Origin of the sequence: Psychrobacter sp. Rd 27.2, assembly GCF_001921755.1 — a bacterium.
Classification (GTDB): domain Bacteria; phylum Pseudomonadota; class Gammaproteobacteria; order Pseudomonadales; family Moraxellaceae; genus Psychrobacter; species Psychrobacter celer.
The window spans coordinates 1-115,343 of sequence record NZ_MRYB01000003.1 but is presented as its reverse complement, the minus strand read 5'-3'; the positions used below and the strand labels follow the sequence as shown (position 1 = coordinate 115,343).

The window sequence follows — 115,343 nt, the reverse complement described above, 5'->3', positions numbered from 1 at the left end:
ATCAGGTGCCAGCGCCTCTACCAACAAGCGCTCGCCGACTTTATTGATGGCTTGTTTGTGCAAGGAGTTCACATGCCATTTTTTGCCAAACGCCGCCAGCCTACCTGCAGGCTCGATGATGACGTCATGGACGGGCTGATACTGCACTTCGAGCGGCTGACTGCTATCTTCTAAGTGCGGCTCAAAAAACCCTTCTACCTCGCGCCAATCAGGGTGAAGTGTGCCTTTAAAATGAACATTCATCTCTTGCAGACCACGGCACACTGCCAGCAGCGGCGTGTTTGTCTTGTCGGCATAGGCGAGCAGCTTAAAACTCAGCTCATCGCGCCCAAGATCTTGCTTGGCCTCGCGATGCGTCGCTCCGTACCGCGTCGGCGCCACATTGCTATAACTGCCCGTCAATAAGATCCCATCGACCATATCTAATAGCGCCTCAAAGTTGCTGCTGTCCGCTGCGGTATTGGGCAGCAAAATGGGGTTGCCGCCGTAGAAGTTTACCGCATCGATGTATTTTTGATATACCGCTTGTGAGGGCTGGCCGTCGATCATTTTGTAGCATGACACGATGGCGATAATCGGTTTGGCGTTTTTCATAATTGCGTTCCTTTGTCCGTCGCTTTATCTAGGCAGATACGCTCTCTTGCCTGATGCAATCCTTTGTTTAGCTAAAATCTAACACAACTTCTCATAAATTGTAAACTATAAACCTCAATATAAAGAGCATTAATATAAAAACCATCAAAATTAGCAATTTTACGATAATTTTAAATAAAAATTGACAACTATAGTTTTCATACATATATTGGAAGTCATCAGCAACGGAGTAAGCAAAACCTCAGTAACAATAAAATTCATAGGAAGAATAGACATGACGACAACCAATGGAATGGTCGAATCTGACAATAACACCGAATACGTTTATGTGGCCGCTGGCGACATTAATGGTTTACTTCGCGGGAAACGCATCCCTTTTAATCAGATGGAAAAAGCAGAAAAGGGCGCAATACGCTTACCGCTGTCGATCTTAGGCGTCGATATCTGGGGTGCTGATGTCATCGAATCCTCTCAGTGCAACGGCGATATAGATGCCATCGCCCGTCCTACCGGCCGCGCCGCCTACCCGTTACTCAACACCAGCGCCCCGTCAGCGCTACTACCAGTCTGGCTATACACCGAAGACGATGAGCCTTATTATGGTGACGCCAGACATGTACTCGATCACATCAGCAAAAAATTCAAAGCGCTGGGCCTGACGCCGGTGATGGCGACAGAGCTAGAGTTTTATCTGGTCGACTATACCGAAGGCGAAACCCCCAGACCGCCTATCAGACCCAAAAGCGGCCTACGTCTCAACAAAACCTCCATTCTCAGCATCAATGATTTGTTGCAGTTTGATGAGTTTTTAGATGAAGTCTATGCCCAGTGCAAAAAGCTTGATATCCCTGTCGATGCCGCCTTGGCCGAAAACGGCTGTGGTCAGTTTGAGATAAACCTACTACACGTCGACGACCCATTAAAGGCCGCTGATGATGCGATATTGTTTAAACAAGTGGTCAAATCTGTCGCCGCCCGCCGTCAGCTGACAGCAACCTTTATGGCAAAACCGTTTGGCCTACAGTCCGGCAATGGGTTTCATGTACATTGCAGCTTGTTGGACAAGGACGGTAATAATATCTTTGACGATGGCACAGATGAAGGCTCTGACATGTTGCGTCATGCGGTCGCAGGCCTGCTCAAAACCATGGCCGACTGCACCCTGCTCTTTGCCCCGCATGTCAACTCTTATCGCCGCTTCACCCCCGGCACCCTTGCCCCTAACAATATCTCATGGGGCTACGAAAACCGTACAGCCGCAGTCCGTATCCCCGGTGGCGACACAAAAGCGCGCCGTATCGAGCACCGCGTCTCTGGCGCTGATGCCAATCCTTATCTGGTTTGTAGTGCCGTGCTCGCAGGGATGCTCTATGGTATCGAAAACAAGCTGGCCGCCCCTGAGCCTATCAACAGCATCACCTATGACGATACGGAGCTCAAGACCCTACCCCTAGATTGGTTATCAGCCATTCGTAAGTTTGAAAGTAGCGATATCATCGACTCTTTGTTTCCACGCGAGATGATCGAGCTGTTGATCGCGGTCAAAAAGCAAGAAGCCAAACGCTTCGCCCAGCAAGTCACCAACCTTGAATACCTCACCTATTTACAGGATGTCTGATATGTCAAATAGCAACTTAAATGCTCATGCAGCAATGCCGCAAAACTTGCCATCCAACAACACGCGCAATATTCCGCATTATTCAAATCAAGGCCAATACCCTGACAGCTATTATGCCGCCAGTCGTAACCCAAAACCGGACAGACCGACGCTCAAAAACGACATTCAAGCAGAAATTTGTGTGGTGGGCGGCGGCTATAGTGGCCTATCGACAGCGCTGCACCTCATCGAGACCGACCATGAAGTCGTCGTCCTCGAAGGCGCGCAAATCGGTTGGGGTGCCTCAGGGCGCAACGGCGGTCAGATCGTCAATGGCCTAAACGCCAGTCTACAAAAAATCAAAAAATCCTACGGTCAACAAAATGCTGACTTCGTCGGTCAGCTGGTGACTCGCGGTGGCCAAATCATTCGCCGGTTTGTCGCTGATTATAATATTGACTGCGATTTAAAAGAAAAAAACATCTTTGCCGCCCTTAATAAAGGCCAGCTAAAAGACTTACAAGAGACGCATGCCCTTTGGGAGCGCCACGGTATGCATGATCGTGAAATGCTAGACAAAAATGGCATTCAACAGCATATCAAAACCGATGCCTATGTCGGCGGCGTCATCGACCACTCAGGCGGCCATCTACATCCACTCAACCTCGCCCTCGGTGAGGCGGCAGCAATCGAACAAGGCGGCGGCACCATCTACGAAAACACCCTAGTGGTGGATATTGAGTATGCCGATGACCACATCAAAGTCATCACCGAGTTTGGCTCAGTGACCTGTCAGCAGGCGGTACTGTGCGGCAATGCCTATCTAAATAAAGTCATCCCAAAGCTGACGGACCGCGTCATGCCAGTCTCGACGCAGATTATCGCCACCGAACCGCTAGGCGAGCTGGCCGATCAGCTGCTACCGACCGATGTCTGTGTCGAGGATGTGCGCTATATTCTTGACTACTATCGCCTCTCAGCGGACAAACGCATGTTATTTGGCGGCGGCACGGTCTATGGCGGCCAAGACCCCGCCGATATCACCGCCAAAATCCGCCCAAATATGAACAAAATCTTCCCAGAGTTACGCGATGTCAAGATTGACTATGCGTGGAGCGGCAACTTTGCCTTGTCGTTTTCGCGAGTGCCGCAGATGGGCAAACTACATGAGCGGGTATTTTTCGCTCATGGCTATAGTGGTCATGGCGTCACAGGCTCGCATCTGTTTGGACAAATACTCGCCGATGCCATCAATGGCAAAACCAAAGAGTTTGATACTTTTGCCAAAATACCTTGGATTCCCTTTCCTGGTGGCCGCGCCCTACGTGTGCCCTACTCTGTAATGGGCTCTTGGTGGTATGCGCTAAAAGACACCACAGGCTTATGATGGTATCAATCCCTTGACGTGTGCTCAGCGCCTCAAGACGAGGTACTCATCAAGCGTCAGTCTCGCTTTTTGAGTCACCCGTTTTCACGTTTGGTCTATTGCTACACCCCCTTATCATAACAACGGATTGTTGTGATAAGGCTTGGTAGAAAGTGGGTTTACCTGCTGTCTACTGGGCGTCAATCATAAAATAGAGCTTGTTCTATCAAACAAAGTTTTACAGGGAGCGTAAGTATGAACATGAAACTCAATGATGCTGTCGAGGGGCAATATCATAACAAACGAGTCTTTCTTACCGTCATCGCCGCAGTCGCCATCTATCTGGCATTTGCTTGGTTATCGTCCAATCATGACCCAGGCGAGTCTTGGGGCGCATTGTCTTTATTACCCACCTTGTTGGTACTCATCACCGCTATCGTCTCTAGACGGCCATTTGAATCCATGATCGCAGGCTGTGTCGCAGGTCTCGTGATGCTCAACCCCTTCGATCTGGTATCACCGTTTGCTGATAATATGTCGATGGTCTTGGGCAATGAGACCATTATTTGGATTATCTTAGTTTGCGGCCTGATGGGCGGGCTGATTCAGCTCCTTGAGATTAGCGGCTGTCTCGATGGCTTTAGCGAATGGCTCCAAAAAATCATCAAATCACGGCGGCAGTCTTTGCTTGCCACCTTTGCCCTTGGGGTGATTGTTTTTATTGATGATTATCTCAACTGTCTGGCAGTATCGACATCAGTCAAAAAACTGACCGATGCCTATAACGTCTCACGCGAAAAACTGGCTTATATCGTCGACTCAACCGCAGCGCCTATGTGTATCATCGTTCCCATCTCTACATGGGCAGTATATTTTGCGGGCCTACTAGAAGAAAATGGCGTGGCAGGAGATGGTGAAGGCATCGGGCTTTATATCAGTGCAATTCCGTACATGGCCTATGCTTGGTTTGCCTTACTTATCGTGTTTTTGGTGGCGTATGGCGTCCTTGGTAATTGGGGACCGATGAAAAAGGCCGAGGCGCGTGCTAAAGCAGGCAAGCCTGTCCCAGAGGATTTTGTAGAAGAGCAGCTGGTCTCAAACGTCAAGGCCAAGCGCAAGCTATCATTTAAAGCCAACATCATGAACTTTGCCTTTCCCATGATTTTGCTGATTATCTCGACCGTTTATTTTGAGATTGATCTGCTGCGCGGGGCGTTATTGACTTGTTTTGTGACCGTTATTCTCTACTGGGTGCAGGGTATTTTGAGCTTTGAGACCCAGATGGAGGCGGTATTTAAAGGCTTTAAAGTCATGCTCTACCCTCTCTCGACCGTCATTGGCGGGTTTTTTCTAAAAGCCATCAACGATGAGCTTGGCATGACCACGTATGTGATTGAGGCCATCACCCCTTATATGACGATTGTCATTTTCCCTGCAGTTATCTTTGCGGTCATGGCGTTTTTGACCTTTGCCACCTCATCGAGCTGGGGTCTGTACGTCCTTGCCATGCCGATTGTCTTTCCTATCTCATTAGCCTTAGGCGTCAACACCCCGCTTATGATCGGCGCGCTGCTGTCTGCCTCATCATTTGGTAGTCATGCTTGTTTCTTTAGTGACTCCTCATTACTCGCCGCCCAAGGCGCTGGCTGCTCACCCATGCAGCATGCGTTTACCCAGTTCCCTTATGCGATGCTCGGCGCGGTGTTATCTGTCATCACCTTCTTAGGTTTGGGCTTTATGATGGCATAAGCTTGGCTACCGAGCAGACAATATATGAGCGATACTGGTCGATATCATGTTAAGTACTGCGCGATGCAGACTGCTCGGCAAATAACGGACAGATGGGGAAGGACGCTCTGGTCGTTGCCCATTATTTACCACTCTGTCGTTAGGATTGGCCCTCGAGGTAAGCAATGCCTAGCGACATGGGCCCAAAATAGCTAGATTTGATACTAATCTAATTGGATACTAACAAGGAATAAAAATATGCGTACTGTTACCGTTGCTGCCACTCAGATGACTTGCGGCTGGGATATACAACAAAACATCGCCGCCGCCACCGATTTGGTGACCAAAGCGGCCAACGCTGGCGCCAATATTATCTTGCTACAAGAGCTGTTTGAGACGCCTTATTTTTGCCAAGTACATGACTTTGATTATTTTAAACTGGCAAGCTCAGTCGAAGATAACGCCGCTATCACGCATTTTAAAAAACTGGCCAAAGCGTTAGATGTGGTGCTACCGATTAGCTTTTATGAAAAATCGGGCAATACTTTTTTTAATAGCGTCACCATCATCGATGCTGATGGCGAGATACTGGGCACCTATCGCAAAACCCACATACCAGACGGTATCCCTTATGCCGAAAAATTTTACTTCACCCCTGGAGATACAGGTTTTAAAGTCTGGGAAACCAAGTACGCCAAGATAGGCGTCGGTATCTGCTGGGATCAGTGGTTTCCTGAATGCGCGCGCAGTATGGCGCTGATGGGTGCCGAGATTTTGTTTTATCCGACAGCGATTGGTGATGAGCCTACACTGGGCATTGACTCAAAAGGGCATTGGCAGCGCTGTATGCAGGGGCATGCGGCGGCCAACCTAATGCCTGTGGTGGCCGCAAATCGTATCGGCACAGAGACCATTCGCCAAAATACTCATGACAGCACTCTGCAGTTTTATGGTCGCTCATTTATCACCGATGGGCGCGGAGAGATTATCCAAGAAGCATCAACAGATAACCAAGAGGTCATCACAGCGACTTTTGACTTAGATAAGCTGGCAATCGATCGCCAGCAATGGGGCGTGTTTCGTGACCGCCGCCCATCGATGTACGCCACCTTGCTCACACATGGCTAATGGCATACTGGCTCATAAGACTATCATAAGATTGCAAACTGATTTGCCTGAACCTGAGGTACGTTTATATGTCATTATCTTCCAATTTATTAATCACAGACTCTGTGCCGCAGCAAGACGGCTTTTTTATGCCAGCAGAGTTTGCGCCGATACAAAAAGTCTGGATAATCTGGCCATACAGGGCCGATAACTGGCGGCAAAACGCGGCTCCGGCGAAGGCCGCGTATGCCGATGTCGCGCGGGCGATTCGTGAGTTTTGTGACGTCGGCGTGTTGGTCAGTCCTACTGATTATCTCGCCTGCCGCGCAAGCTTAGCTACCGATATCGAGGTCATCGCTATGCCCAGCAACGACGCGTGGGCGCGTGATATCGTGCCGACATTTTTGCTCAATGATAAAGGTGAGCTGCGCGCTTGTGATTGGACCTTTAATGCTTGGGGCGGTGACTATGACGGTCTGTACTCACCTTGGGATGACGATGACAAACTGGCCGCACGCCTGTGCGAGTATCTAGATATCCAGCGCTATCGTACTGACGGCTTTGTGATGGAGGGCGGCGCGTTTCATGTCGATGGTGAAGGCACGCTCTTGACGACTCGTATGTGCTTGCTGAGCGCTGGACGCAATCCGCAGCTCAGCGAGCGGCAAATCGAAGACCAGCTAAAAGTATATCTGAATGTACAAAAAGTGCTGTGGCTCGATGACGGTATCGACCCCGACGAGACCACCGGCCATATCGACGATATCGCGTGCTTTGCCCGTCCCGGTGAGGTGGTTTGTCTATACACCGACGACCCTGAGCACCCCTTTTATGAGGCGACTCAAAAAGCCTATCAGCAGCTATCTGCGATGAGGGATGCCAAAGGCCGACGCTTGACGGTACATCAGCTGTGCTGCACCAAAGTACCTGTCACCCTACCCGATGACTATGAGATTGAGCAATCTGACGATGCCAAAGCGCGCCGTGCAGGCGATGTTTGTATCGCCTCGTATGCCAATTTTTTGATCTGCAATGATGCCATTATCGTGCCGCAATATGATGATGCCCATGACAGCTTGGCCATTACTCAGCTTGAAAAAATATTTCCGCAGCATCAGGTAGTAGGCGTACGTACCAAAGAGATTGTCTATGGTGGTGGTAATATCCACTGTATTACCCAGCAGCAACCCAAATGCCTTGCTTAAACAGATAAACTTAAGCGAATAGGCAAAAACCTAAACGGATTTTAACGCTAACTAAGGAATATATATGAGCGACTATCAAGTAAATAACCCAGCCACGGGCGAAGTAGAAGCCACTTATCCGGCCGCCGCTGAGCAAGACATCCAAAACGCCATTGAGCAAGCCGATAACGCTTATCAAGACTGGCGTCAAGTGTCATTTGACGAGCGCAGCGCTTTATTGCACAAGGTCGCTGATCTGTATCTTGAGCGTCAAGATACGCTGGCGCGCATCGTCGCCACAGAGATGGGCAAACCCGTAGCGCAGGCCAAAGGTGAGATTGGCTTGGTGGCTGAGATTTATCGCTACTATGCCGATAATGCCGAGCAGCTACTTGCACCAAGTACCATCGAGGTCGATAGCGGTCACGCCTCTGTCGAGAAGCACCCTGTCGGGGCGTTACTTGGCATTATGCCGTGGAACTACCCTCATTATCAGGTCGCGCGATTTGCCGCGCCAAACCTCATGGCGGGCAACACCATTATCCTAAAGCACGCGCCGCAGTGCCCCAAAACCGCAGAAGCCATCGTCGACATTCTAAAAGACGCAGGCTTGCCTAAGGGCGTCTACAACAACGTGTTTGCCACCAACGAGCAAGCCGCCACTATCATCGAAGACCCGCGCGTACAAGGCGTCTCGCTGACAGGCTCTGAGCGCGCAGGCCAAGCGGTCGCCAAAATAGCTGGTGGCGCGCTCAAAAAAGTCGTCTTAGAGCTGGGCGGCTCAGATGCGTTTATCGTCGCGGCCGATGCCGATATCGAACAAGCCATCAAAGGGGCAATCTCAGGGCGGTTTGGCAATACCGGACAAGCCTGTAATGCAGCCAAGCGCCTGATCGTCATCGAGTCGGTCTATGACAAGTTCGTTGAGGGCTTTACCAATGCCGTCCGCGACATGACACTGGCAGACCCCCTTGATGAGCGCACCTTTATCGGCCCGATGTCCTCAAAAGCCGCCGCGACCAACTTACAAGCACAGTTAGACAGCGCCATCAAAGCCGGTGCCACGGTACTGGTCGAGGGCGGAATGATCAAAGACAAACCCGGCGCGTGGTTTGCGCCTGTCGTGCTGACCGATGTCGATGAGTCGATGGATGTCTACCGTGAGGAGTTGTTTGGTCCTGTCGCCGTCGTCTATAAGGCACGTGATATCGAGCATGCTATCCAGATTGCCAACGACGTGCCATTTGGTCTTGGCGCTTCTATTCAGACGCAAGATGCTGACTTGGCCACTGATATCGCCGACAAGCTAGACGTCGGTATGGTGACCATCAACGCCCCTTCTGGTAGCGAAGCAAACACGCCATTTGGCGGGGTCAAACGCTCAGGGTTTGGCCGCGAGCTTGGCACGCTGGGTATCACTGAGTTTTTAAACCATAAGCTGATTCGCGACAAGTCTTAATGCACCTTGGCCACGCCCAATGACAAAACAGCAGCCTAACATAAACTGTCAGGCTGCTGTTTTGGGCGATGAGAAGCTCTCTGTTTTTAAGCTTTCTTTCTATTTTCAGAGCGGCTCTCTTTACCGATCTTAGCGTTTAGGCGGGTTATCCTTGAGCCACAGTTGGTTGACGATCTTTAATTGGCGCAACTCTTCTGCCATGATCGACTCACTGATACCAGGGTATTTGATACGAGCATAGCTATATAACACAATGCCCAGTACCGTCCAGCCAAGGAAGATCCACCACTCAATTGCAGTTAGCGCTGATGGCATGCCTGGCATATATAGCATCAACAGACCAACGCTCAGCGCAATCGTCACCATACCGACCAGCTTACCTGCCGGTATCTTAAATGGACGTACCATATCAGGCTCGCGGTAACGCAGCACCAAAAAGGAGATCGCCACACAGCTATAAGCGATGACAATCCCAAAACCGCCCGCATCGACGATCCACACCAGCATCTTGCGACCAAATAATGGCGCAAGCGTCGCAAGACCTCCGATCAATAAGATCGCATTGGAAGGTGTCTTATACTTAGGATGCAGCTTGCCCAAAAACGCTGGCAACATATGTGCTTTAGACATGGCATAAAGTAGACGGCTGCCACCGATCAAAAAGGCATTCCAGCTGGATAAAATACCCAGTACACCGCCGATAACCAATAAGATACCAGCCCACTTGCCCTGCCAAGCATTGGTCATCGCATCTGCTGTCGCAAGCGTTGAGTTCTCTGCTTGTATCAGCGGTAAAGTGGTGCCCACACTCCACGCAATACCCACATACCACAACACCGCCACAATGATAGAGACAATCAAAAACTTGCCAATATTGGGACGCGTCAGGTCAATCTCTTCTGCTGCCTGCGGGATGACATCAAACCCGACAAACATAAAGGGCACCATCACGATGACGGCCATAATACCGCCGATACCAGCGATAAAGGCGGGAGCTTGTACAGAGTTTGTATTTTCAGGATTAAACAGTACCGCACCGATAAACAGTAGCGTACCGACAAATAAAATACCCAGTACCGCTGTTTTTTGGAACCATGCACTGACTTCCATACCACGAATATTTAGCCAAGTGACAATAATCGAACCCAGCATCCCAACGCCCACCCACGTGGCATAGACATCCCAGCCGGCGATGGTCCAAAGATAGCCTTGGTTGTAATTGGGAATAAAATACTCGACCACCGTTGGCAGGGCGACCGCTTCAAACGCCACCACCGAAAAATACCCAAATAAAATGCTCCATGAGCAGATAAAGGAGACATTTACCCCCAGCGCTCGATGCGTATAAGTATGCTCGCCGCCTGTAATCGGCATAGAAGCAGCCAGCTCAGCATACGTCACACCGATTAGTATCACGGCCAAACCGCCTATCAAAAACGCCAGCATTGCGCCCCACGTTCCTGCAGACAAAATCCAACCGCCAGCCAAGACTACCCAGCCCCAGCCAACCATAGCACCGAATGCTAAGGCAATAATATCTAGCGTCCCTAACGATTTTTTTAATTCAGACATAACCTGCTCCTTGTCTGTGTGTCATCCGTGTGAACCTCTGATGGTTACACTATTTTTTGTTTAGCGGGATAGTACCCTTCATAATTATCATATATCCCTTGTTGTCCATGCCGTCGTTTGCATCTTGCTTGATAGGCAAACGACAAAAACAGCAACGGCGTCTTGACTTGCAAGGCGCCGTTAGAAAAAATGTACTCAAAGCGAGTGCCATCATGGGCAATCTTGCTGTATAAACCTAGCCCTGCCAACCAAGAACACCGCTTGCTTGACAAGGGTACATCACACCATACAGGATTCAATCGTAAGCCAAGATAGATGACCACCGATTGAGTTAAAGACATACATTAAGCGGTTAAGATATTTTTGATGATATCTAGGCCTTCTTGGAGTACTTCATCTTCGACTGTCAGCGGCACCATCACACGGATGGCATTGCCGTACATACCGCAAGAGGCAAGCAGCAAGCCTTTCTCAAAGGCTTTGGCTTTTAGATCAGCAGTTGCTGCGGCATCCGGCTTGCCATCACTATCGACCAATTCAAACGCCAACATCGCGCCTTTATAGCGGATATGACCGATAATACTTAGATTTAAGTCTTTTAAGAAAGTTGCGATTTTATCGCCAATCTCCACACTACGCGCCAGTAGGTTTTCTTCTTCGATGACTTCCATCACGGCCAAAGCGGCAACGCAGGCAAGCGGGTTGCCAGAGTATGTGCCGCCCAAACCGCCAACTTGTGGCGCATCCATGATATCAGCGCGGCCGATGACCGCAGAGATAGGATAACCACCTGCCAAACTCTTGGCACTGGTCATAAGATCTGGCTCAACGCCCAATTGCTCACCAGCAAACAAGGTGCCTGTACGAGCAAAACCGCACTGTACTTCATCAAAAATAAGAACGATGCCATGCTCATCACAAATCTCGCGCAGCGCTTTGGCAAATGACGGCGTCACTTGGTGAAAACCGCCCTCGCCTTGTACCGGCTCGATGATCATCGCCGCCACTTCGCTAGGATCGATGTCTGCTTGAAAAATCATCTCAAGGCTATGCAGGGCTTGGGCTTCGGTGACGTTTAGCTCTTCTGCTGGAAACAAAGCATGAAACACAGGACCTGGCATCGGACCGAAGTTCTTTTTGTATGGCAATACTTTACCTGTCAAGCTCATGCACATGGAGGTGCGACCATGCCAGCCACCGACAAAAGAGATGATACCTGGACGCCCAGTCTTAGCGCGAGCAATCTTGACGCAGTTTTCGACCGCCTCTGCGCCAGTGGTCAAAAACAAGGCTTTTTTGTCACCGCTGATGGGCGCTTTTTCGCAGAGCTTTTCGGCCAGATCGACATAGCACTCGTAGTTCATGATTTGCGCGGCGGTATGGGTAAACTTGTCTAGCTGCTCATGGACGCGCTGGGTGATTTTGGGGTGGCTGTGACCGGTGTTAAGTACAGAGATACCGCCGATAAAGTCGATATAGCGATTGCCTTCTACGTCCCAAACTTCTGAGTTTTTGGCTTTTTCTGCAAAGACAGGAAAGGCCACACCAAGTCCAGTTGGTAGGATAGCTTTACGGCGCTCGAGTAATGATTGATTGGTGATTGTCATAAGAATGTCCTTTTTCTTTCTTTTTTGCGTAGGTGCCAGATGCGTCATGGCGGTTTATGGGAAGTACAAACGATAGATGGGACGCATCACTCTGACGAGTGTCTGAGTCCCTTAAGCTGCGACGATGCCGCATTAAGATAGAATGGTTAAAAAAAGCAGCGCCTGCTAGGTGCGATTAGGCACTGACATCAGAGCACCAGTACTTGGTCACCACATACTCTTCGATGCCGTATTTTGAGCCTTCGCGGCCAAAACCTGATTGCTTGACACCGCCAAATGGGGCAACTTCCGTGGAGATAAGGCCGGTATTATGACCGATGATGCCGTACTCCAGCCCTTCTGTGACACGCCATGAGCGCGCATAGCTACCACTATAAAAATAAGCGGCCAAGCCGTAGATGGTGTCATTTGCTTGACGGATGACATCTGCTTCGTCGTCAAAGGTAAAGATGGTGGCGATGGGGCCAAAGATCTCCTCAGAGGCGATATCCATCTCAGCGCTGATATCAGTGATGACGGTTGGATTGTAAGTCAGCTCTGAGGCGCCGTTGGTGCTGCCGCCAGTGATAAGCGTCGCGCCTTTGTCTAAAGCGTCTTTTAGCAGCGCTTGCACTTTATCCAAAGCTTTTTTGTTGATCAACGGGCCGATATCCACGCCTTCGTCCATACCGTTACCGACATTGAGCTCAGCGACTTTTTTGACAAACACGTCAAGAAACTTGTCTTTGATGCTTTCTTGTACATAGACGCGGTTGGCACAGACACAGGTTTGACCGGCGTTGCGATATTTAGAGGCGATTAGGCCATCAGCGGCGGCTTCTAAATCAGCATCATCAAAAACGATAAATGGGGCATTACCACCCAGCTCAAGTGATAGTTTTTTGATGGTTGGCGCACACTGTGCCATCAAGGTACGACCCACTTCCGTAGAGCCAGTAAATGACAGCTTATGAATGCGTGCATCACCGGTGAGGATATCGCCGATGGTGGAAGATTTGCCCGTGACCACTTGGATGACGCCTGCTGGGATACCTGCTTGCTCGGCCAATGCGCCAAGGGCTAGCGCCGAAAATGGCGTTTCGGTTGCAGGCTTGATGATCATGGTGCAGCCTGCTGCGAGCGCCGGTGCCGCTTTTCGGGTAATCATCGCCGCTGGAAAGTTCCAAGGGGTAATGGCGGCGCAGACGCCGACGGGCTGCTTTAGGATGACATGGCGCAATTTTGCTTGGTTGGCAGGGATGACATCGCCATAGACGCGTTTGCCTTCTTCGGCAAACCAGCGGATAAAGCTGTTGGCATAACCCACCTCACCGCGTGACTCAGTCAAAGGCTTGCCTTGCTCTGCGGTCATGATGATGGCCAAATCTTCTTTATTGGCATCGATCAGGTCAGCCCACTTTTGTAGTAGGGTGGCACGCTCTTGTGCGGTTTTGGCAGCCCAAGCGATTTGGGCGTCGTGAGAGGCGGCCACGGCATCGTTGACATCTTCAGTGGTCAAGCTTGGTACCGTACCGATAAGCTCGCCATTAAACGGATTGCTCACATCCAGCGTCTCTTCGCTGCTTGCGACATGCCAGCCGTCTTTAATCAAGCACTGCTGTTTTAGCAAGTCTGGGTTGGAGAGTGGTAACGTATGTGGCTGTTGTGACATTGTGACGCTCCTTGTCAGTGATAGAGTGCAGATAACGCTGCAACTCTATCGCGGTACATAAATGACTGTCGATAACAGGGTTTATATAATCTATATAAAAAGAGTCTATATAAATAATGATTGATAACTGATTTATTGTTCAATATACTGAACAATCATTCTATATATGAGACATCATTATAAGAACGATGCCCAACCATTTGCAACCCCTATTATCATTTTCGTGATAATTTATGGCGTTATTTTTTTATCACCTTCATTTTACTGACTTTTATAGGTTACTTATGAGCACAGCCGCCGTCCCTTCCTTGGACAAAACCTTTCAAATACTAGATTTGATCACCGATAGCAGCCAGCCACTGACGGCCGCTCATATTGCTAAGGCGCTGGATCTACCGCGCAGCTCCACTCACAATATCCTGCAAAGCTTGCTGGCCAAGCACGTCATTTATAAAGACAGCGACAACCGCTTTCATTTAGGCTCATATCTGATGTACTGGGCGGGCAAATACGAGCAGCAGCAAGGCGTTATTCAGTTATTCAAAGACCTTATCGTACATTACCCTATCTTGCTCCAGCATACCGTGACGTTGTCCAAGCTTGATTTGGGAGAAGTGGTGTTTTTGGCTTGTCATGAATCCCCTGCGCCGCTTGGTTTTACTTTTCGCGCGGGTGTTCGCGTGCCTGCAGTGTTTTCTGCCACAGGCAAAGCCATGCTCTCCACCTTGTCGATGGACAGCATCCAATCCATCTATGCCAGCGGCTTTCCTAAACCTATCACACCGCATGGCGTCGATAACTTTACTGATTTGTCGACCGAGCTGTCCGCCATCAAAGACAGCCGCATCTCACTTGATGATGGGCAACTGCGTGAGGGCATGTATTGCCTCGGCACCTATATCCGTAACGCCTCAGGCCATGCTATCGCTGGCATGGCGGTCAGTTTTTTGCAAGCAGAGTACGAATCCAAGCGCGCTGACGTCAGTACCGTGCTGATTGAGCTGGCCGAACAGATTGAGCAGCGTTTGGGCTTTAAAGCAGAGCCATAAACCCTACGTTTTCGTTTGGCGCAAATACTGCTACGGAGATATTTGCGCTACTCATACATGCCTGCCTCTTTGCCTTCCATTTACTCTTTTATTTACTGTCAGTCCTTTAGCATCAGCCCTGACAAAAACGCTTGTAAATTATCATTGAGCTTTGGTAAGTAATAACCGCCCTCGACCAAGACAATCAGCGGTTTGCCTAAAGCGACCATCTTTTTTGCCAATCGCGTAAAACCTTCGGTACTCACCGCGCATCTGGCCTCTGGGTCGTCTTTGTACACATCAAACCCCAGCACATGGACGATGACATCAGGGTCGTATAGCGTCACGGTGTCGATGGCCTTATCCACATAGGTAAAAAAACCCGCTTCATCGGTGCCATGCGCCATGGGGAAATTGATATTGTAGCCATAGCCTGCGCCCCGCCCCTTTTCAAACTCGTGACCGGTGACCGCTGGATAAAAATTGATGGGGCTACCGTGGACAGAGGTATAGAGTACATCACTACGATCATAAAATATCTCTTGGATACCCTGACCGTGATGCATGTCGGTGTCTATAATGGCGATTTTTTCGTATTTTTGCCGTAGGTGCTCGGCGATGATGGCGGCGTTATTTAGATAACAAAACCCACCCGCTGCGCTCTTACGAGCATGATGACCAGGCGGCCGCGAAAAGCAAAGCTGGATATGATTGTCCGCGTGCGTTGTGTTATTTGTACTACATGTTGTATCTTGGTTGAGTAAGGCCTCAGCAGCATTGAGGGCAGTCTGCGCCGACCAATAGATAGACGTCCAAGAATACTCACTGATAGGCGCACTATCGTCGGCCTGATATTTGGCGGCTTTGGCCATGATACCGATCCCTGGGTTGTCATAAGGTACAAACACACCCGTTTGCACCTGCGCGCCCAGATCCTCCTCTACTGCCAGCCACTCCTCATAGCCATGTTTGAGAAACTCAACATAACCGAAGTCATGCACGGCCAAAATAGGGCCGATACCGATATCGGTAGCGGTGGTCACCTCAAGCTCCAATGCGGCTGGCGCTTTTAGCAGCTCAGTCATCCGCTCTGGTATCTCTAGCGGCTCGTGCATCTGTCCATAAGAAAAATACGGCAAGGGCCGATGCAGGCTCAGGTTTTCGTGGCTATATATTTTCATGCTCAACACTCCTTTGTTTAACACGATTGTTCGATATTGCGGTTATATAATGCCATCAGCTTTTAGCTTGGCGATCATCTCGCTGTCATAACCCAACTCTGCAAGCGTACTATCGGTATGTTCGCTCAGGCGCGGCGGCGGCGTACGATAACTGACCGGCGAGGCCGACAGCTTGATCGGGCTACCAAGCGCGCGCACCGGACTGCCTTGCTTGCTAAAATCGACCACCATCTCGCGGGCCAGCGCTTGCGGCATGGCTAGGGCTTCGCTGATATTATGGATCGCCCCACAAGGAATGCCTGCCTGCTCCAAAGCCGCCAACCAATATGCGCGCGGCTGCTGTGCAAACTTCTCAGCCAGCGCCTCACATAGCTCGTCACGGTGCGTCACACGGGCAGGGTTGGTCATATAGCGGCTATCTGTATGCCAATCCACACCGAGTAGCGCGCAGAGCTTGGCAAACTGACTGTCGTTACCACACGCCAAGATAAAGTGTGCATCGCCTGCCCCCGCAAACACCTGATAGGGGACGATATTGGGGTGCTGGTTGCCAAGCCTTGGTGGTATTTGGTTCGACGCCAAATGATTCATGCCGACGTTTGCCAGCATGGCTAAGGCGCTGTCTAACAGGGCCACATCGACATGCTGACCAAGACCGGTACGCTGACGCGCCAGTAGTGCCGCTTGGATACCAATGGTCAGCTGCAGTCCTGCAAACAGATCCACCACCGCTACCCCGACTTTGTGCGGCTCGCCATCACTTGGCCCTGTGATGCTCATCAGCCCTGATAGCCCTTGAATGATATAGTCATAACCCGGACGCTTGGCATCAGGGCCTGTCTGCCCAAATCCTGTCAAAGATGCATAAATCAAGCGCGGATTGCCCTGCTTGAGACTGTCATAATCTAAGCCGTACTTTTTTAGGCCGCCTACCTTAAAGTTTTCGACGACGATATCGCTGTCAGCAGCCAACTGCTTGATGATGGTTTGACCAGCTGTGGTAGTGATATCGACCGTTAGGGATTTTTTGTTGCGATTGATAGTGGCGTAGTAGGCTGATGTGCCGTCGCTGAACTTAGGCGGTGCCCAGTGCCGTGTCTCATCACCGACATTGGGACGCTCGACCTTGATGACCTCAGCACCCAAATCCGCAAGTACCTGCGTACAAGAAGGACCTGCCAATACTCTTGATAAATCGAGCACCTTGATACCGTGCAATGCCCCTTTTGCCATCTCAGTCATAATCATCCCTTATCATTTGGTGTGCGCGTATACGCTATTTTTTATATACATACAATTGTGATGCGTCATCTCATGACCTATCGCTCCAGATAAACAAATGACGCATCGCAACTAAAAAATGTACGCCACTGCTCAGCAAGCACTAGGCCAAGCAGTAACATACATAAGATCAGCGGTACTGATTAATAAAACGCTTGCAAGCCTGTTTGCGCACGCCCCAAGATTAAGGCGTGGATATCGTGCGTGCCTTCGTAGGTGTTGACCGCCTCTAGGTTCATGACGTGGCGAATGATATGGAACTCATCAGAGATACCATTGCCGCCATGCATGTCACGTGCCACACGAGCGATGTCTAGCGCTTTACCGCAGTTATTGCGCTTGATCAGTGAAATCATCTCAGGGGCAGCGTTGTCTTCATCCATCAAACGGCCAACGCGCAGTGCCGCTTGCAAACCAAGAGCGATCTCTGTTTGCATATTGGCAAGTTTGAGCTGCACCAACTGCGTTGCGGCCAGTGGACGGCCAAACTGCTTACGATCTAGCGTGTACTGACGCGCCGCTTGCCAGCAAAACTCAGCTGCGCCCATCGAGCCCCATGCGATACCATAACGGGCTTTGTTTAAGCAGCCGAAAGGCCCTTTGAGTCCGCGGATATCTGGGAAAGCATTGGCTTCAGGGACAAACACCTTATCCATGACAATCTCGCCTGTCACTGAAGCACGTAGTGAGAACTTGCCTTCGATTTTTGGTGCAGACAAGCCTTTCATGCCTTTGTCTAAGATAAAGCCACGAATATCGCCTGCATCGTCTTTTGCCCAAACGACAAACACATCGGCGATGGGACTGTTGGTGATCCACATTTTATTGCCTGTCAGCTCATAACCGCCCTCAACCGCACGCGCTCGCGTCGACATAGACGCAGGGTCTGAGCCTGAATCCGGCTCGGTCAAACCAAAGCAGCCGACATACTCGCCCGTTGCCAGTTTTGGTAGGTATTTTTCTCTTTGCTCCTCTGTGCCATACGCATGGATAGGATGCATGACAAGGCTTGACTGTACACTCATCGCCGAGCGGTAGCCTGAGTCCACCGCCTCTACTTCCTTGGCAATCAAACCGTAAGCGACGCTCGACAGACCTGCACAGCCATAGCCTTCGATGGTGACACCCAGCAGCCCCATCTCGCCCATCTGGCGCATGATGTTGCGGTCAAAATGCTCATTGCGGTTGGCGTCGATGATATTTGGCATCAGCTCTTTTTGAAAAAACTGACGCGCACTGTCTGTCACCATACGTTCTTCGTCAGTGAGCTGGTCACGCAATAAAAACGGATCTTGCCAATCAAAACTTGGACGCGTAGATGTTGCCATGTGGGTCTCCTTGATATCGATCGTCCTGATCGATGAGTAATAATAAATGGATGGTAATAACGCTGATAACCGGACTCAACCAATTATTGACTTTTCAATTCCGCTATGCGAAACTTAGTTTCATAATATAAACTATTTAAGCAAAATTTTGTCACGCTGTAAACCTTTATCAAAAAAATGAGGCAAAAATGTCTAATTCTCTAACAGCCGCCCCCTCTTTACTGACGCGTATGAATAACACTCTCACCCAAAGCAAAGACGACAATGACCGTCAGTTTGTCACCGCGCTTGGCCGCGGGCTGATACTACTGGCCGCATTTGAGCAGCACGAGCAGCTGAGCCATCAGCAGCTTTGTCAGATGACCCATCTACCAAAAGCCACAGTGACTCGCCTGATTCATACGCTTCTCACCCTTGGGTTTTTGCGCACGACAGAGCACGGACAGTATGAGCTGGGCAGTAGTGCCGTGCGCCTGAGTGCAACGGCATGGAGTCGTCACGATATGGTGGCGACCGCCGAGCCGCTGCTACGGCAGTTTGCCAGTAGCAATGAAGTATCGGTGAATCTGGCCACCGAAGTCGAAGGAGAGATGCGCTATCACGCTTGCTGTCGTAGCCCTGCCCGCCTGTCGGTCAATCTACAAGTCGGCTCTGCCGTGCCTGTGGCTCGTACGGCGATTGGACGCGCGTTTTATGCCGTCAGCACCAAAGCTCGGCAAGCTGTCATCAAAGACAACCTACGCGCGCATTTGTCTGACACAGACTATCAGCACGCACAAACGGCGCTGGATGCCGCTGTGGCACATTATGATGCGCACGGCTATACATTGTCTGACGGAGAGTTTTCTACCGATATATTGGCGGTTGCGGTTGGGGTTTTTGACGTCGCCACTGGGCGATACGCTTATTCGCTAAATGCTAGTGTGCCCAGAGCCAACTGGGATGCTGATGAGTATGCAAAGATGATCGTGCCAAAACTACAAGCACTGGCGCTCAAGATCGGCCGCGGCGAGTGAGATGCAAAGGATTGGTTCACATGCGCACCCAGAAAAATATACGCATTAAACTGCCAGTTATTAGCACTCTGTTACCCAATTAACACCTAGCAGTGATATCATAGGCGCATAATATAAGCGAGCAGTTTGAGCGCTTTATCTACATCTAATAGCGATGATAATAACAGAGTGGTTTTTTGTCGGCCATCTCTGTGAATTGTTATCGCTTTTTTTAATATCTATGTATTACTGTTGAGTGTCGTTATGCCCCAATCTCGTACCAATTTGAACCCAGAACCCAAGACCAGCTCACCTTATTTGATGGGCTTGCTGCTGCGCTATAGCACCTTTGGTGCTGCCATTTTGATTTTTTTGGCGGGGCTATTACTAGTCAACTGGTGGCTCATATTTCTTGGTGGTTTTGGCGTGGCACTTGGCGTTTATGATTTGATTCAGTCCAAGCACTCTATCTTGAGCAACTACCCTGTGGCAGGTCACATTCGCTATGTGCTAGAGGATTTTCGTCCTGAGATTCGCCAGTATTTGTTAGAAGATGACAAAGAACAAGTGCCGTTTTCGCGTCAGCAGCGCGCCCTTGTGTATCAACGCGCCAAAAACGTCAGCGATACCAATGCTTTTGGTACTTTGGACAATCTATATACGCAAGGCAAAGAGTGGTTTTTGCAATCAGCGGTCAGCCAACCTTTAGAAAACAAAGACTTCCGTATCATCGTGGGCGGCGAGCGCTGTCTGCAGCCACACGATATGTCGGTATTTAATATCTCGGCGATGAGTTTTGGTAGCTTGTCTGCCAACGCCACCATGGCACTCAACCAAGGTGCCAAGATGGGCGGGTTTACCCATGATACGGGAGAAGGTGCCATCAGCCCTTATCACCGTAAGTTTGGCGGCGACTTGATTTGGGAGATTGGCACGGGGTATTTTGGCTGCCGTGATGACCATGGCAACTTTGACCCCCAGTCTTTTGCCGAAAAAGCCGTCGACCCCCAAGTAAAAATGATCGAAATCAAACTCTCACAAGGTGCCAAGCCGGGTAAAGGCGGCGTCTTGCCAAGCGAAAAAATCACCGCAGAGATAGCCCAAACCCGCCAAGTACCCATGGGTCAAGACTGCGTATCGCCTTCATCACATAGCGCGTTTAGCACGCCGCGTGAGCTGGTCGCATTTTGGCAGCAGCTGCGTGAGCTATCGGGCGGCAAGCCAGTTGGCTTTAAGCTCTGCGTGGGTCAGCCTTGGCAGTTTATGGCGATTGTCAAAGCCATGATCGAAACCGACAACTATCCTGATTTTATTGTCATCGATGGCGCAGAAGGCGGGACAGGTGCCGCACCTGTTGAGTTTATGGACAACGTCGGCATGCCCATGGTCGAAGGGTTTTTGTTGGTGCATAATACCTTGGTCGGTGCAGGCATCCGTGACAAAATCAAGCTCGGTGTCAGTGGCAAGATCGTCTCAGGATTTGATATTGCCCGTATGATCGCCCTTGGTGCTGACTGGTGTAACTCTGCTCGCGGCTTTATGTTTGCGGTTGGCTGTATTCAGTCGCGCTCATGCCATACCAATACTTGCCCTGTCGGCGTGGCAACGCAAGACCCTTATCGTCAAAAAGCGCTGGATGTACCGAGCAAAGCTGAGCGCGTGGCAAACTTCCATAAAAATACCCTCAAATCCCTAGCCAGTATCGTCGGCGCAGTGGGTCTGCAGCACCCAAGTCAATTGCAGCCGTATCATATCGCGCGCCGCCTCGATGATGGTCAAATCAAACTTCTCTCAAAGTTCTTTTACTTTGCTGACCAAGGCGCGTTGCTAGAACAAAGTGCGCGTGCCGATGTCTTTAATCAGATGTGGGTGATGGCCAATCCTGATAGCTTCTTGGCCAACAACGACGCTCTTATCGCTTATAACAAAGACTCGCGTGATAAAGGCAAAGAGACCAATGCGCCAACTGAAAAAACCACGGCTATCGTCGAGGACATCATCGACGGTGGTATGCTCATCGGTAACGTCAACAATACCTTTCGCGACTTACCGCCTGATCATGACTAGCCACGTATCACCGCTGACCGGCGGTGTCCTGTACTCACAAATAAAGGCCGCCGACTGATGCCAAGCACCACCTCACTCGCCACGCTAGCAAGCGTGGCCCTACTCGCGCTGAGCCTCAGCGCCTGCTCCCCTGCGGCCACTGACGCTGCTAGCGACTCATCGCAGTGGGCCTGTCAGATACAGCAGGCGCCATTTGCTTATAGCGCCTGTGCGATTGAGGCGTCAGCGCTGGGTGATAAGCGGCATGTGTTACAGCTATTTTGGCAAAAGCCTGATAGTACGCAGCCTTTACTCAGCTTTGATGAGTTGTTGGCGGCGCTACCAGCCGGCCAGACACTCAGCTTTGCCATGAATGCTGGCATGTATAATGAGCGCTTTGCCCCTATTGGCTATACTGTCATCGAAGGGGTAGAAAAGCGCGCCTTAAACCTAAGGTCAGGCGGTGGCAATTTTCATTTATTGCCCAATGGTGTACTGTGGTGGGAGCGTGACGGCAAGGTGCAGATCACAGAATCTCAAGCATTCAGCGAGCAGCTAAACGGCGGGCAAGTGCAGCCATGGTATGCCACTCAATCAGGGCCGATGCTGGTGATTCAAGATCAAATACACCCAAAGTTTAACCCCGAAAGCCAATCCGCTAAAATCAGAAACGGGGCTGGCGTTTGTCGTGATGGTCGCATTCGGTTTGTCCATAGCGACGAGCCTGTGACCTTTTATCAATTTGCGACTTTGTTTAAGGAATACTTGGGCTGCCCGAATGCCTTGTTTTTGGATGGCGGCGTGGCCTCGGCCCTATACGCGCCCAGCATCGATCGGCACGATAAAAAACAGATGGGCGTGATGATTGGACTGGTCGACAGCTCTGACTAGACCCTATTAGGGCGTGTCCTCAATTCAATCGCTAGCCATCTAAATAAGGACGCGCCCTAAAATATAACCGCAAAAAAGCACCTAAATAATAAAAATATTTAGGTGCTTTTTTATATGGCACGCCCATGACTGCGCTGGGCGTTAACATTTATTGATCAAGCCGCCACTGGGAAAAGTCGATGCAAGCTTAGCTACCCAAACTCATTTTGGGGCCAAACGGCTCATAATGTACACTATCCACGCCATGATCGAGCGTCATGAGCCCATCGATCATACTCTCCATAAATAGCATTGAGCCACAGACATAAATGTCCGCAGGCTTAGGTAGGTTGGCAAGCCATGCAGCGTCCAATAGCTGTCCTGACTCAAAGTAAAAAACATGCCTCTCTACCGTTTCAGCTTTTGCTAGCAGTGCCTCGACCTTGTCTGCAAAGGCGTGATGGGCTTTGTTTTGGCAGGCATATACCCAGATGATCGGCCGCTTTGGATTGGCCATAATCTGCGCCTCCAACATAGCCAGTACAGGCGTCACCCCTACGCCTGCGCTCATCAGCACCAGTGGTACCTCGTTTTGGGTCATCAGGTGTCGCTCAAGCACAAAGTCGCCAGCAGGGGCAGATAACAAAATCGTATCACCGACGTTTATGTGGTCATGCAGATGGTTTGAGACCAAACCATGATGCGCGTTGCGGTTGTCGCGTCTGACTGCAAACTTGATGCCCTCTTCGGTATTTGCTGAGTACAGAGAATAGTGACGCAAAGCGGTGTGATTGCTGTCTTTGGGGTCTGTTTTTACAGTGATGTATTGCCCAGCACTCAAACGCATTTTATGCAAATCAATCGCTTGATGGTTTGCCGTATCGCCGTCTTTATACTCGTTGCTGGGCACCGCGGTAAAGGCGGCAATATCCGTCGCCACCGCGGTCTTTTGTGTTACGGTAAACGGCGCAAAGCCTTGCCACAGCGCAGACTCATACATGCCTTGCTCGATTTGGATAAACACCGAGGCAATCTCATCATAAGCCTCTGTCCAAGCATGGATAATCTCATCTGTTGCCGCCTCACCCAGCACTTCTTTTATCGCGCCGATGAGATGCTTGCCAACGATAGGATAATGCTCAGGTAAAATCTGCAGAGCGCGATGCTTATGGCTGATTTGGGTGACTTGCGGCAGTAGTGTTGCCAGCTTGTCCAGATGCTTTGCTGCCGCCAGCACCGTCATCGCCAGCGCCGTCTGCTGACGCCCAAGCTTTTGATTGGTCTCATTAAAGATATCCAGCAGCTCAGGATGCTCAGCAAACATGTTTTTATAAAACACCGTGGTGATGGCGGTGCCGTGCTCTTCGAGTACAGGTACGGTGGCAGTGACGATTTCTAGGGTTTTTGGTGAAGCCATGATAACTCTCTTAGTGATTGCTATATAAAAAGGTTGCGACTGATAAATGAGTCATTTCATAAGTATTTATAAAGTGATTAAAGATTGCTTGACTTAAATAGTTAGCTGACACACTTTATAAGATTCATTTTAAATGAATGTTAACATATTTTATTACGTATACCAATGTGCTCTCGCTATTCAGCCGTTTTTTAAGCAAAAAAAGCAGCCATGATGATATCAATGACTGCTTATGAAAAAACACTAATTCCAGCTATGCTAATGATTTATAAAGACAAATACCAGCATTGAAAGCCGCTCACTATCTTTAAAAACCCAAATATATCAACACCCTGCTATAAAATCAACGCGCCATATAGTCGGTCATTTCTTCAACCCCATGCAGCGTCATCGGATACATTTTATGCTCAAATAGCTTTTTGATTTCACCGATGGTCTGAGTATATTGCCAGTACGCGGGGTTTTCTGGGTTGAGCCACGCCACTTTATCAAAGTGCTCAAGTACACGTTTTAGCCATACCACCCCCGCTTCGTTATTCATATACTCGACGCTACCGCCCACCGAAAACAGCTCATAGGGCGACATCGACGCATCGCCAACAAAGATGACGCGATACTCACGGCCATAGGTATTGAGAAGCTCAAAAGTCGGCATCGGGGCACTGTGCCGACGGTTATTGTCCTTCCAGACGTAGTCATACAGACAGTTATGAAAATAAAAAAACTCTAAGGTCTTAAATTCGTTTTTTGCCGCCGAAAACAGCTTTTCAAGCGCCTCGACATGGACATCCATACTACCGCCGACATCGAACAGCATCAACACTTTAACGCGATTGCGGCGCTCAGCTTGCATATGAATATCAAGTACGCCTTTTTTAGCCGTGCGCTTGATGGTCTCATGGATATCGAGCTCGTCGGCGCTGCCAGTACGGGCAAACTGGCGCAAGTTGCGTAGCGCCATCTGAATCTGGCGCGTACCCAGCTGATTGTCGTCATCGAGGTTACGATATTTGCGCTGCTCCCAGACTTTGACCGCACTGCGTTTACGCGACTCACCGCCGACGCGCACCCCTTCTGGATGATCACCATAAGCGCCAAACGGTGAGGTGCCGCCAGTACCGACCCATTTGCTTCCGCCCTGATGACGCTCTTTTTGCTCCTTTAGACGCTCCTCAAGTGCCTTCATCAACTCCTCAAGCGAGCCGTATTTTTTGAGCAAGCGCCGCTGCGCTTCGGTCAAGTTTTTGGGATCTAGCTTAAGATCAAGCCACTCTTTTGGGATATCTGTCAGCTTGTTCATCAGCTCATCGATATCTAAGCTGTCGATACCTTCAAAATAATCGGCCATGGCGCGGTCAAATTTATCAAAATGACGCTCATCTTTGACCATACAGAGGCGAATCAGTCGATACATATCCTCGCGACTGGCAAAGGTAGACAGCGCTGGGTCTTCAGGATGTGGCTGCATCATCAGCCCCTGCTCGAGCGCAGCGTTTAGATCGAGCAGCTCGCGCGTGCTGACTGGCACGCCGTAAGTCCGCAGGGTATAGAATAATTTGATAAACATAAAATACGCATCACTTATTGGCTGATAAGGTTTGATTGGCACCGTCGTGCTGACAGCGATATGACACCAGATAACGCTGTCAGTCGATACGCCTAACGACGCATCATGTTGGCAAAACGCTGCAACAAGCTCACATCCGCTTCGTTTTTGAGTAGCGCGCCATATAGCGGCGGGATCGACTTTTCACCGCGCAAGTTTTCTTCTAGCTCTTGTTGTGCCATATCATCGGCAAGCAATAAAGTAAGCCAATCGACCAATTCCGACGTTGATGGTGGTTTTTTAAGCCCTTGAATACCGCGCAGCTTATAAAAGATATCCAGCGCATCATTGACCAGTTTTTCTTGGATATTGGGGAAGTGCACCTCAATGATTTGACGCATGGTGTGCTCATCAGGGAAATCGATGTAATGAAAAAAGCAGCGGCGCAAAAATGCGTCGGGTAGCTCTTTTTCGTTGTTTGAGGTGATGATCACCACTGGGCGCTGCTCGGCGGTGATGGTCTCGCCTGTCTCATAAACATAAAACGACATTTTATCAAGCTCATGCAGCAAGTCATTGGGGAACTCAATATCGGCTTTGTCGATCTCATCAATCAATAGGACGCTGCGCTCTTGACTGGTAAAAGCCTCCCAAAGCTTACCGGGTTTGATATAATTGCCAATCTCATACACCTTGTCGTCACCGAGCTGCGAGTCGCGCAAGCGTGAGACCGCATCATACTCATACAGCCCTTGCTCAGCTTTAGTGGTTGACTTGATATGCCAAGTAATCAGCGGCATCCCTAAACTTGCGGCCACTTCTTCTGCAAGCAAAGTTTTACCTGTACCAGGCTCACCTTTGATTAACAGCGGCTTTTGTAGTGTCATCGCTGCATTGACTGCCAGTTGTAAATCATCGGTGGCGATATAGCTTTGCGTGCCGGTAAAGGTATGGTTGGTCTTGTCCATCTTGGTCGTCATAGTAAAGTCTCAGTTATCGTTATCAATAAAGCATTTTATAAAATAGCACTCACAAATTAGAGTAGCATAGGCTGATGGATTGCCAAAATACTCATGCGTTCGTCATCCTTCCGATCAGCGCTTCTTACGCCCTAAATATGGCGCATAATGATTAGCCATAAAAAAAGACACACATGGTGTCTTTTTTACAGTCATTAAGTTTATAGTTATCGAGCTTATAGTTATCGAGCAAATTAAACCACGCCGCTATTGACGCCCAGCTTCTTACCCTTTGTCTATCGTATCGTTGGGATTGGCCTGTTTAGACAGTATGCCCTCATTTTTGGCACCGCGCTTTTTGAGATCCAGCGTTTTGTCAGTCTCAGTTACTGGTGCGTGATCATGAGCCTTCGCATGCTCAGTTACCTCAGCGTTTTCGGCCAGATAATTGCCTGCGGTCAGCTGCATGGTCGCCTGCGTATCGGCTGCGGTGCGGCTCCGTGCTTTGTCTAGGCTCGACTCAAAAGCACCGCGTATCAGCTGCCAGACAAACCCAACAAACAAGCCCACCACCAGCACCACCATAATGGGCAACATATTGGCAATGGCACCTGCGTAGTCTTTCATCATCACCGCATACACCACACTGATGCTAGCAGGGGCAATCTCACTAGGATCATCGAGCGCGGTACCGGGCGCGAGCAATACGGCAAACAATACCATCCAGCTCATACCGCCGAGTGGACGCGGCAACATGCGCGCCACCAGCAGCCATAATACCAGCACGATCACCGTTCCCCCAAGATAGGCATACATGGGCAGATCGGCGGGTGGGACATCTTTTACCAGCTGTCCCCACCAAATAGCAATCTCTCCTAAGATATCACTGATACTCTCAAGCGGTAAGCGATGCAATATGTTTTTTAACCAGTCCATGCGTGTTTTATTACCTGCGTTTATCACCAGTAGCGCCAGCAGCGTCTATTGGTATTGGGTAAGTTTTGCCGTACTAGGGCGTGTCCTCAATATGACAAAATATATAATAGACATGTGCACTTAACAGAAGATCAGTTTATCACGACTTCCTAGGATGTGTCCTCAATCGACACGATAAAGGCAAAGACACGCGTCTGAATCTTGCATGTCTTTAGCCTTAAGTGCCATTAGCTTTGAATGCCATCAGTCATAAATACTATCTTGTGCTTCGCGGGCGCGTAGCTCTGCTTGGCGGCGCATGACATCTTGCGGCGGCAATTGTACAAAGTACCCTTGTGCTTGGAGCTTTGCCAGCACCTCTTCTTTATCGACGCGAGCCAGCTTCGGGGTGGCGGCCAAATCCAGATGCATGACAAACTGACTGCGCCCTAGCCCCGCACGAAACTCCTTGGGCAATACCCCCAGCCAGTCTTTAATCTCATCAGTATCATCTGGATAATCAGGACGCGCAATGTAGATGTACATATCATCATGTTTGGGAAATTTATAAATATCGCAATGCATAAAAACAACCTATCAGAATCTATCGCCATAGGTTAGCATATTTCGGGCAAACATCAGTAGTCGCTTTACGTTCTGCTATGGTAAACCGACTAAAAACTAACAACGCACTCAAGACAACAAACACCGATATAACGCTGCCACCATGCCTTACTACTGACAATCGCTGCGACAAAAAAGACTTTTTGCCAAAATTATCGACTTTAATGGCGCAGATGACTTGTAAAAGGACGGTGAACCTTTCATAATAAAAGCGTTTTTCAGGAGAGAGTCTGCAGGCATACCTATCTGCTATCAGGTCATTGAAATAAAAGACCGGCAACGATACGTATCAGCCCATCTTGGTAATGTCCTATTGAGCATTATCCACAGACCACCGAAGGCGCATCTACCCTGCCAATCGCTCAGGTAAAAGGACTGAAAAACACATGTCATGATTGTTTTGCGGCGACACCTAACGCGTGGCCTACAAACATAAGGCATAACAAATCTGGAGAGCGGTAAGGACGGACGACGCCTTACCCACCGAAGGGGAGAAAATGCGACAGCATCGCGATGGCAAGAGTAAAGCAAAGGCTTTAGAGACCTCGACGATGTGCCGTATTGAAAATCTCAGGTGACAGGACAGATAGGGCTTTTGCTTAAACCGACGTTTGGCGTCTGTTTGGCTGATTGCTCTATTTTTTGTACCACCCTTGGTTGCGATACTTGCGCCCTGCAAGATTGCTACTCACTATGATAATGCACCTCTGCCCTGCTACTTTGATAAGTTACGACTGATTATCAAATGCGGCTGATGCTCCATAAGGATTTGTTATGACCGATACTCACAATACCAGCACTCCAAGCACAAACACCGCAGCCCCCAAACGCACGCCCCTTTATCAGTCTCACGTCGATAGCGATGGCAAGCTGGTGGATTTTTCTGGTTGGGAGCTGCCCATCCATTATGGCTCACAAATCGAAGAGCACGAAGCGGTACGTACCGATGCCGGTATGTTTGACGTCTCACACATGGTCGTCGCCGATATCAAAGGCGTAGATGCCAAAGCATGGCTACAAAAGCTACTGGCCAATGATGTCGCCAAACTAAAAACCGTCGGCAAAGCGCTGTATTCAGGCATGCTCAATGAGCAAGGCGGCATCATCGATGACCTAATCGTCTACCTAATGAATGAAGACGCGACCGAATATCGCATCGTCTCAAACGCGGCCACCCGTGATAAAGACATGGCACAGTTTCACAAAGTCGCAGCAGGTTTTGATATCAGCATCACCGAGCGCCCAGAGCTGGCCATGATTGCCGTACAAGGCCCCAATGCGGTCGAAAAACTCACACAAGCCAAACCAAGCTGGGCTGATGTGTTAGCAGGCCTAAAGCCTTTTGTCGGCGCTGATTTGACCGATATCGAAGGCACAGATTGGTTTGTCGCTCGTACCGGTTATACAGGCGAGGATGGCGTCGAAGTCATCATGCATGGCGATGATGCGCCAGCATTCTTTGAGCAATTAAAAGCTAATGGCGTTAAACCTGCTGGCCTTGGCGCGCGTGATACCTTGCGTATGGAAGCGGGTATGAACCTCTACGGTCATGACATGGACGAAGAAACCAGCCCGTATGAGTGCAACATGGGCTGGACGCTGGCGCTAAAAGATGAGCGCGACTTTATCGGTCGTGATGCCTTAGTCAGTAAGCGTCAACAAGCAAAAGATGACAACACCGCCATGAAACAAGTCGGCTTACTACTGACCACCCGCGGCGTCTTGCGTGAGGGCATGACCGTGACCATCAACCAAGGCACAGACAATGAGCAAACCGGTATCATCACCAGCGGTACCTTCTCCCCTAGCCTAAAAAACTCGATCGCAATTGCACGCGTGCCTGCCAGCTTATCAGATGAAGATAGCGTACAGGTCGACCTGCGCGGCAAAGGCAAGTTCGTCGATGTGCGCGTCGTAAAACTCCCTTTTGTCCGTAACGGCAAACAGCAGTTTGACTGATATCCCTGATAAATTTTATCATTAACATCCATTATTTTATTCACCATCCTCACTTAGGAGAGACCCCATGAGCAACATCCCAGCAGAACTAAAATACATCGCCAGTCACGAGTGGCTGCGTTTAGAAGAAGACGGTACGATCACTGTTGGTATCACTGACCATGCTCAAGACCTACTCGGCGACGTGGTATTTGTCGAATTGCCAGACGTAGGCGACATCCTCGCCGTCGACGACGAAATCTCTGTGGTCGAGTCTGTAAAAGCAGCCTCTGACGTCTATGCGCCTATCTCAGGTGAAGTGGTTGCGATCAACGAAGCATTAGAAGATGATCCAGAAATCATCAACTCTGACCCGTACGGCGAAGGCTGGTTCTTTAAAATCAAACCGGACAACATCGCCGATTACGAAGCATTGATGACCGCTGAAGAGTACGAAAACGAGCTGTAATCTACCCAGACTTATATCTTTCTACTCAGTCTTTGTTTAAATCTATATAAGCAATACGGCGGATACTGGCGGCAGCTGGTATCTGTTTATCCTACTGTTAGGCCGTTTTTAAGCCGCTTTGAAAAATACAATGGCAAAAACACGACTGCTAAACAATCTGATTGGTTCTGATCTGATTTATCGCGACGATTTACTTGTTAGATGTGGACGCGATTCGCAATTATAGCCCCAGCCCCGCTTTGATGATGCGCAAGTGGGTCACTCAATCCTCAGCATGGACTCTCTTATGACCCCTGACAATGACAAAAAAACCAGCATTGCCACACTCGATCGCACAGCGACGCTACAGGCGTTTTGTGACGTCGTAGAGTCTCGTCGTTCGGTGCGTCGTTTCACTGACACACCGATACCAGATGCCGTACTGGCAGACTGTCTGCGTCTGGCCATGCTGGCACCCAACTCAAGCAATCTGCAGCCGTGGGAGTTTTATGTCATCGATGATGCAGACACACGCAAACGTGCGATAAAAAACTGCATGAACCAAAACGCGGCAAAAACCTCAGCGCGTCTCATTGCAGTGGTGGCGCGTACTGACGTATGGCAAGACCACGCCCAGCAGATATTGCGTGAATACCCTGATAAACCTGTCCCAAAAAAAGTAAAAGGCTACTACAACAAAATCGTCACTTTAGACTTTTTGCGTGGCCCTGCCAACATCGTCTCTGCAGCCAAATGGGGTGCAACTCAGGTCGCAAGACGCCTCAAAGGGCCAATTAAGTCGCCTTACTATACCTTTGAAGACACCAAAAACTGGGCCACCAACAATACCGCGCTTGCCGCCCAAAACCTGATGCTGGCACTACGTGCACATGGCTTTGATAGCTGTCCGATGGGCGGCTTTGATGAGCCTGCGATGAAGCGACTATTAGGTTTAAGCGACGACCACCATATCGTCATGATGATTGGCGCAGGCGAGCGCGCTGACAATGGTATTTACAACACCCAGTTTCGCTTTGATCAAGCTCAATTTGTTCATTACGTCTAAACCCGTCATTAGTTATTAATATTAGCTATTAATATCCGTTATTTTAGCCATCTCCTTTACCACTCCCTTAACCAAGGAATGTCATGACTATCTCTCAAAACCCAACGTTTGATACCTTCCAAGGATTATTTAACGAAGCTGAATTTGTCTATCGTCATTTAGGCTCAAACGATGCCAAACAAGCTGACTTGCTCAGCGCCGTTGGTTATCAAGATATGGCAAGCTTTATCAACGACACCGTGCCTGAGCCTGTGCGCTTGCACAAAGCGCTTGATCTACCAGTCGCGATGAGTGAGCATGCTGCACTTGCCAAGCTACGCACCATGGCAGACGACATTACGGTAAACAAAAGCTACATCGGTCAAGGCTACTCGCCAGTACGTATGCCTGCAGTCATTCAGCGTAACGTGCTAGAAAACCCAGGCTGGTACACCGCTTATACGCCTTATCAAGCAGAAATCGCTCAAGGTCGCCTAGAAGCATTGCTTAACTTCCAGCAAGTATGTATCGACTTGACAGGGTTAGAGATGGCAGGCGCGTCATTACTTGATGAAGCGACGGCCGCAGCAGAAGCGATGGCGATGTCAAAGCGCGTAAGCAAAAGCAAATCCAACCAGTTTTTTGTGGATGAGCGCATCTATCCGCAGACCCTAGATGTCATCAACACTCGTGCCAAGTACTTTGGTTGGGACGTGGTTGTTGGTGATTTTGAAACCGCCAAATCAGGCGACTACTTTGGCGCAATTTTCCAATACGTCGGTGTTGAGGGCGATGTACAAGACTTAACCGACGTCATCGCCGCGGTTAAGAAAAACAAAACCTACGTCAGCGTCGTCAGCGACATCATGAGCTTGGTGTTGTTAAAGTCACCAGCCGATATGGGCGCAGATGTGGCACTTGGTAGCACCCAGCGCTTTGGTATTCCAATGGGCTTTGGTGGTCCACACGCCGCCTATTTTGCTTTCTCTGACAAAGCCAAGCGCTCAGCACCTGGCCGTATCATTGGCGTGTCAAAAGACTCGCAAGGCAATACCGCGCTACGTATGGCACTGCAGACACGTGAGCAGCACATTCGCCGCGAAAAAGCCAACTCAAACATCTGTACCTCACAAGTATTGCTCGCCAACCTTGCAGGTATGTACGCGGTTTATCATGGTCCAGGCGGCGTCAAACGTATCGCCACTCGCATCCATGCGTTTGCAACTGCCTTTGCTGATGTGATCAAATCTGCGGCTGACAGCAAGCTAACCGTGGTGCATGAGCAGTTCTTTGACACCGTGGTCATCGATTGCGGCTCAGAAAATCTGGCCACCCAAATCTTTGAAAACGCAGAAAACATCGGCTACAACTTATGGCGTCTAGGTACGACCAAGCTGAGCGTGGCCTTTAGTGAAACCAGCGACGCGCAAGACTTTAAGGCGCTAACGCAGTTGTTTGTCAGTAAAGCGCATGACTTGCCAGCAGAAGCTCGCGTGTCACTCGATAGCGCGCACTTGCGTACCGATGACGTCCTGACCCATCCGGTGTTTAACTCGCACCACACCGAGCACGAAATGCTGCGCTACCTAAAGTCGCTAGAAGACAAAGATTTGGCGATGAACCGCAGTATGATTTCACTTGGCAGCTGTACCATGAAGCTAAACGCCACCAGTGAGATGCTACCGATTACTTGGCCTGAATTTGCCAACGTGCACCCCTTTGCACCGCGCAGCCAAGTCACCGGCTATATCGCCATGATCGATAGCTTACAAGATCAGCTAAAAGCCATCACCGGCTTTGACGATGTATCGATGCAGCCAAACTCAGGTGCTTCTGGTGAATACGCAGGCCTACTTGCCATTCGCCGCTATCATGAATCATTGGGCGAAACAGAGCGTAATGTGTGTCTGATCCCGCAGTCGGCACACGGCACCAACCCTGCAACGGCCATGATGATGGGTATGAAAGTCGTCGTCGTCAAAACTGACGAAAACGGTAACGTAGACATTGAGGACTTGACGGCAAAATGTGAAGAGCATAGCGCAAGCCTAGGCGCGTTGATGATTACTTATCCATCGACGCACGGGGTATTTGAAGAAGGCATCCGCCATATCTGTGACTTGATTCATAAGCATGGCGGTCAGGTCTATATGGATGGCGCTAACATGAACGCACAGGTCGGCATGATGCAGCCTGCTGATGTCGGTGCTGACGTACTACATATGAACCTGCATAAAACCTTCTGTATCCCGCATGGCGGCGGCGGTCCTGGCATGGGCCCTATCGGCATGAAGGCGCACTTAGCCCCCTTTATGGCCAACCATACGCTAAGCCCTGTACACAACGCGCAAAAAGACTGCTCAGCGGTATCGGCAGCGCCTTATGGCTCAGCGAGTATCTTACCCATCTCTTGGATGTATATCACCATGATGGGCCGCGATGGTCTGCTAAAAGCCACGGAGCTTGCGCTCTTAAATGCCAACTATGTCGCCACTCAGCTACAAGACCACTACCCTGTTCTTTATACGGGCAAAAACGGCCGCGTCGCTCACGAGTGTATCATCGATATTCGCCCATTGAAGGAAGAAACTGGCATCACTGAGAGCGATATCGCCAAGCGCTTAATGGATTATGGTTTCCATTCACCAACGATGAGTTTCCCAGTTGCGGGTACATTGATGATTGAGCCAACTGAGTCTGAGTCTGTCGAGGAACTGGACCGCTTCATCAGTGCACTTAAATCTATCAAAGCTGAGGCTATGAAGGCCAAAGCTGGCGAAGATGGTTGGACATTAGAAGATAATCCATTGGTCAATGCGCCGCACACTGCCGCGATGATTACCAGCGAAGAATGGTCGCATCCCTACAGCCGTGATACCGCTGCATTCCCACTGCCGTACATCCGCGCGCATAAGTTCTGGCCAAGTGTGGCACGTGTCGATGACGCCTATGGCGATAAAAACCTTATGTGCTCTTGCCCAAGCATCGAAAACTATATGTAGTTTGCAAACAACTATAAACAGTTGATATAAAAACAAACCTCCAAGTCAGTAGCTGATTTGGAGGTTTTTATTTGGCTTGAGATATTTAGCGCTATACTATTCATATCATCAAGTTGTTAACCGTACGTTTCTAATAGATGTCATTTTTAATGGAAGTCAGCATGCCACAAAAAAACCGAGTCATTCTCATCCATGGTCTGCACCAAACCGCTTGGATCATGCGGCCATTGGCCAAACGCTTGCAAGCCGCAGGATTTGATACTTATCAATTTGGCTATCGTAGTCTGCGTGATGGCATCAAAACCAATAGCGCACGGCTCAATCGCTGGCTAGAAGAAAACCACCATCCTAACCAGCCAATCGATCTGGTCGGTCATAGTCTGGGCGGTTTGATTATTCGTGATTTTGTAAATGCTTATCCAAAATGGCAAATTGGACGTTGCGTAACCCTTGGGACACCGCATTTAGGTAGTGTTTGTGCAGATTATATTTGGCGCTTATCCCCAGCGGTGGTAGGACGCTCGTACGTCGATGCGTTAGATGGTACCACAGCGCCGTTGCCGGAGCATATTACCTTAGGCGTGATTGCCGGTAATCGTCCTTATGGCTTAGGGCAGTTATTTTTGCAGTATCATAATCGCAAACTTCGGCAGGCAGATAACATACCATCAGCAGAATATCTGCTACACGATGGCACGGTATATATAGAAGAAACTAAAATAGAGGCCGCAACTGACCACATCGTCCTACCAGTATCGCACACAGGGATGCTGGTCGACAAAGCGGTCGCCGAGCAGACTCAATATTTTTTACAACACGGACAATTTAACCATAACAAGCTTAAAGAGTTATAAATGTTAAGCACTTATAAAAGCTAGTTTTTATCGCTTAGCGAACATTGATACCCATACCCTGCTGTAGCTCGGTTTTATGCCCTTTAATCACCGGTATCAAGGTTTGCATCACCCACTCATTGCGCCAGCCTTTTAAGCCTTCTGGCAGCTCGGTAAGGTCTTTATCAAAGGCAATGATTTCATAGAGCTGCGCCAGCCATTTTTTGCGCATCAAGACATTGGCAGGCACACCGATTTTTTCTGCGTGCGTATCGATCGCTTGCTGCACCGCTTTTGATAGGACTTTGTTTTTGGAGCGATATGGCGGTAGCAAGCAGGCAGGATGCTCAGCAGGGTGCAGGTTTTTGGCTTCCTTAATCACCTTGAGCAACTCCTCACCATAGAGGCGCAGCATACTGCGGTGCATGGTGGTTTTGTGCGCAAGCTCGCGCATGCTGCTGGGTCTTTCGGTGATGATTTCACGCACAGCTTGTTTTTTTATCACAAAGGTACGCGGCTGATTGGTCGCGCGTGCTAGCTCCTCGCGCCATGTCGCCACTGCTTGCAATATCGCCATCTGCTCAGAGGTATAACGATAATCCGCCATCGTTAGATACATCTCATCGTCGGCCACATGCTGCGCGTCATACAAATCATTGGCATACAGCTGACAATCCTCCCATACATAGTCAAAGAGACCTTGCTTTTTTAGCTCGTATTCAAGACTTAAATAAAGCGCAGGCAAAAACCGTACGTCATCAATCGCATACTGCTCTTGCTCATCTGATAGCGGACGCTGTAGCCAGTCAGACTGGCTTTGTTCTTTATCGATATGCATGTCTAACTGGTCATCAAGCGCTTGCTGATAACCCATTTGTAATTGACCCGTCAAATAAGACAGTGCAATTTGCGTATCAAAAATATTGGTCAACGGCGGGCAGTCAGACAATAGATAAAAAATACCCAAGTCTTCACCGCAGGCATGCCAAATCGCCACGTCTACTTTAGCCAAGGCCTGCCATAGCTCAGCCAATTGCAATTGCGGTGCATCCAATAAATATACATGGTTGCCAGTATTCAGCTGTACCAGTGCCAAGCGCGGATAGTAGGTATCGCGCTTGATAAATTCAGTATCTAACGCCACCCGACCGCAAGTTGCCAACGCATCGATAACTTCAGCCAAATTATCCTGCTTACGTACCCAGGTAACAGCCGCGTCATCAGCGGCATCTAACAATGCATCGATATTTGGCTCGGGTGGCAAATCTGTGGGCGCTACCTCGTCATTGACTGATGGTTTTGATAACTCATCATCAGTAGCCGTATTATCTAAGAGGTTTGATTGGTTAGAAGTAGTTAAAGCTGTTGAAACATGGTTTGACACGGGCAGATACCTGCTGAAATATAAGAAAATAAAACGCTAAACCGCGCCTTAATAAAAGTGAATATCAAAACCATTATAACAATATCACAAAATAAAATGGACAAGACTTGGCTTTTATAGAGAATTTATAAAATTGCTACCGTTAATACTACAAGAAAGAGCGATTTTGCATGGCTTGCCCGAGGGTCATACTATCGAGGTACTCAAGCTCGCCGCCCATCGGTACGCCTTGCGCCAAACGGGTGATTTTACTGACATGACGATTGACCGCTTCACTGATAAAGTGCGCGGTGGTCTGGCCTTCGACCGTGGTACCCGTCGCCAATATCAGCTCTGCCACTGGCTCCTGCTTGACCCGCCACACCAGCTGATCGATATTTAAATCATCAGCACTGATGCCGTCTAGTGGTGACAGATGGCCGCCTAAGACAAAATAACGACCACGGTAACCTGCCGTTTGCTCTATCGCCATCACATCGGCGGCGGTTTCGACCACGCATAACAGCCCATCATCACGCCTCGGATCTTGGCATAATGGACAAATCGCCTCATCACTGAAGCTATGGCAGCGCTGGCACTCAACGATATCTCGCATTGCTTCATCCAGCGCTTGCGCGAGCGCCATGCCTTGCGGGCGTTTTTTGGTCAGCAAATGGAGCGCCATACGTTGGGCGCTTTTTTGTCCCACGCCTGGCAAGATACGCAGCTGTTTGACCAGCTGATCGAATTTGGCTGTCAGCAAAGTGTCTTCCTTTTTTAACTTCATGTATAAATCGTAGCTATAAAAATGGGGTCGTATCGTGTCGATAACAACCCCATTTTTGTGTTCAGCGTGCTGTTTTTGGCGGCTAAAGGCTTTATATTTCACATGTTTTTTTAAAACCATGCCAGATACTTGCTTTGCTTAGCCTGCCCTTGAGCTGTTTAAAACAAGCCTTGCATACCTGGTGGTAGACCCATGCCTGAGGTCGCGCTCGCCATGGTTTGCTCATATAGCTCGTCGGCTTGACGTACTGCATCATTGATCGCAGCAGCGATGAGGTCTTCGATCATATCTGGCTCGTCTTCTAATAAGCTAGGATCGATGGTCAAACGCTTGACCACGTGACGACCAGTCATGGTGACTTTGACCAGACCACTGCCCGCTTCTGCTTGTACTTCTTTGTTAGCCAGCTCTTTTTTGGCGTTTTCAACGTTTGCTTCGACTTTCTTTTGCATCGTTTGTGCTTGTTGCATCAATGCTTGAATATTCATAATCGCCTCTTGGTATTTTATGGAAATACGTAACGTAATGCGTCGGTTTTCATCACGTCACGTTTATGCGTTGACGGTGATTATACCGTTATCTTTACAAACTGTCTAAGCCGCGCGCCAAATCTTTGATGATATCTGCCACGTCCTCCAGCCCAACCGACAAACGAATGAGACTGTCTTTGACACCCGCTTCTGCGCGCGCCTCAGCGCTCAGGCGAAAATGGGTGGTGGTGGCAGGATGAGTGATGGTGGTTTTGGCATCGCCCAGATTATTGGTGATAGAGAGCATTTGAGTGGCGTCTATCACATGCCAAGCAGCTGCTTTTGCATCCCTGATACCCGCATCAGAGCGGGCTTGCGGCTGCACCTCAAACCCCATAATAGCGCCGTAGCCACCTTGCATATGATGTTGCTGCGTGGCAAGCGCATGAGCGGGATGATCGCTTAAGCCTGAAAAATGCACGGTGCTAACATTGGGATGATTGGCCAAAAACTCTGCCACTTGATTGGCGTTTTGGCAGTGCGCCTGCATACGCAGCTTTAGTGTCTCAAGCCCTTTGGTAAAGACCCACGCGTTGAACGGGCTCATACTGATACCGCCTGAGCGCACCACGGTAAAGGCATCTTGCATCAGCTTATCACTACCGACCAGCGCGCCGCCCAACACTCGGCCCTGACCGTCTAGATACTTGGTCGCCGAGTGAATCACTACATCCGCGCCCAAATCTAATGGCCGCTGCAGCGCCGGCGTCGCAAAGCAATTATCAACGACAAGTAATATACCATTGGCTTTACACAGCTCGCTTAAATAGCCAATATCACAAATTTGCGCGAGTGGATTACTTGGGCTTTCGCAATATATCACTTTGGTGTTTGGCTGCACCGCTTTTGCCCACGCGTCATTATCGAAGCAATCGACATAGCTGACCTCGATCCCAAACTTTGTCATGTAATTATTAAACAATCCAATCGATGAGCCAAATAGCTGATTGGCCGCCAGCAGATGGTCGCCTGCTTTTAGGTAGGCCAAACACATGGTCAAAATCGCGCCCATGCCTGAAGCGGTGGCTACCGCGCGCTCGCCATTCTCAAGCGCAGCCAAACGCCGCTCAAACGTACGCACGCTGGGATTGGTATGACGTGAGTACACGTTACCTGTTTTGCTACCGTTAAAGTGCGCAGCAGCATCGGCGGCCGACGCATAAACATAGGAGCTGGTGGTAAAAATAGCCTCTGAATGCTCGCCTTCATCGGTGCGATGGTGCCCAGCTCGTACCGCGATGGTTTGCATACCATAATCAAGGCCTAAATCGAGCGCATCGCTGCGCCAGTTTGGATCCAGTGTATTTAATTTTTTATCATCCTGCGTGTGCGACTGACTCATATATCTTCCATTGCCTTGGTGAGTACTGGGGCGTGTCCTCCACTCAGTCGATCATCATCTACATGGGCTGATGAGGGCACGCCTTAAATTGATAAGGGGTGATTGGTAAAGTGACGGCATATCTTTGTCGAACTTACCCATCCGCCTTATCATAGCATGTCAACTTATTCCAAACATCTGGTTTCAAAGGTCAACTAAATCGTATTTTTGCATACTCAGTCCAGCGGCACACGAGCACGTAGCAGACCCACTATCACCTTGGGAGAGACGCTGCAACACGCTGAGCCATTTAACAAAAATAACGTATTTATAATAGGCAGATATAGCAACAACTGCTAAGCTTAGCGTCGATTTCGAGTTAAGCTCAGATTTTACCTGACGCAGTACTATTATCGATTTGCTAATCAATGCTATTATTTCAAAACCTCTATTTTTTGTGGTCATAGACAGCGTAACGATAAGGTCGCTGTCCAACAACACCCAGCAAACGACTTAATCCGTAAATACAGGCTCATTAAGGTAAATCCGTCATGTCGATGTTTAGTATAGATCCAGCCAACTTCTCACTGAGCCTAACCCTCGGACTGACATTGGGACTGAGCGCCTGTCAGAGCCTACCCAAGCAGCCGCACCTGCCCGAAAGCCAAGCGCTGTCTGCACGCATCCATGCACTGTATCAAGCAAAAAACAGCAAACCCTCCGAGCAAACACTATCATCTAATGCCAAGCAAACAGATTTGGTCGCCGCCATCAGCGAACAAAACGATATCCACCCAGACTTATCAGGCTATCACCCGATTGTCACTGGAGCCAATGCCTTTGCCTCTCGCAGCATCTTGACGGGTATGGCCACCCGCAACATCGATGCCCAGTATTATATCTGGCACAATGACCAAGCCGGCCAGCTAATGCTCAAAGACTTGTGGGAAGCGGCTGAGCGCGGGGTAATCGTGCGCTTGCTACTTGATGATTTTAATAACGATGCTGAATTTGATCAGCATTTATTGCGCTTTGCCAGTCATCCAAATATCGCGGTACGCATCATCAACCCCTTGATGCACCGTAAGTTTCAAACCCTAAACTACGTCACAGGCCTGCCTAGAATCAATCGGCGCATGCACAATAAGAGTATGACCTTTGATAAGCAGATTACCATCATCGGTGGACGTAATATCGGCAATGAATACCTAAGTAACGATCAAAATAGCCAGTTTGCTGATCTGGATGTCTTGCTCATCGGCAAAGTCGTGGCCGATATTGATAATAGTTTTGCCAGCTATTGGTCGTCGCCGCTGTCGTTTGACATCGAAACGCTCGCGACCCTTGGCGATGGCGCAGCCACTGATTTTTTGGCAGCGCTGGACAAGATTGGTCAAGATGAAAAAGACCATGCCAATAGCAGCTTGACCGTCTATAAAGCAGCGATTGAAGAGTCGACCATAGATGAGGACTTAGTGAGCAAGCGGGTGCCGTTTCGTTGGACAGACATGCAGTTTTTGAGTGATGATGTCGGCAAGCTGAGCAAGGCCGTCCCTGCCGATACCAATTTGGTGCATCAACTGCGTACACTGCTCGGCAGCCCGACCAAAAAATTGACCATCATCTCATCTTATTTTGTCCCGACCAAAGACGGCGTCAACACCTTAGTACAGCTGGCCAATGCTGGTATCGATATCAAAATCTTGACCAACTCTTTTGATGCAACGGATGTCACCGCTGTGCACTCAGGCTACAGCCAGTGGCGGCCAGCGCTGCTGCGCTCAGGCGTAAAAATCTATGAGCTCAAATCCACCGCTGGTGAAGAAAAGCGTGAAAACAAGCTATGGAAAGCCCGCAGTCAATCCTCAACCAGCCTCCATGCCAAAACCTTTGCCGTTGATGACTATCAAGTGTTTATCGGCTCATATAACGTCGACCCACGCTCTGCCAATATCAATACCGAGATGGGCGTGATCATCAACGACGACGAGCTGGCAAGACAGCTGCATGGCGCGCTCAGTGATGACTTGCTCAATCAAGCTTATGAGGTAAAGCTGCTAGATAACGGTCGCCTGCAGTGGCACACCATGGAAAAAGGCGAAAAGGTAGTGTACGACTCAGAGCCGCGAGTCGACATGAGCGATCATGTCTGGCTGACCATCATGTCTTGGTTGCCGATTGATTGGTTATTATAGTACTCAGGCGGGGCTTTTATTCACTCGATAATTATTTCAATGGGCTAAAAATAGCGAAACACTCTGAATATTACTGTCTTGACGCTTCTCTTTTTTATCGGGAGGTGTCAGTTTTTATCATGCGGATTATCTAGAGGATAATCGGCTTAACGACCACATTAGCTTGTGGTGTGGATGCGTGATTTACTATGCCTAATCGTTCTCAATATGCCCTGATGTCTACGAAAGATAGAAACATGGTATTGTTTATTTGCTTTAGTAGCGCCGTCGCGTTTTTTGATTTTTTGATTTATTTATATATCTCAGATATCGTGGCATCGGCGCTGTTCCCCGTCAATAGCAATCCCAATGTTGCTCGGCTACAAGGGTTAGGACTGTTTGCCGTCGGTTATCTTGCTCGTCCATTCGGCGGTGTTTTGCTGGGGCGCTATGGAGATATCAAAGGGCGTAAGTTTACTTTACTCGTCAGTATGCTCGTCAGTGCCATCAGTTTGCTAGTCATGGCTTGTTTGCCGACCTATGCACAGTGGGGACTGATATCGCCTGCTTTGTTTATCCTGCTGCGGCTCATACAAGGAATGGCATTTGGCCTGTATGTGCCCTTGGCTTGGGTATTTGTGGCCGAGCACGTGCCCCGTCAGTATTTGTCGGTTGCTTGTAGTTATGTCACGGCCAGTTTTTTTGTGGGTGTGTTGTTTTCAAATGCGTTTTTTATGTGGTTGTCGAACGTTATGACCACTGAGCAATTGGTCGACTATGGCTGGCGACTGCCGTTTTTTGTGGCAGCCATACTGAGCTTTTTGCCGCTATTGGCCTGGCGCTTGGTCCGTGAAACGCCGTTTTTTACGGCCATGCTAGCATCAAAACCACCAAACTATGTCGCCAAACCCTTGACGCTGCTGTCTAAGCACTGCAAGCACTCTGTCTTTATTGGGATGATTTTGACCTTAATCATCTCCAGCATCACCACCGTCGTTGTCATTTTGCTACCCGACTTGATCAAGCTGCGCTTTAACCTAGATGCGGATTTGTTTGGGTTTTCACACAGTCTGGGCATTGTGTTTATGATTTTTGGCTGTGTTTTTTATGGGATTTTATCGAACTACCAAAACTTTGGTAAAATTCTTGCCGCAGGCTCCGCGCTACTTATCGCCATGATTTTTGCTTTCTTTTATCATTTAGACGCTGGTGGCGATTATATCTTGATCATGTACGCCCTCTTAGGCTTTTGCTCAGGTATTATTGGCATGATGCCAGCTATCTTGGTACAGCTGTTTCCGACCAATGTACGTCTAACTGGCATGGCACTTTGTTATAATGTCACGTACGGCATCGTCGGTATCTTGATTCCTTTTGGACTCGGCTATGCCACTACTCTAGTGAGTTTCTCTCCGGCTCTCTACGTTGCATTTATCGGTTTTATCGGTATCATCATGGGCCTTTATTTTTACAACTTACCCGAGTTTAAAAAGATTGAGCATGTAATCTAATCGCGACCTAACGGGTCGCAGCCTCGGTCGTGTCTTAGCTTTATAGATGATGGATGATACATACGGTGTCATGGTAGCTGCATGACGCTTTTTTTATGCGCTTAAGACCCCATAAACCAAACCACGCTTATACATTTAGCCACTACTACACATTTAACGACTCTTTATTAAGGCCCCACCCCTATGGTTGATATGAGCAATAAACGACTCTCTGTTGCCCCTATGATTGATTGGACAACGACAGATTATCGTTACTTTGCGCGGTTGTTTAATCCGCATGTTTATCTTTATACTGAGATGATCAGCACGGGTGCACTCATCCATGGCAATCGCAATCGGCATCTGCGCTTTGATGCGCTTGAGCATCCATTGGTGTTGCAACTGGGCGGCGCCGACAATAGCGAGATGACGCAGTGTGCTGAGTTTGCCCAGCAGTATGGCTATGATGAGGTCAATATCAATGTGGGCTGCCCATCTGACCGTGTGCAGCACAATAAAATAGGCGCTTGTCTGATGGCGGAGCCTGAGACGGTTGCTGACTTGGTCAACCATATGCAGGCTGCGGTCGATATTCCTGTGACCGTCAAGCACCGTATCGGTATTGATGATTTTGACAGTTATGAGTTTATGGTGGACTTTGTCGAGACAGTAGCAGCGGCTGGTTGTACACGCTTTATTGTCCATGCGCGCACCGCTTGGCTACAAGGCTTGAGCCCCAAACAAAACCGTGAAATACCGCCCCTGCGCTATGACGATGTGTACCGCCTCAAACAAGACTTCCCTACGCTCGATATCGAGATCAATGGTGGTATCGACACCGTCGCCAATATCGAGGCGCATTTGCAGCACGTCGATGGAGTGATGATTGGGCGGGCGTTTTATCACAACCCTTACCTGCTGGCAGAGGCCAATTGTCTGTGGGGTGCGCCTACGCCCAAGCGCTCAGAGATTTTGGCGCAGCTCCTCCCCTATCTAGAAACACAAATCGCTAAAGGTGAAGCGCTGCCTACGATGACGCGGCACTATCTGGGTTTGTTTCAAGGACTGATGGGCGCGCGTAAATGGCGACAAGCCTTAAGCGGCAAACCGCAGCTAACGCTCGACGATGTCAAGCAGGCAGCTGATGAGGTGTTGGCGCTCAATCCTGATGTATAGCCGTACTGATTAAGACCACATGGATTGACACCACATGAACTTAAGTAATGTGGTGTTTCGCGCAGTAATTAGCCATTAATAATTACTACTTAAGCCACTTGCGCCAGATACTGCCACATAGCAGCGCCATTATTGATGATATGTAGTAGTATCGGCAGCAGCAGCGAGCCTGACTTAAAACGCGCATAACAAAATATCAATGCCAGTACCACAATGGTACTGATCTCATAGACGCCGTACTGCACATGAATGACCGCAAATATCAAACTGGTCACGACGCTTGCAACAACTGCCCCGCGCGGCGATAAATGCGATAAATTATCTGTATCTATAAACTGCTCAGCGATTGCCGACCACAGGAGCCCACGAAATATCAGCTCCTCACAAACAGGCGCGACGATCACCATTGCAAACACCAATAGCCACACCGAGCTGACAGACTGATACAGCGGATCGACAAACACCAGCGGCGTCTCACCCAACACATACGTCAAGGCCTGACTGCCAATCATAAACAGCAATAACACCCCAAGCATACCTATGCCGACTGCGAGTGAAAACGGCGTTAGTGCCAGATAGTGCCGTACGTTGCCGCCCCTGATACCAATCAGCAAACCGCTCATAGCGACTAACAAAACACAGCCTATGAGGATAGAGAGGCTGACGACCGTACCATCATTACTGCCAAAATAAAAAATATCAGCCATGCTGGCGCTTTTACCAGTGGGCAATACCAACTTGCCAGCGATATAAACCCCTAATAGCTGACTGATAAAAAACGCCATCACCACCCCTACCGTCAGCACAAGCGCGCCCAAACGCGAAAACAGCGGCGGTTGTTTTGTGATAGAGGTTTGATGGGCGATGGTCGTGTTTTTTTGCATAAATCGTCACTTAAAGTAGCACACTGCCTAGCTATTTAGAGCCTATATGGTGAGTTCAGTATAAAAATGATACAGTGGGACTGGGATAAATTTTATGCAGCATCGAGCAGCGCAGGCACAGCTCGCAAGGAAAATTTATACCAGTGCCACATTGACCTATAATGTATCTGTTTTATTGAGAATCGACTATAGCCTGTATCTGTCGCGGTGTAGGTGGTTGGTTTTCGCCGCTAGGCTTTAATTGCTGCTCAATCAATGATAGTACGTGCTGCGCGACTGATTCTGGATACTCAAGTGGGAACATATGACCGCCTGCATGGGTCTGGTACGCAATGCCTAGCCGCGATTGAACTTGCTGCGGGAAGTGGCGCTTTAAAAACAAGCTATCCTCGCCGATAATCAACGTCACAGGTACCTTAGGGCCACGATTGGGCGTCAGCCAATACCAAGAAGGATTGGTACGAAACACCGCCACCTCACTGGCTTTGGGGATGGCCAGTGTCACCTTGCCATCGGCGCGCTCGTGCAATCCATGCTCGATATAGCCCTGAAAGCTGCGCTCATCAAAATTCTTAAAAAAACCTTTATGACGCATTTTTTCGTAGGCTGCCTCTCGGCTGTCCCAAACATCACGGCGACGTTTCGATATCCCAGAGGGCGACAATGCGTCCATTAGGCGGTTATTCATAAGCGGCAGTCTGTCTATTGTTTTGGCCATATGCCAAAGTAGACTGGTTTTGCCATAAATCCATGGCGGATCCATCAGCACCGCTTGGGCAAAGTGCTCAGGCGCACGGTACAGCGCCTGCAAGGTACACATCGCGCCAAGCGAGTGACCCACTGCCACCACTTGAGTCACGCCATGCTTGTCACACGCGTTTTTTATGCTATCAATAACCTGCTGCGTCAGACTGCGCCAATGATTATCCACCGGATAGCCAGGAGTATCGCCCAGTCTAGCGATATACTCAATGGTAAAAAACTCAGATAAATGCTCAAAAAACGGCTGATAAACCGCGCTTGGCATACCATTGGCATGGGCAAAATGCAGCACAGGCTTCTGGGTTATTTTTGAGATGGGCAGTGCGGCGCTAAAGGTCTGCAATTCGACTTCATCATTCATAACAAGCTCTCATCAGATCCTGATCAAATGTGACAATGTGGTTTAGATTATTTATATGATTTATCATTGGTATGACAGATAATGAATGTGACATACCAATGAGGCTGAGCATACGCCCAGCCTCAACCATCATACACAATAGTATGAAAACATACAGTACTTAGCGCATCTGCGCGTTGCCCTCTGATTGTGGCAACACATCGAGGCCGATGCTCGAACCCACGCCAGCGCCCAACTTAACAGCAAAGCGGTCCATAAATAGCTGGAACGGATCGGTTGGGCTATAGTTGACGACATTGTCTAGCTCTAGCTGCTTCTCTAAGCTGGCGATGCTGCCTTTTTTATCTGCCAAACCCAGCTCAATGGACTGCTCACCTGTCCAAAAAAGGCCTGAAAATAGCTTGTTTTGTTCAGGGTTTTTTAGACGGTCACCGCGGCCTTCTTTTACAGCGTTGATAAAGTGCTTATGAGTGTTGGCCAGTACTTTTTCGACATGATTTTCTTCATAGTCGGTCAGTGGGCGTGACAAGCTTAAAATATCTTTGTACTCGCCTGCGGTGATGGTACGGTCTTCGACACCAAACTTATCCATCAAGCCTTCGATATTATAGCTTGGCATAATCACCCCGATAGAGCCGACGAGGCTTGACGGATTGACATAAATCTCATCAGCAGCAGACGCGATATAATAAGCGCCTGAGGCACCGACATCACCGATGACGGCATAGAGCTTTTTGTCTGGATATTCTTGACGCAAGTTCATCATCGTCTGCCAAATCTCATCAGACTGTACGGGCGATCCACCAGGCGAGTTGATGTCTAAGGCGACCGCTTTGGCATTGCTGTTTTCAAAGGCGCGGGTCAGGGCTTCATTGACGTCATACGCGTTGGCCACATCGCCACTACTAATGACCCCTTGTAGCTCGACCACAGCCAGATGCGGCTTACTGGTATCGACACCTTCGAGCCCCGTTGGCGCTTTGCTGCTGCAACCACGGCCCAAGGTCAAAAATATCAGTAAAATATAGCCAAAGGTTAATAGTTTAAAGAAAATCCCCCAACGACGGGCGCGGCGCTGCTCGACCACACTGGCCAACAAAGTATTTTCTAGTAGTCGCCATTCTTGCCCGCTTGGTTGGCTTGGCTGCTGTATTGGCGTTGGCTGATTTGGGGTATTATCAGGACGTTTGTTAGGGTCTGGTGGCCAATTGGGCATATAACTTCCTAAGTCAGAAACAATCTAAAACGATAAAAAACAGCATATAAGCACACATGGGCCGCGATACTTTGCCCATGATGTCATCCATTGATATTAGCTGTGAATAGTGCTGCTAAGTATGGTGCTATTTTTAGCATGGTTCAATAGCATAACTGTGAAATATAGTATAACGGTGAAATATCACTATATTGTAACACTGATCAGCCAAACCTTGTTTTTATGGCGGTATCTTTATTAGGGTGACGCCATACTTGTCTCTCTTGTCTCTAAGGGCAGTGCAGCTGACAATATTTTATCATCATGCGTGATAACTACCCCGACACGCTGGCGCTCTAGTACATCGGCGGTGACAGACGACGTGCTGTGACCGAGCCACCTACTCTGTGCCGACATTGCGCGCTCATCTGTACACATCAGCGACCATAACTGCCAGACTCGTGCATGGCTATCGGCATTTAAGATGATGCGTTCAGGCGGTGTATGGCGCTGCGGCGGTGATGAGTCAGATGGCTGAGCCGCTAATCGATCAAGAAGTGCTTGCACGCTAGCGGCAGAAGATTTGAGCGGTGCAGCCGCGTTATACCTAAGCACTTGTATCGGCATACGGCTACTCTTTATACCGCTAAGATCGATCGCTATCGTACAGTCCCACACGCTAGCGTCCTCTATCTGACGCCAACCTGTCATCGCGGTGATGGACAGCTCCTTGTTGGCCGATTGCCATGTTTTGCCCTCCTCACAGCGCTGCGCACTGATAGAAGACTTTGCCGCGGCGGGATGAGTGACTTGATAAGCGGCTTGCAAGGCTGGCCATCGATCGATACGCCCTGCTTGCCAGTACTGATAAGTCGGTAAATGCTGCGTTAGCTGCAGCACTGTCAGAGGCAACAACGCAGAGGCAGAAGCCTGCAAGGCCTTTGGCGGATTTTCATTGATTTGTCTTTGACCCAAAGCGGCGCTGCTACTTTGTACCACGACACCGTGCAAGCGCTGTATTGATAAGCTACCCAGCTGCTGCGCCACAGTGGCAGACAATGCCTCTGCGGTAAGCCTACTTGGCATGGTCGGTGCATCACTTGGTCTGTGATCTGCCAAAAACAACCAACTGACTTCATCTTCACCACTCTCCCCACTGTCATCCGTCATGGGGTATTGCAGCACGCTGGCGCTTATATACTGATCGCCAGTCGGCAATAGATAAAGCGTCGGCACAGCCATTAATGATTGCTGATTGGCATAAACCGTCATCATGAGCAGCATCAAAGGCGGCAATGCTAACCCGCGACTGATGAACCCTCGTGGCAACAGCCAAGGCAGTATCACCAATACCATCATCAGCACGATAGCCATGTTGATGGGTGTGTACAACCACGCGGCAGACAATGCAGGCAATGTCGTCAACCAACCGATTAGCTGATGCAAACTCAGGATAATGGCGGTGACAAACGTCCATAGCTCATCTGCCAGCGTCGGTGATAACAGATAAATCAAGCCTGCCAATAAATTCAGCGGTACAATGACCCAGCCGAATAAACCGATGGCAAATATATTGATGATAAGACCCCATAATGAGGCCTTGCCAAAGAGTAGCAATGTGATGGGCAATAAAGCAATAAACAACCAAAACTGTAACTTAAAGACGCGTTTGGCTACGCCCCATCCTTGCCGCAGCCATAGCCTGCCGCTAGCCTTATCCTGATGCGCCGATGATATGTTTGTCTGCGTGCTGGCCAATGTATGATGGTGATGTGATCTGTCTTCATACTTAAGTAATAGCGCCACTGCGACAAAGGATAACCAGTAGCCTGCCTGCCATAATACATAAGGATCGCGCCACGCCATAAGAACAGCCAGCGCTAGTAATACCCGCATGGTACTAATAGGCAATAAGCTCAGGCGCATCAGTCCTATAGCAAATAGCATCCAGGCGGTACGAGCAGCAGGCACATCAAACCCAGTAAATAGCGCATAAACAAAAGCAGCGCCAATCATCACCCACCAGCGCACTTGCCAGCGCGGTACGTGACGATACAAGGCGGGATATAACTGATTGACCATCATCACCGCTGCACCTGCCAATACAATGGCCAAAAACAAAACGTGGGTGCCTGATATCGCCAGTAAATGCGAGATGCCCGCCAGCTGGTATAGCTCTTTGGTCTCGCGATTGATAAGACTCCTATCCCCTGTCAGTAAGCTGAGCGTAACCGCCTTTGCTTGTTGCTCATCGCCAGTAAGCACATGCCAGCCTTGATAGAAATGCTGGCGCAGCTGCCAACGTCCGCGATCGATATACATACGCACGCGCGACAGATGAGAGAGAGAAGATGATGCTACAAGCCGCTCTGTATCAGCAGTACTGACAGACTGCGTCGCTGTCGCCAATACACGCGCCACTCCATCGATATGACGACCACGCAACCAGCGATAGCTGTCAAAGCCAGAGGGGCTACTGGTTGCCTGCTCGGCCGTCGCCAATGGAGACAGCGCCAAGCTCATCCACCGCGTCTCCCCTGGTTTTAGCTGAGCGAGATTGGCAAACTGCTTGGCCGCCTTAGGCTGACGCGAAGCTTGAGGATAAGCACTGAGCAATATGCGATGCCTATCGGTGTGCAGCGTATCAAGATTGATTGAATTGCTGTTAATACTTAGGCTATTTTCATTGTTATTTGATTGTATACCTGCTAAGTGGCTGGCGGTGATATTATCCAAATCTTGCGGTGTCAGCTCAGAGACCAAAGGCGAGAGGTGGGTGATGATTGCCACCTGCCGATAGCCAGTGTCTGCAGCTGCATCCAAAACACTATCACTGATACCTTCGATTGTCACCAATGCTTGCACGCGTAGTGGCTCAGTGATTTTGCTTGACTCCGCTTGCTGGTGACTGACCAGTGCTTGTAACGCGCTAACCCCTATTAGCCCCGCTGCCAGTATCACGACCACTATATGACGGGCAATGAGCAAAAGGCGTTTGGTAATGGATAACTCAATAACAGGTGACTGCGAGGAGGTCTGAGAAGAAAATGGCGTTGATTGCGCGGCTGGAGTGGCAGGTGTATAAAGGCGAGAGAGCATAATAAGCGCAAGGCTCATTACCACTAGTATGAGGGCTAATACTGAAGGACTAATGGTATCAACCAGTGATGAGACGCTTGGCATACTATCTGCAACGGCCAGCACTCCCATCATCACGACGATAATCAAACCACCTACCAACCAATACACCAGCACTCCTTGCTCAAGGATTTGATCATAAACCCATCACGACTGACACGTCATGCAATAGCATTTATACGACTATTACCCTATACTAATTGACTATATTGCGCTAAGGATGATCTCACATTGTTAGCCTTTATATTCTAATAAAACTTTTAGCCTGATTTTTATTATTAATACTACTTTATCTCAGTCCATCAATGCGCTTGAGCGGACTGTCGTTAACGATGAAAGGCGATCCTGTGCCCCAAAAACGTCTCAAAGACCTGCTCCCTACACCAGAAAAAATCCTAGAAAGCCGTACCTTAAAACTGTTTGCCCCGCAGCTGGCTGACGCACGCCTATGGCATTTTAACCGCCATAGCTTAAACAAGGCGGTCTATATCGGTGTACTCAGTGCATTTTTTCCCTTGCCAGGGCAAATGCTGCTGGCCTTGCTCGGCTCGCTTATTTTTCGTGCCAACGTCCCTATGGCGCTTGGCCTGACTTGGATTACCAACCCTGTGACCAGCCTACCGATATTTTATGCAGGCTACTATATCGGTGCCAAAATCATCGATGTGCCCATGATCAGCCTGCGACTGATCGGTCGGATGATTGCTGATTTTAGTTTATGGGCATTATCAGACGGTGCCAACCCCTTTATCACTTATAAAGGCACGGTATCACTGACCGCTTTTTGTCTTGGCCTGACGATATTGGCCGTGGTTAGTAGTCTTATTTGCGGTCTGGCGTTCAAGGCTATTTGGCGCTACAAAACCGTCGTTAGTTGGCAAAAGCGGCAACAAGACGCCTCAGACCAATCGCCTTATGACAAACCCTAATACGGCCTCTGTCATGCCGTCCTTCTATTATTACTAATACCGCGAAAACAAGCCCATTCGCAAGCCCATCGCGCTATAGCTCGCCTTCACGCGCTTTGTGCGCATCGATGGCGTTTTTGACCTTGTCGGTCAGATTACTGTCCATGACAAAGACCTCAATCACTTTGTCATCATTGAGCAGTACATAGCGCTTGCCTGTGGCGCTGTCTTGTACCTTTAGGTCGTAGTCCACGCCTGCGATGGTAATCGCATCAAAGATTGGTGTGAGTATCTCTATTTGCGCTCGTCTGTCTAAGGTATCAAACAGCGCCGGATCGATATACGGCTGCAACGGCTCATTGCCTTCTTCGGCACTACCAAACGCGGCGATTGGGTCGTCATCTTTATTCATCATAGTCACCTTTTTAACTATAAGCAACGCTGTCAGTGATCAGCTTGTGATTGGGGTTTTGTATCAGCTTGTCTAGGGCGTTAGTAGGCTTCCCAATGACCGTTACGTAGTAGCAGTTGACGATCTGCCAGTGCCGCTAGGCTGCGATCATGAGTCACCATTAGTAGTGCCGTTTGCATGGTGTTTTGTAACTCTGATAATAACCCAAATATACTCTGAGCGTTGTCATAGTCCAAGTTACCCGTTGGCTCATCGGCTAAGATCAGTGAGGGCTTGGTGACCAGCGCACGCGCAATCGCCACTCGCTGACGCTCACCGCCTGATAGCTCACCTGGTCTGTGCGTCAAACGGTGCTCCAAACCGACACTCTTTAGTATCGCAATGGCTTGATCTCGAGCATCAGTCGTCGATACTTTTGGGCGCATTAGCAGCGGCATAGCGACGTTTTCGACCGCGGTAAACTCTGCCAACAAGTGATGAAACTGGTAAATAAATCCCAAATACTCATTACGCATCGCCCCGCGCTCAGTCTCATTCATGCTATTGAGCAACTTACCATGTAGCCAAACCTCACCACTGGTTGGTGTATCAAGACCGCCCAGTAAGTGAAGCAACGTGCTTTTTCCTGAGCCACTGGTGCCAACGATGGCGATACGCTCGCCTGCATTGACGGTCAAATCCAGACCTGTCAATACCTGCGTACTGACCGCCCCTTCATCATATATTTTATTGATGTTTTTTGCCTCTAAGATGGCAGACATGGTATTTCCTTTATTTTATTGCTATTGGTTTTGTATCGTGCACAGTTGGGTAAGTTTATCACTCATAACGCAGCGTTTGCGCTGGTTGTATCTTAGCGGCGCGGCGTGCTGGATAAATAGTGGCCAAAAAGCTCAGCACAAACGAGGCCGTAGTAATCAATAGCACATCCGTCAAACGCAGCTGCGATGGTAAGTAATTGATAAAGTAGGCATCAAATAGATTTAGCCCAAAGCTTTGATTGATAAAGCCCAAGATATCACTGACCGTCAGTGCAAATATAATACCCAATACCGTCCCAGCAATGGTACCGATAAAGCCGATCACCACACCTTGTACCATAAAGACCTGCGTAATCAGACGTGGTGACGCGCCAAAAGTCTTTAAAATCGCGATGTCGGCTTTTTTGTCAGTGACGAGCATCACAAGGCTTGAAACGATATTAAACGCGGCGACCAAGATGATCAAAAACAGCAGCAAACCGACCATGGCTTTTTCCATCTGGATGGCACCAAACAAGTTACCATGCGTCTGTGTCCAGTCACTGGGATAGAGCCTTTCAGGGGCGATGGCCGCCGCTTTTTCTGCTGCCATTGGGGCAGCAAAGATGTCATCGAGCTTCATGCGCACGCCCTGAGCGCCCTCTGGCAGACGCAGCAGTTTGGCGCCATCGCCCATTGGGATAAACGCCATCAGACTGTCGACCTCTGGACTGATGGTAAATATCCCCGTCAAGGTAAAGCGCTTAAACCGCGGAATCACACCAGCAGGCGACGGAGAGGCTTCTGGCAAGACCAGCGTGACTTTATCACCCAGCTGCAGCCCGAGCGATTGCACCATCTCCTCACCCAACACGATATTAAACTCGCCGCTTTGTAAGGTGTCAATACTGCCTTCAACCATATGCTCATTGATGATAGAGACGTCTTTTTCGTATTCAGGCTCGACACCTGTGACCATGATACCCGCGACTTGGCCGTTTGAGGTCAGCATCCCCTGTAACTGGATAAATGGCGCAACTGCTGCGACCTCAGGGTCTTCTTTGATCTGAGAAGCCAGATCCTGCCAGTCACTAATAATCTCTGATGACACCACCGTGGCTTGCGGCACCATACCCAAAATACGGGTCTTAAGCTCACGATCAAAGCCATTCATCACCGAAAGCACTGTGATCAATACCGCAACGCCAAGCGTCAAACCAATCATGGATATCAGCGATATAAAGGAGATGAAGCGATTACTACGCTCTGCGCGGGTGTAACGTAAGCCGATAAATAACGCTAAAGGACGAAACATATTCAAACTCTTTATCTTATCTACGTGCGACTCTATATATGTTATAAAAACAAGTGGCGGCGCAGCGCTCTATTCTCTAAGAACACTGACCATACCCACATATAAATCAAACACAAAAATAGGGTTTCAGACGAGCCAAACGCAGCCGTCAAAAGGGAGCTAGTTTGACACAATTTGTCTTATATGTGCCAGTCATTCGCACAAACTGCCCATTTTTTTTGCGAAAAAACTCACTTTTGTTATTATTTTTTATGAGGGGCTTGCTATTGCTTGCGGCAATACCTATATATTATATGCCAAAGACAATTGTCATTAACCCCTCATTCATTGCGGTTTGTTGACCTCTCGCTAAAACGTCGCAGCTTATCATCACCCAATTTTGATATGATACATTGGTATATAAGCCCGTCACTTTAGGTCCAAACCCCACGCTGACTTAATTTTGAGTATCTCATGACCATCAACTACCAATATAAAAACATCCAGTCCCCCACCAAAGTCGCTTTGAGCGACGAGCAATCAGCCGGCCATGCCGATCATTGGCGTATTCTGACAGACGATATGAGCAACGACGTCCCAGAGTGGCTACAGAAGATGATCGAACATGCGGCGATGCCCAAAGGCCTAAACAACAACATCAGTGCCAAAGACAGCTGTCTGCTGCTCTCAGAAGACCAGCCTTGCCACATCAATCAAGTACTGGCCATGAAAGATGGCAAGCCTGAATGCTTTATCAACGCCTACCCCTGCGTCGATAGCCCATACGGGCTGCATTGTAAAATCGAGCGTATCATTGCCAACGATCACTCGCACGACGCCGTTTTGCGCTTACGCACGGCTGATGGCAGTATCATTTATGCCTTTGACCAACTTTATACCACCAATCGCCATTTATATCAGCAAGACACCAGTTATTTTGTCAATTTTAGCGCATGGGCGCACGAAATCCAGCTAAGCGAACAAAACGAAGTGGTGATGGTAGAGGATCAAGAATCGATTCGTTATCACCGTGCTTTTAATGACATCGTCGCTGCCAATGACGGCCAAATCCCAGATGACCTACAAGAGCAAATCAGCAACTGGCAACCTGAGACCAAAGAGCAGATGGCGCCTGTCGAAATCAACCTCGGTCATATGTGCGCGTATTTATTTGGCGATACCTTAGGCCAAGAGGACGAGGCATGGTGCCAAGGTCAGGTGCTCGGTAAGCAAGAAACGACTTTTAATGATAAATCCATTTTGTTGTTTGATGTAGTTATCCTGCGTGAGCAAGATGCCGACCCATTCGTCGTGCGTATCGCTGCCCTCAACACCCCTGAGACTGCCACGATCGCTGTTCACGACTATGTGCAAGCAAACGTTTGGCTCCAAGCCGCCATCTATAAAGAAAACCAGCAAGCGTCGGCGCAGTCTAAAGCCAGCTGATAAAATTGATACTATCTAATAAAACAAGATAATAATCCGATAAACAGATGATTGTCTCGCTGTTATGACAGTTGAATGTTTGGGCAAATAAAAGCCCCTAAGTAATTAGGGGCTTTTGTATATCTGAGTGAATTGTATATCAATGGCTTGAGTATAAACCACTCAATATAAGATTTACGCCATCGTCGTCATAGACTTGATACGATTATACAGCTCTTTTTGCTCAGCACTTGGACGCGCGGTCTGCACAGCCATCAGCTGTGACATATCGCCTTCGACACGAATCTTGCCTGCCATAAACGCCCCCATGATTTCATTGGTATTAAAATCGGTGATGATAGATTGTAAAATATCACGATCCAACAGCAAGGTCGTTGTCGCCGACTCATTTAGGCCGCGGTGCAGTAGGCCATTGGCAAAATTGGCCTCGATATCTTGCTCAGCATCAGACACTTTTAGATTGACCACCATATTTGCCAAGGCAGGCGGCAGGTTTAACTCACCCGCGTCATTGCTCATTTGCTCTACTTGCTCAAACCATTCATCTGTCAAAAAAACTGCCATATTATTATCCTTAATTGTTATTAAGACGCGCCTCGTACCAATAACGAGGGCACACCTTAGATTAGGCGACCAAAGGTGCGCGGTTATCGATTGTGTTCAGCCACATTATAAGGGCCGAGCGGCGGATAAGTAAAACCTATTTAGACAGCATATGACGAGATTGTTACAAAAATATTGCCCACTTCCAATCGCATGGTCGCAACTATCGTGGGTTTGATACAAGATAATTGCGGCGATATCGTTGATGTTTTTTTCCTGTCATTCACCGCATTTTTTGTCGCAGGCGCCCTCTAAAATCGTCGCAAAACTGGGTATAAAATGCACAAATGACACAGCGATTTTCCGCTGTTTGCTCAGATTTTTACCAAAGAGTTTGTATTTTGGCGCATGAGTGTGATGATATTTGATTAGGATTGCGTTACAATACCCTTAAACAGAGTCGGGAGTTTTAACTAAACATTACCTAAACATGTTTTTTTGTCAGCCGCCGCTAGCATACATCTACGGTCAGTAGGTTTTAGGACCTTATGGATATTGGTATCTATCTTCATTGGTACAGCGTTTTTAGTAATAATTAAGATAAATACTTTGCCTCATTAGATGTTTGATGCTCAAAACGGCGCATCTGCTTATTCATTTTGACAGATTATTGACAATCCTACTATCGAGCAGCTACATACCTTTGGCGTCAATACGCTTTGGTCTTTAATACCCGCTGCTATTAAGCGCAAGCTTAGACAGATAGGTGATAATCTAAGAATAATAGGCAGACCAAAAACAGCATGTACCGCTAAGATCATCTAAGAGATAGCTCTAGATGGTGCGGAGCGTTAGTTAATTCTGTTGATAATTCGGGCTGTAAAGGAATCATCCAATGAGTTTACAAAACACAGCAGTCGCCCCAGTGGACCGTGAGTACGAAATTACTATCGTAAGATTCTTTACGATAATGGCCGTGATATGGGGCATCGTCGGCATGAGTATTGGTGTGTTCATTGCTTCACAGTTAGCATGGCCAGCACTCAACTTTGACATTCCATGGCTGACGTTTAGTCGTTTAAGACCGCTACATACTAACGCGGTCATTTTTGCGTTCGGTGGCTCTGCCCTGTTCGCAACTTCTTATTATGTGGTGCAGCGTACCTGTAAGACGAGACTATTTGCGCCTTATTTAGCGTGGTTTACCTTTTGGGGTTGGCAAGCGGTTATCGTCTCAGCGGTTATTACCCTACCATTAGGTTTGACCTCTACTAAAGAGTACGCAGAACTTGAGTGGCCTATCGATATTTTGATCGCTTTGGTATGGATATCTTATGCCATTGTGTTCTTTGGTACGCTAATCAAACGCAAAACCTCACATATCTATGTGGCTAACTGGTTTTTCGGTGCTTTCATTATTACGATTGCTTTACTGCATCTCGTAAACAGTATGGCGATTCCTGTTAGTGCGTTTAAGTCTTACTCGCTATTTGGCGGTGCAACCGATGCCATGGTGCAGTGGTGGTACGGACACAACGCGGTAGGGTTTTACCTAACGGCAGCGTTCCTTGGGATGATGTATTATTTCGTTCCGGTACAGATTGGTCGTCCTATTTATTCTTACCGTTTGTCTATCGTTCACTTTTGGGCATTGATTGCGTCATACATGTGGGCTGGTGGTCACCATTTGCATTATTCAGCGCTTCCTGATTGGACGCAGTCTCTTGCTATGGTGTTCTCTATCATCCTATTTGCGCCATCTTGGGGTGGTATGATTAACGGTGTACTCACGCTATCAGGTAGTTGGGATAAGCTGCGTACCGACCCGATCATTCGCTTTATGATTGTGGCATTGTCGTTCTACGCGATGTCGACGTTCGAAGGCCCAATGATGTCTATTAAGACGGTGAACGCACTATCACACAACACTGACTGGACAGTCGGCCACGTACACTCAGGCGCGCTTGGCTGGGTTGGTATGATTACCATTGGTTCGCTATATGTACTGTTACCACGTATCTATAACAAACCAAAAATGTACTCTATCAGCTTAATTACCACGCACTTTTGGCTGGCAACTGCTGGAACAATCTTCTACATCGTATCTATGTGGATCTCAGGTATTGGCCAAGGCATGATGTGGCTGGCGACCAACCCTGACGGTACTTTGGTATATAGTTTCGTTGATACGGTTGAGTTCTCACACTTCCCGTATATCGGTCGTGCTTTTGGTGGCTTCTTATATGTATCGGGTATGTTTGTTATGGCATATAACTGCTATAAAACACTCAAGATGCCAGAAGGTAAGCCTGTAGATGTCGCGGATCCAACGGATCATGAACCTAGTGTCGAAAAACCATCGACAGCTAACGTATAAGGAGCGATCATGGCTGGTACACCGCATGAAATTATCGAAAAAAACACAGGCTTGTTGGTCATCGGTATCGTTATTGCTATTAGCTTTGCAACGCTAGTTGAAATCGTACCACTGATTTATGATAACAAGGGTCCTGAGGAAGGTGGGGTTAATGCTCCCCTTCCTGCTATGGAGCCGTGGACGGCACTAGAGTTTGAAGGTCGCGATATCTATATCCGTGAAGGCTGTCACGTCTGTCATACCCAAATGGTGCGCCCACTACGTGCCGAGGTTGAGCGTTATGGACCGTATTCACGCGCTGCTGAGTCAACGTGGGACCATCCATTCTTATGGGGTTCAAAACGTACTGGACCTGATTTGGCACGTGTTGGTGGACGCTACTCTGAAGACTGGCAAAAACAGCACTTAATCGCACCGCGCTCATTGGTACCAGAGTCAGTCATGCCTGGTTTCCCATGGCTTGCAACTAATGAAGTAAACGGTGCAAATGTTCAAGCTAAAATGCGTTTATTCCGCGATCGCTTCGGTGTGCCTTACACTGAAGAAGACATCGAAGGCGCGCCAGATGCTGTTCTTGGTGCCACTGAGCTTGATGCTTTGGTTGCCTACTTACAACAACTAGGCACCGCGATGGAAGGACAGCGCTAATGGGTATTGGTGAATTACAAACAATTGCGACCGTTTCTGCCTTTGTTGCCTTCGTAGGTGTTGCATGGTGGGCGTATTCGCCAAAAAACAAAAAACGCTTCGAAGAAGATGCACAACTTGCGCTTGATGACGAGGATGTAAAGTCTCTGTCTGAAGAGCAGCGCAATAAGGATAAACGATGACATTTTTTTGGAGTTCTTGGATTACCATACTAAGTATCATGTGTTGGGCTGCTATCCTCGGTGTCTTGCTAATGGTATTGAAGTACAAGCCAGAACTAGAAGACGATGGTACGACAGGCCACGCATATGACGGTATTAAAGAATACGACAAGCCCTTACCTAAATGGTGGTTGGTCATATTCTTTGGTTCAATCGTATGGGCAATTGCTTATTGGATATTTTTTCCAGCAATTTTCCCATCGAAATGGGATGGTCTTGCTACGGTAGAAGTCGATGGCGAAACTGTGCCTTGGACCTCTAAAAACGAGCTATATAGTGAGCTTGAGAGCAACAACAAAGTATTTACAGACAACTTTGAAAAAAACATCTTGGCAAAAGCAGATGCCAGCGGTGCAACAGCGACGCTAGCGACATTGGCTGATATGCAAGCGACCATGCGTCGTAGCGACAACCCGCCAGCTGACCTGCAAACTCAGATCGATCAAAAAGTTGCAGAGCTGGCGCCATATGTCGAAAAGCTGTCTGAAAACCCAAATGCATTGAAAGTGGGTAGCCGTTTGTTTTTACAAAACTGTGCGGTTTGTCACGGCTCTAATGCCAAGGGCGCTTTGGGCTATCCAAACCTCACCGATAACGATTGGTTATATGGTGGTGCGCCTGAAAACATCCTAACGACCCTGCATAATGGTCGGGTTGGTGGCATGGCAGCATGGCGTGATCAGATCGGTGAAGATGGCGTACGTGCAGTCTCTGAGTATGTCCTATCGATCTCTGGTAACCAACAAGGTTATGATCTAGATCAGACTAAAGTGGCACAAGGTGAGGTTATCTTTAACGAGCCGACTAACTGTGTGCTTTGTCATGGTGACGACGCTAAAGGTATGATTTCTACTGGTGCGCCAAACCTGACAGACGATATCTGGCTCTATGGCGGCGATCGTGAAAGCATCCGCGAGACCTTACGTTATGGCCGTGCTGGTGTGATGCCTGAGTGGCAGACAAAATTGGGTAATGAGCGTATCATGCTGCTTGCCGCGTATGTCTACTCTTTATCAGACAAGCCTGTTAATTCAGCCAAAGCTGCTACAGCAACTGCGACGACTGAAGCGCCAGCAGAAGCTACTGCTAACTGATTTTAATCGTTATGAATCAGCCAATTGCTGAGACTGTTTAATGGATTTACCAGAAAGGGAGGACTGTCATTGCAGTTCTCCCTTTTTTATATATATTTTATATATAGACACCTATATTAGGTATCAGTAGATTGCTTTTTAGGATTATCACCCCATTTATAGTAGGGAGAATGCTAAAATATATATTTGATAGGCAGAGATATTGATGACTTGCCCGAATGCCGTATTGCCTATCGACTCTTAGCTATTGACCATCGATCATTTGGTAGTTGGCTTGGCATCGATTAGGTGATTGTCTTGCCCTCTACCCACTGACATTGATAACATCGCACACTCATACATCTTATTATCCAAGGTGTTTGTTCATCATGCCAGCAGACTGATTCTTTTTTTAAAGAGGCACGTTTATGTCAGCACAACAACCCAATAAGATCCCTGTACAACAAGTAGACCTCGACGCCACCAAGCATCGCGTCCACCCTAGGTTTGTCACAGGTTTTTACCAAAATATTCGTGTCATCACGATGTATGCACTACTGGCGGCGTTTTTGTTATTGCCATGGCTGCGATACAACGGTAGGCAGGCGATATGGTTTGATGTCCCCTCACAGCACTATTATATCTTTGGCATGACGTTTTTGACCCAAGATTTTTATTTTGTGGCAGCATTCGCCATCATCGCCGCCTTTACCCTCTTTATGGTGACCGTCTATGCGGGCCGCGTCTGGTGTGGTTATGCCTGCCCGCAAACGATTTGGACACACCTTTATCAGTATGTCGAGAAATGGGTGATCGGCGATCGTAATAAACGCATCAAGTTTGATAAAGAACCGATGAGCGCAAAAAAAGCATTTAAGCGAGCGTTGGTCTATTTTATTTGGTTTGTGTTTTCTGTGATTACCGCGGCGACCTTTGTCAGTTATGTCGCGGGTACTGATTATCTATATCAAAGCTGGCAGATGATAGGGATTGTCCCTGTGCCTGATTGGCCAACGTGGGTATGGATTTCGATGTTTATCTTTACCTTTGCCACTTATGCCAATGCCGGTTATATGCGTGAGCAGATGTGTATCCAGATATGCCCTTACGGCCGCTTTCAAAGTGTGATGTTTGATAAAGACACGCTCATTGTTTCCTACGATTATGAGCGCGGTGAGCCGCGTGGCCCTCGCAAAAAAGGCACCAACCCTGATGACTTGGGCGACTGTATTGAGTGTCAAATGTGTGTGCAGGTGTGCCCAACCGGTATCGATATTCGTGATGGTTTACAAGTCGCTTGTATTCAGTGCGCCGCTTGTGTCGATGCCTGTAATGAGATCATGGACAAAGTGGGCTACCCACGTGGCTTGATTCGCTATACGACCGAGCGTCAATTGGCCGAAAAAGAGCCAAGCCGTGTACTGCGTCCGCGTCTATTTGCTTATCTGGCATTGCTGACGATACTGTGCGGCGGTGTGCTATATGCGCTCACAGGCCGCGTGCCATTAGAGCTTGATATTCGCCGTGACCGCAACCAGCTGTCCTCTATCAATAGTCAGGGTATGATCGAAAACAGCTATATCATCAAACTGACCAATAAGACCCAAGAGCCGCACACTTATAAGATCGCCTTGGTGCCACAAGAAGGACTGAGCTTAGCGCTACGATTTAACGATGTGCCTTTAGAAGCAGGCGAAAGCTTTGATATGCCACTGAGCATCTATGGCGATCCAGATGTGATCGAATTTGGTCAAACACCAGTGACGTTGACCGTGACCAGCGAAGATGGCAAATATCAGGTAAGCAAACAAAACATCTTTACCACTCAAGGTCAGTAAATACTGGCTTTAAAGGCTTTGGTTTTTCAAAGCACTTATATTTGAAAGCGCTGACGCTTAAAAGCACTTACATTTAAAAGTGTTTAGGTTTAAAAGCTTTTATGTTGCAAAGCACTGAGAGTCAAGGCTCGGTGCTCAAAAGTACCAAGATGCCGTGTTTGGTCCGGCTATTTTTATAACGCTCATCCGTTAGTCGCTCACAATTGGTTTGGTTAGCGATTGGCGGATGACTCATTTATCACTTGGCAGCAGTGTGCCATTAGATTATCCAGTGATAGCGTTTACGGTATCTAGTGATATGATATCTGCTAAACCGTTATCTGATTAATAGGTATTTTATGTCTACTCCAGCACCAAACTTTAAGCATCAAGATACGCAGCCATGGTATAAAAACTACATGGTCGTCATCTTTGTGATTGGCATGCCAGCGCTGGTCGTGATCGCATGCATCTGGTTTGTGTATTACTCCTACCAAATCCGTGACAGTGTGGTACGTGACGACTGGTATATGGATGGCAAGACCCTCTACCATGATATCTCTCGTGATAAGCTCACGCATGATTTGGACTTGCATGGCAAAATGCAGTTTGCTGATAATGGCGATATTGTGTTTTATTTAAACTATCCTGAACAAAGCTTACAGACGGGCAAGCTCCTAAACGGCACACCTCTCACCTATCCTGAGACGCTGGCGCTGTCTATCTCTCATGCCACCGATATCAAAAAAGATCGCGATGTGGTGCTCCAGCACGAAGAAGGCAATAAATACCGTGCTCATGTCGATATTGATCCTGTAAAAGCCAAATACTATCTACAAGTGAGTAATGATGGTAAGGATGACTGGCGTATGCAGGATGTGGCACGGCTACCGCGCTCCGAGGTAAGCTTTGAGCCGCTACCCGTCTTTTCAGAAAGCTAACCACAGGGTTGGCTCTTAACTTACGCCAAAACCAAAAAAACCAGCCATTAACCAATAATGCGCTGGTTTTTTTGTCTGACACGAGTGTGAGTGAATCGGCTCTCTTTAAATCACAGGATTAATCGTTGGAATCTTCTGTGCGGTAGAGCGACTGTCTGTGGGTTTCTCTGCTGGCGGTTTGCTGGCAAACTTAGGATTAAACGTTTGGGTCTCAGGCGCGATAGGCAGACCAATATCGGCCAAGCTCTGAGTCTGCCCTGCTTGAATATTATCTCCCTCAAACAGACGCTCCTCATTATCACGATCAAGGCTCAAGGTCTCAAAGTCAAACAACTCACGGTCGGCGAGCTGTGATGGTGCGACGTTTTGTATGGCCTTAAAGATAGACGCCAAACGCTGCGGATGGGCATCGTCCCACTCACGTAGCATGTCATTGATGATGGCACGCTGTAGATTGGTTTGACTGCCGCATAAGTTGCAAGGAATGATCGGAAATGCTCTGAGTTTGGCATACTCAATGATGTCTTTTTCTTCGACATAGGCCAGCGGACGAATGAGCAAGTTTTGCTTGTCATCACTGAGCAGTTTTGGTGGCATTGATTTGAGCGCGCCGCCATGAAAGAGGTTTAAAAAGAACGTCGCGAGCATATCATCGCGATGATGGCCTAATGCGATTTTGGTCGCGCCTATTTGCTTGGCAAAACCATATAGCGAGCCGCGACGTAAGCGCGAACAGGCCGAACAATAAGTCTTGCCTTCTGGTACCACGCTTTTGACGATACTATAGGTATCTTTTTCTAAGATATAATGAGCGATGCCCTGCTCGTTCAGATAAGCGGGCAAAATATCCTCAGGATAGCCTGGCTGCTTTTGGTCCAGATTGACCGCCACGATGTCAAAGTGAATCGGCGCGATACGCTTAAGTAGCAGCAAGATGTCTAGCAGGGTGTAGCTGTCTTTACCGCCTGAGACACATACCATCACCACATCGCCATCTTCGATCATATTAAAGTCACGAATCGCCCACGACACTTGGCGGCGCAGCTTTTTTTGTAGTTTGCGAAACGCCGCTGTTTGCGTAGGCTCCAACGTGCTCCCGTCATCATCCGCGCTATTGTCAGCAGCATCTTCTATGCTATCGTGCTCAGGGTACAGATCATCATTGCCCAAGCCTGCATCGGCCGCTGTATCAACAAGCTCTGGCATGGCGTTTGGCGTGAATATGGTCGCTGCGGTCATAAGTTACTCAATATCTTTACTAAAATTATATGGCTATCATGAAGGGCAACCTATTCATCGGCAATCCGTTAAAGCCTGCGCTGACATAGATATCTTGGAAACTTTGGATATTTTGGATGCCCTAGGTGCCCTGACGGCTGCGATTATATCAAAGTTTGCTAACAGATTGAAAAGATGACGTTAATTTATCCGCGCAACTTGTCACAGGCGCGAGCGGTGGCTAGCTTTAGGCACGCACCATTAAAAAGACGCCAGAAGGTTCTGTCAGGCAGGTGTTTTTGCTAAAATAGCCAGATAGCCTCCATCACTATTAAGCTACTCACTATTTCTCAACCACTAACAGACGCCACTATGACTCACGCTACCTTGCCGCCCGCCTCCTCTTCTCAAGCTGCTGACGAGCCGGTCACAGATGTGCATCAGCAAAACGCCGTCGTACTACTATCAGGCGGACTTGATTCGGTAACCTGCTTGTATTGGGCCAAGGCGCGCTACGCCTCGGTGATAGCGGTCAGCTTTAACTACGGACAACGCCACAACAGTGAGCTTGTCGCCGCAAAAGCCATTGCCAAAACTGCCAAGATCAGCCACCGTATCATTGATATCGATATCGCGCAGTTGGGTGGCTCGTCTTTGACCGACCACAGTATGACGATCCCTGATGGCGCTACCGACACATTTCCCAATCAACAGCACGATGAGGTCGATAATGACACCATTCCCAATACTTATGTGCCCGCACGCAATACGATTTTTTTGTCCTATGCGCTGGCCGTGGCCGAGGTGACCGATGCCAATCATATCGTCATTGGCGTCAGCTCCGTCGATTACTCTGGGTATCCAGATTGTCGCCCTGAGTATATCGCGGCCTTTGAACAAATGGCCAACCTCGCGACCAAAGCGGGCGTGACCGGTCATCATTTGTCGATTCAGACACCGCTGCAGCAGCTGTCTAAAGCCAAAACCATCGAGCTTGGTCTATCATTGGGTGTCGATTATGCTCAGACGATTTCTTGCTACCGCGCAGATGCCAACGGCTTGGCTTGCGGTACGTGTGATAGCTGCGCGCTGCGTCGCCAAGGGTTTGCTCAAGCAGGCGTCGTCGACCCTACCCGCTATCAGGCCTAAGCGCAGATAGCGCAGTTTTTGTAGGCGCGCAGCCCAACAATCAACATTTGCGAAACATTCGCTTGCATTAACACAGCATGTCATCATTGTATTTTGCGCCCTATCCTTGCTATGGTATGTGCGATTGCATTGATTGCAAGACATTAGTTACAAAACCTAAGTGACGATATCATCCGCGTATCGCTGTACCTTGATAGCAGCGACGCACACCAAATTTATAAAACAGACGCCATCTGTAAGAGGATATTTATGAAGTTGTTGCCAGTATTACCCCTAGCCCTAGCTGCCATCTTTGCGTTGCCCCAAGCAAACGCGGCTGATATCAAGCAAGACAATATCAATACCTGTGTCAATGGCGCGGTCAAATATAAAGTCGCTGACAAAAGTACCGCCACCAAGCTATGCAATTGCACCATCGGCGTCCGTAGCAACATGACCATCGGTCAAATGTGGGAAATCGAAAGCTACGCACAAAACAAAAAAGACCCCTCCAATCTGCCGTATGTCAAAAAAATGCAAAAAGACTTACAGCAATGCACAGTTGGTCTAGACCTTAAGCAGCCACAAAAACCTGCTTAAGATAACAGGTGCACGATGTACAAAAGACTGGCTATTGCCAGTCTTTTTTGTTGAGGATAAACAGACAAAGTGTAAAACTGATTATTCATTTTTGCTAATCTGCTTATAATAAGAACATGATAACACTGATAAAGCTCGCTATACTTGCGATATACATACTATACAAACCATCTATAACACCATAAGGACATTAGCATGGCAAAGCCCACCACAGAGAGCATCAAGTTACCTGATTTTCCTGTTACCATCGTCAGAGCACTAGACGGCCACTTCATCCATGACGATATCAGCCTAAAAGAAATGGTCGCCCATACCGACAAAGGCCTAATATTATACTTTTATCCAAAAGACAACACGCCTGGCTGCACCACACAAGCGACCGAATTTACCGCGCGCCTCCACGAGTTTGATGACTTGGGCTATGATATCGTTGGCGTCTCACGCGATAGCATCGACTCCCATCAAAAATTCATCACCAAGCATGACTTACACCTCCCGCTCATTAGCGATACTGACGAAAAGCTTTGCCAATATTTTGATGTGATCAAAGAAAAAAACATGTACGGCAAAATCACCTTGGGGCTGGTACGCTCTGCCTTTGTGTTTGACAAAAACGGCACCCTTACCCATGCACAGCGTAACCTGCGTGCCAAAGGCTATACCGATCGTCTGCTAGCAACATTAACGCCTTAACCAGCTGACAAGATAATAATCACTAACATCATCTGTGATACCTAGGTTAAACAATCATTTCTTAACACTTGAGAATACTATGAATAAACCGTCTAATACTGATAGTGCCGAGCAAAAAATCACCCGCACCGTATCAGTGGCCGTGATTGGCGCGGGCACAGCTGGTCAAAATGCCTTTCGGCAAGCCAGCAAAACCCGTGATGACATCGTCATTATCAATGAAGGGTTTTGGACCACCACCTGTATCCAAGTCGGCTGTATGCCAAGCAAGCTATTGATTGCTGCTGCAGACCGCGCCCACGAGGCCAATCACTCTGCAGACTTTGGGGTGCATGCCACCACTCAAATCGATGGCAAACGGGTCATGGAGCGCGTCCGTGAGGAGCGTAGCCACTTTGCCAGCTATATCAAAAAACAAGTCGAGAGCTGGCCTGAGGACAAAAAAATCGATGGTCGCGCTTATATCAACCAGCAAGGCCTGATCGAAGTCAATAACGAGCTAATCGACGCCAAAAAAATCATCGTCGCCACGGGCAGCTCGACGTTTATCCCAGACGGCTGGGCAAATAAGCTGGGTGCGACCTTGCTCACCTCTGATACCGTCTTTGAGCTCAATGACCTACCCAAATCATTGGCCGTCGTCGGTGCAGGTGCCATCGGTCTTGAGCTTGCGCAAGCCTTTACTCGACTGGGCGTCGAGGTCACACTATTTAATCGTGTCAAGCGCGTGGCCGGTCTCAAAGACGACGACATCAACAATAAAGCCATTGATTGCTTGAGTCATGAGCTGACCATGCACCTAGGTAGCGATATCAAAGACGTCGGTACACGACATACCGATACGCAAGACCATCCAGAACAAACCGCATTTATCAACTATGAAGACAGTGCCGGCGAAGCGCGCCAGTGGCAAGGCGAATACGTGCTGGTCGCCACCGGTCGACGCAATACCATCAAACAGCTGGGCATTGAAAACTTGGGCGTCGAGCTTGATGATAAAAACCGACCAAAAAACCTCAGTATAAAAACCGGCCAAATTGGCGACTTAAACGTCTATATCGTGGGTGATGCCAATGCACACATACCTTTGTTACACGTTGCTAGTGATGAAGGCTACAGCGCAGGCAACATGATCTGCGGCAATGAAAAAGACGCCTATATACGTCCGCCTGCCCTGCCTTTTTCTATCGTGTTTTGCTCACCGCAGATCGTCAACGTCGGCATGTCGCTTCCTGAAATCCAACAAGACCCAGAGTTAGAGTACGTCATCGGCCGCGTCAGTTTTGACAATCAAGGTCGTAGTCGAGTGATGGGAGTCAACTGTGGCTTGCTCCATATCTACGGCTGCAAAAAAACCGACAGAATACTGGGCGCCAGCATGATTGGCCCTGATGCTGAGTATATCGGTCATATCTTGGCGACAGCCATTACCAATGACTTAAATATCAAAGACATGCTCGACACGCCATTTTATCACCCTACGATATTAGAAGGACTACGGACAGCATTACGCGATGTACAGCACAAGATGGAAATCCCTTATCAGTACCACGATACGCAAGAAGACAATTTTTAAGGATTTGGACTGTTTTACAGGAAGGACACGCCCTCATAAAAAACCTGATAAAAAAGGTAGCATTGCAGGCGATCAGGGCGTATCTTGTGTTTGCTTGCCTCTCTAATTTCAGGTAACTTAATACCTTTACATGTACTCATCACTGCATGGACCAAAAAATGCCAATCGCTAGTATTACCGATTTTTTTCAAGAGATCATTCGTGATCTGCATACTAGTCTTTATCTGGCGCTTGGCGGCTCTGCTGATGAAGAGTCAATCGACTGGTCCTCACAGGTGGTCGATTTGGCCAGTACTGCCATCAAAATCTTGATCTTGCTTGCGGTACTTGGGGCTTTTTATTGGTTGGCGATTTATATTCTCAAGCAGAGCAAAACAAAGCTGCACTTGAATGAGCGGCGCACCAAGATTGTCCGCTCGGTACTGCGCTATATCTGGATTGTGGCAAGTTTGATTGCCATTATGAGTCAGATATACTTTGAGCCTGAAACCATCAAGGCCACTGCCAAGGCCAGCACATGGGCAGGTATTTATTATGTGCTTTGGACCTCATCTGGGCAGATCATTCACAAAGTCTTGCAGCATTATGGTCTGAATGCCTCGATAGAGCAGCTACTAAAAAACATCTTGTCTGTGCTGCTACTGGTGCTAGGTCTGGCCAGTGTCATGGCGCAGTTTGGCTTTGATATCGTCTCACTGGTCGCCGGTCTCGGTATCGTCGGTCTGGCGGTAGGCTTTGCCGCTCAGTCCACCCTTGCCAACTTCATCGCTGGCATCACCATCTTGCTTGAACAATCGTTTCAAGTGGGTGACTGGATTCATATCAATGAAAATGAAGGCCGGGTGGTACTCATCGCCCTGCGTACCACGCATATCTTGACGCGGGACAACATCACCGTCATTATCCCAAACTCCAATGTTGCCTCCTCTGAGGTGACCAATTTAACCTCCAAAAACTTCATACGGTTTGATATTCGTGTGCGTATCGCCTTTGAAGACGATATCGATACCGCTCGCAAAGAGATCCTACAAGTCCTCAGTGACACCGATGTGGTGCTCAGCCGTCCAGAGCCCTCAGCCACAGTCGATGAAATTGGTGAATACGGGGTTTTCTTTATCGTGCGTTTTTGGGTAAAACCTGCTGCCGTCGCCCGTATGCCCAAAATCAAAGAAGGTCTCAAAGAGGACATCAAACGCGCGTTCGATGCTGCCAACATCTCTACCCCTTATCCGCATATGCGTTTGCTGATGCCAAAGGACGTCGACTATCCTATCGCCACCAAGCCCTTTGCCACCACCACGCAGGTAGTATCACAGTCATCAGAGCCGCTACCCCTGACAAAAAATGAGCAGTAAAGACGCGACTATCTTGCTCAATACCCACCACTTTAAACCATCCTACCTGGAAATATGATAAAATCACGGGTTAAACATCGCCATTGCTGATGTGCCTCATTTACCCTTTTAGACCACAGGTATCCGTATGACCGAAACCACTTCGCCAGCATCTTCCACAGCATCTTCGCCAGCGTTGTCGCTTGAGCTTATCGTTACCTGTGCCGATGGGCTCGAAGCACCGCTACAGACTGAGCTGACCAGCTTTGGTATCCAAAGCGATATCAAAAGCACCGGTCGTCTGGCCGTCACTGGCGGCTTGCGTGATCTGTATACCATCTGTCTTTGGTCACGCGTGGCCTCACGGGTACTGCTGCCAATCAAACGCAAAAACATCAATACCGAATATGATGTGGCCGAGCAGCTCTATGGTTTGGCAAAGTCTGTCAACTGGACTGAGCAGTTTGACTTAGAGCAAACCTTCGCCATCCGTCTGTCTGTCGATAAGCGCGTGGCGGTCAGTCAGCAGTTTGCGATGCTGCGTATCAAAGACGCCATCGCCGATACCTTCAATGAAGTATATGACAGCCGCCCCAACGTCGACAGCAAAAACCCAGATTTTTCTGTGTTTGCTACTGTCAATGACAAGCAAGCCGAGCTGTATCTAGACCTATCTGGTACCAGCTTGCATCGCCGTGGCTATCGTGTGGCCATGACCGACGCGCCTTTAAAAGAAAACCTAGCCGCAGCGCTACTCTATAGCGCAGGTTGGCATAAGAAAAACGACGCAGGCAACGCGCCTTTTTATAACGCTCTTATCGATCCTATGTGCGGCTCTGGTACATTTATTATCGAAGCGCTCTTGATGCATTGTGATTATGCTGTCGGTATCGATAAAGCAGCCAATCAATTCGGATTTTATGAATGGCAACATCATGATGATGCGCTCTGGCAGCAGATGATTGAGGGTGCCCAAAACCGTTTTCGCGAGGCGCTCGCCATTGCTCAAGAGCAGCCAGACACCTTGCCGCTGATTTTGGGTTTTGATGCTGATAGCGGTGCGATACTCGCCACAGAAAAAAACCTGATCGCTGCAGGGCTGCAAGAACTGTTGCCGCTGCTTGATATCGAGACGCGCGCGCTCAACCAGCTAGGCGGTGTGCTAAAGCCGCTGGTCGACGATGGCCGCTTGAGCAATCCGCTTGTCATTACCAACCCACCTTATGGCGAGCGTTTGGGCGATGAAGACATTATCAAGCCTTTATACCAGTCAATCGGGCTTATTTTGCAAGACAGCTTTGCAGGCAGTGGCATTAATCCAATGCTTGGCATCTTGGCCGCCAATGTCGAGCAGGTCGATATCTTACCAATCAAAGAACCAAAGACCCTGCGCTGTCACAACGGTGCCATTACGGTTTATTTTCGTTATGGGACCCTTATCGCTGGACAAATAGGCCATCTGGTCAGTCGTTTTGAAAAGCGCGACATCACGGTAGAGGGCGGGCAAGACTTTATCAATCGTCTACAAAAAAACCTCGCCAAGCTCAAAAAGCTCGCCAAAAAAGACAATGTCAGCAATATTCGTGTCTATGACGCTGATTTGCCCGACTTTAAAGTGGCCATCGACCTATATGGTGATTATGCGCACGTGCAAGAATACGCACCGCCCAAAACCATCCCGCCTGAGACAGCAAAAAAACGCTTTAACCTCGCCTTGATGGGTATCCGTGAGGTGTTTGATATCAACCGCGAGCAGGTCTTTATCAAAACCCGCGCCCGTCAATCAGGTAATGAGCAATACAGCAAGCAAGGCAGTAGCGAAAAGCGCGGTAAGTTTTATATCGCACGCGAAGATGGCGCTTACTTTTATGTCAACTTTACCGACTATCTCGATACCGGCCTGTTTATCGACCATCGCAACATGCGCGCCCGTATCAAAGCCAACAGTCGCGGCAAGTCAGTACTTAACTTATTTGCTTATACCTGTACGGCCAGTGTACACGCAGCACTCGCTGGCGCCAAAAAAGTCACTAGTGTGGATCTGTCACAAAACTATCTCGACTGGGGCAAGCAAAACTTTGCCTTAAATGGTCTGGATGTCAGTGGGAGCAAGTATCAGTTCGTCGCCGCCGATATTTTTGAGTGGATCAAGGACAATACTGAGCAGTTTGATATTATATTTATCGATCCGCCGACTTTTTCCAACTCAAAAAAATTCCAAGGCACCTTTGATGTGCAGCGCGACCATGCCGCCCTTATCAACCGCGCCATGAACCGCTTAACCTCGGACGGCGTGTTGTATTTTTCCAATAACTTCACCCGTTTTGAGTTGGACGAGCAGCTAAGCGAGCGCTACGATATTGTCAATATCACGCCAAAGACCATCGGCTTTGATTTTAATATCAAAAAACCCATCCACCAAAGCTTTGAGATTCGTCATCGTTAAGGCACAAAAAAGGCCTATACCCGCCTTGTTTGCCCAGCTTTCGTAGTGTTTTGTAGCAAATATCACAATGGCCCAATCGGCTTTGATTGGGCCATTTTTTGTTGTTATGATAGAGCACTACTACGCGGCGAAAAAGCGCAGGCTGTCCAGACACCAATCCCATCATAGATTTTGCTCGGCTTAATCTACTCAAATGTGCCATGACATAGCCCGTGCTTTTATCCTGCGCCTCCCTCCCCTAATAATAAGGACAATCCCATGGCTTTATCACTGAACAAAGGCGGTAACTTATCGCTCACCAAAACCGACCCAAACCTAACCAAACTGCTCATCGGTCTTGGCTGGGACGAGCGCGCTACCTCTGGCGCTGAGTTTGATCTAGACGCCAGTGTGTTTTTATTAAATACCGCGGGCAAAGTACGCGGCGATCATGATTTTATTTTCTACAATCAGCTCAAATCTGACAATGGCGCAGTGGAGCATACTGGCGACAACCGTACAGGCGAAGGCGATGGTGATGATGAAGTCATCAAAGTAAACCTCACCCAAGTCCCAGCCGATATCGACAAAGTCGTGGTCACGGTCACCATTCATGATGCGGCAGCACGCAATCAAAACTTTGGTCAAGTGGCCAACGCCTTTATCCGCGTCGTTAATGAAGAAACAGGTACAGAAGTCGTTCGCTTTGACTTAGCAGAAGACTACTCGGTCGAGACCGCCATGGTGTTTGGCGAAGTATATCGCCATAATGGCGAATGGAAATTCCGCGCTGTCGGTCAGGGCTACTCAGGCGGCTTGCAGGCGATGTGTCATCAATATGGCGTCGATATCTAATTTTGAGTATAACCCTCTACCCTAGCGATCAGACAGTCATAGCGCACTGTCAGACACGATGATACGCACAAATTTTGGTTGCAAAACAGTCACAATTTTTCATCGGCAAACGACTAGCAATACTTTAGGTTTCGTTTAAAATTATCCATAAAAAGTGGTTAGCGATAACCACTTTTTTGCAGTTTGTGCCTATAATAGGCCGACCTTAGCTTTACGCAACCAGACAGGATGTGTCATGAGACATTTTTATTTAGACTTTATCTTTACCATTATTGCCCTTGCAATCGCGGCATGGTGGGGATATTCACACGGCGGTATGGGCGGTATGATAACCACCCTATCTATTACTGCTATTTTGGCCGTCATGGAGATTTCATTATCATTTGATAATGCGGTGGTCAACGCTTCAGTCCTCAAAGGCTGGGACGAATTTTGGAAAAAAATCTTTTTAACCGTTGGTATTTTAATCGCCGTATTTGGTATGCGTTTGGTATTCCCAATCGTCATCGTTGCCGTCACTGCTGACCTTGGTATGATGGAAGTGATCAATCTGGCGTTGTATAACCCAGAAGAATACTCTGCCAGACTCATGGCACACCATGCAGAGATCTCTGCCTTTGGTGGTATTTTCTTATTGCTGGTGTTCTTAAACTTTATCTTTGATGATAAAGAAGTGCATTGGTTTGAGTGGTTAGAGAGCCGTTTGGTAAAGCTGGGCAAAGTCGATGCCATGAGCGTGTTTGTGGCGCTGATCGTTTTGATGGTTGCGGTATCGTGGGCCAGCGCTGAGCAATCAGCGGCGGTATTAATCGCAGGCATCTGGGGTATTCTTGTCTATCTTGGTGTCCAAGTGGTATCAGGTATGCTCGAGGGCGATTTGGAAGAAGAGCTAGAGCACGAAGGCGGCACCTCAGGATCTGAGGCCACCAGCGCCATCATGAAAGGCGGTATCATCGGTTTCTTATACCTAGAAGTCCTTGATGCGTCGTTTAGTTTTGATGGTGTGATTGGTGCCTTTGCCATTACCAATGACGTGATTGTGATTATGCTTGGTCTTGCCATCGGTGCGATGTTTGTCCGTTCGATGACTATCTTCTTAGTCGATAAAGGCACGCTTGATGAGTTTGTCTATCTAGAGCACGGCGCGCATTATGCCATCGGTGCTTTGGCCATCATCATGCTATTGTCGGTGAAATTCCACGTGCCAGAGCTGATCACTGGTCTTATCGGTATCGCCTTTATTGGTTGGGCGTTTGTGGCATCACTTAACTACCGTAAACGCCAAGCACTTGAATAACGCAGCCGTGTTTAGTGTCAGCATTCGATTTCATTAAGTGGTCAAATGACAGGTTATATCAAGCAATTGGTATAACCTGTTTTTTATGTGCGATTGCAGACTTCACTCATTATCTAGCGTGATATCCAACCTTATATCGTTAATCTATTTTAAAACCGGTACCGTCCTACTGGCATTAAGGTGCTCACTATCTCTAATGATGTTTACTTCCCTGCCAGCATCTTCTGAAGTTTTGCCAACACCACGCCATAAAGCGGTAAAAAAATACACACGCCCATCACTATTTTAAACAGATAATCCATCGCACCAATCTCAACCCAGTGCGACGCCATAAAAGGATCTGGGCTTTTATAAAAAGCGATGGCAAAAAAGCAAAAGCTATCGACCAAATTGCCAATAAACGTCGATGCAAGCGGTGCAACCCACCAGATACTCAAGCGGCGCAGTTTATTGAATACTTGGATATCTAGCAGCTGTCCGACCACATAAGCGCTAAAGCTGGCAAGAACAATGCGAAAGACAAATAAATTAAAATCCAGCAGATGCTCATGACCAATAAATTGACCATTTGAAAACACCACAGAAAAATAATAAGAAATCACCAGCGCAGGCATCATAGAAAAAAAGATAATACGTCTGGCTAAATGCTGACCAAAGATACGCACGGTCAAGTCAGTAATCAAGAATATAAAGGGAAAGGTAACAGCGCCCCATGTAGTGATAAAGCCAAACAGCTCGACAGGTATCTGCACTAAGTAGTTACTACTGGCGATGATAAAGATATGCAGGCTGACCAGCCAAAATAGCGCGCGGCGATAGCGAATGGGTTCGATCGGGGTTGTCAAAACAGTACTAATAGTCATAAAGCGGCCTTTTTTTACAGCAGGGTAGAGGGAACCTGAGCGCGCTATTATAAATGATAATCAGATAAATAGCGAAACGACGATGGACATGGTCATAATCTCAATTTTTTGTAGACAGAAAGATATATGTTGTATAGTCACACAAAATACGCCTTGCTTACTCAGCAATCGCTTAGTATATTAGACGTAATGATAGGCAGGATATGGCGTACAGGTCGATTTATTGATCTTTTGTGCTCAGATAGCCACGACTGCCCTATTTTTAACTTATAACACCAAAAACCCTTAATTATTAATTCATAGGATATTTATATGGCTATTAGCTTAACAAAAGGCGGCAACGTAAACTTATCAAAAGAAGCGCCAGGCTTGACCAACATCACAGTCGGTCTTGGCTGGGATCCGCGTGCGACCGACGGTCAAGAGTTTGACTTAGACGCCATCGGCTTTTTGTTGAATGAAGCGGGTAAAGTTCGTAACGATCAAGACTTTATCTTCTTTAACAACCTAAAGTCAGACAACGGCGCGGTCGAGCACACCGGTGACAACCGTACTGGCGAAGGCGACGGCGATGATGAAAAAATCAAAATCAACCTAGCCAATGTCCCAGCGGATGTTAGCAAAGTCGCCATCTGTGCCATCATCTATGAAGGCCAAGCTCGTAACCAAAACTTCGGCCAAGTGGGCGACGCTTATATCCGCGTGGTCAATGATAATGGACAAGCCGAAATCGCTCGCTACGACCTATCAGAAGACGGCAGCACCGAGACGGCTATGATCTTCGGTGAGCTATATCGTCACAACGGCGATTGGAAATTCCGCGCGGTTGGACAAGGCTTTAATGGCGGTCTTGGCCCATTAGCGGCTTCTTATGGCGTAAATGTATAACGCCATCGTTTAACCTTATCTGGGTTTAAACTTATCAAGATCTAAACTTATCAAGGTTTAAATCTATCAAAGTTTAAACCCTCCATCGTCGCAGTCACCATCTATGCAGTTACCATCTATATAGGACTGCGGCAGCAAATAAGCCATCAAGTGTGCTCATTTTTCACATTTGATGGCTTTATGTTTATTACGCAGCATAAAGATGATCTATCAGCCCCTGTGACATCGTCTCTATCAAAAAGATTAAAAGAAGGATTTGCCCCCTATGGCCGCGACATTTAGCTTAATCGGTACCATTGAGCCTTTTTTGCACTGCAATCTAAAAAAGGGCGACTCTATTTATTGTGAAGCCAACGCCATGGTCATGATGGAGTCCAATCTTGAGTTAAAAGGCAAACTACAAGGCGGGCTGATGCAGTCGTTGATGCGCCGCTTTGCCAATGACGAATCCCTATTTCAGCAGCAGATAGAAGCGACGGGCGGCGAAGGAGACTGCCTGCTTGCACCAACGCTAGATGGCGATATGCAAATCATCGAGGTTGGCAAGCAGCAATACACACTCAGTGATGGGGCTTTTGTCGCCGCGCAAACAGGCGTCGATATCAGAGCCAATATCCAGCGCAACCTTGGCGGCGCAGTATTTGGCGATACCGGCGGCTTTATGGTGATGCAGACCCAAGGCCAAGGTCAAGTGGTGGTATCAGGTTTTGGCTCGCTGTTTGAGATTGAGGTGACACCAGACAAAGACGTCATCATCGATAATGGTCACGTAGTCTGCTGGGACTCAAACTTAGACTATAAACTGTCGGTGTCGACCAGTAAGAAAAAAGGCATCATGAGCAATATCATCAACTCCGTCACCAGCGGCGAAGGTATGGTGCTAAACTTCTCAGGTAGCGGCAAAGTCATCATCTGCTCACGCAACCGTGACAGCTACCAAGGCTGGCTACAAAGCATCCTAGGCACTAGCTCAGGCGGTCGCGGCGGCGGTGGTGGCTTTTTAGACAATATCTTATAGCGCGGCGCTGTTCGTTTTTACTCACAATTATTATAAGGACAATCTCATGGCAGTTAATCTACAAAAAGGGCAAAAAATCTCTTTAAGCAAAGAAGCTGGCGGCGAGCTGACACAAGTCAAACTGGGCCTCGGCTGGGATGTGGCACAAGGGCCTCAAGCACAAAAAGGCGGGTTTTTGGGTAAATTGTTTGGCGGTGGTAGCGGCGGCGACTCTATCGATCTTGACGCCTCTTGCATCATGTTCGATAGCAGCAAACAAGCCGTCGATGCGATTTGGTTTAGCCAGCTAAAATCAAAAGACGGCAGCATCGTCCATACAGGCGACAACCGTACTGGCGATGGTGATGGCGACGATGAAGTCATCAACGTCGATCTCGCGCGCGTCCCAAGCAATGTGACGTCACTGGTATTTACGGTCAATAGCTTTACCGGTCAGACGTTTGAGACCGTCGAAAATGCGTTTTGCCGTATCGTCAACGCCAGCAACAACGCTGAGGTGGCGCGCTATAATTTATCCGCACAAGGCGGCCATACTGCGATGATTATGGCCAAGGTCTATCGTCATAACGGCGAGTGGAAGATGCACGCCATCGGCGAGACTGCCTCTGGTCGTACCTTTCATGACTTGATGCCTGCGATTACCCCGCATGCTTAATAGGTACTACTTCCATTTACTATAACTGTTTTTGTTTACAAAAAATCAGCCCGTCTATTTATCATAGACGGGCTGATTGATATTTGAATACGGATGCTTCAATACTGATACTTGAGTATTGGGTGGGACTTGAAGATTGGAATTAGGTCTTACTTACGTCCACGCTTCCAGCTAAAGCCCCAATGAAAGGCCTTATCCATTTCTTGGTGACCTTTAAAGTATTGGTTGATACGCTCGACATTGATGCTGCCTTGCTGATTGACCAGTCGCGCGATGGCACACATAGGCAGGTTGCCGGTGCCTTCTGTCAGACGAGTCTCAATCGGTGGCTGCTCTGGCACGTGAATGGTCACCACCCCATCGGTTTGGGCCCAGTTTGGCACACCCTCATAAATAAAGGCAAAAATAAACACCTCCTCAATCTGCGACCACTGTTGGCCATTGATATCGAGCCATTCACCGCCACTCACCTGCCCGGTTCTATCATCAGCGCGTAAGCACACATAAGGCGCCGACTGCAAGCTACCAAAGCGATTGCCCAGTGCTTGAATCAGGGTTTTTTCGCCATTTTTTAGATGAATCATCGCACCGACATCCAAATCGATGCCGCCAGACTTATGCTGCTTAAACAAGTCACCCAACAGTCCTTTTTTGGGCGTTTTTTGATCGGCATTTGGCCGCTGGTTCCAGTTGAGATTGACCGCGATTTTGCCAAAATTGTCGCGTTTTTTTAGATTGATGCTGGACTGATTTTTGGTTAAGGTGATTTTGTTTAAATTTACCGTAGGACTGGCGGGTATCGGCGGCGGGGTGGCCTGAGCAGGTCGATTGGGTTTTTGTGTATTGATCGCTTGTGCTTGAGTTGCTGCTTGGCTTGGGGCTGGCGCTTCATCGGCAATCTCGACCCCGAAATGCTCAGATAATGGCTTGAGACCGCCATTAAACCCCTGCGCGATAAAACGAAACTTCCAACTACCCTGCCGGCGGTAGCATTCGGCCAATATAATGGCTTTTTCGGGGCGGCCAGTACCGCTTAGCTGGCAGGTCAATAATACTTGGCTACCCTGCAGTACCTGAATATCCACATCACCGATTTGCGCCAGCGTTTGCTCGCTAGAGAATGCTAAAGCAATCTTGTCGATATTGGCAGGCTGAGCGGGCAAATTGATATCAAAAAACCCATCGCTGTCATGGCCGCGAAAGCTGACATTGCCGTCGTCGCTGCGGGTCTGGCCATAAAATATCATGTCGCCATCACCGCGTACCTTGCCATCGCTAGTTAATCGATAAGCGGCGCAATCTACCGCGTTTTGGCTTATGATACGAATACTGATATGGTCATTGGGTAATGGCGCGTTGGCACCCGCCACCAATTGTTGCGGTTGGTTTTGGCTCATATTCTGTCCTTCTTATAAGTAATAATGCTTATTTTTTATTGCTTAATGGATCATACTAGTGCATGTCTGCATTTCAAAATGGTGATAAAAATGAGATAAATTGCGGTCAAACAAGGAAAACAGCGCCGTTAGTATCGGGATATAAACCCGCTATTTGACGATGTTTGGCAAGATTTGGCCATTTTTAGCCCGTTTAGATAGCTATCGCGTGAATCGAAGACACGCCTTATACATTGCCCTATAGTAGCAGTCAGTTGAAAATAAGCCCAGTGCTACTGATATTAAAGTACGCTCACTATCCCTATGCCATAAAATGCTGATAAATAAAGCTCTGATAAATAAAGTGCTTGAGAAACAGTGACGATCGAATCACGATATTATCCCCCTAACCCTTAGCATCTGAGAGACTCATGAACAACCCTGTAAACGCTACTCATCACTCAGCGCCCCTAGCCGTCTGGTTGGCTGAAGGTCAATCCAGCCAGCGCGATATGCTCGTTAGCCTGCAAGCTCTAAAAACCAAAACGAGTGCACCACTGCATATCATTGCTTCACATCGCCATGATAGGCCTGAGATCTTTGCGCTGGCCGATACGGTGTATCGTGAGCCTTTAACGTCTGCAAGTGATGTTCCTAAGCAAATACCTCCTTTTGATGTGCCGCGCTGGCAATTTGTGCTCGAACAAGCCCAGCAGCAGCAGGTCAAAGTCCTTTTGACTGGGCGCAACAGCATAGACTACGAAGCAAAGCGCGACGCGTTTGCGGCGGCTGGCATCCGCCTACTGACAGGGGCCACCAGTGTCGATGCCCTAGCGTCTATTGATGATAAGTTTGCCTTTATGCAGCACTGTCAGGCGCATGACATTCCTGTGGCCGAGGCGTGGCGGTTTGATACCCTAGCCGAGCTTGAAGCATTGCTGGAGAAATACGGCGATCAGCCGCTGTGTGTTAAGCCGGTCACAGGTATTTTTGCCCAAGGGTTTTGGCGGCTTGATACCGGAAAGGCAGCAGCTGATCTTTATGACAGCTTTGAGCATCTGTACTTTACCGAAGAGAAAAAAATCAGCACCAAGCAGTTTTTGCAGGCATATAGCCATAGCCAGATGGTGCATGAGCGCCCTATCCCTATGCTACTGATGCCCTATCTATCAGGCCAAGAATACTCTATCGACGTGGTGTGTGAATACGGTGAGGTGCTGGCGGCCGTTACACGCCATAAGACAGGAAAAATCCAGCATGTCGGCTACGATCAGGACGTTATGGCAGTGGTGACTCCATTGATTAGCGCCTTTGGCTGCGACGGTATCGTTAGCGTCCAGACCAAGGCCGATAGCAACGGTCAGCACCGTGTCCTTGAGATCAACAGCCGCCCCTCAGGTGGTATCGGCTATACGGCGCACAGCGCTGTCGACTTGACTCAAATTGGCTTTGGTTATTGGCTGGGTCTGAGCGACAAGCCCAAACTGGCTGACGTCATTGAGCAAATCACTCCCTGTCAGGTGCGCTCTTTGATGACCAGTGTCAAAATTAAATAAAACTGCCGTCTATTACCCTTGATGCAGACCCTTATTTTAAAGACAATTAGGCAACATCAAAAAAGTGGCGGCATAAAAAAAGGTTTTTAGAGCGTACTCTAAAAACCTTTTTGTCTAATGCATGCTTTCAATTTAATTGATTGAGATATTGATTGAGCTGACGACACGCCCTAATCTCATCGGGCTGCAGTATGAGATATCACTCACCAAATACCAGTGCTGCCTTTTGCGGCGCATTTTTAGAAGCAATCACCCACAGCAAGCTTAGGACGATGGCCGAGCCGATAAAGATAAGCATCGATGACATAAAGGCGTCTGAGCTGCTATGCGCCATAGACATCATCTCACCTGTATGAGCCATTTGCATCTCCATCGCGGCCATACCTGTGTAGTGCATCCCGCACACCGCAATACCCATGATAAAAGCACTGCCAAAACGTTGTAGATTGCCGCGCAGATTAAAGGCCAACCATAGCGCAGCGATCGACGCGGCAATGGCAATCGCAATCGAGGTGAGCAAAAGCGGGGTGTTATAGGACATGGTTGCGTCCATCTGCATGGATGCCATGCCCGTATAGTGCATGGCGGCCACGCCAAGACCTGTCAATATTCCGCCGCCGAGCAGTTTTGCCACACTTGGTACACCGCGGCCAACGATGACCACACCAACCGCCACAAACAGTACCGCTAGCAGCATCGACACAATCGTCAAACCCAAATCATAGGTCACTGGCATCTTCATATCCACGGCCATCATACCGATATAGTGCATCGACCAAATCGCACCACCGATGGCGAGCGAAGACAGCGCTACCCAAAAGTACAAGTCATTGCCAGGCTTAGCAGACGGAACTCGGATGGCCAAGTTTAGACCAACATACGAGCCAAACACAGCGATGGCATACGAGACAAGCACCAACATCAGGTTATATTCAACTTCTATCATTTTTTCGCCCTTTACATTTTTATAAACAGTGTGCCCAAGCCATTTAAGCCACTTAAGATGTGTACGAGTCGCCGTACTTGAGACGCTCATTACTTTTTTGTCATTGGTGTTATTTGACCCATGAGTGATTTTTACCAGATAGTAAACTCGCAAACATGGGTACTGCCCGCACCGCAGCTGGTTTCTTCTGCGCGCACTCTACCTACCGCAGGATTGCTTGCCAAAAAGCCTTCTATATACCCCACCACAAAGTGGCAGCCTGAATGCGAATGCTCGGATGACTGACAAAACGGACATTTCACCAAAGTAATGACATGGTCACGGGCCTTGATTTTAGAAAACACTTTGAGTGCAGGCACCAATTCGCGGCTGATGGCAGCAGACATCTTGAGCGGACTACCAAGCGCATAGTCACGCTGATAGATACCGCCGCCAACCTTGCGGCCCAGCTCATGCATGGCACTGACGCGTCTTTCGGCCGGCAGACTGGCTTTGTACTGAGTGACCACCTCGGCTATGTCTGGATACCGCGCACCGATAGCGGCCAGTACGCTTTTTTCGTCTATTGTGGGCGCAGTAGGTGCCGATGGTATCGGAGCTACAACCGGCGCCGCCGCCTCGCCTTCCTCAATTTCCAGCTTAAACAGCGTACACCCGTCGATGGCAGACAAGTCAGCGATCAAATCCGCTTGTGTCTTCGCGCCTTGGCTTTTGGCCACCACCTGTATGATGTTGCCGCCATTGCTTGACGGCTCTTGTCTTTGTGAGACAAGCTGATAGCCAGCTTTGATCAATGGTGAAATCACATTGACCAAACGGATGCGTTCCGAAGCGGTTTCTAGTGCACAAGAGAATCTCAACGCTCACTCCTTTTTAACAATACAGCCAAACTTTTTCGTGCTGAGTTATTTTGGTAAACTGCAGCGCTGATTAGGTCACCAAAATATCGCCAGACGTATAACTGTTTTGCGACTTTTTTAACGTATCAATCAGCAATAGCAGTATTGCCAGCGAGCACATGGTTTTTTATATATTAGCTGCTCAAAATCTCGTTACCATCTGGTTACTTTACAGAAGTAATTTTGGCTGCATTATCAATGAATACATATTGCCTCGCAAGCAGATAGCCGGCATTGACCGATAAATGGCAAGATTATCCGATAGGTGGCTAAACGCTCACGCGGAGGGTGGGCTTATTGTTTAAAAACCGCCATAAGGCTTGAATGCCATGGCTTTGGTGAGGATTTGTTATCATTGGATACGTGGCGCAGGTCAGGCATTATCACCTTTATCGTATCGTGGCTACCATTATAGGCGGCGGTTTCTTTATTAATCGCTAAGACTAAGACGAATAAATATGTGAATATTACAACTGAAACATGATCAATAAAGAACTCGCTTTTTGGTTAAAAAAACGGTCAAAAAACAGCCAAAAAATGACAGCGCCCGACCGTCATCATAGATATCTACAAAACCTAAACGGCGACCGCTGATTTCAGTTATCATGCGCCTATGGTTAACCTACAATCAATCGAAAATAAAGCACTTATATACATTTAAACGCGCTGATGCCGCGCAAAATGAGTGCCAGTCGCACATGACATAAAGTGTGCCAATGTAAGGCCTCCGTGTGAAAATTCAGTATAAAAACCAAGTATAAACCTAAGCATATTTGAATAACCCTAAAAGGAAAATGAATGCCAAAGCAGCGTACCACCATCGAGCTACCTCGCGGTACCCTTGATCTCACGTATCAAACCAATAGCCATAACCGCAATGCAGCGTATCAATTAAATGACTTATTGGGCTTTGCCCAGCGCATCAATCCTAAGCGCGCATTTTTGTTTGTCTCAAAAGTCTTAGGTCGCCATATTCCTGTCGCTCCCAGCACCATGCGTACCGCTTTTACTGATTTGGCCGCGTTGATTCCCAGCCATTTGCCCGAGCCTATTTTGGTGATTGGTATGGCGGAGACGGCGGTGGGCCTATCAGCAGGCGTGCATCAAGCGCTGCAAACCCGCTACCCCAACGCGCTACTGCTCAACTCCACCCGTCACGCCCAGCATAGCGCTGACGCCGCACCTAACGACAGCGCCTGCCTGCTGACGACTTTTAGCGAAGATCACAGTCACGCCAGCCAGCACTTGATTTACCAAAGTGCAGATCAAGCGACGCAAGCGCAATTACTTGCGAGTAAAACGCTTATTATGGTCGATGACGAGGCCTCGACAGGCAACACCTGCGTCAATGTCGTCACCGCCTTACGTCACGCTGGACTTAGTCAGTTAGCACAAGTACATCTGACCACGCTGGTTGATTGGTCACTCAATCAACAGCAAGCAACCACGGATACCGCGGACGCTATATCTAGCCGTCTGCCTGATATTGATTTTTATCGTCATCACTTATTGTCTGGCGCGTGGACTTGGACAGATGCCCCCAATCCTGAACCGATTACGATGCCAGCAGTCGATACCACCGAAGCTGGTAGCCAGCCATTAGGTGACACCGGCAATTGGGGGCGCTTCCCAACGCTCGATAGTACAGAGGGGTTTGATCGTTATTTGGCGCACTTCCAAACGGTATTTACACGCTTTCGCGAGCAGATATCACCCAGCCTGCCTCAGTGGCCTGCGCGTATATTGGTATTAGGCAGTAATGAGTTTGTTTGGTTGCCGTTTTTGTTGGCAGAGTGGCTAGAAAGCCAAACGCAGACTGCCGTCAACAGCGCAGCCACCGTCAAATTTGGCGCGCTGACACGCTCGCCGATTGCTCTTGGCGGCGCGATCAGTACGATGCTAAGCTTTCGTGATCATTATGGTCTTGGCATGACCAACTTTGTGTATAACGTCGAGCCAAAGGCGTGGGACTTGATTGTACTGTGTGTGGAAACTGCGGCTGATAGCGTCGATGAGATGTGGCAGGATTTAGACAATGTATTGATAGTAGGTGGTAAAATATGAGCACGATGTTTTTTCAGCCCAGCCCTCATATTGTCAAACCCTACGCCCTTATGGATTTAGACGATACGCTGTTTCAAACTCAGCGCAAAATTGATGCATGGCATCTGCCTACCGCTGCGCCTGAAGATTTGGTCTGCGCCTCCGTCAACAAACAAGGCGAGCCGCTGAGTTTTATGAGTCAACGGCAAGCGGCGTTCTTTAATTGGTTACTTGCCAGCACTGAGCTGATAGTGGTCACAGCCCGCGATCGTCATGAAATCAAACGGGTAAAACTGCCGTTTGATAGCTGGCAAATACTCACCCACGGCGCGGTTATTTTAAGCCCTAATGGCGAGCCACTAGGCGCATGGCAGCAGCATATGTATGACGCACTGTTGCCTCTGCAAGACAAGCTGGCGCAGCTAAGCGCGGTATTTACCAAGCATGCGCAGAGTGCCAGTAGCCATTTAGTGTTTACCGCGCATCGCGACCGCTTTGGGCGTGGCAGCGCTCATCAGGACTTGATGATTTATCTGGCGATCAAGCATGGCCAAAAAGACCATCAGGCGTTGGCAGCGCTGGCAGAAAAACTGCCAACGCTCATACGCGGCTTTGAGAAAGACTTTTATGTCCATGTAAATGCCAATAATTTAGCCATCCTACCGCATGCGGTACATAAGCGTCATGCCGTGCAGTTTTTATTAGCGCAGCACCTAGATGCTCAGCGTCCTAGCTTTGGCTTTGGGGACAGCTTGGCCGATTTGCCATTTTTGCAGCTGCTGGACTGGTATGGCATGCCAAATCACGGTCAGATGCATGACAATATTAGCCGCTAACGGCCTGTAGATATCGTGAATAATGACAATCGCTTATATAAGTAACTATCTTTATGACCCATCCTAATATGCAAACATTCGCACAATACGGCTCAGGCAGTTACCTGCCCTCTGATGTTACCGTACTACTCGACATCGTCGACAAACAAGCAGTCGCCGATGTCCCTGTCAGCCAAAAAGAAGCGCTGATCCAAAGTGGCCAGCGTCATTACTCTGATATGCTGACACTAGAGCAGGCACCGACCGCCATGCATGAGCAGCTGTATCAGCAGGCACTAGCGCAGGGTGCAGATAGAACGGCAAGCGATATCGCTAATTTGGCTTATACATTGCACGATATCTTTGGGCAGACAATGGATAATGAGCAGCCGCTGGTACTGGTCAGCTTAGTGCGGGCAGGACTGCCCATCGGTGTGTTATTGCAGCGTGCCCTATCAGATGATGACAGGTCAGATAGCGATAGCAGCTACGCTTTGCCTAGTGTACATTATGGTATCAGCATCATCCGAGATCGCGGGCTTGACCCTGTCGCGCTGCAGATGATACTGAACGCGCATCCAAGCAGCCCGATTGTCTTTGTCGATGGCTGGACGGGCAAAGGCGCGATTTATCAAGAGCTTGAGCGCAGCTTGCGGCCTTTTAATCAACCCAATCAGCCGCACTTTGCCAATATTTTTCATCAAGGCGCAGGCGTCGTCCCCCTACTGACGTTGGCCGACCCTGCAGGGGTGGCGTGGCTGGCAGCAAGCAGTGAGGACTGGCTGATTCCATCGGGACTATTAAACAGTACGGTGTCGGGGCTGATTTCTCGCAGTTTGTATACCGAGCCGCAATCAGGGCTACACCGCAGCGTGTTTTATGAGGAGCTGCGTGCAATCGATCACAGCCTCGCCTTCATCGAGCAAATCGATCGTGCGCGGCAAACCCTCCAGCGCCCCATACGATGCTTGCCGATGCATCAGCAGCCACGCTATCGGACCGCAGGTTTAATCGATAGCATTGCCACCGACTATCACATCACCAACCGCAATCGTATCAAGCCAACCATTGCCGAGGCTACCAGAGCGATACTACGCCGAGACCCTGAGCGTATCTTGCTGGCCTGCGCCGATCATCCCGATACGCTACTATTACGACATTTATGTCATGAGCGAGATATCCATATCAGTGTATTAGGTGATAAAATACTACCCTATCACGCCATCACTCTTATCAAACAACGCAGCAAAGACGACTGTTAATATACATAGTCATATCGCTTATACTAGGGCGTGTCTTCAATGACAACTTTCGTAATTTACGGGTTAAAAATGGCTATATTTATGCCAAACGGTATCTTATTCTTAGCTAATATACTGATATAAGCTGTGAGCTGACCCTAGCTGGACAAAAATATATCTCATTTTTAACCTCATAGTTCCGTTGCAGACGCGTACTAAAGCCAGTTTAAAAAAGCGCTATCCTAATAACATCGCCGCGCTGGTCTATGTTTTTGCTTACTCAGCCTATCATGTGAGAAGTAAAAACATAGACCAGCCGTCCTGTATTGTTTTTTTTGAGTGAGACGATGATAACGTTTTACCCTTTCATTCATCACAACTACGATACCCATTATGTCCGATATACCCAAAAACCAATCAAACCTATACGCGCATACTCAATCTTATGCCCACCTCATCACCGAGCGCCATGCCATGGTGAGACCACATACGCATCACCCTTATCAGCTCGGTGCTAGCCTTTATATGCCGGCCACGCGCCAAGACATCTGGCAGGTCATCAAACGCGACAAGCTACCGACGATTAATAGTATTATCATCTGTCTAGAGGACGCTGTCGGTCATAGCGATGTCGAGCTGGCACTCGAACGCCTACAAGACTTACTAAACACGTGGGCTGAGCATGTCGATACAATCACTCAACCCTGCAAACCAGCGGCGCTAGAATCCCAGCCGCCCGCCCAGCTGCCGACACGCCCCTTGGTCTTTGTGCGTCCGCGTAGCCCAGCGATGCTACAACAACTCGCAGACTACGCTCATATCGACCTTATCGATGGTTTTGTATTGCCAAAAGTGGATATGTATAGCCTGTCCAACTGGCGACTGGCTTGTCAAAATATTAGCAGTACGCAGCTGCTGATGCCGACGCTCGAGACCGCAGCGCTCTTTAATCCGCGGCACAACCAAGAGCTGGCCATCGGCTTTAAAGAAGCCTTTAATCAGCCAGTCTTTGCCCTACGTATCGGCGGCAATGACTTATTTGCCGCGCTGCGCTTACGTCGCCCAAAAAACAGCATCGTCTATGATACCCCTATTGGCACACTGGCCTATCAGCTACTCGGCTGCTTTGTACCGCACGGGTTTTATCTGACAGCGCCCGTCTTTGAGTATCTAGATCAGCCAACGCTATTTATGCAGGAGCTGACCCGCGATGTCAGCTTGGGTTTAGTCGGCAAGACCGTCATACACCCAAGCCAAATTGCGTTGGTGCAGCAGGCGTACTGCGTCTCTCTTAGCACCTTAGATGAAGCACAAGCGATACTGCATAGCGAGGCCAAAGCGGTATTTAAGTACAATAACACCATGCTCGAGCCTGCCACGCATCGTGCTTGGGCGACAGAGATCGTCAACCGCGCTGAGGTGTTTGGCGCGATAGATGATAGCAGTAGCGAGTATCGCGCTCGCCTCTAGAGATTGGGGCGTGTCCTTATGGTAAACACACTGATAAAATCAAGATAAATGACACGCACCTATCAATCAAAAAAGCCGCTACCACAGCTGTGATAGCGGCTTTTTGGGTGTTGTACCAATGCAAACGCTAAGGCAATATTAGACGCAGCACTCTAAAAACTGGCCAATAATGCGATTGACCTGCTCAGGCTCTTCCACAGTGGCGGTATGGCCTGCACCTTTGACAATCGCAAGCTTTGAGCCTTTGATCGCAAAATGCATACGCTCGGCCTTTTCATACGGCGTTGCCGCATCCTCATCCCCTACGACGATCAAGGTCGGCGTGGTAATCGCACCTAGCTGATCGTAAGTACCTAAGCGCTCAATCACTCCCATCGTCGCCTTGATGACGCCGCCCTTACGATTGCCTTGTAGCATCGTGAGCCACTCTTTACGCTCAGACTTGCGCGACTTGTCTGCCAAAAAACTACTGCCAAACATAATCGGCATCACTTTATTACTGACGCGCTTGATGCCCATCCAGCGTATGGCTTTAACCAGCTTACGATACTGCGGCACGTTTTTTGGGTCTTCTGGATCGGCTGACGTCTCCAGTAAGATAAGTGATAATAAACGCTCTGGGGCTTTGATGGCGATACGCTGAGCCACAAACCCACCCATTGATAGCCCGACAAAGTGACACTTTTCGATATGTAGCGCCGCCAGCAAGGCTAATGTGTCCTCTGTCAGCGTATCCATATCGTAGCCTGACTTGGTGATCTGCGATTGACCTTGACCACGAAAATCATAGGCAATACAGCGATAGTGCTCTTGGAAGTATGCCACTTGCTTGTCATACATCTGGGTATTCCATAACAAGCCATGAGCAAACACCATGACTGGTTTTTGCGTATCATTTGGCGCGCTGTCTTCGTAATAAATGTCTGTGTTATTGATATGGATCGTTGGCATAACCACTTCCTTGTCTGATAAATAAGAGAGGTTGGTGACTTATTTTGGGTATTGACAGTTTAGCATATTTGACCTTTATGTAGCCGTGTCTTTAGCGCCCACAAAACTTGCTTTTATAATCAGAACAAGCTGCTATAGTAAGTAATCAAAGCCGCTGATCCACGCCGCCGCCATCTACAAAGGCGGACGCTACAAGCCAATATCGTCAATCGCTATACATGATACCGCGAGATGATAAGTTGTTTTTTGTCGCATCGAGCGGCGTAGGCATAGCACGCCAGAAAAAAGCGTTTCATTGAGCAGCTTGCTAGCCATGTGTCTGATTTAGCTTCTGATTCATCTAGCGATACGATTAGCCAACGTCATAAGACCATTCATATAAGGAAATCCAATGTCATCCTCTCTTGTTGAGTATCAAAGCGAAAACCATATCGCCACCATCACCCTAAATGACCCAAAGAGTCTCAATGCCTTTAGCACACCACTAAAAAAAAGCGTATTGACCGCCCTTGAGCAAGCCGATGCTGATGACGACGTTCGAGTGATTGTCCTACAAGGCGCTGGCGGTAATTTTTCTAGCGGCGGTGATATCAAAGAGATGCTGTCCGAAGGTATCGACAAAACCGTCATCTCAAACAAACTAAAGGGCATGGTCGAAGGCGCAGGCGAAGTCAGCTTAAAGCTACGCCATATTCACAAGCCGATTATTGCTAAATTAGAAGGTGCAGTGGCCGGTGCAGGCATGAACCTAGCACTCACCTGTGACTTTCGTATCACCGCCGACAACGCCAAATTCGTGCAAGCATTCGTCCACATCGGCCTCGTCCCTGATGCAGGCGGTGTATATTTACTAAACCAGCTAGTAGGCCCGGCAAAGACCACCGAGCTTGTGATGCTGGGCGACAAAATCAGCGCGCAAGACATGGCTGAGCTAAACTTGGTCAATCAAGTTGTGGCGCCTGCTGAATTAGATGATGCGGTAGCAAAACTCGCTTCTCGTCTAAGCGCTCTGCCAGCTCAGGCATTATCCAGCATGAAACATATGCTAAACACCCACGCCTACGCAGGGCTAAATGAAGCGCTCGATATGGAAGTACGGCAGCAAGCCATGCTGGCCAAAACCGATGACTTCATCGAAGGTGTCAGCGCCTTTATCGAAAAGCGCAAACCAGTTTATACCGGTCGCTAACCCGCTAGGAAGGCTCTGATAACACTCGAAATGTACTATCATCAAAAAGGCTGCCATCAGGCAGCCTTTTTTGGATGAAATGAGATAACATGGGCTTTTATGAAGAGGTAGCAGCTGGCTTATAGTAATTTGGCAAAGTAAATATCTTGTCAAATACCAAGGTAAATATAAAAGTATATACCAAGAAATACAACAATAACGCCGCCTCCATCATAAAGGCTGCCACTAAACCTACATCGTACCAAAGCATATAAAGTGGCAAGCAAATCAAGACCAGCCCGCCTTCAAACCCAATAGCATGAACGCTACGAATCAGCAGTGTACGCGCTGCCACTTGCCGGCGGCGCTCCCATGCTTCAAATACGGTATTGTATAAAAAATTCCAAATCACCGCCGCCAATGACACCATCACCGCCACTGGTAACGACTCTGCAGCATCACTACCACTGAGCATCATCAATATATAGGTGGACGAGATAATCGCAATGATTTCAAAGACAGTCACATAGACTAGGCGACGTTTGAGTGGGGATAAAGTAATCAACCAAGACTCCAAAGCACCTGAATGATAAGTGCATAATCAAAGTATCGGTCCGTCCCGAGATAGAAAAGAGAAAAAAGCGCAGAGCCACGGTTTCCGCCTGCACTTATATTATACAGAAGATAGTGAGAGAAATCAGCAGCTGCCCTTATCGACCATTTGGTCAGAAGCGCTTATTTGGCGGGTGGACCCCATTGATTGGTTTCAGGCTTGGTATCACTCGCCAAAAATACCAGTAGGATGATAGAGCCTATCAAAGGTAAAATAGAGATGAAAAACCACCATCCTGAGCGACTGGTATCATGCAGCCTGCGCACCGTCACCGCCAAGCTTGGTAAAAACAAGCCAAGTACTACTACGATATAAAACAGCCCTGTTTCTGCATCAAATATCATGCTATCTAACATCATCGCTATAAACAGTAAACCCATTTGCACCAACACAAAATACCAATATTCTTTACGTCGGGCACGACCAGAGAAGTTGCTATAGTTTCTAAGACATTTTTTAAACCAATCGAGTATGCCATAGCTCACTTCGGCACTATGATTGTTCACCGCAGCATCTGGCAAGGGTGGTGGCGTTACTTTATCGAGCATATTTTTATTTTCCATAGGGTTTGTCTTCATGTATCTGTAAGGGTTAAGTCACCAACCAAAAGTTTGACCAGTTCACTAAAGTATAAACTCCAAAAAAAAGTTTGCAAACTATTCAAAGTATTTTATTTTCATAAAAAAACCCCGCATCATCACGATACGGGGCTTGTTTTCAAAAAATTAAGAAGCTTTCGAATGGAAAACTAGGTCAACTGAGCAACGTTAATCTTATCCGCTTCTTCGGTGTACTCTTCCATACGATCGAAGTTCATGTACTGATACACTTCATCGCCCATGCTGTTTAGCATGCCAGCATACTGCTGATACTCGTCGTTGGTAGGCAGTTTACCCAGTACCGCGGCCACTGCTGCAAGCTCAGCTGACGCCAGATAAACGTTGGCGCCTTGACCGAGACGGTTCGGGAAGTTACGAGTCGACGTCGATACCGCAGTAGATTTCGGTGCGATACGTGCTTGGTTACCCATACATAGTGAGCACCCTGGCATCTCAGTACGAGCGCCGGCTTGTGCGTAGACGTTGTAGTAACCTTCTTCCATCAACTGGCGTGCATCCATCTTAGTTGGTGGTGCGATCCATAGACGCGTCTTCAGGCTTCCTGCTGGTACGTCTTGTAGCAGTTTACCTGCCGCGCGGAAGTGACCGATGTTGGTCATGCACGAACCGATAAATACTTCATCAATGGTGTCGCCAGCCACGTCAGCTAGAGTCTTGGCATCGTCTGGATCGTTCGGGCAGCAAAGGATTGGCTCTTTGATCTCGCTCATATCGATGGTCATATCGATGGCGTATTCTGCATCGTCGTCAGCACGCATAAGGCTTGGGTTAGCAAGCCAGTCTTGCATCTGCTCGATACGGCGGCTGATGGTACGTGCATCGCCATAGCCTTCAGAGATCATCCACTTAAGTAGGGTGATGTTTGAGTTTAGATACTCAGTTACCGACTCTTCAGATAGCGTGATGGTACAACCAGCAGCACTACGCTCAGCGGAGGCATCAGATAGCTCGAACGCTTGCTCAGCGGTCAAGTCTTCTAGACCTTCGATCTCAAGGATACGACCGTTAAACTCGTTGATTTTGCCTTTCTTATCAACCGTCAAGTAACCTTCCTTGATGGCTTGATAAGGGATGGCATGGACGAGGTCACGTAGGGTGATACCAGGCTGACGCTCACCGACGAAACGCACACGAACAGACTCAGGCATATCTAGCGGCATCACACCAGTCGCGGCTGCGAAGGCTACCAAACCAGAACCCGCTGGGAACGAGATGCCCATTGGGAAACGAGTATGCGAGTCGCCACCAGTACCAACGGTATCTGGAAGAAGCATACGGTTGAGCCATGAGTGAATGATACCATCACCTGGACGTAAGCTAACGCCGCCGCGGTTCATGATAAAGTCAGGTAGTGTGTGCTGCGTCTCAACGTCAACTGGCTTTGGATAAGCGGCCGTATGACAGAATGACTGCATGACAAGGTCTGCTTGGAAGCCCAAACATGCCAAGTCTTTTAGCTCATCACGGGTCATTGGACCTGTGGTATCCTGAGAGCCAACGGTAGTCATTTTTGGCTCACAGTACATACCTGGGCGTACGCCTTCTAGGCCACACGCTTTACCGACCATTTTTTGTGCAAGGGTAAAGCCTTTACCGGTATCGGCTGGCTCTTCTGGTTTCGCAAATACGTCTGAATGACCCAGACCCATGTACTCACGCGCACGGTTAGTCAAACCACGACCAACGATCAATGGAATACGGCCACCAGCGCGCACTTCGTCGAGCAAGGTTGGCGAGTTTAGTTTGAACTCTGAGATGATCTCGTCTGAGTCATGCTTGGTGATTTTGCCATCATGTGGATAGATGTCAAACACATCGCCCATGTTTAGCTTATCAACCGCCACTTTTTCGATTGGCAAGGCGCCAGAGTCTTCCATGGTGTTAAAGAAGATAGGAGCGATGTTATTACCAAGTACCAGACCGCCGCCGCGCTTGTTTGGCACGTTCGGGATGTCTTCACCCATCAGCCATAGTACTGAGTTGGTCGCAGACTTACGGCTAGAGCCGGTACCGACAACGTCACCAACATAAGCGAGCGGATGGCCTTTTTCTTTGAGCGCTTCGATCTGCTTCATTGGACCGACCACGCCTTCTTCGTCAGCAGTGATGCCGTCGCGAGAGTTTTTGTGCATGGCTAGTGAATGCAGTGGAATATCAGGACGGCTCCACGCGTCTTGCGCAGGAGATAGATCGTCAGTGTTGGTCTCGCCTGTGACTTTAAACGTCGTATAAGTCGATTTTTTTGGTACTTCTGGGCGGTTCAAAAACCACTCAGCGTCAGCCCAAGACTGAATCACTTCTTTTGCGATGTCGTTACCCGCTTCGGCTTTTTCAGTCACGTCATTGAACGCGTCAAATACCAGCAAGGTTTTCTTTAGTGCATCAGCTGCTTCTTGAGCAACCTCTTCATCATCAAGCGCGGCAACCAATGGCTGTACGTTGTAGCCACCTTGCATGGTACCTAGGATTTCGACCGCTTTTTTCTTACTGATAAGTGGAGATGAGGTTTCGCCCTTTAAGATAGCAGCCAAAAATGCAGCTTTAACGTAAGCAGCTTGGTCAACGCCAGCAGGAATACGGTTTTCTAGCAGGTTCATCAAAAACTCATCTTCGCCTGCTGGTGGGTTTTTTAATAGTTCAACCAATTCTGCTACTTGCTTTTCATTCAGTGGTAGCGGTACAGTTCCTAGCTCGGCACGTTCTTCGACATGTTTACGATAAGCTTCTAACACAATAGTCGTCCTCGTCAGTTGGGGTTAGCACAATACGTGGGAGTCAGCATGACCGCCTGCGTCTGTGTACTAGATGAAATAATTATCCGTGCAATCATAGCTTAAAACGCTCTAAATGTTAATGGCTATGGCTTTAAAAGGCTCAGAATAAGGCCATATTGGACATTTATTATAAAAATAGTACCATCAATCAGAGGACTGATTATTTCCTTATCCGTCTAAAGATGACCGGCTGTCTTAGAGGTCATTTTTTGCCCGTATAATCAACATAAATGACATAACAATCGCGCTTTTAAAAATACAGATGGCCGCTTATAGAGCAACACAGACTTGAAAAAACTGCGCATACGCCTAAATACAAAACACGGCAAAAAATCTCAGAGATAGCAAGTTAAAATATCCATACCACATACAATAAACAACAGGGACGACCACAATATGGCAGACAACACCGCTTACCAAAACGGCCTAAAAGTACGCACTGAAGTGATGGGCGAAGCACATGTCAAACGCTCATTAGATAACGCCACTGGCTTTACCCAGCCGCTACAAGACTGGATCATCGAGCATGCTTGGGGCAGTACGTGGCAGGATGACTCGGTATTACCGCGCAAATACCGCTCCTTAATCACCATCGCCTTTTTGGTCGCACAAAAAAGCCCGACCGAGCTAAAAGGCCATATTCGCGGTGCCATCAACAACGGGGCGAGCGTTGCCGAGATTCGAGAGGTATTGATGCACAGCTTGCCCTACTGCGGCGCGCCTGCCACTCAAGAAGCGTTTCGCGCTGCCATAGAAATCTTAAATGAGCTGGACATTGATATAGATATTTAAAACTATGGTGATAAGACATTTCATAGTACTCTTAACGATATTGTACAAAAACAGACTGTAAAATCCCTGCTATAATACCGACACTTATAAAACATTCTGATCATTCCATAAACCCTTATACTATAAAGGGTTAAGAGATAACTCTATTATGACGACTGCCGTACAAACCTATGTCCCTGCTGCCAAGGCCAAACCCAAAAAAGCAGTGCAAGGCGAAAAGCTACGTGGCTATGATAAAGTTGCCCGTATTCCCATTAAGGTCATCCCAACGGTCGAGGCCAAAAAAAAGCCTGATTGGATTCGGGTCAAGATGTCTTCCCCTGCGGAAGTCGCACGCATCAAAGCCACACTGCGCGAACAAAAGCTCTATACCGTCTGTGAAGAAGCTGCCTGCCCCAACCTGCCGCAGTGCTTTGCCGATGGTACCGCGACCTTTATGATTATGGGCGATATCTGTACCCGTCGCTGTCCGTTCTGTGATGTGGGTCATGGTCGTCCGAATGCGCTTGATAAAGACGAGCCGCGCCACACAGCTGAGACCATTCAAGGCTTGGGTCTTAAATATGCGGTGATCACCTCTGTCGATCGCGATGATCTAAAGGACGGCGGCGCTGGACATTTTGTAGAAGTATTGAACGAATCTCGCGCGCTAAGCCCAAACTGCTTGATCGAGATATTGGTGCCAGATTTCCGTGGTCGTATGGAGATTGCGTTAGACTTATTGACGGAGACAGCGCCAGATGTCTTTAACCATAATATCGAAACTGTGCCGCGTCTATATAAAGCCTTCCGTCCTGGCTCTGATTATCAACATTCGCTCGACTTGCTTAAACTGTACAAAGCGCGTCGTCCTGATATCGCCACCAAGTGCGGCTTTATGGTCGGTCTTGGTGAGACAGAAGAAGAGGTCTATGCACTGCTCGATGATCTCAAGGCCCATGATGTCGACATGATTACCATCGGTCAGTATCTGCAGCCCAGTAAGGATCATGCGCCTGTTGATCGCTACGTGCATCCAGACGAGTTTCAGCGCTATATGGACTACGGCAAAAAGATTGGCTTCTTTAGCATTTGGGCAGGCCCGATGGTACGCTCCAGCTACTTTGCCGATCGTCAATACTACGGTGAAAACTGCCCTGCGCCCATCCGTAGCAAAAAAGCACTCGAGGCTGAGGGTAAACTTGGTTGTTAATGCTTGAATCAGGTTTGAGCAACCATTGACCTGTGAGTTTAATAGAAAAAGGGTGAGTAACAGATTTTGTTACTCACCCTTTTTTATTTTACAAATGAATCAATCTCTTAATATAGATACCTAACGCTTTAAACCGTTAAGGTCGGTGTGGGCTTTTTGGCTGTTCTTATGTTCCAAACAGCGATAATCAGCACGATAATCCCACCTATAAACCCTGTGGTCAGTTCAGGATAAATCAGTAGTAACGCGCCGATGGCCAATATGCCACGCGTGAGTGGACTCATAGCACCCCTAAAATAGCCCTCTAGCGCCGCCCCTAAAGCAATAACCCCTGTTACCGATGTCAATACCACTGTCACGATATCAAGGATAGGCGGCAGCGGAAAGTCTTTTGCCGTGACTGCCAGACCCGTGGGATCTATCATCAGCATCGTCGGACTATAAATAAACATAAACGGCACGATAAATCCGGCCAATGCCAGCTTCAACGACAAAAACCCTGTCTTCATCGGATCACCACCAGATATACCCGCACCAGCAAAGGCTGCCAGACAGACAGGCGGCGTAATATTGGCAAAAATACCAAAATAAAACACAAACATATGCGCTGATAAAATAGGAATATCAAAACCTGCTAGTGCAGGCGCTGCCATCGTTGCGGTAATGATATACGCAGGAATAGACGGTAGCCCCATGCCGAGTACCATAGAGGCAAGCATGGTCAATATTAGGGTTAAGAATAACGACCCTGCGCCCAATGTCACGATGGATGAGGTCATCACCGTCCCAAAGCTGGTTAAGCTGACAACGCCAATGATCACCCCGACGACCGCACACGCGGCCATCACCGCCAGCGACTGGCGAGCACCATCTTCTAGTGCACCCAAAATGTCCGAGAACCCCATTCTGGTCTCTTTGCGTAGCATACTAATGGCAACCGTGAAGCCAATGGTATAGGCCGCCGCATAGCCGACGGGTACGTTTTCAATCAATAAATAAATCAAAAACACAATCGGTAGTAGCATATGACCGCGCGCTTTTAATACTTCTTTGACGGCGGGCAGGTTTTCTTTGGCGATGCCTTTTAGGTCGCGGCGACCCGCACGAAAGTGCACTTGAGCAATAACGCCCAGATAGTAGAGCACTGCCGGCAATAATGCAGCTAAAGCAATGGTGCTATAAGGTAGCCCTGTGGTCTCCGCCATGATAAAGGCACTGGCTCCCATAATCGGTGGCAATATCTGCCCACCAACTGACGCGCTGGCTTCTACTGCTCCCGAAAAGTCTTTTTGATAACCGACTTTTTTCATCAATGGGATGGTAAACGCGCCGGTGCTGACAACGTTCGATAATGCTGAGCCATTGATACTACCCATAAAGCCACTTGAGATGACCGCGACCTTGGCAGGGCCGCCTTTTTTATCCCCAGCAATAGCCAATGCCAAATCATTAAACAGCTGACCCATACCAGAACGCGCCAAAAACGCGCCAAATAAAATGAACAAAAAGATAAATGTCACCGACGCGCCAATCGCGACAGAATACAGGCCTTCCGTTTTTAAAAACAACTGACCAAAGATATCGCCCATATCATAAGGACGCGTGAGCAATCGATCAGGCATAAAATCTAGATGGCTGACAAATGGATAAGCCAAAAATATCGATGCCAATATCGGCAAAATCCAACCGGTGATACGGCGACTGCCCTCTAACACACAAATGACGGTAATAATAGAAAATATCACATCGACCGGATTGGCCATACCACCACGTGAGGTCACGATATCTTGATACTCGTATATCAGATAAGCCATGCCAGACAATGATAGCAAGAACCAAATCCAGTCATACCAAGCGACGTGCTGGCGGCTACTTTTTTTACTCGCAGGAAATATCAGAAATATCAAGGCAAAGCCAACGCCGACGTGTACAGAGCGCTGTAGCAAAGCTGGCATCGGATTGAAGGTGATATATAAATGAAATAGAGAATATAAGATGCAAATTCCAGCGATAAAATACTTGACTGGACCTTGAGTGATTTGTCGGGTGATCGACTCTCGATCATACTTTTCTAATATGGCCTGATTATGAGCTTGCGCGTCAAGCTCGGCATCTACATTGGTAGCAGCATGGGTGTTGGCATGGATGGGCCGATCAGCATGATTGGCTGACATCGTTGTCACATTATCGTGATCCGTCACTTGCGAGTTCATGACAAAAGTCCTTTTGTAATCTGTCAATTAAATGATACGTCTTGGGCGTAATCGTTACTTCAGAATAATCTGGCGCCCACTCATGAACCAAAAGCCGATGGTCGGCATAATTTAGCTCACCCTTGGTCAATCTAGACACTACCCAATTAAGGCTAGGCAGTTTTTCGTTGATTTGATAACCCAAATAGCCAGGTTTTTGTATGGGTGCCAGCGCTTCAGTCGACGGCGTACCTGCGCCAAACGCTTCAAAATAGGTGGTGGTCAACAGCAGACCGTCATCTGTACGCTGATACTGCTCCTCCCACCACTGTTTTTCTACAGAATGGATCCAGCGCAGCTCAAAGCTTGGCTCAGTAAAATAACAGGTGGTGCCATCGACTTGCACTTCGACAACGGGCTGCTGGGATACGCTGGCCCATAGCACAAAAAAAACTAGCGCAGCCATCAGTGCCGCGCTAGTTAATAACCATAGACGTTTACTTGGCTGCTTGCTCATCGTAGTACTTTTTAGCGCCAGGATGGATTGGGGCCACCATACCAGTGTTGGCAGACTCTAAGCTGATATCATTGGCTGCTTGATGCGCGGTTTTTAGGCCGTCCAAATTATCAAACAAAGCCTTAGTCAGCTTATAACCATCGTCTTCAGATAAATCCGAACGCACCAACAACGCATTCATAATCGCGGCCGTCGGTATCGCGGCATCGTTGCCGTAAGTACCCGCTGGTATCTCAAAGGTTTTAAAATACGGTTTGGTGGTGATGATCTCATTCAGTTTAGCTTGATCGATAGTGACCAGCTGCAAATCTAAGCCCTGCTCTAGCTCCATCAATGACGAGTTTGGTAGACCACTACTAAAGAACGCCGCTTCGATTTTGCCAGCCTTCATACCATCAGCCGCTTCAGCAAAGCCTAAATAGTCGACGGTGATATCATCATAAGTAATACCAAAGCCTTCTAATAGGGTGCGCGCATTCACCTCTGTGCCTGAACCTTGATCACCAACCGCAATACGCTTACCACGCAGATCTTCGATATTTTTGATGCCTGACTGTTGAGACGTCACGATCTGAACCACATTCGGGTATAGCACAGCGATCTGTTGAATGTTGTCAATTGGCTGATCGAAGTTGTTTTTGCCTTCGACGGCATCAGTGACGACATCGCTCAGCGCCAACACCATATCTACCTTGCCTTGGGTTAATAAATTGACGTTTTCAACTGATGCACCTGTGGTCTGCGTCTTTGAGTTGACCCCAAAGGTTTTGGCATAAACCTCAGACAGTGCTGTACCAATAATATTATAAGGGCCAGATGCGCCGCCTGTGGCGATGGTGACAAACTTTGTGTCCAGCTTATCGTCTGCAGTGGCACTACTTTCTGCCGCTGCATTGTCTGTGTTTTCTGAGCTTGGAGAAGAGCACGCGGTTAGGCCTAAAACAGCACTTAACATCGCTGATAAAAGCAAAGGAGATTTTGAAGAGTTGAGCATGGCATTCATCCTTGAAATTTTTTATACGCTTGTCTAAACGCATAGTCTTTAAAAATAGATACGTTACAGACCTGTAATACTATAGCAATTCTTATGGTAAATAAACTGCCTGTGGCGACGCAAACAAATACTGCGCAAAATGCTTTCCTGTCTTACTGCATTTCTTTTATAGTGGATCAACTATAGTCGATTCTAAATAAAACAGATACATTATATGTCAACGTGGGACTGGGATAAATTTTCCTTGCGTGCTGTACCTGCGCCGACAGAGGCTGCGTAAAATTTATCCCAGCCCCACTGTATCGTTTTTATACTGAACTCACTATATATACAAAAGCTGTAGTTTTGATATGCGAAACCATGTTTCAATAACCAAACCATTTAAACAAAACCTCACTTTTTTGTAAACCTTTATGATAGATATAAGAGACACGATGACTATCAATATCAATAACTGCAAATGACCCTATGTAACTCTCTGCCCAAAGATAGCGATGCAAAGTAATGACATTCCTACGTAAAGAGAGTGCTATATTCTCAATAAATACTTATCACAAAACATCAGGGAGCGCCCTATGACCTCAGCAACAAAACAAACCGCTGATATCGCCATCATCGGCGGCAGTGGCCTGTATCAGATGGCAGACTTGACCAATAAACGGCGCGTTAAAGTTGAGACGCCTGTCGGTGAGCCGTCTGATGACATTGTATTGGGCGAGCTGAACGGTACTACCGTCGCCTTTTTGACCCGTCATGGTCAGGGTCATAAATTCATGCCGTCCGAGGTGCCGTACCGCGCCAATATCTATGCGCTAAAAATGCTAGACGTGCGTTATATCATCTCGGTATCAGCGGTCGGCTCATTACAAGAAAACCTAAAGCCTTTAGATATGGTCGTCCCTAATCAAATGATTGATATGACCAAGCAGCGTGTTAGTAGCTTCTTTGGAGATGGCGCAGTCGCTCATGTGTCGATGGCTGATCCGCTTTGCCCTGCTATGTCTGAGGTTTTGACGAGATCTTATGATAAAGCCAATATTGCCGATGGGCAGTACCACTCAAAAGCGACTTACGTTTGTATCGAAGGGCCACAGTTCTCTACTCGTGCAGAGTCGCAGTGGTATCGGCAAATGAACGCTGACATCATCGGCATGACCAATATGCCAGAAGCCAAACTCGCGCGTGAAGCCAGTATTGCCTATGCCACGCTTGCGTTAGTGACCGATTTTGATAGCTGGCACCCTACCGAGGAAGCCGTCAGCGCCGACTATGCCATCCAAAACCTGATGAAAAATGCTGATAATGCCCAGCAAGTGATTAAAGAAGCAGTCGCCCTACTCGCTAGCGAGCAGCCCAAATCTATCGCTCATACAGCTCTAGCGCAAGCATTAGTCACGCCAATAGAAGCGATGAGTGATAAAACCAAGACCAGGATTTCAGCGCTATTACCCAAATAGTATCAATCGTTATTGCATAAAAAACCACCAAAATATTTGATGGCTTTAGCATTTTAAGTCGTTTAAACCTAAGAGTTATTCAGATGGTATCCAGCCAGCCTACGGGCAGATACTGTAAATCCTCAGGCTCATCGATATCAGGCAAAGGCGCTAACAAAGCCAATGACCAGTTTAAATCTTGAATACGCTGCTGAGTAATAGAGGCAACGCTTGCGGTACTCCACTTGATATCTGCAAATAGACTGGCATAAATCTTCTTAAAACCAAACAGCACATAACCGCCATCAAAGGCGGGAATCATTACGCTATCAACTTTATTAGATGAGTTATGTAAGTTATGTGAGTTATCTAACTGCTGCGCGGCATTTTGAATCACTGCCGCTGTCAAACTGGGGCAATCGCTCCCTATCAGCAATACCTTTTCAAACTTTTTCAAAGCCTGCGTACTGGCGTTAAGCATACGTAATCCCAGATCGCCATCGGCTTGTGCTGACCAGTGCAATGACTTGGGTAAATCCAGCGTCTGCCAGCATGGATCGCTTGGCGCAGGACTGACGCATAGCTCAACTGTAAACCCTGTCGCTCGCGCCTGACGGGTACTATGCAAAAGCAGTTTACGCGCCATACGAGCGGCCCCTGCCATCCCAAGCACTGGCTGCAAGCGCGTTTTTGCCTTGCCCGCCGCGGGGAATTTGGCAAAGATAATGATACAGGTTGATGAGTTTTGATTCATGATAAAGGTTTGTTTTATCGGTAATAGCGCTGCCAAATATTGTCAGCAGGTACGCCGCGCCAATAATCAAAGCGCAGCCGCCACATCAGTAATATCGTGCGGCAAGTGCCATGCTGCTGCCAACGCCGTGCTGAGGTGATGACTTGACTGGTTAAACAAGCAGGTTTGCCAATGGTTTTTAGACGTTTACTAATCTCAACATCCTCCATCAACGCTTGATCGGGATAGCCACCAATTTGCTCAAACCAATCTCGTTTGATAAAAATAGCTTGGTCACCCGTGGCAATACCAGTTAGCCGCGAGCGTAAGTTTATCATTTTGCTGACTCGCTTTAGCATCCAATCAGGGCTATTTAGACGTACGTCAAAACGACCCCATTTTTTATCTTGGGTAGCAGTTTTTATATCCGTAATAGCTTGAGGTGGCAATTTGGTATCTGCATGCAAAAACAGCAGCACATCACCAGTAGCGAGCGCTGCGCCTTTGTTCATTTGCCGTGCACGACCTGCTTGTGACTGAATCACTTGCCAGACCACTTGCCAGTCGATGTCTGACTGATTATCACGAGTGACATCTGCAATAAGGTTTTGAGTCAATGCCAAAGACTCATCATTTGAGCCACCATCAACCAATATCACTTGCTGCGGAGGTGGGTTTAGCCCGATGATGTGTACAAACAAATGCGGCAGGTTATCTGCCTCGTTGAGTATAGGAATGATGATAGAAATTGTGGGCATGCTATCTGGTTACTTCCTATTTAGCGTTCAGTCATGGTTGGGGTGGCTTATCTTAGTTTGAAAAACAGTACCTGAAAACGCTAAACCACTTTCGTCTGATCATTTTCTAAAGCGCCGCCGCAGCTACTGCCCTGTCCTGCCGTACAGCCGTAGCAATGGTCAGCGATAGCAATATCATCACCCTCTGGATTTTGCGTCAATAAGTCTTTTAGATGCCGGCGCGATTTATTTGGCACTGGTATCTGCAGCTGCTGATTAAAATCACAATCAAACAATTCGCCCAGCCAATTGACACTGATGGTCGAGCGGCACATGACGTCTTTGAGATTGTGCGCATCGTAGTTGTCTTTGAGCAGCGTCATATAAGGATAGAACTCGTTTTTGGCAAGCAAGACTGCACCAAAGCGCTGAATGGGCATGTTCGTCAGAGCAAATAGCTGATTGAACTCAATATCAAAGTGTGCTTTGAGCTCGCGCTTATAGTCTGCCTCTAGTGTCTGCTGATTGGGCGGTAGGGTCGCGCCTTGCGGGTTATAAACCAAGTTCAAAATCAAACCTGTATTTGCCCTTCCATAACCCAAAGCATTAAGCTTATGCAGCCCTAGGATACTGTCATCAAATGCGCCTTTGCCGCGCTGCTTATCAACGTTTTCAAGCGAATAACACGGTAGTGAGGCGACCACTTCCACCTCGTTATCTGCCAAAAACTGCGCCATGCCTTCATAGCCTTCTTTCATCAAGATCGTCAAGTTACAACGATCAATGACTTTGACGCCAAGCTTACGCGCTTCTTTTACCAAGTATTTAAAATCCTCGTGCATCTCAGGCGCGCCGCCGGTCAAATCAAGTGTATCGATATTTTGCGCTTGCAGCACTTGCGCAATAAGCTCAACCAACTCACGCGACATCATCTCGGTGCGGTATGGACTGGCTGCGACATGACAATGCACACAAGACATATTACACAGATAGCCCATATTGACTTGTAGAGTCGTAAGCTTACGTCTGTTGATAGCAGGAAAATCCGTCGCTTCGAGTAGCTCAATAGTAGATTTCATAACGATATGGCATCCAGCCAGGTGTCTTTTTGCGATAAAAAATCGTGCTAAAACGTTGATGTTGCCTTGATGCAGGCGCGGGCATGGTCCACATCATATGCTTATCATTCAGCAAAAAAATAAAGGAGACTTCATAAATCATACCTTATTTTTTCTTCTGTATTATCATTAATATTAAGTATTTAGCTGGTTATTCCATATCAGCATTAATGCATACTCTAGGCGCTACTGGCTCCCACAGGATAGAAAAGCAACAAATCGCCCAAGGATATTGACCGCATTTGGCATTATAGTTAGATTGGTTCTATCGACATCTTTTGGCAAAGCGCACAGTACCTTTATCATTCATGAGAAAAGACAAGACTAGGGAAAAAAATGAGCACACATCTATTTATAAGACCGGCCTTATTAGGCATTGGCCTACTGAGCATGATCGGCTGTGCAGCAAATCTGACAGCAGACAATCAAGACAGCGCGGTGGCGGTACAAACAGCGACCAGTCAAGCAACCATCTATTACAACGGCAATATCATTACCATGGAGGGCGACAAGCCGCAACTGGCGCAAGCATTGGTCACCCAAAACGGTAAGATTGCTTATGTTGGTAGCTTAAAACACGCGCAAGACAACTATAAAAACGCCGCGACCGTCGATTTGCAACATCAGACGCTGCTGCCAGGATTTATCGATCCGCACAGTCATTTTGGCTTGGTGTCCAACACTATAGGACAGGTGGATCTGAGCGCGCCGCCGATTGGCAAGATAGACAATATCGATAAAATGCTGCAAGCGTTAAAGGCTTATAAAAAAGACAATAACATCGCTGATGGTGAGTGGATATTTGGCTGGGGTTATGATGAGACGCAGCTCACTGAGGATCGCCATCCGACCAAAGAAGAGATTGATAGCGTTTTGTCAAACAACCCAGTGTATTTGCAGCACACCAGCGGTCATATGGGGGTTGCCAACTCCAGTGCGCTGGCTGCTATGAACATCACTGCCGATAGCCAGTCACCTGAAGGCGGTAATATCGCCCGAGTCAAAGGCTCAAACGAGCCAAACGGTCTGCTACAAGAAACGGCGATGTATCCGCTTATGTATCAATTGCTCAAGACGCTTGAGCCCAAGCAAGGGCAGTTTTTTGATCAAACCCAAGACTACTACGCCAAGTACGGCGTGACCACGGCGCAAGACGGCTCTACGACCCGCGATGCTATTCAGTTTTTTCAAAAACAAGCAGATAATGGTAAGCTAAAAATCGACTTGGTCTCCTTGGCAGGGGTTAGTGATTTGGACGAAAACTTGGCCGATAAAGACTTTAAATGGCAAACCTATCAAAACGGTTTTAAGGTACAAGGTACCAAAATAATCGCCGATGGCTCCCCGCAAGGCAAGACCGCTTACTTTACTCAGCCCTATCTGACGCCTGTACCAGACTGCGAGAGCGACTGCCGCGGCTTGCCGAGTATCAGCCAAGAGAAGATGAATGAGATGTTTGTCAAAGCCTATAAAAATGACAATCAGTTATTTATTCATAATAATGGCGACGCGGCCACTGATATGATCCTCAAAGCGCACGAATATGCAGTCAAACAAACGGGGCAAGCCACTGATAAAGACCGCCGTATCGTGCCGATTCATACGCAGTTTGCGCGGCCAGACCAGCTAGCGGCGTTTAAAAAGTACAATATGGTGCCGTCATTTTTTACCAACCACGCTTATTTTTGGGGCGATGTCCATATCAAAAACTTGGGCGAAAAACGCGCCAATTCCTTAAGCCCTCTTGCCACAGTTGATAAAATGGGTATCCCTTATACCAATCACTCCGACGACACTGTCACGCCAGTCGATCCGCTGTTTTCTGTTTGGACAGCGGTCAATCGCACTTCACGCACAGGTCAAGTCATCGGTGCTGATGAACGCATCACGCCGTACCAAGCTCTCAAGGCCATCACCAGCAACGCGGCGTATCAGTACTTTGAAGAAGATACCAAAGGCACACTGGCTCCTGGTAAACTCGCGGATTTGGTGATTTTAGATAAGAACCCGCTGACCATAAAACCAGCCGATATCCGCAATATTGAAGTAGTAAAAACCATCAAAGAAGGCAACACTATTTATCAGCGTCCAGTACAATAGCAGCCAAACGATATGGCCCATCATGCGTCCCATATTTTACCGAATCATAGGAGTTTTTTATGAGTAGTAGCACCGATAGCAGTCACGAGCATATTTTGTCCTCAGACAATATCCACCATCTGCATCATACGTTTTTTGTGCCAAGTGATACGCAAACCCATATCAAGGCCACCCTACTCGTCGTACACGGTATGGCCGAGCATAGTGGCCGCTATGCAGATTTTGCGCAGTTTTTGGCCGATCACGGTATCGCCGTCGCCACTTATGACCATTTAGGCCATGGTAAAACCGTCAAAACCCAAGCGGACTTAGGGTTTTTCGCTGACGAGCATCCTATGCAGTCATTGCTAAAAGACGTCATCGTGATGGCAGATCAGTTACAAGCGCGTTATCCGGAGGTGCCACACTTTGTCATGGGGCACTCAATGGGCTCCTTTATCGTCCGCAATGTCCTCAAACATCACGCTCATCGCTTTGCAGGTGCTATCTTGATGGGCAGTGCAGATGCCAACCCCTTGACCAAAGTGCTGGTACCTGCCAATAAACTCTTGGCAAAAGTCGCCCCGAAAACCCCAAATCCTGTATTTGCCACGGTCATGAATAAAGTCCTAAACAGCAAGCTAAAGAACCGCCAATCAGAATCTGAGTTTGCTTGGTTAAATCAAAACCCCGAAGCCATCGCAGACTATGAAGCCGATCCATTGACAGGCTTTGATTTTACTAATAATGGCTTTATGACGCTGTTTTGTTTGATGGAAACGGGGCTGAATAAACACTGGGCTGCCACCATTACCAAGGACTTTCCGATGCTCTTTATCAGCGGCGAGGACGACCCTATCGGCAATATGGGTCGCGGCATTCGTCGCATCGTCACCCGCTTAAACAAGCAAAACTTTAGCAACGTCGATATCCAGCTTTATCCAAATATGCGTCATGAGCCGCTCCATGAAAAAGACCATCAAACCGTTTATCAAGATATCCTAGAATGGATAGAAGATAATACTGCGGACGTTTGCTAAAAGCGGTCAAATTAGCGACAATACAGCGAACGTGTTTTTTCACCACATTTACGCCCTTATTTTGTTATAAGACTTCTCTTTTATTAATTTTAGGAACCTTTATGTCATTACAACAAACCATCGAACAAGCCTTTGAAAACCGTAACGAATACAGCCCAAGCACCATGCCGCAAGATGTGCGCGATGCCATCGAGCAAGTGCTTGAGCAACTAGATAACGGCAGCCTGCGCGTAGCAGAAAAAAAGGATGGCGAATGGGTCGTCAATCAGTGGGCCAAAAAAGCAGTACTACTGTCATTTCGCCTAAACGACAACTACGTACAAGCCGCTGGCGAACATGTGAAGTTTTATGACAAGGTACCGACCAAATTTGCTGACTGGACCGAAGCGCAGTTTAAAGAAGCTGGTGTACGCGTCGTGCCACCTGCGGTCGCTCGTAAAGGCTCATATGTCGCGGCAGGCGCGGTGCTGATGCCGTCATACGTCAATATCGGCGCTTATGTCGATCAAGGCGCGATGGTTGATACATGGGCGACGGTCGGCTCATGTGCCCAAATCGGCAAAAACGTGCATCTCTCAGGCGGCGTGGGTATCGGCGGCGTGCTTGAGCCACTACAAGCCAACCCGACCATCATTGAAGACAACTGCTTTATCGGTGCGCGCTCTGAGATCGTTGAAGGCGTCATCGTCGAAGAAGGCGCGGTCATCTCTATGGGTGTCTATATCGGTCAATCAACGCGCATTTATGATCGCGAGACAGGCGAAATTCATCGCGGCCGCGTACCCGCAGGCTCTGTCGTCGTACCAGGTAGCTTGCCATCAAAAGACGGTAGCCATAGCCTCTATGCCGCCATCATCGTCAAAAAAGTCGATGCACAGACACGCGCAAAAACAGCGGTAAATGAGCTACTACGCTTAGACTAATCTGCTCGCGTATATGTTGGTTTTTATACCAAACCGTTTTTAGGGCGTGTCCTCAATTCAATCGATAGCCATCTAAATGGGCTAAAAATGGCTAAATCTGGCCAAACGGTGTCAAATAGCTGACTAATATCTCGATATTACTTGCGCTATCTTCCTTGTTTGACTGCGATTTATCTCATTTTTATCACCATTTTTAAAATGAGAACACGCCCTAGTAAAATAGCTTTATATACAGATGCTGGAGCATGGCTTCAGCATCTTTTTTTATGTTTTAATTTTTTATGTATTAGCCGCAGTGTAATATCATTGGTTACGTTATAATTCACCGTGATTTTTTGCGCTATCCTCGCATAAAGCGGCCGCACCTACGACCTGACTTTTTGCACAAGCTTATCGCCGAGCGTTTTATCAACCTATCGCCTTATCAACGCTCACTTGTCGTTGAAACTATATTGTATTTGAAACCATTATGAACCAGTCGCCGTTACGCACCGCCGCCATTCCTGTCACCGACCCGAGCGCAGGTCTGCGTTTGACAGAGATTTTTTACTCGCTACAAGGTGAGGCGCTGACCTCAGGCTTACCGACCATATTTGTCCGCTTAACCGGCTGTCCGCTCAGATGCGTCTACTGCGATACTAAGTATGCCTTTACAGGTGGCGAGCGTCAGTCATTAGATGCCATCATAGCGACGATCAAAACCTATCCGTGCAAGCGGATTTGTCTGACGGGCGGTGAGCCATTGGCGCAGCCCAATGCCATCGAGCTGATGCAATGCCTGCTCAGCGATGGCTATGAGATTTCCCTTGAGACGGCAGGGGCGCTGAGTGTCAAAGACGTACCAGCGGCGGTCAGCAAAGTCATGGATCTCAAAACTCCAAGCTCAGGCGAAGCTGATAAAAACCTTTGGTCAAATCTTGACCACTTAACCCAGCATGATCAGATTAAGTTTGTCATTATGAACCGCACTGACTATGACTGGGCAAAAGCCACACTCATTGAGCATCAGCTGGATAAACGTGTCGGCACGGTTTGGTTTTCGCCGATGTTTACTATTGCAGATGATATCAATGACGCGGTCAGTCCAGAGGTGCCTGTGCTTGCCCGCGAGCTTGCCGAATGGATACTGACCGACGCCCTGCCCGTGCGCTTTCAGCTACAATTGCACAAAATCATTTGGGCAGATGCCAAAGGTAAATAGTGAACAGGCAAACAGTAAAAAGGCAAATAACGATAGGACATCGCCTCGGCGTTATCCTAAACAGCTAAATAGCTGTATCAAGGACACAAGACAAACGGCACAAATCGCTCACACGACACGGAAATAAGGATAAGGGCACAAGGATGGTCAAGCTAATACTACTGGGCTTAGTGGCGGGCGCGTTTTTTAGCTCGACATTTATTTTAAATGAGATGATGAGCGCGGCAGGCGGCCACTGGTTTTGGTCGGCGAGTCTGCGCTATGTCTTTATGTGGCTGATAATCACCGGCATCATCTTGTTTCAGCAAGGGATGGGGTGCCTCAAAGCTTTGACAGCGGTCTTTTTTCAGCACTGGGTTTTTTGGTGTCTCACAGGCAGTATTGGCTTTGGGCTGTTTTATGCAGGTATCTGCTATGCCGCCGATCATGTGGCAGGCTGGGTGGTCGCGGCGACCTTTATGTTTACCGTCGTGACCAGCTTATTGGTGCTGATGGTCTTTGGCCAGCGTTTTGATAAAAAATTCATCCTTTATGCCCTTTTAGTGTTTGTTGGGGTGGTGATGGTCAATGTCAGTGAGGGCTTGCACGCCGCTGCACTTGCCGACACTGATATTGCCCATGCCGTCCCTATGGCACAGATGCTGCTCTATGGCGCACTGCCCGCCCTTATTGCCGCTTTTAGCTACCCGATTGGCAACCAGTTGGTCTGGCAAGTCACTCATAACTCCCGCACGCCAGCGTTACCCGCTGACTTGGCAGATCAGTCGCACGCCGTATCTGGCATTGCCGACACCCATGACGAGCCACTCATCTCAGAAGCTTATGATCTGCCGCCTACTTTATATGACACTAGTACCACCAGCACCGCTCTAAATGCTCTGCCTGCCGCCGCACCTGCGCCGTCACTACTGCAAACTCTGATCCATCGTACTCCCTCGATTGAGACTACCTTACTACACAATGCCTTTAACAAAGTTTGGCTAATGACTCTGGGGAGTTTGCCATTTTGGCTGCTTTTGGGCATGATAGTGCGACCCGAGCTACCCGATAGCGCACAGGTGTTTAATACCTTGCTGGTGGCTTTGTTGGCCGGGGTTGCGGCTACTACTATATTTTTGTACGCGCGCGGTCAGGCGGTGACCTCAAGCGAGGTGGCTGGCGTCGATGCCACCCAAGCCAGTGAGGTGATATTTGCCCTTATCGGTGGGATATTATTACTGGGTAACTCGGTACCTTCTACGATGGGTTTGCTCGGTATTGGTTTGATCATTATCGGGCTGATATTTTTTGCCAAGGATGGCTAAGTCGTACACAGCTGTCTCGTTGATTTTTTTGCTACACGACGAATGCAATAGCCTTTATTGCGCTCAGTCATCTCATTTTGACGGTCACGACTTGGTGCTATAACGATGGTTAATGATTTGATTTTTCCTGATATCTTGTTGTACTTACTGGATATGGTAGGGGTGATAGCCTGCGCGATCGCGGGGACCTTGCTGGCGCAGCACAAAGGCTTTGATATTGCAGGCTGTATTTTGGTATCGATGGTCAATGCCATCGGCGGTGGTACACTACGTGATATGGCGCTTGATCGTCATCCGCTGTTTTGGATGACGGATCTCAATTATGTGATCGTCATCACGCTGACGTCACTTATTTTACAGATATTTTTTCATCTTTATCATAAGATTGATAATGCGCTAAAGCTCTTTGATGCTATTGGCTTGGCCGCATTTAGTGTCATTGGTTTTAAGGTGGCGCTCACGCAAGATATGTCACCGATCATTGCGATTATGATGGGGGTTTGGACCGCGATTATCGGTGGGCTATTACGTGATATTATCTGTAATGAGATACCGCTGGTGCTACAGCGTGAGATTTATATCACGGCCAGCATCATAGGCTCTACGACCTATCTGCTGCTGCAGTATTTGGGGGTCGATGCTGGCATCAATGAGTTTATTATGCTGTTTGTGATTTTTGCCGTGCGGATGTTGGCACTGAGGTTTGACTGGCATCTGCCGTCTATTCGCCTAGTTGATTAAGGGTTGACGATTCATTGGCAGCTAACTAATATCAGATTGATTGCAGATAGCCTCTATCCTCTTCTGCCGATTCGACCCGCTGCCCCATCATCATCACCTAATGAGACTTGCGCATGTTGACCATCGCATTAGACCCTGCTGCTCTGATCACCACGTTCGATCCGCGCTCGCTGATATATCTGTTTGATATGATCGGTATCGTCGCTTGTAGCGTCTCAGGTACGATACTGGCTAAGCACAAAAACTTCGATGTCTTTGGTTGTCTGCTGGTGTCTATTGTCACTGCCATCGGTGGCGGTACGGTACGTGATGTCATTTTAGACCGTCATCCGCTGTTTTGGATGGTCGATATGAGCTACTTGACCGTCATTACTTTGTCTTCACTAGTGATGCAGATATTTTTTCATCCAAACTCCAGACGCGTCGATACGTTTCTCAAACTCTCAGACACCATCGGCCTATCAGCCTTTACCCTCATCGGCATCAAAGTCGCAGACAGTATGGGCGCCAACGTGCCAGTGGCTTTACTCCTAGGGGTAATTACCATTGTGGTCGGCGGTATTATCCGCGATATGATCTGCAATGAGATACCGCTGGTTTTGCAGCAAGAGATTTATATCACCGCGGCGTTGGCAGGCGGCATTCTCTACTTTGCGCTGCACAATCTCGGCGTGACGCCTTGGGTGGCTGACGTCTCAGCGATGAGTACGATTTTTATTTTGCGCATGCTGGCGATACGTTATGATTGGCAGTTTCCGACCATAGAATGGCGATATTAATCACACGGCGCTGGCACGCGGGTCTCAATGCTAAACAGTCAAAGCACTGGCGGTAAAAGCGCTTTACGAGCTACGCCGCTGCTACCACTGCCAAGTCTTTGATCATGAGTTGTAAGCTTTGTTTGCCGTTCCACTCGTTGATGTCCAGCTCAAACAATACATGCACTTGCTGGGCGCGATAATCCCACGCCGCGCTATCAAAGTTAAAATAAATGGCATCAATCGGATACTGCACGTCAGGATAACGCAGTGATAGCTTCAAGTGCTTGTCTTTTAAAACCTTAAAGCTTAATACCTCAAACACCCCATCAAATATCGGCGGTGCAAAGCCATGACCCCAGATACTGGCATCTGCCAAATGCTCGGCAAACCATAGGCTAAAGTCGCTGGCCTGCAGTGGCCCATCGGTGAGCTTTTGCTCAGCAAACACCTCATCATCTATCTCTGCCATGACCTCATTGAATGCCGCCACAAACCCGTCAAAGTGACGACGCTTGATCGTCAAGCCTGCCGCCATCGCATGGCCACCAAAGTGACTGATCAAGTCAGGATAGCGCTCAGCGACCAGCTCAATGGCATCACGAATATGCACGCCTGCAATCGACCGCGCAGAGCCTTTGATCGCATCATCGTCTCCGGTACACGCTTTATCTGCTGGCGCAAAGACAATGCTGGGCAGATAGTGCGTTTCTTTTAATCGTCCAGCGACGATACCGATGACGCCTTGGTGCCAATCGTCTTGATACAAAATAATACTGCGCTTATCGGTGCTACTGGCGGTGCCTGCTAGCGTCTGTACGATATTGTCCGCCTGCGCCCGCATCTCGCCTTCTACCTGACGGCGCGTACGGTTTAGCTGTTCTAGCTCTTGCGCCAAACGCTGTGCGGTGTGCCAGTCTTCGGTCAACAAGCACTCAATGCCGATACGCATGTTATCCATACGCCCAGCAGCGTTGATACGTGGGCCTAAGACAAACCCAAAGTCCTGCGCGTGCAGCTGCTTTGGATCGCGGCCTGCTTGCTCGAGGAGCGCCAAGATACCCATGCAGCAGCGCCCTTGACGAATGGCAGTTAGCCCGTGATGCACCAAGATACGGTTGTTTTTGTCCAATACGCCAACATCGGCAATCGTGCCGAGCGCCACCAAATCTAAATACTGGCTGACTTGTACAGTGGACTTACCAGCTGTACGGCGTCGTTTTGCCAAGCGGCCCAGCACATAAAACGCCACGCCAACCCCCACCAATGCTTTGCTGGAAAAATGACAGTCAAGCTGATTGGGATTGACCACCGCTTCAGCTGGCGGGGTCGCTTTGGTGGTCAAGTGATGGTCGGTGATAATCACCGTAATGCCGTCGGCCTGCGCACGGGCGACACCTTCATGACTGGAGATGCCATTGTCCACCGTCACGATCATGTCTGGCTGATAAGTCTCAATCCCCAGCTCCACAATCTCAGGCGTTAGCCCATAGCCATACTTAAAGCGATCTGGCACCAAAAAGTCCACCACCGCGCCCATCTTAGTGAGCACACGCATCATCAGTGCCGTGCTGGTCGCGCCGTCGCAGTCAAAGTCGCCGACGATCAAAATCCGCTGACCTTTATCAATAGCAGCATCTAACAGATCCACAGCTTGGGTGACACCATGCAGCTGCTCAGCGGGCAGTAGCCCAGAGAGACTGATCTCCAGCTGCTCAGGATTGGTGATGCCGCGACCAGCGTATAGTCGGGCAAGCGTCGGTGACTGGGCGGCAAGAGGCTGCAAAGCGGCGGGCAACTCGTCGATGCGAGTGCTGGTATAACGGGAGGTTAAATTTAGCATGATGGTATTCTACTGGCTTTCATGCAGGGTCACAATGCCAATTTATAGCGGTCAGGTTTATTCTTTACGATTGCTTGTGACTTCTTAAAACACTTTTTTAAAACACTTTTTTAAAACACTTTTTTAAAACACTTTTTTAAAACACTTTGTCAGCCTTCAGCAGATCATACAGTGCTTACGCTCTATGTTTGCGCACACCTCTGGCTTAGGCTAAATTTACAAAAACGGTGCACAGTGACTGTACTTTTCTGCATTTTGCTACAAAGCGATGATTGTATGCTACCGATAAATCCATAAAATGGATGTAAATTAATATATTTTCACCGTGAGTGATATAAAAACCCTATTATTCATTATCTAAAAAAACGTACAAGGACCTTTTATGAAAACCACACCAGTCGCTGAAAAACTCCCTAATACCATCGACCCCAATCTTGATCTTGATAAAGTCAAACAAGAATGTCTGGGTTTGGTCAAAAAACGTGCCAGAGTCTCAGCTGGTGTCGCCATCGTACCTGTGCCGTTTTTTGATGTGGCAGTTGATGCAGGCATGTTGACCCAGCTCATCCCTGAGATCAGTGAGCGCTTTGGCTTGATCGAAGACCGTAAATCAGCGATTGACTTGGAGTCACGCGAAGTGCACTGGAGCGCGATTAGAGACCGTACGGTTGACTTTGCAGGATTGATGGCGACGCGCGGTCTCGTCAAAAAAACCATTCAAGGTTTTGGTGGTCGTATCGCCGCCAAGCAAGTGACCAAATTTATCCCATTGGGTGGGCAATTGGTGGCTGCAACGATGGGCTATACCATTTTTAAGAAAATCGCCACCGATCATATCAACGACTGCTATAAGTTGGCCAAAGACATTCAGCAAAAGCAGCACGGTAAAAACGTCTAATATCGGCATTACTAAATAAAAGAACTAAATAAAAAAGATACGCTGCATCAGTTCGCTAGACTGGGATCTACTTATTTCAGTCTCGCTTTGATGCTCTGCGCGATCTTAACACGCCAGCGAATACCAAAATAAATGGCCTTTGCTGGTTTTTTTGTGTGCTTTTTTAGGGCTGTCGTGGCACCATGTTTGTCTTTACAACCATTGCCTTTACAACCATTATTTTTATAACCATACCAAGGAGTATTCTGTGAAAAAACACGGGCCTACAAAAAAGATACTGGCATCTACTACCTTACTGACTGCGCTTGCCTTGGGCGGCTGCACCACCACAGGCGGCGTCAATAATGATGCTGGCACTGCCATTGGTACCGCCAATGAGATCGGTATGAATGTGTTTCGCGCAGCCATTGACAACCAATGCCGCAGCCAAATCGAAAAACAAAATGCGTGGCGTATCGCTAGCGTTGCCATGACCGAGACGCAGCAAGAAACCATAAAAAGCAATGTCTGTGGCTGCGTCAGTGAGCAAGCTCCGCAGCAAGTCAGCCTCGTTGAGCTGGGCAACGCGGCCATCGACCCCAGCTATCGCACGCAGCTGGTTACCCGAGTCGTCGCAAAATCACTGCAGAGCTGCTATGCAAGTTTTATGAAATAACCAGACTATCACGGAATGCGATTTACTCAAGTATAACTCCCGTTAGTCAAAATCCTTTATCATTAATCAAAATCCTTTATCAGTAGATATAACGCCAATAGGCAGGTTAACGATTGCGTCACGCTGTCTATTACGATAGATTATCAGTCAATGGACTTTATTTTTGTATCTGTCCCGTCCTAAAATAAGTTTACGAAAAAGGGACTTATTTATGGACAAGTTAGCAATAGCAAAGGTTAAGCGCAC

Annotated in this window: 95 protein-coding genes and 2 riboswitches (1 of these 97 running past the window's edge); of the genes, 55 read left to right on the top strand and 40 right to left on the bottom strand. The window is 48.2% G+C overall.

Translation table 11 applies throughout. The features are described 5' to 3' along the window. On the bottom strand, positions 1–594 hold the 5' portion of the coding sequence (locus tag BTV99_RS04225) for a gamma-glutamyl-gamma-aminobutyrate hydrolase family protein (protein WP_075101125.1). It extends 147 nt beyond the left edge of the window; 594 of the gene's 741 nt are visible here — the first part of the coding sequence; the start codon lies at positions 592–594; its stop codon lies beyond the left edge, outside the window. Positions 595–868: 274 nt separating this feature from the next. Between BTV99_RS04225 and BTV99_RS04220 the strand changes: the two genes are divergently transcribed. The 6 genes from BTV99_RS04220 (at position 869) to BTV99_RS04195 (ending at position 9,035) form a co-directional block, all read left to right on the top strand. After that, the gene (locus BTV99_RS04220) at positions 869–2,212 is read left to right on the top strand and encodes a glutamine synthetase family protein (RefSeq protein ID WP_075101124.1); all 1,344 of its coding nucleotides are present in this window, start codon (positions 869–871) and stop codon (positions 2,210–2,212) included. 1 nt (position 2,213) lies between these two features. Further along, complete coding sequence (locus BTV99_RS04215; protein ID WP_256713727.1) at positions 2,214–3,578, top strand: FAD-binding oxidoreductase; 1,365 nt, start codon at positions 2,214–2,216, stop codon at positions 3,576–3,578. A 234-nt stretch (positions 3,579–3,812) separates the two neighbouring features. Beyond that, a complete protein-coding gene (locus tag BTV99_RS04210) occupies positions 3,813–5,306 on the top strand; it encodes a Na+/H+ antiporter NhaC family protein (protein WP_075101123.1) in 1,494 nt (497 codons plus the stop codon). 237 nt (positions 5,307–5,543) lie between these two features. Beyond that, entirely contained in the window at positions 5,544–6,413 is an 870-nt protein-coding gene (gene aguB / locus BTV99_RS04205) for an N-carbamoylputrescine amidase (RefSeq protein ID WP_075101122.1), read from the top strand. Between the two features lie 68 nt (positions 6,414–6,481). After that, a complete protein-coding gene (aguA, locus tag BTV99_RS04200) occupies positions 6,482–7,597 on the top strand; it encodes an agmatine deiminase (RefSeq protein ID WP_075101121.1) in 1,116 nt (371 codons plus the stop codon). 64 nt (positions 7,598–7,661) lie between these two features. Beyond that, on the top strand, positions 7,662–9,035 hold the full coding sequence (locus tag BTV99_RS04195; protein ID WP_075101120.1) for an NAD-dependent succinate-semialdehyde dehydrogenase: 1,374 nt from the start codon (positions 7,662–7,664) through the stop codon (positions 9,033–9,035). A 129-nt stretch (positions 9,036–9,164) separates the two neighbouring features. Here the strand turns inward: BTV99_RS04195 and BTV99_RS04190 are convergent, their stop codons facing one another. The 3 genes from BTV99_RS04190 to BTV99_RS04180 form a co-directional block, all read right to left on the bottom strand. Next, positions 9,165–10,607 (bottom strand): APC family permease, encoded by a 1,443-nt coding sequence (locus BTV99_RS04190; RefSeq protein ID WP_075101119.1) that lies wholly within the window; start codon positions 10,605–10,607, stop codon positions 9,165–9,167. Between the two features lie 344 nt (positions 10,608–10,951). After that, positions 10,952–12,214, bottom strand: coding sequence for a 4-aminobutyrate--2-oxoglutarate transaminase (gene gabT, locus BTV99_RS04185; protein WP_075101118.1), 1,263 nt, complete (start codon positions 12,212–12,214; stop codon positions 10,952–10,954). A gap of 175 nt (positions 12,215–12,389) precedes the next feature. Beyond that, the gene (locus BTV99_RS04180; RefSeq protein WP_075101117.1) at positions 12,390–13,865 is read right to left on the bottom strand and encodes an NAD-dependent succinate-semialdehyde dehydrogenase; all 1,476 of its coding nucleotides are present in this window, start codon (positions 13,863–13,865) and stop codon (positions 12,390–12,392) included. Between the two features lie 284 nt (positions 13,866–14,149). Between BTV99_RS04180 and BTV99_RS04175 the strand changes: the two genes are divergently transcribed. Next, complete coding sequence (locus BTV99_RS04175; RefSeq protein WP_075101116.1) at positions 14,150–14,914, top strand: IclR family transcriptional regulator; 765 nt, start codon at positions 14,150–14,152, stop codon at positions 14,912–14,914. A gap of 98 nt (positions 14,915–15,012) precedes the next feature. Here BTV99_RS04175 and BTV99_RS04170 read toward each other — a convergent pair whose 3' ends face one another. From BTV99_RS04170 to BTV99_RS04160, 3 genes are all read right to left on the bottom strand, one after another. Then, positions 15,013–16,074 carry a histone deacetylase family protein gene (locus tag BTV99_RS04170; RefSeq protein WP_075101115.1) on the bottom strand — a complete coding sequence of 354 codons (1,062 nt, stop codon included), beginning with the start codon at positions 16,072–16,074 and terminating at the stop codon, positions 15,013–15,015. A 42-nt stretch (positions 16,075–16,116) separates the two neighbouring features. Continuing rightward, positions 16,117–17,316 carry a CaiB/BaiF CoA transferase family protein gene (locus tag BTV99_RS04165; protein WP_372046436.1) on the bottom strand — a complete coding sequence of 400 codons (1,200 nt, stop codon included), beginning with the start codon at positions 17,314–17,316 and terminating at the stop codon, positions 16,117–16,119. Positions 17,317–17,498: 182 nt separating this feature from the next. Then, on the bottom strand, positions 17,499–18,683 hold the full coding sequence (locus tag BTV99_RS04160; RefSeq protein ID WP_075101114.1) for an acyl-CoA dehydrogenase: 1,185 nt from the start codon (positions 18,681–18,683) through the stop codon (positions 17,499–17,501). A 188-nt stretch (positions 18,684–18,871) separates the two neighbouring features. On the opposite strand from BTV99_RS04160, the gene BTV99_RS04155 reads away from it, so the two are divergent. The 3 genes from BTV99_RS04155 (at position 18,872) to BTV99_RS04145 (ending at position 22,615) form a co-directional block, all read left to right on the top strand. Beyond that, positions 18,872–19,699, top strand: coding sequence for an IclR family transcriptional regulator (locus BTV99_RS04155; RefSeq protein WP_083608518.1), 828 nt, complete (start codon positions 18,872–18,874; stop codon positions 19,697–19,699). Between the two features lie 243 nt (positions 19,700–19,942). Then, on the top strand, positions 19,943–21,745 hold the full coding sequence (locus BTV99_RS04150; protein WP_075101113.1) for an FMN-binding glutamate synthase family protein: 1,803 nt from the start codon (positions 19,943–19,945) through the stop codon (positions 21,743–21,745). Between the two features lie 57 nt (positions 21,746–21,802). After that, entirely contained in the window at positions 21,803–22,615 is an 813-nt protein-coding gene (locus BTV99_RS04145; protein WP_075101112.1) for a phosphodiester glycosidase family protein, read from the top strand. Between the two features lie 187 nt (positions 22,616–22,802). On the opposite strand, the gene BTV99_RS04140 is transcribed toward BTV99_RS04145, so the two are convergent. From BTV99_RS04140 to BTV99_RS04120, 5 genes are all read right to left on the bottom strand, one after another. Further along, entirely contained in the window at positions 22,803–24,011 is a 1,209-nt protein-coding gene (locus BTV99_RS04140; protein ID WP_075101111.1) for a globin domain-containing protein, read from the bottom strand. Positions 24,012–24,354: 343 nt separating this feature from the next. Continuing rightward, positions 24,355–25,578, bottom strand: a complete 1,224-nt coding sequence (locus BTV99_RS04135) for a VWA domain-containing protein (RefSeq protein ID WP_075101110.1) — start codon at positions 25,576–25,578, stop codon at positions 24,355–24,357. 92 nt (positions 25,579–25,670) lie between these two features. Beyond that, positions 25,671–26,525 carry a MoxR family ATPase gene (locus tag BTV99_RS04130; RefSeq protein WP_075101109.1) on the bottom strand — a complete coding sequence of 285 codons (855 nt, stop codon included), beginning with the start codon at positions 26,523–26,525 and terminating at the stop codon, positions 25,671–25,673. Between the two features lie 276 nt (positions 26,526–26,801). Then, positions 26,802–27,452, bottom strand: a complete 651-nt coding sequence (locus BTV99_RS04125; RefSeq protein ID WP_075101108.1) for a hypothetical protein — start codon at positions 27,450–27,452, stop codon at positions 26,802–26,804. Between the two features lie 243 nt (positions 27,453–27,695). Beyond that, positions 27,696–28,016, bottom strand: coding sequence for a YcgL domain-containing protein (locus BTV99_RS04120; RefSeq protein WP_075101107.1), 321 nt, complete (start codon positions 28,014–28,016; stop codon positions 27,696–27,698). Between the two features lie 248 nt (positions 28,017–28,264). Beyond that, positions 28,265–28,443: riboswitch (glycine riboswitch) on the top strand. 50 nt (positions 28,444–28,493) lie between these two features. Further along, positions 28,494–28,651: riboswitch (glycine riboswitch) on the top strand. Between the two features lie 178 nt (positions 28,652–28,829). On the opposite strand from BTV99_RS04120, the gene gcvT reads away from it, so the two are divergent. The 5 genes from gcvT (at position 28,830) to BTV99_RS04095 (ending at position 35,342) form a co-directional block, all read left to right on the top strand. Continuing rightward, the gene (gene gcvT, locus BTV99_RS04115; RefSeq protein ID WP_075101106.1) at positions 28,830–30,014 is read left to right on the top strand and encodes a glycine cleavage system aminomethyltransferase GcvT; all 1,185 of its coding nucleotides are present in this window, start codon (positions 28,830–28,832) and stop codon (positions 30,012–30,014) included. 67 nt (positions 30,015–30,081) lie between these two features. Further along, positions 30,082–30,462, top strand: coding sequence for a glycine cleavage system protein GcvH (gcvH, locus tag BTV99_RS04110; RefSeq protein ID WP_075101105.1), 381 nt, complete (start codon positions 30,082–30,084; stop codon positions 30,460–30,462). Between the two features lie 286 nt (positions 30,463–30,748). Further along, entirely contained in the window at positions 30,749–31,507 is a 759-nt protein-coding gene (locus BTV99_RS04105) for a nitroreductase family protein (protein ID WP_075101104.1), read from the top strand. An 83-nt stretch (positions 31,508–31,590) separates the two neighbouring features. Continuing rightward, positions 31,591–34,488, top strand: a complete 2,898-nt coding sequence (gene gcvP, locus BTV99_RS04100; RefSeq protein WP_075101103.1) for an aminomethyl-transferring glycine dehydrogenase — start codon at positions 31,591–31,593, stop codon at positions 34,486–34,488. A 161-nt stretch (positions 34,489–34,649) separates the two neighbouring features. Continuing rightward, the gene (locus BTV99_RS04095; RefSeq protein WP_075101102.1) at positions 34,650–35,342 is read left to right on the top strand and encodes a triacylglycerol lipase; all 693 of its coding nucleotides are present in this window, start codon (positions 34,650–34,652) and stop codon (positions 35,340–35,342) included. A gap of 34 nt (positions 35,343–35,376) precedes the next feature. On the opposite strand, the gene BTV99_RS04090 is transcribed toward BTV99_RS04095, so the two are convergent. The 4 genes from BTV99_RS04090 to BTV99_RS04075 all read right to left on the bottom strand — a co-directional run bounded on the left by BTV99_RS04090 (position 35,377) and on the right by BTV99_RS04075 (position 39,343). Continuing rightward, positions 35,377–36,705: an HRDC domain-containing protein gene (locus BTV99_RS04090; RefSeq protein ID WP_075101101.1), complete on the bottom strand. Its 1,329-nt coding sequence runs from the start codon at positions 36,703–36,705 to the stop codon at positions 35,377–35,379. 148 nt (positions 36,706–36,853) lie between these two features. Further along, positions 36,854–37,447 carry a recombination mediator RecR gene (gene recR / locus BTV99_RS04085; protein ID WP_075101236.1) on the bottom strand — a complete coding sequence of 198 codons (594 nt, stop codon included), beginning with the start codon at positions 37,445–37,447 and terminating at the stop codon, positions 36,854–36,856. Positions 37,448–37,629: 182 nt separating this feature from the next. Continuing rightward, positions 37,630–37,959 carry a YbaB/EbfC family nucleoid-associated protein gene (locus tag BTV99_RS04080; RefSeq protein WP_075101100.1) on the bottom strand — a complete coding sequence of 110 codons (330 nt, stop codon included), beginning with the start codon at positions 37,957–37,959 and terminating at the stop codon, positions 37,630–37,632. A gap of 94 nt (positions 37,960–38,053) precedes the next feature. After that, complete coding sequence (locus tag BTV99_RS04075; protein WP_075101099.1) at positions 38,054–39,343, bottom strand: O-succinylhomoserine sulfhydrylase; 1,290 nt, start codon at positions 39,341–39,343, stop codon at positions 38,054–38,056. A gap of 530 nt (positions 39,344–39,873) precedes the next feature. On the opposite strand from BTV99_RS04075, the gene BTV99_RS04070 reads away from it, so the two are divergent. From BTV99_RS04070 to dusA, 3 genes are all read left to right on the top strand, one after another. Continuing rightward, positions 39,874–41,517, top strand: a complete 1,644-nt coding sequence (locus BTV99_RS04070; protein WP_075101098.1) for a phospholipase D family protein — start codon at positions 39,874–39,876, stop codon at positions 41,515–41,517. A 236-nt stretch (positions 41,518–41,753) separates the two neighbouring features. Beyond that, positions 41,754–43,007, top strand: coding sequence for an MFS transporter (locus BTV99_RS04065; RefSeq protein ID WP_256713726.1), 1,254 nt, complete (start codon positions 41,754–41,756; stop codon positions 43,005–43,007). 183 nt (positions 43,008–43,190) lie between these two features. Then, positions 43,191–44,162, top strand: a complete 972-nt coding sequence (gene dusA, locus BTV99_RS04060) for a tRNA dihydrouridine(20/20a) synthase DusA (RefSeq protein ID WP_075101096.1) — start codon at positions 43,191–43,193, stop codon at positions 44,160–44,162. An 89-nt stretch (positions 44,163–44,251) separates the two neighbouring features. Here dusA and BTV99_RS04055 read toward each other — a convergent pair whose 3' ends face one another. The 4 genes from BTV99_RS04055 to BTV99_RS04040 all read right to left on the bottom strand — a co-directional run bounded on the left by BTV99_RS04055 (position 44,252) and on the right by BTV99_RS04040 (position 50,613). Then, the gene (locus BTV99_RS04055) at positions 44,252–45,046 is read right to left on the bottom strand and encodes a type II CAAX endopeptidase family protein (protein ID WP_075101095.1); all 795 of its coding nucleotides are present in this window, start codon (positions 45,044–45,046) and stop codon (positions 44,252–44,254) included. 172 nt (positions 45,047–45,218) lie between these two features. After that, entirely contained in the window at positions 45,219–46,169 is a 951-nt protein-coding gene (locus BTV99_RS04050; protein ID WP_083608517.1) for an alpha/beta fold hydrolase, read from the bottom strand. A 160-nt stretch (positions 46,170–46,329) separates the two neighbouring features. After that, entirely contained in the window at positions 46,330–47,385 is a 1,056-nt protein-coding gene (sppA, locus tag BTV99_RS04045) for a signal peptide peptidase SppA (RefSeq protein WP_075101094.1), read from the bottom strand. A 237-nt stretch (positions 47,386–47,622) separates the two neighbouring features. After that, entirely contained in the window at positions 47,623–50,613 is a 2,991-nt protein-coding gene (locus BTV99_RS04040) for a ComEC/Rec2 family competence protein (RefSeq protein WP_075101093.1), read from the bottom strand. Between the two features lie 236 nt (positions 50,614–50,849). On the opposite strand from BTV99_RS04040, the gene BTV99_RS04035 reads away from it, so the two are divergent. Continuing rightward, positions 50,850–51,431, top strand: a complete 582-nt coding sequence (locus tag BTV99_RS04035) for a DUF2062 domain-containing protein (RefSeq protein ID WP_241900650.1) — start codon at positions 50,850–50,852, stop codon at positions 51,429–51,431. Positions 51,432–51,504: 73 nt separating this feature from the next. Here BTV99_RS04035 and BTV99_RS04030 read toward each other — a convergent pair whose 3' ends face one another. From BTV99_RS04030 to BTV99_RS04020, 3 genes are all read right to left on the bottom strand, one after another. Continuing rightward, positions 51,505–51,825 carry a hypothetical protein gene (locus BTV99_RS04030; RefSeq protein ID WP_243456049.1) on the bottom strand — a complete coding sequence of 107 codons (321 nt, stop codon included), beginning with the start codon at positions 51,823–51,825 and terminating at the stop codon, positions 51,505–51,507. Between the two features lie 77 nt (positions 51,826–51,902). Further along, positions 51,903–52,583 carry a lipoprotein-releasing ABC transporter ATP-binding protein LolD gene (gene lolD, locus BTV99_RS04025; protein ID WP_075101090.1) on the bottom strand — a complete coding sequence of 227 codons (681 nt, stop codon included), beginning with the start codon at positions 52,581–52,583 and terminating at the stop codon, positions 51,903–51,905. Between the two features lie 58 nt (positions 52,584–52,641). Continuing rightward, positions 52,642–53,877, bottom strand: coding sequence for a lipoprotein-releasing ABC transporter permease subunit (locus BTV99_RS04020; RefSeq protein WP_075101089.1), 1,236 nt, complete (start codon positions 53,875–53,877; stop codon positions 52,642–52,644). 453 nt (positions 53,878–54,330) lie between these two features. Between BTV99_RS04020 and BTV99_RS04015 the strand changes: the two genes are divergently transcribed. Beyond that, positions 54,331–55,302 carry a hypothetical protein gene (locus tag BTV99_RS04015; RefSeq protein ID WP_075101088.1) on the top strand — a complete coding sequence of 324 codons (972 nt, stop codon included), beginning with the start codon at positions 54,331–54,333 and terminating at the stop codon, positions 55,300–55,302. A 174-nt stretch (positions 55,303–55,476) separates the two neighbouring features. Here the strand turns inward: BTV99_RS04015 and BTV99_RS04010 are convergent, their stop codons facing one another. Beyond that, a complete protein-coding gene (locus BTV99_RS04010) occupies positions 55,477–55,866 on the bottom strand; it encodes an SCP2 sterol-binding domain-containing protein (protein ID WP_075101087.1) in 390 nt (129 codons plus the stop codon). 874 nt (positions 55,867–56,740) lie between these two features. On the opposite strand from BTV99_RS04010, the gene ccoN reads away from it, so the two are divergent. The 6 genes from ccoN to BTV99_RS03980 all read left to right on the top strand — a co-directional run bounded on the left by ccoN (position 56,741) and on the right by BTV99_RS03980 (position 62,922). Further along, positions 56,741–58,222 carry a cytochrome-c oxidase, cbb3-type subunit I gene (ccoN, locus tag BTV99_RS04005; protein WP_075101086.1) on the top strand — a complete coding sequence of 494 codons (1,482 nt, stop codon included), beginning with the start codon at positions 56,741–56,743 and terminating at the stop codon, positions 58,220–58,222. A gap of 9 nt (positions 58,223–58,231) precedes the next feature. Continuing rightward, entirely contained in the window at positions 58,232–58,870 is a 639-nt protein-coding gene (gene ccoO / locus BTV99_RS04000; protein ID WP_075101085.1) for a cytochrome-c oxidase, cbb3-type subunit II, read from the top strand. Continuing rightward, the gene (locus BTV99_RS03995) at positions 58,870–59,052 is read left to right on the top strand and encodes a CcoQ/FixQ family Cbb3-type cytochrome c oxidase assembly chaperone (RefSeq protein WP_075101084.1); all 183 of its coding nucleotides are present in this window, start codon (positions 58,870–58,872) and stop codon (positions 59,050–59,052) included. The genes ccoO and BTV99_RS03995 overlap by 1 nt, the downstream gene beginning before the upstream one ends. Next, complete coding sequence (gene ccoP / locus BTV99_RS03990) at positions 59,049–60,185, top strand: cytochrome-c oxidase, cbb3-type subunit III (protein ID WP_075101083.1); 1,137 nt, start codon at positions 59,049–59,051, stop codon at positions 60,183–60,185. Before BTV99_RS03995 ends, ccoP begins: the two co-directional genes overlap by 4 nt. 407 nt (positions 60,186–60,592) lie before the next feature. Continuing rightward, positions 60,593–62,002, top strand: coding sequence for a cytochrome c oxidase accessory protein CcoG (gene ccoG, locus BTV99_RS03985; protein ID WP_075101082.1), 1,410 nt, complete (start codon positions 60,593–60,595; stop codon positions 62,000–62,002). 338 nt (positions 62,003–62,340) lie between these two features. After that, positions 62,341–62,922, top strand: a complete 582-nt coding sequence (locus BTV99_RS03980) for a FixH family protein (protein WP_075101081.1) — start codon at positions 62,341–62,343, stop codon at positions 62,920–62,922. Between the two features lie 105 nt (positions 62,923–63,027). Here BTV99_RS03980 and ttcA read toward each other — a convergent pair whose 3' ends face one another. Further along, complete coding sequence (gene ttcA / locus BTV99_RS03975; protein ID WP_372046470.1) at positions 63,028–64,128, bottom strand: tRNA 2-thiocytidine(32) synthetase TtcA; 1,101 nt, start codon at positions 64,126–64,128, stop codon at positions 63,028–63,030. 384 nt (positions 64,129–64,512) lie between these two features. On the opposite strand from ttcA, the gene queC reads away from it, so the two are divergent. From queC to BTV99_RS03930, 8 genes are all read left to right on the top strand, one after another. After that, complete coding sequence (gene queC / locus BTV99_RS03965) at positions 64,513–65,289, top strand: 7-cyano-7-deazaguanine synthase QueC (RefSeq protein ID WP_075101078.1); 777 nt, start codon at positions 64,513–64,515, stop codon at positions 65,287–65,289. Positions 65,290–65,538: 249 nt separating this feature from the next. After that, on the top strand, positions 65,539–65,868 hold the full coding sequence (locus BTV99_RS03960) for a hypothetical protein (RefSeq protein ID WP_075101077.1): 330 nt from the start codon (positions 65,539–65,541) through the stop codon (positions 65,866–65,868). Between the two features lie 195 nt (positions 65,869–66,063). Then, complete coding sequence (locus tag BTV99_RS03955; RefSeq protein WP_075101076.1) at positions 66,064–66,561, top strand: peroxiredoxin; 498 nt, start codon at positions 66,064–66,066, stop codon at positions 66,559–66,561. Positions 66,562–66,640: 79 nt separating this feature from the next. Then, positions 66,641–68,137 (top strand): dihydrolipoyl dehydrogenase, encoded by a 1,497-nt coding sequence (locus BTV99_RS03950; RefSeq protein ID WP_075101075.1) that lies wholly within the window; start codon positions 66,641–66,643, stop codon positions 68,135–68,137. Between the two features lie 158 nt (positions 68,138–68,295). After that, positions 68,296–69,492, top strand: a complete 1,197-nt coding sequence (locus tag BTV99_RS03945) for a mechanosensitive ion channel family protein (RefSeq protein ID WP_241900649.1) — start codon at positions 68,296–68,298, stop codon at positions 69,490–69,492. Between the two features lie 127 nt (positions 69,493–69,619). Continuing rightward, positions 69,620–71,917 carry a bifunctional 23S rRNA (guanine(2069)-N(7))-methyltransferase RlmK/23S rRNA (guanine(2445)-N(2))-methyltransferase RlmL gene (gene rlmKL / locus BTV99_RS03940; RefSeq protein ID WP_075101073.1) on the top strand — a complete coding sequence of 766 codons (2,298 nt, stop codon included), beginning with the start codon at positions 69,620–69,622 and terminating at the stop codon, positions 71,915–71,917. A gap of 258 nt (positions 71,918–72,175) precedes the next feature. Then, the gene (locus BTV99_RS03935; RefSeq protein WP_075101072.1) at positions 72,176–72,751 is read left to right on the top strand and encodes a TerD family protein; all 576 of its coding nucleotides are present in this window, start codon (positions 72,176–72,178) and stop codon (positions 72,749–72,751) included. A 235-nt stretch (positions 72,752–72,986) separates the two neighbouring features. Further along, a complete protein-coding gene (locus tag BTV99_RS03930; RefSeq protein ID WP_075101071.1) occupies positions 72,987–74,048 on the top strand; it encodes a DUF475 domain-containing protein in 1,062 nt (353 codons plus the stop codon). A gap of 203 nt (positions 74,049–74,251) precedes the next feature. Here BTV99_RS03930 and BTV99_RS03925 read toward each other — a convergent pair whose 3' ends face one another. After that, on the bottom strand, positions 74,252–74,911 hold the full coding sequence (locus BTV99_RS03925) for a 7-cyano-7-deazaguanine/7-aminomethyl-7-deazaguanine transporter (RefSeq protein WP_075101070.1): 660 nt from the start codon (positions 74,909–74,911) through the stop codon (positions 74,252–74,254). A gap of 312 nt (positions 74,912–75,223) precedes the next feature. On the opposite strand from BTV99_RS03925, the gene BTV99_RS03920 reads away from it, so the two are divergent. The 3 genes from BTV99_RS03920 (at position 75,224) to BTV99_RS03910 (ending at position 77,472) form a co-directional block, all read left to right on the top strand. Further along, on the top strand, positions 75,224–75,799 hold the full coding sequence (locus BTV99_RS03920) for a TerD family protein (protein ID WP_075101069.1): 576 nt from the start codon (positions 75,224–75,226) through the stop codon (positions 75,797–75,799). A 265-nt stretch (positions 75,800–76,064) separates the two neighbouring features. Further along, positions 76,065–76,817 carry a TIGR00266 family protein gene (locus BTV99_RS03915; protein WP_075101068.1) on the top strand — a complete coding sequence of 251 codons (753 nt, stop codon included), beginning with the start codon at positions 76,065–76,067 and terminating at the stop codon, positions 76,815–76,817. A gap of 46 nt (positions 76,818–76,863) precedes the next feature. Then, positions 76,864–77,472: a TerD family protein gene (locus BTV99_RS03910; RefSeq protein WP_075101067.1), complete on the top strand. Its 609-nt coding sequence runs from the start codon at positions 76,864–76,866 to the stop codon at positions 77,470–77,472. A 149-nt stretch (positions 77,473–77,621) separates the two neighbouring features. On the opposite strand, the gene BTV99_RS03905 is transcribed toward BTV99_RS03910, so the two are convergent. Next, complete coding sequence (locus BTV99_RS03905; RefSeq protein ID WP_075101066.1) at positions 77,622–78,869, bottom strand: TerD family protein; 1,248 nt, start codon at positions 78,867–78,869, stop codon at positions 77,622–77,624. A gap of 410 nt (positions 78,870–79,279) precedes the next feature. On the opposite strand from BTV99_RS03905, the gene BTV99_RS03900 reads away from it, so the two are divergent. Further along, positions 79,280–80,404, top strand: a complete 1,125-nt coding sequence (locus BTV99_RS03900; protein ID WP_075101065.1) for an ATP-grasp domain-containing protein — start codon at positions 79,280–79,282, stop codon at positions 80,402–80,404. 199 nt (positions 80,405–80,603) lie between these two features. On the opposite strand, the gene BTV99_RS03895 is transcribed toward BTV99_RS03900, so the two are convergent. Both BTV99_RS03895 and BTV99_RS03890 read right to left on the bottom strand, forming a co-directional pair. Beyond that, the gene (locus tag BTV99_RS03895) at positions 80,604–81,350 is read right to left on the bottom strand and encodes an MHYT domain-containing protein (RefSeq protein ID WP_075101235.1); all 747 of its coding nucleotides are present in this window, start codon (positions 81,348–81,350) and stop codon (positions 80,604–80,606) included. A 131-nt stretch (positions 81,351–81,481) separates the two neighbouring features. Next, positions 81,482–82,210, bottom strand: coding sequence for a hypothetical protein (locus BTV99_RS03890; protein WP_075101064.1), 729 nt, complete (start codon positions 82,208–82,210; stop codon positions 81,482–81,484). An 837-nt stretch (positions 82,211–83,047) separates the two neighbouring features. Between BTV99_RS03890 and BTV99_RS03885 the strand changes: the two genes are divergently transcribed. From BTV99_RS03885 to BTV99_RS03870, 4 genes are all read left to right on the top strand, one after another. Continuing rightward, the gene (locus tag BTV99_RS03885; protein WP_075101063.1) at positions 83,048–84,313 is read left to right on the top strand and encodes a phosphoribosyltransferase domain-containing protein; all 1,266 of its coding nucleotides are present in this window, start codon (positions 83,048–83,050) and stop codon (positions 84,311–84,313) included. Beyond that, positions 84,310–85,128 carry a hypothetical protein gene (locus BTV99_RS03880; RefSeq protein ID WP_075101062.1) on the top strand — a complete coding sequence of 273 codons (819 nt, stop codon included), beginning with the start codon at positions 84,310–84,312 and terminating at the stop codon, positions 85,126–85,128. Before BTV99_RS03885 ends, BTV99_RS03880 begins: the two co-directional genes overlap by 4 nt. A gap of 68 nt (positions 85,129–85,196) precedes the next feature. Further along, complete coding sequence (locus BTV99_RS03875; protein ID WP_372046417.1) at positions 85,197–86,369, top strand: cysteine protease StiP domain-containing protein; 1,173 nt, start codon at positions 85,197–85,199, stop codon at positions 86,367–86,369. Positions 86,370–86,741: 372 nt separating this feature from the next. Then, a complete protein-coding gene (locus BTV99_RS03870) occupies positions 86,742–87,818 on the top strand; it encodes an HpcH/HpaI aldolase/citrate lyase family protein (RefSeq protein ID WP_083608515.1) in 1,077 nt (358 codons plus the stop codon). A gap of 138 nt (positions 87,819–87,956) precedes the next feature. Here BTV99_RS03870 and BTV99_RS03865 read toward each other — a convergent pair whose 3' ends face one another. Then, complete coding sequence (locus BTV99_RS03865; RefSeq protein ID WP_075101060.1) at positions 87,957–88,769, bottom strand: alpha/beta fold hydrolase; 813 nt, start codon at positions 88,767–88,769, stop codon at positions 87,957–87,959. A gap of 391 nt (positions 88,770–89,160) precedes the next feature. Here BTV99_RS03865 and BTV99_RS03860 point away from each other — a divergent pair, with 391 nt between their 5' ends. After that, positions 89,161–89,958 carry an enoyl-CoA hydratase/isomerase family protein gene (locus tag BTV99_RS03860; protein ID WP_075101059.1) on the top strand — a complete coding sequence of 266 codons (798 nt, stop codon included), beginning with the start codon at positions 89,161–89,163 and terminating at the stop codon, positions 89,956–89,958. Positions 89,959–90,055: 97 nt separating this feature from the next. Here the strand turns inward: BTV99_RS03860 and BTV99_RS03855 are convergent, their stop codons facing one another. The 3 genes from BTV99_RS03855 to acnB form a co-directional block, all read right to left on the bottom strand. Beyond that, the gene (locus tag BTV99_RS03855; protein ID WP_172953061.1) at positions 90,056–90,502 is read right to left on the bottom strand and encodes a PACE efflux transporter; all 447 of its coding nucleotides are present in this window, start codon (positions 90,500–90,502) and stop codon (positions 90,056–90,058) included. Between the two features lie 170 nt (positions 90,503–90,672). Then, positions 90,673–91,113, bottom strand: coding sequence for a DUF805 domain-containing protein (locus BTV99_RS03850; RefSeq protein ID WP_256713725.1), 441 nt, complete (start codon positions 91,111–91,113; stop codon positions 90,673–90,675). 185 nt (positions 91,114–91,298) lie between these two features. Continuing rightward, a complete protein-coding gene (gene acnB / locus BTV99_RS03845) occupies positions 91,299–93,902 on the bottom strand; it encodes a bifunctional aconitate hydratase 2/2-methylisocitrate dehydratase (RefSeq protein ID WP_075101058.1) in 2,604 nt (867 codons plus the stop codon). Between the two features lie 438 nt (positions 93,903–94,340). On the opposite strand from acnB, the gene BTV99_RS03840 reads away from it, so the two are divergent. Further along, the gene (locus BTV99_RS03840) at positions 94,341–94,736 is read left to right on the top strand and encodes a carboxymuconolactone decarboxylase family protein (protein ID WP_075101057.1); all 396 of its coding nucleotides are present in this window, start codon (positions 94,341–94,343) and stop codon (positions 94,734–94,736) included. 148 nt (positions 94,737–94,884) lie between these two features. Further along, positions 94,885–95,928 (top strand): lipoyl synthase, encoded by a 1,044-nt coding sequence (gene lipA, locus BTV99_RS03835; protein ID WP_075101056.1) that lies wholly within the window; start codon positions 94,885–94,887, stop codon positions 95,926–95,928. Between the two features lie 128 nt (positions 95,929–96,056). Here lipA and BTV99_RS03830 read toward each other — a convergent pair whose 3' ends face one another. The 3 genes from BTV99_RS03830 to BTV99_RS03820 are packed head-to-tail and all read right to left on the bottom strand — an operon-like array spanning position 96,057 to position 99,631. After that, positions 96,057–98,141, bottom strand: coding sequence for a TRAP transporter permease (locus tag BTV99_RS03830; RefSeq protein WP_218607356.1), 2,085 nt, complete (start codon positions 98,139–98,141; stop codon positions 96,057–96,059). After that, positions 98,113–98,637: a DUF1850 domain-containing protein gene (locus BTV99_RS03825; protein WP_083608514.1), complete on the bottom strand. Its 525-nt coding sequence runs from the start codon at positions 98,635–98,637 to the stop codon at positions 98,113–98,115. Before BTV99_RS03825 ends, BTV99_RS03830 begins: the two co-directional genes overlap by 29 nt. After that, positions 98,618–99,631, bottom strand: coding sequence for a TAXI family TRAP transporter solute-binding subunit (locus BTV99_RS03820; protein ID WP_075101055.1), 1,014 nt, complete (start codon positions 99,629–99,631; stop codon positions 98,618–98,620). Before BTV99_RS03820 ends, BTV99_RS03825 begins: the two co-directional genes overlap by 20 nt. Before the next feature lie 575 nt (positions 99,632–100,206). On the opposite strand from BTV99_RS03820, the gene mtnP reads away from it, so the two are divergent. Then, the gene (gene mtnP / locus BTV99_RS03815) at positions 100,207–101,088 is read left to right on the top strand and encodes an S-methyl-5'-thioadenosine phosphorylase (RefSeq protein WP_075101054.1); all 882 of its coding nucleotides are present in this window, start codon (positions 100,207–100,209) and stop codon (positions 101,086–101,088) included. Positions 101,089–101,167: 79 nt separating this feature from the next. Here the strand turns inward: mtnP and BTV99_RS03810 are convergent, their stop codons facing one another. The 3 genes from BTV99_RS03810 to arsS form a co-directional block, all read right to left on the bottom strand. After that, entirely contained in the window at positions 101,168–101,821 is a 654-nt protein-coding gene (locus BTV99_RS03810; RefSeq protein ID WP_075101053.1) for a TIGR04282 family arsenosugar biosynthesis glycosyltransferase, read from the bottom strand. A 14-nt stretch (positions 101,822–101,835) separates the two neighbouring features. Continuing rightward, positions 101,836–102,558, bottom strand: a complete 723-nt coding sequence (locus BTV99_RS03805; protein WP_075101052.1) for a TIGR04283 family arsenosugar biosynthesis glycosyltransferase — start codon at positions 102,556–102,558, stop codon at positions 101,836–101,838. 80 nt (positions 102,559–102,638) lie between these two features. After that, entirely contained in the window at positions 102,639–103,616 is a 978-nt protein-coding gene (arsS, locus tag BTV99_RS03800) for an arsenosugar biosynthesis radical SAM (seleno)protein ArsS (RefSeq protein WP_075101051.1), read from the bottom strand. 375 nt (positions 103,617–103,991) lie between these two features. On the opposite strand from arsS, the gene BTV99_RS03795 reads away from it, so the two are divergent. The 7 genes from BTV99_RS03795 (at position 103,992) to BTV99_RS03765 (ending at position 111,722) form a co-directional block, all read left to right on the top strand. Then, positions 103,992–105,755, top strand: coding sequence for an amidohydrolase (locus tag BTV99_RS03795; RefSeq protein WP_083608513.1), 1,764 nt, complete (start codon positions 103,992–103,994; stop codon positions 105,753–105,755). Between the two features lie 59 nt (positions 105,756–105,814). Beyond that, entirely contained in the window at positions 105,815–106,774 is a 960-nt protein-coding gene (locus BTV99_RS03790; RefSeq protein ID WP_075101050.1) for an alpha/beta fold hydrolase, read from the top strand. Positions 106,775–106,875: 101 nt separating this feature from the next. Next, positions 106,876–107,697, top strand: a complete 822-nt coding sequence (gene dapD / locus BTV99_RS03785) for a 2,3,4,5-tetrahydropyridine-2,6-dicarboxylate N-succinyltransferase (RefSeq protein WP_075101049.1) — start codon at positions 106,876–106,878, stop codon at positions 107,695–107,697. Between the two features lie 469 nt (positions 107,698–108,166). Then, positions 108,167–108,898 (top strand): 7-carboxy-7-deazaguanine synthase QueE, encoded by a 732-nt coding sequence (queE, locus tag BTV99_RS03780; protein ID WP_075101048.1) that lies wholly within the window; start codon positions 108,167–108,169, stop codon positions 108,896–108,898. 143 nt (positions 108,899–109,041) lie between these two features. Then, complete coding sequence (locus BTV99_RS03775; RefSeq protein ID WP_075101047.1) at positions 109,042–110,202, top strand: multidrug resistance efflux transporter family protein; 1,161 nt, start codon at positions 109,042–109,044, stop codon at positions 110,200–110,202. A gap of 105 nt (positions 110,203–110,307) precedes the next feature. Further along, on the top strand, positions 110,308–110,943 hold the full coding sequence (locus BTV99_RS03770; protein WP_075101046.1) for a trimeric intracellular cation channel family protein: 636 nt from the start codon (positions 110,308–110,310) through the stop codon (positions 110,941–110,943). A 113-nt stretch (positions 110,944–111,056) separates the two neighbouring features. Continuing rightward, positions 111,057–111,722: a trimeric intracellular cation channel family protein gene (locus tag BTV99_RS03765; protein WP_075101045.1), complete on the top strand. Its 666-nt coding sequence runs from the start codon at positions 111,057–111,059 to the stop codon at positions 111,720–111,722. Between the two features lie 70 nt (positions 111,723–111,792). On the opposite strand, the gene recJ is transcribed toward BTV99_RS03765, so the two are convergent. Next, positions 111,793–113,544 carry a single-stranded-DNA-specific exonuclease RecJ gene (recJ, locus tag BTV99_RS03760; RefSeq protein ID WP_075101044.1) on the bottom strand — a complete coding sequence of 584 codons (1,752 nt, stop codon included), beginning with the start codon at positions 113,542–113,544 and terminating at the stop codon, positions 111,793–111,795. Between the two features lie 382 nt (positions 113,545–113,926). Between recJ and BTV99_RS03755 the strand changes: the two genes are divergently transcribed. After that, entirely contained in the window at positions 113,927–114,442 is a 516-nt protein-coding gene (locus BTV99_RS03755) for a hypothetical protein (protein ID WP_075101043.1), read from the top strand. 247 nt (positions 114,443–114,689) lie between these two features. Further along, on the top strand, positions 114,690–115,097 hold the full coding sequence (locus BTV99_RS03750) for a hypothetical protein (RefSeq protein ID WP_075101042.1): 408 nt from the start codon (positions 114,690–114,692) through the stop codon (positions 115,095–115,097). The last annotated feature ends 246 nt before the right edge of the window (positions 115,098–115,343 follow it).

Excerpts from the sequence above, each read along its gene's own strand:
- BTV99_RS04220 (WP_075101124.1), top strand. The coding sequence starts at position 869 with ATGACGACAACCAATGGAATGGTCGAATCTGACAATAACACCGAATAC.
- BTV99_RS04215 (WP_256713727.1), top strand. The coding sequence starts at position 2,214 with ATGTCAAATAGCAACTTAAATGCTCATGCAGCAATGCCGCAAAACTTG.
- BTV99_RS04210 (WP_075101123.1), top strand. The coding sequence starts at position 3,813 with ATGAACATGAAACTCAATGATGCTGTCGAGGGGCAATATCATAACAAA.
- aguB (WP_075101122.1), top strand. The coding sequence starts at position 5,544 with ATGCGTACTGTTACCGTTGCTGCCACTCAGATGACTTGCGGCTGGGAT.
- aguA (WP_075101121.1), top strand. The coding sequence starts at position 6,482 with ATGTCATTATCTTCCAATTTATTAATCACAGACTCTGTGCCGCAGCAA.
- BTV99_RS04195 (WP_075101120.1), top strand. The coding sequence starts at position 7,662 with ATGAGCGACTATCAAGTAAATAACCCAGCCACGGGCGAAGTAGAAGCC.
- BTV99_RS04190 (WP_075101119.1), bottom strand. The coding sequence starts at position 10,607 with ATGTCTGAATTAAAAAAATCGTTAGGGACGCTAGATATTATTGCCTTA.
- gabT (WP_075101118.1), bottom strand. The coding sequence starts at position 12,214 with ATGACAATCACCAATCAATCATTACTCGAGCGCCGTAAAGCTATCCTA.
- BTV99_RS04180 (WP_075101117.1), bottom strand. The coding sequence starts at position 13,865 with ATGTCACAACAGCCACATACGTTACCACTCTCCAACCCAGACTTGCTA.
- BTV99_RS04175 (WP_075101116.1), top strand. The coding sequence starts at position 14,150 with ATGAGCACAGCCGCCGTCCCTTCCTTGGACAAAACCTTTCAAATACTA.
- BTV99_RS04170 (WP_075101115.1), bottom strand. The coding sequence starts at position 16,074 with ATGAAAATATATAGCCACGAAAACCTGAGCCTGCATCGGCCCTTGCCG.
- BTV99_RS04165 (WP_372046436.1), bottom strand. The coding sequence starts at position 17,316 with ATGACTGAGATGGCAAAAGGGGCATTGCACGGTATCAAGGTGCTCGAT.
- BTV99_RS04160 (WP_075101114.1), bottom strand. The coding sequence starts at position 18,683 with ATGGCAACATCTACGCGTCCAAGTTTTGATTGGCAAGATCCGTTTTTA.
- BTV99_RS04155 (WP_083608518.1), top strand. The coding sequence starts at position 18,872 with ATGTCTAATTCTCTAACAGCCGCCCCCTCTTTACTGACGCGTATGAAT.
- BTV99_RS04150 (WP_075101113.1), top strand. The coding sequence starts at position 19,943 with ATGCCCCAATCTCGTACCAATTTGAACCCAGAACCCAAGACCAGCTCA.
- BTV99_RS04145 (WP_075101112.1), top strand. The coding sequence starts at position 21,803 with ATGCCAAGCACCACCTCACTCGCCACGCTAGCAAGCGTGGCCCTACTC.
- BTV99_RS04140 (WP_075101111.1), bottom strand. The coding sequence starts at position 24,011 with ATGGCTTCACCAAAAACCCTAGAAATCGTCACTGCCACCGTACCTGTA.
- BTV99_RS04135 (WP_075101110.1), bottom strand. The coding sequence starts at position 25,578 with ATGTTTATCAAATTATTCTATACCCTGCGGACTTACGGCGTGCCAGTC.
- BTV99_RS04130 (WP_075101109.1), bottom strand. The coding sequence starts at position 26,525 with ATGGACAAGACCAACCATACCTTTACCGGCACGCAAAGCTATATCGCC.
- BTV99_RS04125 (WP_075101108.1), bottom strand. The coding sequence starts at position 27,452 with ATGGACTGGTTAAAAAACATATTGCATCGCTTACCGCTTGAGAGTATC.
- BTV99_RS04120 (WP_075101107.1), bottom strand. The coding sequence starts at position 28,016 with ATGCATTGCGATATTTATAAATTTCCCAAACATGATGATATGTACATC.
- gcvT (WP_075101106.1), top strand. The coding sequence starts at position 28,830 with ATGACCGATACTCACAATACCAGCACTCCAAGCACAAACACCGCAGCC.
- gcvH (WP_075101105.1), top strand. The coding sequence starts at position 30,082 with ATGAGCAACATCCCAGCAGAACTAAAATACATCGCCAGTCACGAGTGG.
- BTV99_RS04105 (WP_075101104.1), top strand. The coding sequence starts at position 30,749 with ATGACCCCTGACAATGACAAAAAAACCAGCATTGCCACACTCGATCGC.
- gcvP (WP_075101103.1), top strand. The coding sequence starts at position 31,591 with ATGACTATCTCTCAAAACCCAACGTTTGATACCTTCCAAGGATTATTT.
- BTV99_RS04095 (WP_075101102.1), top strand. The coding sequence starts at position 34,650 with ATGCCACAAAAAAACCGAGTCATTCTCATCCATGGTCTGCACCAAACC.
- BTV99_RS04080 (WP_075101100.1), bottom strand. The coding sequence starts at position 37,959 with ATGAATATTCAAGCATTGATGCAACAAGCACAAACGATGCAAAAGAAA.
- BTV99_RS04075 (WP_075101099.1), bottom strand. The coding sequence starts at position 39,343 with ATGAGTCAGTCGCACACGCAGGATGATAAAAAATTAAATACACTGGAT.
- BTV99_RS04070 (WP_075101098.1), top strand. The coding sequence starts at position 39,874 with ATGTCGATGTTTAGTATAGATCCAGCCAACTTCTCACTGAGCCTAACC.
- BTV99_RS04065 (WP_256713726.1), top strand. The coding sequence starts at position 41,754 with ATGGTATTGTTTATTTGCTTTAGTAGCGCCGTCGCGTTTTTTGATTTT.
- dusA (WP_075101096.1), top strand. The coding sequence starts at position 43,191 with ATGGTTGATATGAGCAATAAACGACTCTCTGTTGCCCCTATGATTGAT.
- BTV99_RS04055 (WP_075101095.1), bottom strand. The coding sequence starts at position 45,046 with ATGCAAAAAAACACGACCATCGCCCATCAAACCTCTATCACAAAACAA.
- BTV99_RS04050 (WP_083608517.1), bottom strand. The coding sequence starts at position 46,169 with ATGAATGATGAAGTCGAATTGCAGACCTTTAGCGCCGCACTGCCCATC.
- sppA (WP_075101094.1), bottom strand. The coding sequence starts at position 47,385 with ATGCCCAATTGGCCACCAGACCCTAACAAACGTCCTGATAATACCCCA.
- BTV99_RS04030 (WP_243456049.1), bottom strand. The coding sequence starts at position 51,825 with ATGATGAATAAAGATGACGACCCAATCGCCGCGTTTGGTAGTGCCGAA.
- lolD (WP_075101090.1), bottom strand. The coding sequence starts at position 52,583 with ATGTCTGCCATCTTAGAGGCAAAAAACATCAATAAAATATATGATGAA.
- BTV99_RS04020 (WP_075101089.1), bottom strand. The coding sequence starts at position 53,877 with ATGTTTCGTCCTTTAGCGTTATTTATCGGCTTACGTTACACCCGCGCA.
- BTV99_RS04015 (WP_075101088.1), top strand. The coding sequence starts at position 54,331 with ATGACCATCAACTACCAATATAAAAACATCCAGTCCCCCACCAAAGTC.
- BTV99_RS04010 (WP_075101087.1), bottom strand. The coding sequence starts at position 55,866 with ATGGCAGTTTTTTTGACAGATGAATGGTTTGAGCAAGTAGAGCAAATG.
- ccoN (WP_075101086.1), top strand. The coding sequence starts at position 56,741 with ATGAGTTTACAAAACACAGCAGTCGCCCCAGTGGACCGTGAGTACGAA.
- ccoO (WP_075101085.1), top strand. The coding sequence starts at position 58,232 with ATGGCTGGTACACCGCATGAAATTATCGAAAAAAACACAGGCTTGTTG.
- BTV99_RS03995 (WP_075101084.1), top strand. The coding sequence starts at position 58,870 with ATGGGTATTGGTGAATTACAAACAATTGCGACCGTTTCTGCCTTTGTT.
- ccoP (WP_075101083.1), top strand. The coding sequence starts at position 59,049 with ATGACATTTTTTTGGAGTTCTTGGATTACCATACTAAGTATCATGTGT.
- ccoG (WP_075101082.1), top strand. The coding sequence starts at position 60,593 with ATGTCAGCACAACAACCCAATAAGATCCCTGTACAACAAGTAGACCTC.
- BTV99_RS03980 (WP_075101081.1), top strand. The coding sequence starts at position 62,341 with ATGTCTACTCCAGCACCAAACTTTAAGCATCAAGATACGCAGCCATGG.
- ttcA (WP_372046470.1), bottom strand. The coding sequence starts at position 64,128 with ATGCCAGAGCTTGTTGATACAGCGGCCGATGCAGGCTTGGGCAATGAT.
- queC (WP_075101078.1), top strand. The coding sequence starts at position 64,513 with ATGACTCACGCTACCTTGCCGCCCGCCTCCTCTTCTCAAGCTGCTGAC.
- BTV99_RS03960 (WP_075101077.1), top strand. The coding sequence starts at position 65,539 with ATGAAGTTGTTGCCAGTATTACCCCTAGCCCTAGCTGCCATCTTTGCG.
- BTV99_RS03955 (WP_075101076.1), top strand. The coding sequence starts at position 66,064 with ATGGCAAAGCCCACCACAGAGAGCATCAAGTTACCTGATTTTCCTGTT.
- BTV99_RS03950 (WP_075101075.1), top strand. The coding sequence starts at position 66,641 with ATGAATAAACCGTCTAATACTGATAGTGCCGAGCAAAAAATCACCCGC.
- BTV99_RS03945 (WP_241900649.1), top strand. The coding sequence starts at position 68,296 with ATGCCAATCGCTAGTATTACCGATTTTTTTCAAGAGATCATTCGTGAT.
- rlmKL (WP_075101073.1), top strand. The coding sequence starts at position 69,620 with ATGACCGAAACCACTTCGCCAGCATCTTCCACAGCATCTTCGCCAGCG.
- BTV99_RS03935 (WP_075101072.1), top strand. The coding sequence starts at position 72,176 with ATGGCTTTATCACTGAACAAAGGCGGTAACTTATCGCTCACCAAAACC.
- BTV99_RS03930 (WP_075101071.1), top strand. The coding sequence starts at position 72,987 with ATGAGACATTTTTATTTAGACTTTATCTTTACCATTATTGCCCTTGCA.
- BTV99_RS03925 (WP_075101070.1), bottom strand. The coding sequence starts at position 74,911 with ATGACTATTAGTACTGTTTTGACAACCCCGATCGAACCCATTCGCTAT.
- BTV99_RS03920 (WP_075101069.1), top strand. The coding sequence starts at position 75,224 with ATGGCTATTAGCTTAACAAAAGGCGGCAACGTAAACTTATCAAAAGAA.
- BTV99_RS03915 (WP_075101068.1), top strand. The coding sequence starts at position 76,065 with ATGGCCGCGACATTTAGCTTAATCGGTACCATTGAGCCTTTTTTGCAC.
- BTV99_RS03910 (WP_075101067.1), top strand. The coding sequence starts at position 76,864 with ATGGCAGTTAATCTACAAAAAGGGCAAAAAATCTCTTTAAGCAAAGAA.
- BTV99_RS03905 (WP_075101066.1), bottom strand. The coding sequence starts at position 78,869 with ATGAGCCAAAACCAACCGCAACAATTGGTGGCGGGTGCCAACGCGCCA.
- BTV99_RS03900 (WP_075101065.1), top strand. The coding sequence starts at position 79,280 with ATGAACAACCCTGTAAACGCTACTCATCACTCAGCGCCCCTAGCCGTC.
- BTV99_RS03895 (WP_075101235.1), bottom strand. The coding sequence starts at position 81,350 with ATGATAGAAGTTGAATATAACCTGATGTTGGTGCTTGTCTCGTATGCC.
- BTV99_RS03885 (WP_075101063.1), top strand. The coding sequence starts at position 83,048 with ATGCCAAAGCAGCGTACCACCATCGAGCTACCTCGCGGTACCCTTGAT.
- BTV99_RS03880 (WP_075101062.1), top strand. The coding sequence starts at position 84,310 with ATGAGCACGATGTTTTTTCAGCCCAGCCCTCATATTGTCAAACCCTAC.
- BTV99_RS03875 (WP_372046417.1), top strand. The coding sequence starts at position 85,197 with ATGCAAACATTCGCACAATACGGCTCAGGCAGTTACCTGCCCTCTGAT.
- BTV99_RS03870 (WP_083608515.1), top strand. The coding sequence starts at position 86,742 with ATGTCCGATATACCCAAAAACCAATCAAACCTATACGCGCATACTCAA.
- BTV99_RS03865 (WP_075101060.1), bottom strand. The coding sequence starts at position 88,769 with ATGCCAACGATCCATATCAATAACACAGACATTTATTACGAAGACAGC.
- BTV99_RS03860 (WP_075101059.1), top strand. The coding sequence starts at position 89,161 with ATGTCATCCTCTCTTGTTGAGTATCAAAGCGAAAACCATATCGCCACC.
- BTV99_RS03850 (WP_256713725.1), bottom strand. The coding sequence starts at position 91,113 with ATGGAAAATAAAAATATGCTCGATAAAGTAACGCCACCACCCTTGCCA.
- BTV99_RS03840 (WP_075101057.1), top strand. The coding sequence starts at position 94,341 with ATGGCAGACAACACCGCTTACCAAAACGGCCTAAAAGTACGCACTGAA.
- lipA (WP_075101056.1), top strand. The coding sequence starts at position 94,885 with ATGACGACTGCCGTACAAACCTATGTCCCTGCTGCCAAGGCCAAACCC.
- BTV99_RS03830 (WP_218607356.1), bottom strand. The coding sequence starts at position 98,141 with ATGAACTCGCAAGTGACGGATCACGATAATGTGACAACGATGTCAGCC.
- BTV99_RS03825 (WP_083608514.1), bottom strand. The coding sequence starts at position 98,637 with ATGAGCAAGCAGCCAAGTAAACGTCTATGGTTATTAACTAGCGCGGCA.
- BTV99_RS03820 (WP_075101055.1), bottom strand. The coding sequence starts at position 99,631 with ATGCTCAACTCTTCAAAATCTCCTTTGCTTTTATCAGCGATGTTAAGT.
- mtnP (WP_075101054.1), top strand. The coding sequence starts at position 100,207 with ATGACCTCAGCAACAAAACAAACCGCTGATATCGCCATCATCGGCGGC.
- BTV99_RS03810 (WP_075101053.1), bottom strand. The coding sequence starts at position 101,821 with ATGAATCAAAACTCATCAACCTGTATCATTATCTTTGCCAAATTCCCC.
- BTV99_RS03805 (WP_075101052.1), bottom strand. The coding sequence starts at position 102,558 with ATGCCCACAATTTCTATCATCATTCCTATACTCAACGAGGCAGATAAC.
- arsS (WP_075101051.1), bottom strand. The coding sequence starts at position 103,616 with ATGAAATCTACTATTGAGCTACTCGAAGCGACGGATTTTCCTGCTATC.
- BTV99_RS03795 (WP_083608513.1), top strand. The coding sequence starts at position 103,992 with ATGAGCACACATCTATTTATAAGACCGGCCTTATTAGGCATTGGCCTA.
- BTV99_RS03790 (WP_075101050.1), top strand. The coding sequence starts at position 105,815 with ATGAGTAGTAGCACCGATAGCAGTCACGAGCATATTTTGTCCTCAGAC.
- dapD (WP_075101049.1), top strand. The coding sequence starts at position 106,876 with ATGTCATTACAACAAACCATCGAACAAGCCTTTGAAAACCGTAACGAA.
- queE (WP_075101048.1), top strand. The coding sequence starts at position 108,167 with ATGAACCAGTCGCCGTTACGCACCGCCGCCATTCCTGTCACCGACCCG.
- BTV99_RS03775 (WP_075101047.1), top strand. The coding sequence starts at position 109,042 with ATGGTCAAGCTAATACTACTGGGCTTAGTGGCGGGCGCGTTTTTTAGC.
- BTV99_RS03770 (WP_075101046.1), top strand. The coding sequence starts at position 110,308 with ATGGTTAATGATTTGATTTTTCCTGATATCTTGTTGTACTTACTGGAT.
- BTV99_RS03765 (WP_075101045.1), top strand. The coding sequence starts at position 111,057 with ATGTTGACCATCGCATTAGACCCTGCTGCTCTGATCACCACGTTCGAT.
- recJ (WP_075101044.1), bottom strand. The coding sequence starts at position 113,544 with ATGCTAAATTTAACCTCCCGTTATACCAGCACTCGCATCGACGAGTTG.
- BTV99_RS03755 (WP_075101043.1), top strand. The coding sequence starts at position 113,927 with ATGAAAACCACACCAGTCGCTGAAAAACTCCCTAATACCATCGACCCC.